The sequence below is a fragment of the Streptomyces sp. NPDC085932 genome (genome assembly GCF_044540525.1).
Classification (GTDB): Bacteria; Actinomycetota; Actinomycetes; order Streptomycetales; family Streptomycetaceae; genus Streptomyces; species Streptomyces levis.
Genome location: NZ_JBITSJ010000002.1, coordinates 226,763 through 340,082, shown reverse-complemented (window position 1 = coordinate 340,082; position 113,320 = coordinate 226,763). Strand labels below are relative to the sequence as shown.

The window sequence follows — 113,320 nt, the reverse complement described above, 5'->3', positions numbered from 1 at the left end:
AGCGGGCCCGCGCCCGGGTGGAGCGGGACCTGGCGCTGGCCGCCTGCCTGGTCCTTGCGGGCGGTGCGGTGGTCGTGGCCTGCGCTCCTCAATTGGTCGAACTGCTCTTCCAGCGGGGCGCGTTCACCGCCGAGGACACGACCGCGACGGTCCGGGTGATGCGCGTGTACGCCCTCGGACTGCTCGCGCAGACCCTGGTCGGCGCCCTGATCCGCTCGTACTTCTCGGCCGGCCGGGTCACCTGGTACCCGCTCGGTGCGATGGCCGCGGGCCTGGTCGTCACCGCCGGTGCCGGCGCCTGGGCGGTGGACCCCTGGGGCGTCATCGGCATCGCCGCGGCGAACGCCGCCGGCATCACCGTGACGGCCGCGCTGCTGCTCGCCGGCATGGGCCCCCGCTCCGTCCCGGTCCGCACCCGCCGCGTCCTGGCGGGGCTGGGCCGCCCGCTGGCCGCGGCGGCCGCCGCCACCGCCGCGGGCGCCTGGGTGACGAGCCGCCTCGGCTCCCCCGCCTCCTCCGGCCCCACCGACCTCGCGGGCTCCACCGGCTCGCCCCTGTTCGCACTCGCCGCCGGCGCCCTCACCGTCGCCGTCGTCTTCCTCACGCTCGGCCGGGCCCTGGGCGACCAGGGCTGCCGCACCGCGCTGACATCCCTCCGTTCCGTCTCACGAAGGCTCCCTCATGGCCGCTCCCGTTGACTCCCCGGACACCGGCACCCGCACCAGACCCGGCCCGGTCCTGTTCGTGGCGATGTACCACTCCGTCGGCGACCCCACCGACGACCCGTACCGCATCACGGTCACACCCGAGCGGCTGGACCAGCAGCTCGGGCGGCTGCGGCGGCGCGGGCTGCGCGGGGTGTCCATGGCCGACCTGCTCGCCGCCCGGGCCCGGGGCGAGGGCCGGGGCCTGTACGGGCTCACCTTCGACGACGGCTACGCCGACTTCGTCACCGAGGCCCTGCCCGTGCTGCGCCGCCACGGCTGCGGCGCCACCCTGTTCGTGCTCCCGGGCCGGCTCGGTGGGGAGAACGCCTGGGATCCGCTGGGCCCGCGCAAACCGCTGCTGACCGCCGACGGGGTCCGGCAGGCGGCGGCCGAGGGCGTCGAGATCGGCTCGCACGGCCTCACCCACGTCGACCTGACCCGGGCGGACGACGTCACCCTCAGGTCGGAGACCGAGGGCAGCAGGACCGTGCTCGCGGAACTCACCGGAGCGCCGCCGGCCGGCTTCTGCTACCCCTACGGCACGGTCGACGCGCGGGCCGTCGACGCCGTACGGGACGCGGGCTACACCTACGCCTGCGCGATCGACCCGGGCCCGCTCGGCGGCCCGCACGCGCTGCCCCGGGTGCACATCGGGCAGAACGACACGCCCCTGCGGCTGTTCCTGAAGCACCGGCTGCACCGGTTGCGCCGCCGACCCGTCGAGGAGCCGCGGTGAGGGCCCTGCACATCATCACCGGCCTCGGCGTGGGCGGTGCCGAGCAGCAACTGCGGCTGCTGCTGCGGCACCTGCCCGTCGACTGCGACGTGGTGACGCTGACCAACCCGGGCGCGGTGGCGGCCGGCCTGCGCGCCGACGGGGTGCGCGTCCACCACCTCGGCATGGCCGGCAACCGTGACCTGGGCGCACTGCCCCGTCTGGTCCGGCTGATCCGCGCGGGCGGCTACCAACTGGTGCACACCCACCTCTACCGCGCCTGCCTGTACGGCCGGATCGCCGCGCGGCTGGCCGGGGTGCGGGCGGTGGTCGCCACCGAGCACTCCCTCGGCGACTCGCAGATGGAGGGCCGTCCGCTCAACGCGGGGGTCCGCGCGCTGTACCTGGCGGGCGAGCGCCTGGGCCGCACCACGGTCGCCGTCTCCCCCACGGTCGCCACGCGGCTGGAGCGCTGGGGCGTGCCCGGGCCGCGCATCGAGGTGGTGCCCAACGGCATCGACCTGGCCCGCTTCCGCTTCGACGCGGCCCGCCGCGAGGAGACCCGCCGCCTGCTCGGCCTGCCGGACGACGCGTTCGTCATCGGCGCCGTCGGCCGGCTCGCTCCCGGCAAGCGCTTCGGCGTCCTGATCCGAGCCCTGGCCCAGCTCCCGGACGACCACCGGCTGCTGCTGGTCGGGGGCGGCCCGGAGGAGGACGTGCTGCGCCGCACGGCCCGGGCCGCGGGGGTCGCCGACCGTGTGCTGTTCACCGGGGAACGCTCCTGTGTCCCCGACGGCTCACCCGGTCCCGACCTGCCGTCGCTGGCCTCGGCGATGGACGTCCTCGCCTCGCCGTCCCCGGAGGAGGCCTTCGGCCTGGCGATCGTGGAGGCGCTCGCCTCCGGCCTGCCGGTCCTGTACGCCTCCTGCCCCGCGCTCCAGGACCTGCCCCCGTCGGCGGCGCCCACCGCGCGGCGCGTGACCGGTGGCCCCGAGGCGTTCGCCCGCGCCCTGACGGACGTACGGCGGCAGGGCCCCGGGCAGCGCACGGTGCCCGAGGCCGCCCGCCACTACTGCATCACCCGCAGCGCCGCCCGGCTGTTGGACGTGTACGCCGCCGCGGTCGCCCGTCCCCTGTCCCCCTCCCTCCAGGAAGCCCGCACCTCATGACCGACACCCCCGCACGGCAGCACCGCCCGGTCACCGCCCTCACCCGGTCCCTGCCCCCCTGGTCGCTGCTCGCGGCCGGGGCCGTGGCAGGCGGACTGCTCGGCGGCACGTACGGCCTGGTCAGGACCCCGCAGTACACGGCGACCAGTTACGTCGTCGCCGTACCGACCCAGAAGTCCGACACCGCCACCGCCCTCGGCTTCGCCCAGGCCTACGGCCGGGTCGCCCCGCAGCTCGCGGTGCTCGGGGACGCGCAGGTGTGGGCGGGGGTGCCCGTGTCGACGCTGCGCGAGAGCGTGCGCACCGCGACCTCGCCGGACGCGCCGATGGTGTCGGTCACGGCGACGTCCTCGCGCCCGGACCTCGCCGCCGACATGGCCGACGCGGTGGCGCGGGCGCTGACCCGGCACGCCGCCGACACCGAGAAGTCCACCCGCGTCGAGCTCCAGCAGTTCGCCCGCGCGGTGGAGCCGTCCGAGCCGTCCTCGGCCTCCGCCGGGGTGACGGGGCTGGTCGGCGCGAGCGCGGGCGGGCTGCTGGGCGGGCTGGCGGTGCTGGTCCGGCCGCGGCGGGCCGCCGAACCCGTCGGGCGGCAGGCCGCCGTGCCCGGTCCGGCCGTCGCCGCCGACGCGCACGGGCAGCTGTGACGTACACGGCGGAACTGGTCACCGAGGAGCGGGACTTCGCCGCCCTGGCCGCCGACTGGGACCGGCTGCACCGGCGGTACGCCCACGCCACCCCGTTCCAGAGCCACGCCTGGCTGCACTCGTGGTGGCGCTCGTACGGCGGGCGCGGCCGGCTGCGGCTGGTGCTGGTGCGCGACGGCCGCACCGGTGACCTCGTGGGAGCGGCCCCGCTCATGCTCGTACGGCGTCCCCTTCCGGCGCTGGTGCCGCTCGGCGGGGCGATCTCCGACTACGGGGACGTGCTGCTGGACGACGAGCACGGCGAGGAGGCGCTGGCCGCCCTCACCGGCGCCCTGTCGGCGGCCGCCCGCACCGCGCTGATCGACCTGCGCGAGGTCCGGCCGGGCGGAGCGGCCGAACGGGTCTACGAGCGCTGGCCCGGTCCGCGCGGCCGGGTGGACGACTCGGTCTGCCTGGAACTGCCGGCCGTCCCCATGGGCGAGCTGATCGCCCGGCTGCCGTCCAAGACCCAGCAGCGGCTGCGCGCCAAGCTGCGCCGGCTGGACGCGCTCGGCATCCAGCGGCGGGTCGTCACCCCGGGCGAGGTGGAGACGGCGCTGCTGCGGCTGCTGGAGCTGCACCGGCTGCAGTGGCAGGGGCGGAAGGTGACCTCGGAGCATCTGCGGCCGCGGTTCCGTGAGCACCTGGTGCGCTCGGTCGGGCCGATGGTGCGCGGCGGGGACGCGGTGGTCACCGAGTTCCGGCTGGAAGAGGAGGTGGTGGCCGTGGACCTGACGCTGCTCTCGCCGCGCCTCGCGGGCGGTTATCTGTACGGCGCCCACCCGAGGTTGCGCGAGCACAAGGCGGACGTGGCGGCGATGCTCCTGGACTCCACCGCCACCCACACCAAGGACGCCGCCCTCGGCACGCTGAGTCTGCTGCGCGGCAACGAGCCCTACAAGCATCACTGGCGCCCGCTGACGGTGGTGAACCAGCGGCTGCTGCTGGCCCGGCGGCGCACGGCACCGCTGCTGGCGGCGGCGCTGTGCGACGCGGCGGCACGCCGCCGGGGCAAGGACCTGGTGCACCGCGTGCGGGAGCGCGACCGTGGCGGCCGGCCCTGACCGGGCCCGCCGCCGGCCGCGCTCCCGGCGCCGGGCTAGCGCGTACGCGACCACCAGTCCAGGCGCAGGCAGAGCTTGCCGCCCATCCAGTACTCGACCCAGTCGCCGAGGTTCAGCGGCGAGCAGTTCGCCGGACGCTCCGGCTCGGGCGCGCTCGGCCGCGGGGTGGGGGTGGGTGCCGATGGGCTGGCCGGGGCGGTCGGGGCCGGGGTGGTCGGGGCGGGGGTGCTGTCCTCGTCGCGGCCGAAGAGGAAGGACCGGTAGACCTCGGAGGCCCGTGGGTTGTCGTCGCACTGCCACACGCCGTGCGGGCAGTAGTCCGTCAGGGTCTGGTACAGCGGCTTGTGCTCGTCCATCCAGGCGAGCATGCGCTTCATGTAGTCGGCGTTGTCGCCGTTGCGGAAGAGCCCCCATTCGGGAAAGGAAATGGCCTTGCCGTGGGCTTTCGCGAATTCCACGTGCTGCTGGAGCCCGTAGGGTTCCTTCACCTGTTCGTCGAACGACATGCCGCGCGGCTGGTCGTAGGCGTCCATGCCGATGATGTCGACGGTGTCGTCGCCCGGGTAGCACTGCGTCCAGGGCACGGCGTCCCGGCCGCGGCTCGGGGTGAAGTCGAACCGGAACTTCTGGCCCGGCACCGCGCGCATGGTGGTGACGATCCGGTTCCAGTACTGCTTCCACGCCTCCGGGTCCGGTCCGCAGCGGTGGGTGTAGGTGATGCCGTTCATCTCCCAGCCGAGCACCAGGACGGTGTCCGGCACGCCCAGTTCGACCAGTCGCTCGGCGAGCCTGCGGAAGTGGTGGTCGTAGCGCCCCGCGGCACCCTCGTGGAGCAGCCGCCTGACCTCGTGGTCGGGCACGCCCTCCTCGTTGCGCTCCAGCATGGGCACGTTGAGCACGAGGAGCCGGTCGGCCTGTTCGCGGCGCCAGTTCGCCCACACGTCGAGGAAGCCGGGGCGGCCCTCGATGTTGCTCCAGCGGTCGCCGGGCAGGTAGGTGTGCCCGACGCGCAGCTTCGCCCCGCCGAGCCAGGCACTGAGCTGCGCCATGCGGGCCACGCCACGCGGGCCGTAGTCGAGGTAGGCGCCGAAGGCGGGGGCGGGCCGGGCGGGTGCGGTGGGTGTGGCGCCGGGTGTGGTGTTCGGCGCCCTGCCGGGTTCCGTGGCGCCCGGCGTGGGCGACCCGGCCGGGACGGCGGGAGCCGCCGGTGCCGCGGGCGTGGCCGCCGGGGTGGCCGCGGGTGCCGGTGGTTCGGCGGGGTGTGCCGCCCCCGTCCCCGCGACGACCGTGTGGCCGGACGCCAGTGCCGCCGTCGCTGCGACCGCCGCCGCGACGAATGCCAGCCTCCGGGACCGTGCGCGTCGCTGCCGTGTGGCCATGGCCGCCCCTTTCGTTCATCTCCGCTTACTGACACTCAGTCATATGAAACGGATTCACGCCACGCCGCTGAGGCTTTCGAGTGGCCCCCTCGCCCGCACCGGTGACCCAGTTCGAAGGAAATGCCCGTGTCGCTGCTCGACATTCGCGTCCCCGCGGTTCTGCTGCGGATGGACCGGAACCCCTTTCACCACGGAACGCTGGGCGCCGTGCGCTCACTCGGCCGGGCGGGCGTGGACGTGCACGTGGTCGCCGACTGCGCGGGAAGTCCCGTACGCCGTTCCTGTTTCGTGCGCGGGCTGCACGCGCCGCCACCGCCCGGCGCGTCCCCGGCCGAGATCGCGAGCGTGCTGCGCCGCGTCGCCGCGCGCGTCGCGCGTCCCGCGGTGCTGATCGCGATGGACGACGCGGGCGCCGTCGCGGTGGGCCGCATGCGTGAGGAGCTGGCGCCGGCGTATCTGCTGCCCGAGATGCCCGGGGCGCTCCCCGAACGCGTCGCGGACAAGGTGGAGCTGGCCGAGGTGTGCGCCGCGCTGGACATCGCGCACCCCCAAACGCTCGTGCCGGACAGTGCGGACCGGGCGGCCTCGGCCGTGGCGCGGCTGGGACTGCCGGTGGTGGCGAAGTGGAGCAGGCCCTGGCTGGTGCCGGCGGGCAGCGGGCTGCGCAGCACCGTGCTGGTGCGCTCCGCCCGGCAGGCGCGGGAACTGTTCGCCCGTGCCTCGGAGGCGGGCAGCCGGCTGCTGCTCCAGGCGTTCCTGCCACCGGGCCCGGACCGCGACTGGTTCTTCCACGGCTACGCCGGCCGCTCCGGGCTGGTGCGGGCGGGCGGTACGGGTCGCAAGCAGCGCGCGCGGCCGCGCGGGGCGGGGCTGACGTCGGTCGGCCGCTGGACGGCCAACCCGGAGGTGGGGGTGCTCGCCGAGCGGATCACCGCGGAGCTGGGCTACCGCGGCATCCTCGACCTGGACTTCCGCCGCTGCGGGACGACGGGCCGCTACCACCTGCTCGACTTCAACCCGCGTCCCGGAGCGCAGTTCCGCCTCTTCACCGACACGGCGGGGGTGGACGTGGTGCGGGCGCTGCACCTGGACCTGACGCACCGGCCGCTGCCCGAGGGCGAACCGCGGCCGGGGCGGGCGTTCGTGGTGGAGAACTACGCGCCGCTGAGCGCGCTGCGGCCCGCGCCGGCCGGGCGGGAGCTGGCCTGGCACGCCCCGGACGACCGGGCGCCCGGCCGGGCGATGTGGCACCTGTGGGGCCGGCACGCGGCCGGCCGGGTGCTGGACCGCCTGCGTCCGGAGCCAACAGGGTGGTTCACCCGCATGGCGCGATAGAAGTGCGTGCTTTTCATACGGGAATGCCTAATTTGTTCCTATGACTCACATGAAGCGCACCGCCACGGTGCTTTCCAGCCTCGCTCTGAGTGTCGCGCTCCTCGGCGGCACCGCGACGGCCTCGGAGGCGGACATCCTCCCCGAGGTCACCCACTCGAACTCGAAGGACCGGGAGGAGTGCAAGGAGCACGACAGCCTGGGCCTGTTCCTGCTGGGCATCCCGCTGCTCGGGTTCTTCTACCCGGGCGACTGCTGACCGCACCGCCTTCACGGGTGCCGGGCGCTTGCGTCCGGCACCCGTTGCGTCAGCGGTGGGACGCGGCCCGGCCCCGCCGGTAGAGCACGACGCCGCCGGTGATCAGCGCGGCGCTGCCGGCCGCGGCACCGAGCAGGGCCTCGGCACCGGTCTCGGGGAGACTGGGCGGCTGCTCCTGACCACCGGGGGGTGTGTGGTGGCCTCCGGGGGGTGTGCCGGGAGGCGTCTGCGGCGGTGTCGACCGGTGGCCGCCCGGCGGGGGTGTGTGCGGGGGCTGGGTCGGTGGGGTGTGCGGGGGTTTCGTCGGGGGCGTGTGCGGGGGCTCGGTGGGCGGGGTGTCGCCGTATCCGTAACCGCCGTCGTCGTCACGCCCGTACCCGTCGTCGTCACGCCCGTGACCGCCGCCGTCGTCGTGTCCGTACCCGCCGTCGCCGCGGGGCGTGTCGCCGCCGCCGTGCGACCGGTCCTCGCCGTCGCCGGGGGGCAGGTCGCCCTCGTCGCCGGGCCAGTCCTCGGCGTCGTCGCCGTCGTCGCCGGGCCAGTCGTCGCCGTCGTCGAACGCCGAGCCGCCCGAGGAGTGATGGCGGCCGCCGTCACCGTGACCGCCGTGGCCGTCCGAGTCGTTCGCGCAGGAGTTGCCGAACGCCGGGTTGAGCGCGGCGACCACGTCGACGGTGTTGCCGCAGGCGTTGACCGGCACGTCGACCGGGGCCTGGATGTTGTTGCCCGACGCGGCGCCCGGCGAGCCCTTGGCGGCTCCCTCGGCGGTCGAGTCGGCGAGGGCGGCGCCGCCGCACAGGGACAGGATGCCCGTCGCGGCCGCGGCCGCGACCATTCCCCTGCTCAGGGTCTGTCGCAATCTCGTTGCCTCCTGCTCGTGGAGTGCTCGTAGAAGTGGGAAAAGCCGGCCCCGGAACGAACGTGTTCTCCCGGGGCCGGCCAGGTCGCAGCCGGTGCTGCTGGTGCGTTACCGCGTCAGTCGTTCTCGCACTCGTTGCCGAACGCCGGGTTCAGCGCGGCGATGATGTCCACGGTGTTGCCGCACACGTTGATCGGGATGTGCACGGGAATCTGGAGGACGTTGCCCGACAGCACACCGGGGGAACCGACCGCGGCACCCTGGGCGCCGGCGTCCGCGACGGCCGGGGTGGCCATCCCCAGGGCCATGATCGCGCCCGCGACGACAGCAGCGCTCTTCTTCATGAACTTTCCCTTCTCTGCAGTCATGCCCCTTTGTCGGCCGAAGCCGAGCGAGCACAGCCGGAACGGCTCGCACCATGACCTGCAGCCTGCAAACGAGGAATTGACATCCGAAGAAACTAAGGGACGTACGGCACAGGGGAATTCACTCGAATGCCCCTGCTGAAAACCCGGGTACGGCCGGGCGGCCCGCCGTGGATCCGGCGGGCCGCCCGGGCTGCGTACGGAACGGGTCAGTCGCCGTTCGCCGAGAGGACCGACAGGTCCTCCAGGATGTGGTTGAGCGCGCCGTCGCGCTTGCTGTTCGTGGAGTTGTCGGCGCACTGCTGCTGGACGTGGTCCGACAGGATCGGGATGTCCTGAACCACCACGCCGATGAGAAGTGCGACGCCGACGTCGAGGTCCTGAACGGCGACACAGGGCTTGTTGAGCGTACCGTCGACCAGCGAGAGCTGGGGGCTCATGTCGCCCTTGGTCGCCGAGTTGCCGAACGACGACGAGGCGCCGTTGCCGTTCGCGACAGACGGTCCGGAGTCGTCCCCGACGGCAAGAGCCTGGGGAGCTGCCGCCACCGACATACCGATGACAGAGGCGGCGGCCGCCGCGGCGACCATTGCCTTCTTGAGCACTTCGCGTTCCTTTCCTCGTAGCGACGCATGTCCTACGGCCTCATCAACCCGGCTCCGGATGATTGGTTGCGGGTGTTCACCCGGTTGGCCCGCAGTGCTCCAAATCCCTGATAATCACCGGGGAAGAAGAACACACAAACTGTCCTCGCATGGGCTGACAGAGTGATGAGGAGAAACCATGCTCCGCCCGTGCAGTTGACCAGAACGCTCCGGAGGACGGGGTTTCCTCAGAAAGGACTGGTCAGTGATCAAGAAGGTTATTGCCACCGCGGCGATCGCCGCTTCCGTCATGGGAGCCTCCGCTGCCGCGGCCCCGCAGGCGCTCGCCGTCGGCGACGACAGCGGACCGTCCGCCGTGAACGGCAACGGGGCGATGCAGAGCTTCGGCAACTCGTCCACGTACGGCAACATGAGCCCGCAGATGGCCCTGATCCAGGGCTCGTTCAACAAGCCGTGCATCGCCGTGAACGACCTGCCGATCGGTGTCGGCGCGCTCATCGGTATCCCGATCCAGGACATCCCGATCCTGTCGGACCACCAGCAGCAGCAGTGTGCGGAGAACTCCACCAACGCCAAGCGCGACGGTGCGCTGGCGCACCTGCTGGAGGACGTGTCGATCCTGTCGGCGAACGGCGACTGACGCGACGCGCACCGCGGGGGCGGGCCGCCGGGCGACTGCTCGGCGGCCCGCCCCCTTTGCCGTGCCGGTGATGTCAGGCCCGGCCCGCGTACAGGGCCTCGATCTGCTCCGCGTACGCGGCTGTCGCCGCCTGCCGCTTGACCTTCAGGGACGGGGTGAGCAGTCCGTTCTCCTCGGTGAAGTCGCCTTCGACCAGGGCGAAGGCGCGGATCGACTCGGCGCGTGAGACGGCCTCGTTGGCGTGGTCGACGGCCTTCTGGACGTCGGCGCGCAGGTGTTCGTCGTGGACGAGCTCGGACAGCGGGGTGTCGGCGGGCCGTTTGCGGACCGCGAGCCAGTGGGCGAGGGCGTCGGGGTCGAGGGTGATCAGGGCGGCGACGTAGGGGCGGTTGTCGCCGACGACGAGGCACTGCCCGACGGGCGGGCGGCTGCGCAGGCGGTCCTCCAGGACGGCCGGGGAGACGTTCTTGCCGCCGGTGGTGACGAGGATGTCCTTCTTGCGGCCGGTGATGGTGAGGTAGCCGTCCTCGTCGAGGGAGCCGAGGTCGCCGGTGGCGAACCAGCCGTCGTCCAGGGCCTCGCCGGTCGCGGCCGGGTTGTTCCAGTAGGCGGTGAAGACGATGCCACCCTTGATGAGGACCTCGCCGTCGTCGGCGATGCGCACGGCGGTGCCGGGGACCGGCAGGCCGACCGTGCCGGGGCGAGGGGCCAGGGGCGGGACGATGGTGGCGGCTGCGGTCGTCTCGGTGAGGCCGTAGCCCTCGTAGATCAGGATGCCGGCCGCGTAGAAGAAGAGGTTGAGTTCGCGGTCCAGGGGGCTGCCGCCGCTGATGGCGTAGCGCAGACGGCCGCCGAGTTCCTTGCGGATGCGGCGGTAGACCAGCAGGTCGTACAGGGCGTGGGCGGCGCGCAGGCCCGGGCCGGGGCCCTTGCCGCGGCCCAGGAACTTGTTCATGTGGGCCTGGCCGAAGCGGACGGCGATGCGGTGGGCGCGGTCGAAGGAGGAGCCGCGGCCGAGCTTCTCGGCGGTGGCGCGGCCGGTGTCGTGGATCTTCTCGAAGAGGTACGGGACGCCGACCAGGAAGGTGGGGCGGAACGCCCGCAGGGCCGGGCGGAGTTCGTCCGGCTTGATGCTCGGGCAGTGGCCCACCTCGATGCGGCCCATCAGGCAGGCGATCTGCAGGGTGCGGCCCAGGATGTGCGCGAGCGGCAGGAAGAGGAGCGTCGAGGCGGTCTCGCCGGTGACCTCCTTGAACATGGGGTGCAGCAGTTCGACGGTGTTGGCGGCCTCGGCGTGCAGGTTGGCGTGGGTCAGGACGCAGCCCTTGGGGCGGCCGGTGGTGCCGGAGGTGTAGCAGAGGGTCGCGGTCGTGCCGGGGGTCAGCGCGGTGCGGCGCTTGGTGACCTCCTCGTCGGCCACGTCCCGGCCGAGGGCGGTGAGTTCGTCGAGCGCGCCGCCGTCGAGGTGCCGGACGCGCGGGGGGTGCGGGTGGCCTGCCGTGCCGGCCAGGACCGTGTCGGCGTTCCCGGCCGTCTCCGTGATGACCTGGCGGGCGCCCGAGTCGCGGACGATCCACTCCACCTGGTCGGCCGAGGAGGTGGCGTAGATCGGGACGGTCTGGCCGCCGGCGGACCAGATCGCGAAGTCCAGGACCGTCCACTCGTAGCGGGTGCGGGACATCACCGCGACGCGGCCGCCCGGTTCGAGGCCGGCCGCGATCAGGCCCTTGGCCACGGCCGTGACCTCGTCGGCGAAGGCCGCCGCCGTGACGGGCTGCCAGCTGCCCTGTCGTTCGCGGCGCAGGACCACGGCCTCGGGGGCCTCGGCCGCGTTGGTGTACGGGATGTCGGCGATGCTGCCGGCCGCCGGGCGCTGCGCGAGGGGCGCCACCCGGGCCTCGCGGACGACACCCCGTTCGTCCTTGACGGTCTCGGCCCGTGTGCGGCGCGCCAGGTCGGTGCGCTGCTTCGCCCGTTTCAGATCCTTGCGTACGCCCATGACGGCTCCCGGTCGCGGATGAGGCTGACGTGCTGCCGTACTTACTTACTCAGGAGTCAACTTACTCGTGCGTAAGGATAGGTCAACGGCCGGGGGTCAGGTCAGGCGGCGTGCGGTGTCGATCGCCTCGGCGAGCCGGCGGAGGTCCTCGTCCTGCGTGCGGTCCGCCAGGTCGTCGGCGTGCCCGGCGAGTTCGCCGAGGTGCGGGGCGCCCGGTACGGGGGGCCCGTGGTGGCTCAGGGCGTCGGCGAAGTAGGCGGCCGTGGCGGTCGTCCGCAGGCCCCGGCCCGCGCTCCAGACGGAGTCGTCGAGGGCGTCGGCCTCCAGGTCGCCGGTCTCCTCGTGCGGGGCCCGGGTGGCGGGATCGAGCCAGCGGACGGTGGCGGTGGCGAGGTGGCCCTCGGCGCCGGGCGCGGTGCGTACGGCGTACAGGGCCGTGACGGTGTGGCCGGGGCCGACCTCGCCGCCGTCGACGCGGTCGTCGCGGAAGTCCTCGTCGGCGACCCGGCGGTTGTCGTAGCCGATGAGCCGGAAGTCCTGGACCGTCTCCGGGTCGAAGGCGACCTGGGCCCTGGCGTCGCGCGCGGTGAGGTCGACGTGGCGCGGGAGTTGCTCGCAGAAGACCTCGCGGGCCTCGTCCTCGTCGGACACGTAGACGGTGTGGCCGTCGCCCCGGTCGGCGAGGCGTTCCATGAGGGCGTCGCCGTAGTCGCTGCCGACGCCGACGCCGAAGAGGGTGATGCCGTGCTCGCGGCGTTCGCCGGCGATCTTCTCCAGGATCGTGCCGGCGTCGGTGTCGCCGGTGTTGGCGAGGGCGTCGGAGACCAGCACGACCCGGTTGGTGGCGCCCTCGCGCAGGCCCTCGACGGCCGTCTCGTAGCCGGTCTCGACACCGGCGCCGAGGTTGGTGGAGTCCTGGACCTCCAGGTCGTCGATGGTGTCCTGGATCTCGTCGCGGTCGCCGTCCAGACGCGTCATGGGCAGCACGGTCTCGGCCTCGTCGCTGAAGGTGACCAGCGCGACCGAGTCGTCGTCGCGCAGCCGGTCCGTCATCACCGACAGGGACTCCTTCGCGAGGTCCAGGCGGCCCGGCTCGGCCATGGAGCCGGAGACGTCGAGGACGAAGGTGAGGGCGGCGGGCGGGCGTTCGCCGGATCCCCCGGTGGTGCGGGTGGCGAGTCCGACGCGGACCAGGGACCAGTCCTCGTCGTCCGTGCGGGCGCCGTCGACGGTGACCGTGAAACCGTCGCCGTCGGGGCGTGGGTAGTCCTGGCGGAAGCTGTTGACGAACTCCTCGGGGCGGACCGTCGACGGGTCGGGCAGCCGGCCCTCGGCGAGGGTGCGGCGGGCGTAGTCGTAGGAGGCGGTGTCGACGTCGAGGGCGAACGTGGAGAGGTGGTCGGGGTCTTCGCGGGCGTCGTCCCGCTCGCTCGTGCCGTCCTCGTCGCCGTGGGCGGGTGCCGGTTCGCCCGCGCCGTACGCGGGGCGGTCGGCCGCCTTGCCGGCGTCGCCGGTGTCTTCGCCCGCGGTGCACGCGGTGAGCAGCAGCCCGCTCGCCGCCGTGAGGGCGAGCAGCAGTCGTCGTGTCCGGAAACGGTTCATCGTCCGTACCCCCTGCGTCCGTTGACGTCGGCTTCTTGCGACTGTGACGGGGCAGGGGGCCCGAACGTGCGGCACGGGGCGTTGCGGAAGCGTCTCGAAGCGGCCACGGAGGTGGCCCGCCGAGACCGGTGGGTGATCCTCCGGTGACCTAGGAGACGACGTCCTTGCGCGCGAAACCCCGGAAGGCCAGGGCGAACAGCACCAGCGCGTACGTTACGGAGACGGACGCGCCCTGGATCATGTCCGACCACTCCGGCTGCGGCCGGACGGCGTCGAGCCAGGCGTACTGCCAGTGCGCGGGAAGGAAGTCGCGCCAGTCGCCGAGGGCCGTCACCTCGTCCAGGACGCTGCCGATGATGGTGAGGAACACCGCGCCGCCGACCGCGCCGAGCGGGGCGTCCGTACGGGTCGACAGCCAGAACGCGAGGGCCGCGGTGACCAGTTGGGACACCATGATGTACGCGACGACGATCAGGATGCGCTGGGCCGCCGTGCCGGTGGACAGGCTGCCGCCGGTGGGCAGTTCCAGCGGGCCCCAGCCGTAGGCGGCCGTGCCGACGGCGAGGGCGACGACCGGGAGCAGGACCATCGCCGCGAAGCTCAGGGTGAGTCCGACGGCGAGCTTGGACCACAGCAGCCGGGCCCGGGGCACGGGGGCCGCGAGCAGGTAGCGCAGGGACGACCAGCTGGCCTCCGAGGCCACCGTGTCACCGCAGAACAGGGCGACGGGGATGACGAGCAGGAAGCCGGCGGCGGAGAAGAGGTTGACCGCGGCGAAGTTCGCCCCGGACGCGGTCGCCGTGTCCATGAGGTTGACGCGGTTGTTGTTGCCGCCCGGGTCGCCGCCGACCTGGAAGGCGATGAGCAGGATGACCGGCAGGGCGAACAGCACGCCGCCCATGACCATCGTGCGGCGGCGCTTCAGCTGGCGGACCAGCTCGACGCGGAAGGGCAGGGTGCGGCCCGCGCGGTAGCCGTCGGCGACCTCGGCGGGCGGCTCGGCGAGCGTGCTCATGCTTCGGCTCCGATCAGGGTGAGGAAGGCGTCCTCCAGGCGGCGGTGCGGGCCGGCCGACGTGACGGGCACGTCCAGCCGTACCAGGTCGGCGACCAGGCGCTGCGGGGTGCCGTCGGCGTCGAGCCGGATCAGCAGGCCCTCGTCGGCGCGCACGGCCGAGGCGACGCCGGGCAGGGCGGCGACCTTCTCCAGGACGGGCTCGTCCACGGGCGTGGCCGTGCCCACCAGGAGCGTGTCGCCCGAGCCGACGATCTCCGCGACGGGGCCCGCCTGGACGAGCTGCCCGTGGTCCATGACGACCAGGTGGGTGCAGGTCTGCTCCACCTCGGCGAGGAGGTGGCTGGAGACGATGACCGTGCGGCCGGCGGCGGCGTAGCGGATCATCACCTCGCGCATCTCGCGGATCTGGGGCGGGTCCAGGCCGTTGGTGGGTTCGTCGAGGATGAGCAGGTCCGGCAGGCCGAGCATGGCCTGGGCGATGGCCAGACGCTGGCGCATGCCCTGGGAGTAGGTGCGCACGGCGCGGGCGAGGGCGTCGCCCAGGCCCGCGATCTCCAGGGCCTCCTCCAGGTGCGCGTCCTCGGCGGGGCGGCCGGTGGCGCGCCAGTACAGCTCCAGGTTCTCCCGGCCGGACAGGTGCGGCAGGAAGCCCGCGCCCTCGACGAAGGCCCCGACCCGGGAGAGCACGGGGGCGCCCGGCGCGATGGCGTGGCCGAAGACGCGGATCTCGCCGCCGTCGGGCTTGATGAGGCCCATCAGCATGCGCAGGGTGGTGGTCTTGCCGGCGCCGTTCGGCCCGAGCAGGCCGAGCACCTGGCCCTTCTCCACGCGGAAGGAGAGGTCCTTGACCGCGTACCGGTCCGACGCCTTGGCGTAGCGCTTGGTGAGGTCGGTGATCTGGAGGGGGACCTCGGCGAGGGCCGGGTCCGGCGGGGCGGGGGCGGCGGTGCGGCGGCGGCCGGTGACGATCAGGGCCAGGGCGATCGCGGCGCCGGTCAGGGGCAGCCACCACACCCACGCGGGGAGTGCACCCTGGCTGTCGCGCTGCCCGAGGGCGGAGGGCACCTTCAGATCGCCCTTGAGGGAGACGGTGTAGGTCGCCGGGGCGGTCGGGGAGGCGTACCCGAGGTCGGTGGAGGCGAGGACCAGGCGCAGGCGGTGGCCGTCGTCGATCTCGTGGTCGATCGCCGGGAGGGTGATGCGCACGTCCTTGCCCGCCTTGGCGCCCTCGACGCGGACGGGGGTGACGAGCTGGGAGGGCAGCACCTGCTGGGCGCCGCCGCCGGGTCCGACGTCGTAGAGCTTGGCGAAGAGCACGGCGTCGTCGCTGGTGGACTTCACGTGGACGGTCGCGGTGGGCGAGCCGGTGATCTGGAGGTCCTCGCGCTGCGGGGCCGACTCGAACGCGGCGAACTGGCCGGGGAAGTCCAGCGAGACGCCGATGCCGAGGCCGGACAGCTGGCTCAGGCCGCCCGCGCCGCCGAGGCCGGGCAGGGCGGAGACACCGGGCGGGCTGGCACCGGGCGGGTTGGCGAAGCTCTGCTCGCGGCCGGTCAGGGCCAGGGAGGTCCGCTTGCTCTCCAGGCCCGGGTAGCGGTCGGAGGTGACGCCGGCCAGGCGGGGTTCGCCGTCGCCGGAGCCGGTGCCGAGGGTGCGGGTGACGCGGAAGGCGGGGCCGGTGTCGACGCCCTTGTCGTCCTTCAGGTAGCGGTCGAACCAGGTCTGCACGCGGTCCTGGACGCGGCCGGTCTCCAGGTCGCCGCCGTCGTGGCCGCCGGCGATCCAGTCGACGTCGACGGGGGCGCCGTTGGCGCGAATGGTCTTCGCCGCCTGGTCGGCCTGGCCGAGCGGGAAGAGCGAGTCGGACTGGCCCTGCAGCAGCAGCGTCGGCACCTCGATGTTCCTGCCGACCGCGGACGGGGAGCGCTGCTCCAGCAGGTCGCGGGCCTCGGCGTCGGGTGTGCCCGACTCGGCGACGCGCTCGTACATCCGGCACAGCGCGGGCTCGAACTTCTCGCAGCCGCCGCCGGAGTTGACGAAGATGCCCGCCCACAGCTTCTTGAACACGCCGTTCGGGAAGAGGGCGTCGGCGAGGTTCCAGTACGTGATCGCGGGGGCGATGGCGTCGACGCGCCGGTCGTGGCCGGCCGTGAGCAGGGCGATGGCGCCGCCGTAGGAGCCTCCGGCCATGCCGACGCGGGGGTCGCCCTTCTTGTCGAGCTCGACCCGGGGCTGCGTGGCGAGCCAGTCGATCAGCTTCGAGACGTCGGCGACCTCGCCCTCGGGGTCGTTCAGGCCTATCTTCCCGGTCGACCTGCCGAAGCCGCGCGCGGACCAGGTCAGGACCGCGTAGCCGTCCCGGGCCAGGTCCTCGGCCTGCTGCCGGACGTCCTTCTTGCTGCCGCCGAAGCCGTGCCCGAGCAGGACGGCGGGGCGGCGGCCCTCTCCACCGGAGGTGAAGAAGGAGGTGTCGATGCGGACGCCGTCCCGGGTGTCCAGGAGCCGGTCCGTGCGGTGCACCGGGGGCGCCTCGTCGCCGGCGACGGCCGTCCATGTCCCCGCGCCCGCGAGCACGACGACGGCGGCCCCGGCGGCGAGGAGCCTCCGGGGCCTCCGAAGCAGCCCGTTGAGTCCGGGCAGTCGAAGATCCATGCGTCAACGGTACGGGGTGAACCTGTCGATGAGTTGTCGACCGGAGACCGAAGTGCGGGGCCTTCCAGGGGTGTACACGGGGTTTCCGGCGTACTGCGGGTGGTGTACGGCTTCGAGGCTCGGCGGGGGGCTGTGCGTTGCCGGGCGCGGGTGCTCGGTGGCTGTTCGCGCAGTTCCCCGCGCCCCTAAGAGGCCTGTTCGTCCTCCGGTACCGAGACCAGCCACCGCGTCTGCTTGCGCGGGCGCAGGTACAGCGCCCAGTACAAGGTCGCCGCCGCGGTGATGCCGCCCGTCCAGAGCAGGTACGTCGTCTCCTGCTGGGTCAGGATGTAGACCAGCACCACCATCAGCAGGAGCGGGGCTGCCGGCCACAGGGGCATGCGCCAGGCCGGGGTGTGCTGGTGGCTGCCGCGGCGGGAGAGCAGGGCCGCGGCCGCCACCAGCAGGTACATGCCGGTCACCGAGACGCCCGTGACGCCGTACAGGGTGTCCAGGTTCACGAAGCACAGGGCCGCGCCGGGGACGCCGACGGCGAGGGTGGAGACCCAGGGGGAGCCGAAGCGGCCGAGGCGGGAGAAGAGGGAGTTGACCGGGGCGGGCCAGGCCTTGTCGCGGGCCGAGGCGAACAGCACGCGGGAGTTCTGGATGACCATGACGATCCCGGCGTTGATGATCGCCAGGGCCACGCAGAGGCTGACGAACGTGCCCACGGCCGAGTTGGACCAGGCGGTGACCATGGTGGAGATGTCCCCGCCGGTGAGGGCGGCCAGGTCGGGGGCGCCCAGGGTGATGGCCGCGACCGGGACCAGGAGGATCACGGCGGAGATGGCGAGGGTGGCCAGGACGGTGCGGGCCACCGAGCGCCGGGGGTTCTCCAGTTCCTCGGAGAGGTAGACCGCCGTGGAGAAGCCCTGTGTGACGAAGAGGGCGATCGCGAGGCCGGAGACCACCAGCAGGGCCGTCACCGTGTCGGGGCCGCCGTCCGGGCCCGCCACCTGCATCGAGACCAGGCTGCCGGCGCCGCGCTCGGCGTGCGTGAAGCCCAGGACCGCCACGACCGCCGCGGCGATGACCTCCAGGACCAGGAAGACGCCGGTGATCCAGGCGTTGGCCCGCAGGTCCAGCAGACCGGCGAGCGTGGCGAGGAGCATCACCGAGGCGCCCGTCCAGGACGGGTCGAGGTGGACCAGCGGGGCGAGGTAGTCGGCCGTGCCCATCGCGATGACCGGCGGGACGATCATCACGACCAGCAGGGAGAGTACGAAGACCAGCCAGCCGGCGAGGCGTCCGGCGAGCGTCGAGACCATGGCGTACTCGCCACCGGCGCTGGGGACGAGGGTGCCCAGCTCCGAGTAGCAGAACGCCACGGCGACACAGAGCAGGGAGCCGATGGCGATCGTCAGGGCGGTGGCGGTGCCGAGCGATCCGAACAGGTCCGGGACGACCACGAACAGCGTGGAGGCCGGGGTCACGCAGGAGAGGGTCAGGAGGGTGCCGCCGACGACTCCGATGGAGCGCTTCAGCTTCTTGGGGCCGCCCGACGCCTGCGCGACGGCGGCCTCGACAGGGGTGAGGGTGTCGGTCACGTGAGGGATGCAACATCGACGGAAACCATCACGTCAATGGCTGTTCACCTACGAAATCCGCAGCGCATGGGCGCACATTCGCGCGTTAACGTTGCATCAAGGCTTCTGCGCCACGGGCCTGGCGGGTGCGGGAACCGCAGGGCGGCCGCGCAAAAAAATGGGGCCGTCCGCGATGCGGACGGCCCCGGGAGCCGGGTGTCAGTGATTGCGCGGGAAGCCCAGGTCCACGCCCGCCGGGGCGTCGGCCGGGTCCGGCCAGCGGGTGGTGACGACCTTGCCGCGGGTGTAGAAGTGCGTGCCGTCGTTGCCGTAGATGTGGTGGTCGCCGAAGAGCGAGTCCTTCCAGCCGCCGAAGGAGTGGTAGCCCACGGGGACCGGGATCGGCACGTTCACGCCGACCATGCCGGCCTCCACCTCCAGCTGGAAGCGGCGGGCCGCGCCGCCGTCCCGCGTGAAGATCGCGGTGCCGTTGCCGAACGGCGAGGCGTTGATCAGGTCCAGGGCCTCCTCGTACGTCTCCGCGCGCAGCACGCACAGGACCGGGCCGAAGATCTCGTCCTGGTAGGCCTTCGCGGACGTGGGCACCTTGTCCAGCAGCGAGATGCCGATCCAGTGGCCGTCCTCGAAGCCGTCGACGGTGTAGCCGGTGCCGTCCAGGACGACCTCGCAGCCCTCGGCGGCCGCGCCCTCGACGTAGGACGCCACCTTGTCGCGGTGGACCTTGGTGATCAGCGGGCCCATCTCCGACGCCGGGTCGTCGCCCGGGCCGATCTTGATCTTCTCGGCGCGCTCGCGGATCTTCTCCACGAGTTCGTCGCCGACGGCGCCGACCGCGACGACCGCGGAGATGGCCATGCAGCGCTCGCCGGCGGAGCCGTAGGCGGCCGAGACGGCGGCGTCGGCGGCGGCGTCCAGGTCGGCGTCCGGCAGGACCAGCATGTGGTTCTTGGCGCCGCCGAGCGCCTGGACGCGCTTGCCGTTGGCGGAGGCGGTGGTGTGGATGTAGCGGGCGATCGGGGTCGAGCCGACGAAGGAGACGGCCTTGACGTCCGGGTGCTCCAGGAGGCGGTCGACGGCCACCTTGTCACCGTGGACGACGTTGAAGACACCCTCCGGGAGACCTGCTTCCGCGAGCAGTTCGGCGAGGCGGATCGAGGCCGACGGGTCCTTCTCCGACGGCTTCAGCACGAACGTGTTGCCGCAGGCGATGGCGAGGGGGAACATCCACATCGGCACCATCGCCGGGAAGTTGAACGGCGTGATGCCGGCGACCACGCCGAGCGGCTGGCGGATCGAGGAGACGTCGACGCGGCTCGCCACCTGCGTGGACAGCTCGCCCTTCAGCTGCACGCTGATGCCGCAGGCCAGGTCGACGATCTCCAGGCCGCGGGCGACCTCGCCGAGGGCGTCGGAGTGGACCTTGCCGTGCTCGGCGGTGATCAGCTCCGCGATCTCGTCGCGGTGGGCGTCCAGCAGCGCCCGGAACCTGAAGAGGATGGAGGTCCGCTGCGCCAGGGAGGACTGGCCCCAGGTGGCGAAGGCCTCCTTGGCGGCCGCGACCGCCGCGTCCACCTCGTCGACCGAGGCGAACGCGACCTTCGTGGTGACCTCGCCGGTCGCCGGGTTGGTGACCGGCCCGTGCGTGCCCGAGGCGCCTTCGACGGTCTTGCCGCCGATCCAGTGGTTGACGATCTTCGTCATGGCCGGGAACTCCTTCACAGATGGCGGCGTCGGGTGGAGACGTGCCGTTCGTACAGCTCACGTGCCTTGACCGCGGACGGCCGTGTCGCGGTCTCGGCCACGGGTACATCCCACCAGGCCTGCGCGGGAGGCGCGCCCGACACTGTGTCTGCCGTTTGGGTCTCCACGTAGACACATGTGGGAGTGTCGGCGGCCCGGGCCTCGGCGAGGGCCTCGCGCAGGTCCCGCACGGTCTTCGCGCGCAGCACCCGCATGCCGAGGCTGGCGGCGTTGGCGGCGAGGTCCACGGGCAGCGGAGGGCCGGTGTAGGAGCCGTCCTGCGAGGGGTAGCGGTACGCCGTGCCGAAACGCTCGCCGCCGACCGACTCGGACAGGCCGCCGATGGAGGCGTAGCCGTGGTTCTGGATGATCAGGACCTTGATCGCGACGCCCTCCTGCACGGCCGTGACGATCTCCGTGGGCATCATCAGGTACGTGCCGTCGCCGACCAGCGCCCACACGGGCCGGTCCGGGGCGGCCAGCTTCACGCCGATCGCGGCCGGGATCTCGTAGCCCATGCAGGAGTAGCCGTACTCCAGGTGGTACTGGTCGCGGGACCGGGTCCGCCAGAGCTTGTGCAGGTCGCCGGGGAGGGAGCCGGCCGCGTTGATCAGGATGTCCGACGCGTCGACGAGGGCGTCCAGGGCGCCGAGGACCTGCGGCTGGGTGGGGCGGGTGTCCGGCTCGTCCACCTCGTAGCAGGCGTCGACGCGCTGCTCCCAGCGTTCCTTGTCCTCGGTGTACTCGGTGGCGTAGGTGCCGGCGACCCGGTACGCGTGCAGGCGCAGGGCCTCGGTGAGCTCCTGCAGGCCGCTGCGGGCGTCCGCGACCAGGGGCTGCCCGGCGAGCTTGTGGCCGTCGAAGGGGGCGATGTTGAGGTTCAGGAACCGTACGTCCGGGTGGGCGAAGAGGGTGCCGGAGGCGGTGGTGAAGTCGGTGTAGCGGGTGCCGACGCCGATCACCAGGTCGGCGGTGCGGGCCAGTTCGTCCGCCGTGGCCGTGCCGGTGTGGCCGATGCCGCCCACGTCCTGCGGGTGGTCGTGGCGCAGGGAGCCCTTGCCGGCCTGGGTGGAGGCGACCGGGATGCCCGTGGCCTCGGCGAACTCGGCGAGCGCCTCCTCGGCGCGGCTGTGGTGGACGCCGCCGCCCGCGACGACCAGCGGCCGCTTCGCCGCGCGGATCGTGTGCACCGCGTCCATCAGCTCCGTCGGGTCGGCGCCGGGCCGCCGGACGGTCCAGGTGCGCTCGGCGAAGAACTCCTCGGGCCAGTCGTACGCCTCGGCCTGCACGTCCTGCGGCAGGGCGAGGGTGACGGCGCCGGTCTCGACGGGGTCGGTGAGCACCCGCATGGCGTTCAGCGCCGAGGGGATCAGCGCCTCGGGGCGGGTGATCCGGTCGAAGTACCTCGACACCGGGCGCAGGCAGTCGTTGACCGACACGTCACCGGCGTACGGCACTTCGAGCTGCTGCAGGACCGGGTCGGCGGGGCGGGCGGCGAAGACGTCGCCGGGCAGGAGGAGCACCGGCAGGTGGTTGATGGTCGCGAGGGCGGCGCCGGTGACCAGGTTGGTGGCGCCCGGGCCGATGGACGTCGTGACGGCGTGCGTGGACAGGCGGTCGGACTGGCGGGCGTAGCCGACCGCCGCGTGCACCATGGCCTGTTCGTTGCGGCCCTGGTGGAACGGCATCCGCTCGGCGTGCTCCAGCAGCGCCTGGCCGAGACCGGCGACGTTGCCGTGGCCGAAGATGCCCCAGGTGGCGCCGATGAGCCGCTGCCGGACGCCGTCGCGCTCGGTGTACTGGGCGGCCAGGAAACGGACCAGCGCTTGTGCGACGGTCAGCCGGGTGGTCATCGGTACCCCTCCGTGTGGTCCGGGTGGAAGCAGATCCGCCACTCCCGTGTCCGCCCCGGGCCGGCCATCACGTTCAGGTAGTACATGTCGTGGCCGGGCTGGGCGATCGACGGGCCGTGCCAGCCGTCGGGGACGAGGACGGCGTCGCCGGAGCGGACCTCGGTGAGGACGTCGGATCCGCCCTCACGCGAGGGGAATACGCGCTGATACCCGAACCCGTTCGGGCCGTCGATCTCGAAGTAGTAGATCTCCTCCAGCTCCGACTCCTCGCCGGGCCGGTGCTCGTCGTGCTTGTGCGGCGGGTAGGAGGACCAGTTGCCGCCGGGCGTGATCACCTCGACCGCGATGAGCCTGTCGCAGTCGAAGGCGTCCGCGGAGGCGAAGTTGCGGACGCGGCGCGTGCAGGTGCCGCTGCCGCGTTCCTCGACGGGGACCTCCGGCGCGGGGCCGTAGCGGGCGGGGAGTTGTCGCTCGCACTTCGCTCCTGCCAAAGCAAAGCGGCCTCCCGCGCCGGAGGCGATCTGGACCCGGGCGTCCCGGGGCGCGTACGCGAAGTCGGTGACCGACGCGAACACGTCCCGGCGGCCCGAGAGGTGGAACTCTTCGTCCTCCACGCGCACCGTGCAACCGCCCTGCAGAGGCAGGACGATCCACTCGCTGTCGCCGGTGGTGAAGGTGTGCGTGCCGCCCGGACCGAGCTCCACGATCCGCAGGCTGCTGTGCGTCCAGCCGGCCCGCTTGGGGTCGATGTCCAGGACGTAGTTCACGCCGGTGGTGGTGCCCTTGGGGACGTACAGCTCACTGGTCATGAAGAGGCCCTCACAGCAGTCCTACGGCGGTGTCCACGGCGGCGGCCACGTCGCCGTCCGCCGGATACAGCAGCGAGCGGCCCACCACCAGCCCGCACACGGTGGGCAGTTGCAGCGCGCCGCGCCACTTCTCGTACGCCCCAGCCTGCTCCTCGGCGGAGCCCCCGACCTCGCCGCCGAGCAGCACGGCGGGCAGTGTGGAGGTCGCCATGACCTCGGCCATGTCGTCGGGGTTGTCGGTGACCGGCACCTTCAGCCAGGTGTAGGCGGAGCTGCCGCCCAGGCCCGAGGCGATGGCGATCGACCGGGTGACGGCCTCGGCGGACAGGTCGTTGCGCAGCCGGCCCGTGCCGTCGCGGCGGCTGATGAACGGCTCGACGAAGACGGGCAGCCGGCGGGCCGCCATGGCGTCCACGGCCCGGGCGGTGGACTCCAGGGTGGTCAGCGAGCCCGGGTCGTCGTAGTCGATGCGCAGCAGCAGCTTGCCCGCGTCGAAGCCGAGGCGCTCGATGTCCTCGGGGCGGTGGCCGGTGAAGCGGTCGTCGAGTTCGAAGCGGGCGCCCTGGAGACCGCCGCGGTTCATGGAGCCCATGACGACCTTGCCGTCGAGGGCGCCGAGCAGCAGCAGGTCGTCGAGGATGTCGGCGGTGGCGAGGACGCCGTCCACGCCGGGGCGGGACAGCGCCAGGCAGAGGCGTTCGAGGAGGTCGGCGCGGTTGGCCATGGCGAGGCTGCGGCCGCCGGCGCCGAGGGCGCCGCGGGCCGGGTGGTCGGCGGCGACGATCATCAGCCGGCCGGTGTCGTTCAGCAGCGGCCGGCGGGTGCGGCGGGCGGCGGCCTCGGCGACCGCCTCCGGGTGGCGGCTGCGCAGGCGGACGAGTTCGGAGACGTCGACGCTCACCGCACGGCCCCCGCGCCGACGGCCGCCTCGATCTCGTCCGGGGTGGGCATCGCGGAGGAGCACTCCAGGCGGGAGGCGACGATGGCGCCCGCGGCGTTGGCGTGCCGCATGGTCTTCTCCAGGTCCCAGCCGGCCAGCAGGCCGTGGACGAGGGAACCGCCGAAGGCGTCGCCGGCGCCGAGGCCGTTGAGCACGTTCACCGGCAGGGGCGGGACCTCGGCGCTCTCCCCGGCGCTGTTCACCGCCAGGACGCCCTTGGGTCCCTGCTTGACCACGGCCAGCTCGACACCGGCGTCCAGCAGGGCGCGGGCGGCGGCGTGCGGTTCGCGCACGCCGGTGGCGACCTCCACCTCGTCGAGGTTGCCGACCGCGACGGTGGTGTGGCGCAGGGCCTCCTCGTAGAAGGGGCGGGCCTGTGCCGGGTCCGTCCAGAACATCGGGCGCCAGTCGAGGTCGAAGACCGTCGTGCCGGACCCGGCGCGGTGGGCGAGGGCCGCGAGGGTCGCCGTGCGGCTGGGTTCCTCGCTCAGGCCGGTGCCGGTGATCCAGAAGACGCGGGCCTCGCGGATGGCGTCGAGGTCCAGCTCGTGGGCGTCGATCTCCAGGTCGGGTGCCTTGGGCTGCCGGTAGAAGTACAGCGGGAAGTCGTCCGGCGGGAAGATCTCGCAGAAGGTGACCGGGGTGGGCAGGCCGGGCACGGGGGTGACCCAGCGGTCGTCCACGCCGAAGCCCTTCAGGGCCTCGTGCAGGTAGGCGCCGAAGGGGTCGTCGCCGGTCCGGGTGATCACCGCGGTCCGCCGTCCCAGGCGGGCCGCGGCGACCGCGACATTGCTCGCCGAACCGCCGAGGAACTTGCCGAAGGAGGTGACCTGCGGCAGCGGGACGCCCGTCTGCAGCGGATACAGATCCACTCCGATCCGCCCCATGGTGATCAGGTCGTACGCCATCGGTGTCCCCTCGGTGTTCGGCTCTCCCCGGCTTTGTAGCCCCCTTCCCGAAGCCCTGTCAATGTTTTGTCCGGACATTCGGACCAGATCATGACAGCGCTTTCGGCGTCACCTGGTCCTTCTCCTGTGCAGTCTTCGGCCCTAGGCCTCGGTCCGCCTCTCCAGGCGGCTGCCGCGCGGCAGGGTGACGGACATGATGTCGCTGGGCGCGTCCAGCGCGATGCGGTGCCAGCGGCCGCGCGGCACGACGACGGCGGCCCCCGGCGCCAGACCGGTCTCCTGCTCCTTCTCGCCCGGCCGCTCGGGGCGCAGGCACAGGCGGATGCCGCCGGTGAGGCAGGCGACGACCTCGTCGGCCTCGGTGTGGATCTCCCAGTGGTCGCCGTGGACGTCCTCGTCGGTCTCCACGTGGAACGTCATCACCTGCCAGGAGTCCTGCTCGGGGTCGAACGCGGGTTCCTCGACGCGCACCTCGCCGTCGTCGCCGAGGCGGACGAACGAGGTGAAGAGGCCGAACGGGGCGAGGGTCATGGTCGTGACGTCCTTTCCGGCTGTCCGGGGTGCGGGGTGAGGAGTGCGGGGTGCCTGCCGGTTCATCCGGCCAGGGCGCGGCGCAGGGCCGCGGCGAGCTCGGCCGTCTGCCGCTGCGAAACGTCGGCGGAGAGGATCGCCTGGGAGCCGTGGAAGGTGCCGGGCCACTGGTGCAGCTCGACCGGCACGCCGGACCGGAGCAGGCGCAGGGCGTAGGCGATGTCCTCGTCGCGGTTCGGGCACAGTTCCGCCGTGGCCACGTAGGCGGGCGGCAGGCCGGTCAGCTCGGCGGCCCGGGCCGGGGCCGCGTAGGGAGTGGCGGGGGCTCCCCCCAGGTAGTGCCGCCACGACGCGGCGACCTTGTCGCGGTTCATCCAGGGCGTGTGGGTGAAGTTCCGCTGCGACCACGTCTCCTGCCGGTCGTCGAGTCCGGGCTGGTTGAGCAGTTGGAAGCGGATCTGCGGCCCCTGCCGGTCGCGCGCCCGCAGCGCCAGGGCCGCCGCCAGGCCGCCCCCGGCGCTGTGCCCGCCGACGGCGATGCGCTCCGGGTCGGTGCCGAGATCGGCCGCGTGCTCGGCGGCCCAGGTCAGCGCGGTGTACGCGTCGTCGAGCGCGGCCGGGAACGGGTGCTCGGGGGCCAGGCGGTAGCCCACCGAGATCACCACCGCGCCGGAGGCGGCGGCGAGCCGGGCGGCCCAGGGGTGTTCGGTGTCCAGGTCGCCCATGACGAATCCGCCGCCGTGCAGCCAGACGACGGCGCCGCGCGCCCGGTGCGGGCGGTAGACGCGGACCGGCACGTCGGGGTCACCGGCGACGGTGTGGTCCTCGACCTCCATCCCGGAGGTGTCCGGGGCCGGCACCGCGGCGGCCAGTTCGGCGAAGTTCTTGCGCTCGGTGACCGGGTCGGTCAGATCGGCGCGGGGGAACAGCGGGACGAATGCCTCGAGTTCAGGGTCCATGCGGTCATCCTCACCGCCCGCCGATCCCGGAGCATCCGCCAACCGTCGGGCATACGCGCCCCGTTGGGCACCGAACGGCGCATATCCTCACGCCATGGAGGCACTGGCCGTACGACTGTCGCAGCTGGACGCGCAGGTCGAGGGCGCGATCCGCGTCGTGATGTTCTACGACACCCTGATGCGCCGCCGGGTCGACCTCCCGGCCCTGGCCCGGGCGTCGGCGGGCCTGGCCGAGTGCGTGGCCGGGATCCGGCTGCACGGCACGGGGCGGTCGATCCGCTTCTCCCCCGGCGGCGGGCAGGCCCCCGCCCCGTCCGCGCCCGCGTCCAGCACGGTCGCGATCACCCTCGACGACGAGGAGATCGGGACGGTCTGGCTGGAACGGCCCGGCCCGCCCCTCCCGCTCGACGAGGTGCTGCTGGACCGGCTCGCCATCGCCGCCGCCGCGGTCGTCGAACGGTACGGCCCGGCCCGCACCACCATGGCCGACCCCGCCCTCGTCGAACTCGTCGTCAGCCGCGGCACCGAGGAGGCGGCCCGCGCCCGTGCGCTGCGGCTGCTGGGCTTCGCCCCCGAGCTGCCGATCCGCGTCGTCGCCGTGCGGTCGCAGGTGCCGCTCGACCGGGTCGGGGGCCTGCTCTGCCCGGCCCGGCCGGTGAAGGCGGCACCGCTCGGCGGCGTGGGTGTCGTCCTGGCCGCTTCGGTGGACCGGGCCGCGCTTCCGGACGGCGTGCGCGCGGGCATCGGCACCGCCGAGAGCCCCGAGGTGTCCTGGCGGCAGGCCCGCACCGCGTTGCGCTTCACCACCGCGCGCCGGCCGGTGATCTCCCACGCCGACCTGGGGGCGCTGGCGCTGCTCGCCGACATCCCCCCGGACACCGTGCGCGCCAACGCCGACGTGAGCGCGCTCGCCCGGCTCGCCGACGCCCCCGAGGACCTGCGCACGCTGGAGGCCTACTGCGCCACCGGCTCCCTGCGGCGGGCCGCCGACCAGCTCCATCTGCACCACAGCAGCGTGGCGCGGCGGCTGGAGCTGATCGGCAGGGAGCTGGGCTTCGAGCTCACCGAGCCCGCCGGTCTGCTGCGCGCCGGACTCGCCCTGACGGCCTGGCGGCTGCTGGAGAGCTGAACACCGGGCCGGGTCCGGGCCTCACGTCAAGGTGCCCCGCCGCCGCGCCGGCGTACGCCTTTGCCCCGGCTGTGTCACAAACACCCTCTTCCTGTCACACATGTCGCGCGTACGCGGGTCTTCCGTCACACCCGCGCACAGCCCCTGCCCTGTGTCAGGGAGGTGTCGTTGACCGGACACAGGCTTGTTGATCACCAGCGCAGCGCCCGGCTCCCCCGGACGGCCGTTCCGGCCGCCGCCGTGGTGCGCGCGGGGAGGTACACGTCATGACCGACCGAAGGCTCTGGTCCTACAAGGAGATCGCGGCACACATCCGGGTGCAGCCCGACACCGTGCGGTCCTACCGCAAACACGGTCTGCTGCCCCCGCCCGACCACGTCGAGAGCGGCAAACCGTACTGGTACGCCGACACCGTCCGGGCCTGGGTCGCCTCCCGCCCCGGCAACCGCAACCGAAGAGCGGACTGAGCCACCCCGCCCCTGATTTCGTGCCCCACCGCCGCGTGGGGCACGGCCGTCTCACCGCCAGGGCTCGACGACCGTCACCCCCGCACCGGCCGCCGTCCCCATGGCCGCCAGGGCGGCGGGGGCCTCGTCGAGCCGGATCGTCGACGTCACCAGCAGGTCCGGGCGCAGGACGCCGCCGCGGACCAGTTCCAGCATCGGCGGGTAACCGTGCGCGGGCATGCCGTGGCTGCCGAGCAGTTCGAGCTCCAGGGCGATCGCCCGGGCCATCGGCACCGGTGTCGTGCCGTCCGGCGAGGGCAGCAGTCCCACCTGGACGTGGCGGCCGCGGCGGCGCAGGCCGTTCACCGAGGCGGCGCAGGTGGCCGGTGCGCCGAGGGCGTCGAGCGAGAGGTGCGCGCCACCACCGGTGAGGTCGCGGACCGCCGCGGCGCTGTCCGGCACGGCGGCCGCATCGACGCAGTGCGCCGCACCGAACTTCCGCGCCAGTTCCAGGGCCCGGGCGGAGACGTCCACCGCCACGACCCGGGCGCCCGCAGCGGCCGCGATCATCACCGCCGACAGCCCCACCCCGCCGCAGCCGTGCACCGCGACCCACTCCCCCGCGGCGACCCTGCCCTGCCGCACCACCGCCCGGTACGCCGTGGCGAACCGGCAGCCGAGCGAGGCCGCCGTGGCGAAGGACATCTCCTCGGGCAGCGCCACGAGGTTCACGTCGGCGTGGTCCAGCGCCACGTACTGGGCGAAGGAGCCCCAGTGCGTGAAGCCGGGCTGGGTCTGGCGCTCGCACACCTGGTGATCGCCCGCCGCGCAGGACGGGCAGCTGCCACAGGCGCAGACGAACGGCACGGTGACCCGGTCGCCGGGCCGCCACCGGCCCACCCGGGCGCCCACGGCCTCGACGACACCGGCCAGTTCGTGCCCGGGCACATGCGGGAGGGTGATGTCCGGGTCGTGGCCCTGCCAGCCGTGCCAGTCGCTGCGGCACAGCCCGGTGGCCTCGACCCGGACGACCACCCCGTGCTCCGCGGGCTCCGGGTCGGCGACCTCCCGGACCTCGGCCTCCTCCCCGTACCGCTCGAACACCACGGCCCGCATGTCCCACCCGCCTTCCGTTCGTGTCGTGTCCCGGGGACGGGGCGTCCGCCTCCTCCCGGGAGTCCGACGCTAACCGGCCCGGACGATCCGGCCCACGGCCCGGTCCTCGGATGAGCGCGGGATCCTCGACACCGGCCTGGAGCCGAACCGATACCCCCTAGGGGTACAGTGGGACGAGGTGGGGAGCCCCCAGGGCCCCCACGGCCCCACACGCCTCGACGAGGAGTAACGACATGACCGCCCAGACCGACACCACGGGCCCCGTCACCACCGTCTACAAGGTGAGCGGCATGAGCTGCGGACACTGCGAGGGCGCCGTCTCCGGCGAGCTCTCCCAGCTGTCCGGCGTCAGTTCGGTGACGGCCGTCGCCTCCACCGGCGAGGTCACCGTCGTCTCCGCGGCCCCGCTCGACGAGGAGGCCGTCCGCGCCGCCGTCGACGAGGCCGGTTTCGAACTGGCCGGCCGGGCCTGACGGAAGGCACCCCGGCCTGACCGCAGGGGCCGGGCGGACCCGGTTCCGCCCGGTCACCACGGGCCGGTGACGGATCAGGTCTGAGACGTGCCGATCCCGGCACTCGTACCCGTACGGGCCGTACGGCCGCCGCCCCGGCCCGTGCGGCCCGTTCCGTTCACCGGGCGACCCGCACATCTCCTGGAGTGAGGACATGACCAGCACCACCGCCAAGGCGCCGGCCGGCCGCGAGTCCGCGGTCGCCGAGGTCGAGCTGCTCATCGGCGGGATGACCTGCGCGTCCTGCGCGGCCCGCGTCGAGAAGAAGCTCAACCGCATGGACGGCGTCAGCGCCACGGTGAACTACGCGACGGAGAAGGCCCGGGTCACCTACCCCGAGGGCGTCGAGGTCGCCGACCTGATCGCCACCGTGGTGAAGACCGGGTACACCGCCGAGGAGCCCGCGCCCCCGGCCGAGGAGGAGCCCGCACCCGGCGCGGCGGAGCAGGACCCCGAGCTGTCGGCGCTGCGCCGGCGGCTGCTCGTCTCCGCCGCCCTGGCCGTCCCGGTCGTCCTCCTGGCCATGGTCCCGGCCCTGCAGTTCGACTCCTGGCAGTGGCTCTCGCTCACCCTCGCCGCACCGGTCGTCGTCTGGGGCGGGGCGCCGTTCCACCGCGCGGCCTGGACGAACGCCCGGCACGGCGCCGCGACCATGGACACGCTGGTCTCCCTGGGCACCCTGGCCGCGTTCGGCTGGTCCCTGTGGGCGCTGTTCCTCGGCGACGCGGGCATGCCCGGCATGCGGCACCCCTTCGAGCTCACGGTCTCGCGCGGCGACGGCGCCTCCTCGATCTACCTGGAGGTGGCCTCCGGCGTCACGGCGTTCCTCCTGCTGGGCCGTTATCTGGAGGCCCGCTCCAAGCGGCGCGCCGGAGCGGCCCTGCGCGCCCTGATGGAGCTGGGCGCCAGGGACGTCGCCGTCCTGCGGGACGGGCGCGAGGTGCGGATCCCGGCGCAGCGGCTGGCCGTCGGCGACCGGTTCGTCGTACGGCCCGGCGAGAAGATCGCCACCGACGGCACGGTCGTCGAGGGCGCCTCAGCCGTGGACGCCTCGATGCTGACCGGCGAGTCCGTGCCGGTGGACGTGAGGGCCGGGGACACGGTCACCGGCGCGACGGTCAACGCCGGTGGCCGGCTCGTCGTGGAGGCCACCCGGGTCGGCGCCGACACGCAGCTGGCGCGGATGGCCAAGCTGGTCGAGGACGCGCAGAACGGCAAGGCCGAGGTGCAGCGGCTCGCCGACCGGATCTCCGGGATCTTCGTGCCGGTCGTGCTGCTGATCGCCGCCGCCACGGCCGGGACGTGGCTGGGGCTCACCGGTGACGGCGTCGCCGCGTTCACGGCGGCCGTCGCGGTGCTGATCATCGCCTGCCCGTGCGCCCTGGGCCTGGCCACGCCCACCGCGCTCATGGTCGGCACGGGCCGGGGCGCCCAGCTCGGCATCCTGATCAAGGGCCCGGAGGTGCTGGAGTCCACCCGCCGGATCGACACCGTCGTCCTGGACAAGACGGGCACGGTCACCACCGGCCGGATGACGCTCCAGGAGGTCCACCTCGCCGAGGGGGCCGACGAGAAGGAGGTGCTGCGGCTCGCCGGAGCCGTCGAGCACGCCTCCGAGCACCCCGTGGCCCGGGCGATCGCCCTGGGCGCCGAGGAGAGGGCCGGACGGCTCCCGGACGTCGGGGACTTCGAGAACGTCCCGGGACGGGGCGTACGCGGGCGCGTGGAGGGCCGTGCGGTCGCCGTGGGGCGGCTCTTCGACGACGTGCCGCCGGAGCTGGCCCGCGCGCGGGAGGAGGCCGAGCGGTCCGGGCACACGGCCGTACTGGCCGGCTGGGACGGCACGGCACGGGCCGTGTTGGCCGTGGCGGACGCGGTCAAGGAGACCAGCGCCGAGGCCGTGCGGGAGCTGCGCGCCCTCGGGCTCACGCCGGTGCTGCTGACCGGGGACAACCGGACGGTGGCCGAGGCCGTCGCCGAGCGCGTGGGGATCGACCGGGTGGTCGCGGAGGTCCTGCCCGAGGACAAGGTCGCGGCCGTGCGGCGGCTGCAGGCCGAGGGGCGGGTCGTGGCCATGGTCGGCGACGGCGTCAACGACGCGGCGGCGCTGGCCACCGCCGATCTGGGTCTGGCCCTGGGCACCGGCACGGACGCGGCGATCGAGGCGGGTGACCTGACGCTGGTCCGCGGCGATCTGCGGGTGGCCGCGGACGCGATCCGGCTGTCCCGGCGGACGCTGGCCACGATCAAGGGCAATCTCGTCTGGGCCTTCGGCTACAACGTGGCCGCGCTGCCGCTGGCCGCCGCCGGGCTGCTGAACCCCATGATCGCGGGGGCCGCGATGGCCTTCTCGTCCGTCTTCGTGGTGACGAACAGCCTCCGACTGCGGACATTCCGGTGAAGTCGCCGCAATTCCCCCTAAGTTCGCGGCGAACGCGATATGAGCCCCTCTGGAGTCCCGGGCCCGGCTCACATAAGCTCTTCACAAGGCTCGCGCATCATCCTTACGCTTGAGCCCCGAACGGCTTAACCGGGCTCTTGCGCATCTAACGGACATACGCAAGAGACGCAGATCACAGTGATGTGAACGTAACCATCGAAGGGGTTCGAAGGTCTAAGTTGACGATGTCAGGGAGCGTCTTGGGGGGCGCGATCTGACATCTGGAGATGTCTTGGGGGACTTCTCCGGAGATGCGTTGCCGGGGCACGTACACCGGGAAGCTTTGAGCGGCCCTCCCGGGCGTGCGCTGTCCCGGCAGATCGCACTCACCAGCAGTACGGCGAGTTCTGCTCGTTTCGCTCAACAGCGGTTCAGGCGCTGTCCTCACAGACGCCCGGCCGGATCCCGTGGGGGGAATCCGAACCGGGACTGGGAAGGCGCCCTGGTCGTCGGCCCGTGGGGGGACCGGCGCTCCGGGGCGCCTTCTTTTTTTCGGCCCTGAGCACAGGGCACGCGAGAGCCCCCGCACCCGGCAGACGGATACGGGGGCCCGAAGCAATGCGGCGTGGGGCGCCTCAGCGCTCCTCGACGGGGACGAAGTCGCGCTCGACGACGCCCGTGTAGATCTGGCGCGGGCGGCCGATGCGGGAGCCCGGCTCCTTGATCATCTCGTGCCACTGGGCGATCCAGCCCGGCAGCCGGCCGAGGGCGAACAGGACCGTGAACATCTCGGTCGGGAAGCCCATGGCCCGGTAGATCAGGCCGGTGTAGAAGTCGACGTTCGGGTAGAGGCTGCGTGAGACGAAGTAGTCGTCGGAGAGCGCGTGCTCCTCCAGCTTCAGCGCGATGTCCAGCAGCTCGTCGGACTTGCCGAGGGCGGACAGCACATCGTGCGCGGCGGCCTTGATGATCTTGGCGCGCGGGTCGAAGTTCTTGTAGACCCGGTGGCCGAAGCCCATCAGGCGGACGCCGTCCTCCTTGTTCTTCACCTTGCGGATGAAGGAGTCGACGTCGCCGCCGGAGTCGCGGATGCCCTCCAGCATCTCCAGCACGGACTGGTTGGCGCCGCCGTGCAGCGGGCCCCACAGCGCGTTGATGCCGGCGGAGATCGAGGCGAACATGTTCGCCTGCGAGGAGCCGACCAGGCGGACCGTGGAGGTCGAGCAGTTCTGCTCGTGGTCCGCGTGCAGGATCAGCAGCTTGTCGAGCGCGGAGACCACGGTCGGGTCGAGCTCGTACTCCTGCGCGGGGACCGAGAAGGTCATGCGGAGGAAGTTCTCGACGTAGCCGAGGTCGTTGCGCGGGTAGACGAACGGGTGACCGATCGACTTCTTGTACGCGTACGCCGCGATCGTCGGGAGCTTGGCGAGCAGGCGGATCGTCGAGAGGTTGCGCTGGCGCTCGTCGAACGGGTTGTGGCTGTCCTGGTAGAACGTGGACAGCGCCGAGACGACCGAGGACAGCATGGCCATCGGGTGGGCGTCGCGCGGGAAGCCCTTGTAGAAGTTCTTGACGTCCTCGTGCAGCAGGGTGTGCTGCGTGATGTCGTTCTTGAACGCCGAGAGCTGGTCGACCGTCGGCAGCTCGCCGTTGATCAGCAGGTAGGCGACCTCCAGGAAGGTGGAGCGCTCGGCCAGCTGCTCGATCGGGTAGCCGCGATACCGCAGGATGCCCGCTTCGCCGTCCAGGTAGGTGATGGCGGATTTGTACGCGGCGGTGTTGCCGTAACCGCTGTCCAGCGTCACCAGCCCGGTCTGGGCGCGGAGCTTTCCGATGTCGAAGCCCTTGTCACCGACGGTGCTGTCGATCACCGGGTAGGTGTACTCGCCGTCGCCGTACCGCAGTACTACAGAGTTGTCGCTCACGTCTTCCCTCACCGACGTTGTGCCTCATCTTCGAGGTGCCCTGACTGTCTCTACCATCCCCCACTTGGCTCAGGAGAGTGCACTCGGGGTCGACCATCGGGCCTACTGACGGCACTGAGTGCCGCCAACTTGCCCATCCTGCCCCCTGTGATCCCCTTCCGGAAGTGGCTTGTGACCTTCACGACTCATTTGATCGATCATTTTTTGCGGAACCGAGCCGGAAGTCGAGTGCCGTGCACCTCCGACCCGCCGAGACCGTGCGCACCGCCTGGCCGATCGCCTTGCGCGAACCGACGAGGACGACCAGCCGCTTGGCCCGTGTGACGGCCGTGTAGAGCAGGTTGCGCTGGAGCATCATCCAGGCACCCGTGGTGACCGGGATGACGACCGCCGGGTACTCGCTGCCCTGGGAGCGGTGGATCGTCACGGCGTAGGCGTGCGCCAGCTCGTCGAGCTCGTCGAAGTCGTACGGAACCTCCTCGTCCTCGTCCGTCAGCACCGTCAGGCGCTGGTCGACCGGGTCGAGCGAGGTCACCACGCCCACGGTGCCGTTGAAGACACCGTTCTTGCCCTTCTCGTAATTGTTGCGAATCTGGGTGACCTTGTCGCCGACCCGGAAGACCCGGCCGCCGAATCTCTTCTCGGGCAGGTCCGGGCGGCCCGGGGTGACCGCCTGCTGGAGCAGGCCGTTCAGCGTGCCCGCGCCGGCCGGGCCGCGGTGCATGGGCGCGAGCACCTGGACGTCGCGGCGCGGGTCGAGCCCGAACTTGGCCGGAATGCGCCGGGCGGCCACGTCCACCGTGAGCCGTCCGGCGGCCTCCGTGTCGTCCTCGACGAAGAGGAAGAAGTCCTTCATGCCGTCCGTGACGGGGTGCTGCCCGGCGTTGATGCGGTGGGCGTTGGTCACCACGCCGGACTGCTGCGCCTGGCGGAAGACCCGGGTGAGGCGCACGGCCGGGATCGGGCCGCCGTCGGCCAGGAGGTCGCGCAGGACCTCTCCCGCGCCGACGCTGGGCAGCTGGTCCACGTCCCCGACGAACAGCAGGTGCGCCCCCGGCGGGACGGCCTTCACCAGCTTGTTGGCGAGGAGCAGGTCGAGCATGGACGCCTCGTCGACCACCACCAGGTCGGCGTCCAGGGGGCGGTCCCGGTCGTAGGCCGCGTCGCCGCCGGGTTTGAGCTCCAGCAGGCGGTGGACCGTGGAGGCCTCGGCGCCGGTGAGCTCGGACAGGCGCTTGGCGGCCCGGCCGGTCGGGGCGGCGAGCACGACCTTGGCCTTCTTGGCGCGGGCCAGCTCGACGATCGAGCGGACGGTGAAGGACTTGCCGCAGCCGGGGCCGCCGGTGAGGACGGCGACCTTCTCGCTCAGCGCCAGCTTGACGGCGGCCTCCTGCTCGGGGGCGAGCTCGGTGCCCGTACGGCCCTTCAGCCAGTGCAGCGCCTTGTCCCAGGCGACGGTCCGGAAGCCCGGCATCCGGTCCTCGCCGGTGCGCAGCAGGCGCAGCAGCTGCGCGGCGAGGGAGAGTTCGGCGCGGTGGAAGGGGACGAGGTAGACGGCGGTGACCGGCTCCGGGCCGCCGTCGGGGCCGGGGACCTGCTCGCGGACGAGCCCGGGGTCGCCGCCGTCCTCGGGGACCTCGGCCAGCTCCGCGAGGCACTCGATGACGAGGCCGGTGTCGACCTGGAGCAGCTTCACCGCGTCGGCGATGAGCCGCTCCTCGGGCAGGTAGCAGTTGCCCTGGTCGGTGGCCTGCGAGAGGGCGTACTGCAGGCCCGCCTTGACGCGCTCGGGGCTGTCGTGCGGGATGCCGACGCTTTGGGCGATCTTGTCGGCGGTGAGGAAGCCGATGCCCCAGACGTCGGCGGCGAGCCGGTAGGGCTGGTTCTTCACGACGGAGATGGAGGCGTCGCCGTACTTCTTGTAGATGCGCACGGCGATGGACGTGGAGACCTCGACCGTCTGGAGGAAGAGCATGACCTCCTTGATGGCCTTCTGCTCCTCCCAGGCGTCGGCGATCTTCTTCGTGCGCTTGGGTCCCAGCCCCGGGACCTCGACGAGCCGCTTGGGCTCCTCCTCGATGATCTTCAGGGTGTCCATGCCGAAGTGCTGGGTGATGCGGTCGGCGAAGACCGGGCCGATGCCTTTGACCAGGCCCGAGCCGAGGTAGCGGCGGATGCCCTGGACCGTGGCCGGCAGGACCGTCGTGTAGTTCTCCACGTGGAACTGCTTGCCGTACTGCGGGTGGGAGCCCCAGCGGCCCTCCATGCGCAGGGACTCGCCGACCTGGGCGCCGAGCAGCGCGCCGACGACCGTGAGCAGATCGCCGCCGCCGCGGCCGGTGTCGACCCGGGCGACCGTGTAGCCGTTCTCCTCGTTGGCGTACGTGATGCGCTCCAGCACGCCTTCCAGCGTGGCCGGTCGCCGCTCGCCCGCCTGGGCGGCCCCCGCCTGATCGGTCATGATCCGACGGTACCGCCCGGGTACGACAGCGCGGGGCCGCTGCCTCGCTCGGCGGACCGGCAGCCGGACGCCGGGCTCCGGCCCCGGGGTCTCGTCCCGCGCGGGGTCAGCCCCCGCCGCTCCGGCGCGCGTACGCACGGGCCGCTCTCGCGCGGTCGCCGCAGCGGGTGGAGCACCACTGGCGGCGGCCGTGCCGCAGCAGGAAGCGGTTGCAGGGCGGGGAGCCGCAGGCGGTGAGGCGCTCGGCGTCGGGAGAGGTGAGCAGGTCCGCCGCGTCCGCGGCGAGCGTGGCCAGGGCCAGGTCGACGATCGCGGTCGTGGGGTGCGGGGCCGTGCGGTAGGGGCCGGTCTTCTCGTCCCACCGCAGCAGCGGGGCCGTCGGCACCCGGGTCATCGCGTCGTTGACTGCGGCCACCGCCGCGGGGAGCGCGGGCACGCCGTCGGCACGGGCGGCGAACAGCGACCGGATCTGTTCGCGCAGGGAGCGGAGCTGAGCCGCGCACATCTCCCGCACACCGGCGTCCACCGGGGCGAGGCCCCGCCGGGTCAGCCACTGATTCGTCTGCGCGGGGCTGCCCAGGAGGTCGATCGTGTGCCCGCCGGGCAGGGCCATCGCGCTGTTGGCCAGCGCCAGCGAGGGGTGTTCCTCCTCGCCCTGCACGGGCGGCGGGACGGTCTGGTCGATGACGTGCTCCTCCATGGTTCTCATGGTACGGGTTGCCTTCATCCGTGAGAAGCGGCTACGTTCTTCTCACGGTTCAATCGCATCCATCCGTGAGGTGCTCCATGTCGTCCATCCTGCCCGCGACCACCGACCCCGTCCCCGTGCGCGTCTTCGGCGGCCCCACCGCCCTGTTCGAGTACGGCGGCCTGCGCTTCCTGACCGATCCGACCTTCGACGCCCCCGGCGACTACCCCCGCGGGGACGGCAGGTTCCTGACCAAGACGGCGCCCTCCGCCGTCACACCGGCCGAACTCGGCCGCGTCGACGCGGTCCTGCTCTCGCACGACGAGCACGCCGACAACCTCGACACCTCCGGCCGGGCCCTGCTTCCCGGCGTCCCCCTCACCCTGACCACGCCGGGGGGTGGCAAGCGTCTGCGCGAGAGCCTCGGGGACCGGGTCAAGGGGCTGGCCGACTGGGAGTCCGTCGCACTGGACCGGCCGGGCGGCGGCACGGTCACCGTCACCGGCGTGCCCGCGCTGCACGGCCCCGGCCCCCGCGAGGAGGTCGAGCCCTTCACCGGCCAGGTCGTCGGCTTCGTGCTGACCGGCGAGGGCCTGCCCACCGTGTACGTGAGCGGCGACAACGCCTCGCTCGACGCGGTCCGCGAGATCGCCGCCCGCTTCGGCCCCGTCGACACGGCCGTGCTGTTCGCCGGCGCTCCCCGCTTCACCGTGCTCTTCGACAACCGGGTCATCGTCCTGGACAGCGCCATGGCCGCCGAGGCCGCGCGCATCCTCGGCGCCCGCCGGGTCGTCCCCGTCCACTACGACGGCTGGGCCCACTTCACCGAGGGCCGTGAGGAACTCCGGGCCGCCTTCGACGCCGCCGGACTCGCCGACCGGCTGGACTGGGGCAAGGGCGTCTGACCTGCCGTCACTTCCTCCAGAACAGGTGGTGCACCACGCCGCCGCTGGGGCTCGGCACCACGTCGCAGTGGAAGCGGTCGAACAGCTCCTCGGGGGACTCCCACAGCCGTGAGCCGGACCCGATGACCACGGCGGGCGAGACCGCCACGTGCAGCGTGTCGACCAGGTCGGCGTCGAGGAACTGCCGGATGGTGGCCGCTCCGCCGCCGAGCCGGACGTCCTTGCCGCCGGCCGCCTCACGCGCCTGCTCCAGGACCTCGGCCGGGTCGCCGCCGACGAAGTGGAACGTGGTGTCGGAGAGCGTGAACGAGGGGCGCTCGTGATGGGTCATGACGAACACCGGTGTGTGGAACGGCGGCTCCTCGCCCCACCAGCCCTGCCACGCGTGGTCCTGCCACGGCCCGCGATGAGGGCTGAACTTGTTGCGGCCCATGATCTCGGCGCCGATGTTGTTGTGGAAGTCGCGCGTCAGGTAGTCGTCGATGCCGCGGCTGCCACCGGGTTCGGTCCGGTTGGGCCAGCTCGCCGTGGCACCGGCCCAGGCGAACATCTCCCCGGGGTCGGCGTGACCGAAGGGCCGCTCCAGGCTCTGGCCCTCACCGGCGCCGTAGCCGTCACTCGAGACGTTGAAGTTCTGCACGCGCAGCAGCTGGGACACAGCGTTCCTCCTGTGGTCGACGAGAGGAGGACCGCCCGGGCCGCCGGAACTCATCGGTGCGTGCGAGGTGGTTTCCGCGCGGACCCGCGGTCACCCGGCCCGGCCGGTCCACGTCGCCCGGCCCGGCGGGGCCACAGTCGGCCGGCTCGGTCCGGCTCGGTCCGGCTCGGTCCGGCTCGGTCCGGCTCGGTCCGGCTCGGTCCGGCTCGGTCCGGCTCGGTCCGGCCCGCGGCTTCCCGGCTCAGCCGGTCTGCGCCACCACGTGGTCGATCACCCGCTGGAAATCCTCACTCGGCGAGAACTCCACCAGCTCGCTGTCCTCCAGCGCCACCGGGACGTGCCCGGGCGGCCAGTAGTACGCCTGCCCCGCCTCGTACTCCTCCTCGCCCGCCGCCGTGCGCATCCGGATCCGGCCCTTGAGCAGATAGCCCCAGTGCGGGCACGGGCAGGCGTCGTCCGGCATGCCCTTCAGGGCCGGGCCCATGTCGGTGCCCCGGGGCAGGGTGATGTAGCCGACCGACAGGCCGCCGCCGATCGGCTCGATCCGCAGTTCCACTCCGTCGCCTTCGAGTGCGACGGGTACGTCGTTCCTGGTCGCCGCCGTCATGACTCCTCCGCTCCGGCCCCGCGGGCCCGGGAAGACGACCTTCCCCTCCCTCCAGCCTGGACCTCCGGCGGGACGCCCGCGACATCACGATCCGGTCAAGAGGTGCCGCCGGGGTCTTGATTTACCGGCGTGTAATCGATTCCATCCACCCGTCGATGTAATCGATTCCACGAACCCGTGTCGGGTTCCGTTTCCACAAGGAGGTGGAGCGGCGATGGCGAGCATCAAGGACGTCGCTGCCGAGGCGGGCGTCTCCGTCGCCACGGTCTCGCGCGTCCTGAACGACCACCCGTCGGTCAGCGCCGAGGCACGCACCCGCGTGCTGGCCGCCGTCGAGACCCTGGGCTACCGCCCGAACGCCGTCGCCCGCTCCCTGCGCACCGACCAGACCCACACCCTCGGCCTGGTCATCAGCGACGTCCTCAACCCGTACTTCACCGAACTGGCCCGCTCCGTCGAGGAGGAGGCCCGCGCGCTCGGCTACAGCGTGATCATCGGCAACGCCGACGAGCGGCCCGACCTCCAGGACCACCACGTGCGTACCCTGCTGGACCGCCGGATCGACGGTCTGCTGGTCTCCCCCACCGACGGCGGCTCGCCGCTGATGCTGGACGCCGCCCGGTCCGGGACGCCCATGGTCTTCGTCGACCGGTGGATCCCGGGCGTGGACGTGCCGGTCGTCCGGTCCGACGGGCGGGCGGCAGTCCGGGACCTGGTGGCGCATCTGCACCGGCTCGGGCACCGGCGGCTCGCGATCATCGCGGGTCCGGCGGCGACCACGACCGGCCGGGAGCGCGTGGAGGCCTTCCGGGAGGCGCTCGCCGCGTACGGGCTCCCCCTGCCCGACGCCTACACGGGGCAGGGCGACTTCCAGGCGGAGAGCGGGCGCCGGGTCACCGAGGGCTTCCTGGACCTGGCCGAGCCGCCCGAGGTCGTGTTCGCGGCCGACAACCTGATGGCGCTCGGCGCGCTGGACGCCGTCCGCGCGCGGGGGCTGCGCGTGCCGGACGACCTCGCGCTGGCCGCGTTCGACGACATCCGGTGGTTCGTGCACACCGACCCGCCGGTCACCGCGATCGCCCAGCCCACGGGCGAGCTGGGCCGGGCCGCCGTACGGGCCCTGGTCGACCGCATCGAGGGACGGCCGGGCGAGTCCGTGACCCTCCCCGCCCGCCTCGTCGTACGCCGCTCCTGCGGCGAGAACCCCGTAACGAACAGGAGCCAGTCGTGAGCAACGCGGACGAGTTGCTGCGCATCGAGGGCCTGCGGAAGACCTTCCCGGGCGTGGTCGCGCTGGACGGCGTCGACTTCGACCTGCGCCGGGGCGAGGTGCACGTGCTGCTCGGTGAGAACGGCGCGGGCAAGAGCACGCTGATCAAGATGCTCTCCGGCGCCTACACACCCGACGCCGGCCGGATCCTGGTCGGCGGCGCGGAGACCCGCATCCGGAGCGCGCAGGATTCCGAACGGCTCGGGATCGCCACCATCTACCAGGAGTTCAACCTCGTCCCCGACCTCACGGTCGCCGAGAACATCTTCCTCGGGCGGCAGCCCCGGCGCTTCGGGATGATCGACCGCAAGCGGATGGAGGCCGACGCCGAGGTCCTGCTGAAGCGGGTCGGCGTGAGTGTCTCGCCGCGGGCGCGGGTGCGCGAACTGGGCATCGCCCGGCTGCAGATGGTGGAGATCGCCAAGGCGCTGAGCCTGGACGCCCGGGTGCTGATCATGGACGAGCCGACGGCCGTGCTCACCTCGGAGGAGGTCGACAAGCTCTTCGCGATCGTGCGCACGCTGCGCGAGGACGGCGTCGGGATCGTCTTCATCACCCACCACCTGGAGGAGATCGCCACGCTCGGCGACCGGGTGACGGTGATCCGGGACGGGAAGAGCGTCGGGCAGGTGCCCGCCTCCACGCCCGAGGACGAGCTGGTCCGGCTCATGGTCGGGCGCTCGATCGAGCAGCAGTACCCACGCCAACGGCCCGAACGCGGAGCCCCGTTGCTCACCGTCGAGGGGCTCACCCGGGACGGCGTCTTCCACGACGTCGGCTTCGAGGTGCACGCCGGTGAGGTCGTCGGCATCGCGGGGCTCGTCGGGGCCGGGCGGACCGAGGTCGTCCGGGCGGTCTTCGGGGCCGACCCGTACGACCGGGGCAGCGTGAAGGTCTCGGGCAGCCCGATCGCCAAGTACGACGTCAACGCGGCCCTGAGCGCGGGCATCGGGCTCATCCCCGAGGACCGCAAGGGCCAGGGCCTGGTGCTGGACGCGTCGGTGGAGGAGAACCTCGGGCTGGTGACCCTGCGGTCGGCCACGCGCGCGGGTCTCGTCGACCTCAAGGCGCAGCGCGCGGCGGCCGCGCGGATCGCCGGGCAGCTGGGGGTGCGCATGGCGGGCCTCGGGCAGCACGTGCGCACGCTCTCCGGCGGCAACCAGCAGAAGGTCGTCATCGGCAAGTGGCTGCTCGCCGACACCAAGGTGCTGATCCTCGACGAGCCGACGCGCGGCATCGACGTCGGCGCCAAGGTCGAGATCTACCAGCTCGTCAACGAACTCACCGCCGCCGGCGCGGCCGTCCTGATGATCTCCAGCGACCTGCCCGAGGTGCTCGGCATGAGCGACCGGGTGCTGGTGATGGCGCAGGGGCGGATCGCCGGTGAACTCTCCGCCGACGAGGCGACCCAGGACGCCGTGATGGCACTCGCCGTCAGCAACCCCACCAGCACGACCGGAACGGAGGCCTCCCGTGGCCACTGACACGCTCAAGAGCACGACGGGCGCGCAGGGCGCCTCCGGGGGCCTGCGCCGCCTCCTGCTCGACAACGGCGCGCTCACCGCGCTCATCGTCCTCGTCGTCGCCATGTCGGCGCTGTCCGGCGACTTCCTGACGGCGGACAACCTCCTCAACGTCGGCGTGCAGGCGGCCGTGACCGCCATCCTCGCCTTCGGTGTGACGTTCGTGATCGTCTCGGCGGGCATCGACCTGTCGGTCGGCTCGGTCGCCGCGCTGTCGGCCACGGTGCTCGCCTGGAGCGCCACCTCGGCGGGCGTCCCGGTCTTCCTCGCCGTCCTGCTGGCCATGGCGACGGGCATCGTCTGCGGCCTGGTCAACGGCGTCCTGATCTCCTACGGCAAACTGCCGCCGTTCATCGCCACGCTGGCCATGCTGTCCGTGGCCCGCGGCCTGTCCCTGGTCGTCTCCGAGGGCTCCCCGATCGCCTTCCCCGACTCGGTCTCCCACCTCGGCGACACCCTCGGCGGCTGGCTGCCGGTGCCGGTGCTGGTCATGGTCGTGATGGGTCTGATCGCCGCGTTCGTGCTCGGCCGGACGTACATCGGCCGCTCCATGTACGCGATCGGCGGCAACGAGGAGGCCGCGCGCCTTTCCGGGCTGCGCGTGAAGAAGCAGAAGCTCGCCATCTACGCCTTCTCCGGTGTGTTCGCCGCCGTGGCGGGTGTCGTCCTGGCCGCCCGGCTGTCCTCCGCGCAGCCGCAGGCCGCCGACGGGTACGAGCTGGACGCCATCGCCGCGGTCGTCATCGGCGGCGCCTCCCTCGCGGGCGGCACCGGCAAGGCGTCCGGCACGCTGATCGGCGCGCTCATCCTGGCGGTGCTGCGCAACGGGCTGAACCTGCTGAACGTCTCCGCGTTCTGGCAGCAGGTCGTCATCGGCGTCGTCATCGCGCTGGCGGTGCTGCTGGACACGGCCCGCCGCAAGGCCGGGGTCGTCCCGGTCGCCGGCGGCGCGGGCGGCGGCAAGGGCAAGCAGGCGACGACCTACGCGCTGGCGGCCGTGGTCACCGTCGCGATCGTCGGCGCCACCTCGTTCCTGCACAACGGCTCCTCCTCCACGGCCGCCCCGAAGATGGGCCTGTCGCTGTCCACCCTCAACAACCCCTTCTTCGTGCAGATCCGGGCGGGCGCCGAGGCCGAGGCGAAGAAGCTCGGCGTGGACCTGACCGTCACGGACGCCCAGAACGACGCCTCCCAGCAGGCCAACCAGCTGCAGAACTTCACCAGTTCGAACCTGGGCGCGATCATCGTCAACCCGGTGGACTCGGACGCGGCGAGCAACTCCGTGAAGGCCGCTGACAAGGCGGACATCCCGGTCATCGCAGTGGACCGCACGGTGAACGACGCCAGGACCGACACCCTGGTCGCCTCCGACAACGTCGCCGGCGGTGAACTCGCCGCGAAGACCATCGCCGGCAAGCTGGGCGGCAAGGGCAAGATCGTGATCCTCCAGGGCCAGGCGGGCACGTCCGCGGCCCGGGAGCGCGCCGCGGGCTTCGCCCAGGGCCTGAAGGCCTACCCGGGCATCGAGGTCGTCGCCCAGCAGCCCGCCGACTTCGACCGCACCAAGGGCCTCGACGTGATGTCGAACCTGCTCCAGGCCCACCCGGACGTGCAGGGCGTCATCGCCGCGAACGACGAGATGGCCCTCGGCGCGATCAAGGCGCTGGGCTCCAAGGCCGGAAAGTCGGTCTCCGTGGTCGGCTTCGACGGCACGCCTGACGGACTGAAGGCGGTCGAGGGCGGCACGCTGTACGCGTCGGTGGCACAGCAGCCGTCCCAGCTCGGGCGGATCGCCGTGGACAACGCCCTGAAGGCGCTGAAGGGCGAGAAGGTCGAGCAGACGGTGAAGGTGCCGGTGAAGGTGGTCACGAAGGAGAACGTGGCCGGCTTCAGCGGCTGACAGCGGGGAACGGCGGGCGGTCGCACGGCGCGTGGGGCCGCCCGCCCATGTCACTCACGTGGGGAGACGACTCATGTACGACTACGACCTCCTGGTCGTGGGGTCGGCCAACGCCGACCTGGTGATCGGAGTGGAGCGCCGGCCCGGTGCCGGCGAGACCGTGCTCGGCTCCGACCTGGCCGTCCACCCGGGCGGCAAGGGCGCGAACCAGGCGGTCGCCGCCGCCCGGCTCGGTGCCCGTACGGCGCTGCTGGCCCGGGTCGGCGACGACGACCACGGCCGGCTGCTGCTGGACTCGCAGCGGGAGGCCGGTGTCGACACGGTGGGGGTCCTGGTGGGCGGCGCGCCGACCGGGGTCGCGCTGATCACGGTCGACCCGTCCGGGGACAACAGCATCGTGGTCTCGCCGGGCGCCAACGGCCGGCTGACCCCGCAGGACGTGAGCGCCGCCGCGTGCCTCTTCCAGGGCTCCCGGGTGGTGTCGGCGCAGCTGGAGATCCCGCTGGAGACGGTGGTCGAGGTCGTGCGGAACCTGGCGCCGGGCAGCCGTTTCGTGCTGAACCCCTCGCCGCCGCGGCCGTTGCCGTCCGAGGTGCTCGCGGCCTGCGACCCGCTGATCGTCAACGAGCACGAGGCGAAGGTGATCCTGGGCGGCTCGGCGGTCGGGGACGCTCCCGAGGACTGGGCGCGGATCCTGCTCGCGAAGGGGCCGCGGTCGGTGGTGGTGACGCTGGGCGCCGAGGGCGCTCTGGTGGCGTCGGCGCAGGGGGTCGAGCGGGTCCCGTCCGTGAAGGTGGCGGCCGTGGACACGACCGGCGCCGGGGACGCCTTCACGGCCGCGCTGGCCTGGCGGCTGGGGGCGGGCGAGTCCCTGGCCGAGGCGGCGGCGTACGCGGCGCGGGTGGGGGCGGTGACGGTGACGAAGGAGGGCGCGCAGGCGTCCTTCCCGACGGCGGCGGAGGTCGCTGAGCTGTGAAGAAGGCCGGAATACTCAACCGCCATCTGGCCGGTGCGCTGGCCGGGCTCGGCCACGGGGACGGGGTGCTGGTGTGCGACGCGGGCATGCCGATCCCCGACGGACCGCGGGTGGTGGACCTGGCGTTCCGTGCCGGGGTGCCGGCGTTCGCCGAGGTGGTGGACGGGCTGCTGGACGAGCTGGTGATCGAGGGGGCGACGGCGGCGGAAGAGGTCCGGCGGGCCAACCCGGAGGCGGCGCAGCTGCTGGCGGGCCGCTTCCCCGCGCTGGAACTCGTGCCGCACGAGCGGCTCAAGGAGCTGTCGGCGGGGGCCCGGCTGATCGTCCGCACGGGCGAGGCCCGGCCGTACGCGAACGTCCTGCTGCGCTGCGGCGTCTTCTTCTGACACCCGGCTCGGCTTCTGCCGACGCGTGGCTCGGCTTCTGCCGCCCGGCTCCGGTTCTCCTGAGGCCCGGCCCGGTGCCCGGGGTGTCCCGGAAAGGTTTCGAGGGGCCCGGTCCGTCGACCGGGCCCCTCGGCTTTTCCCCTCCCGTCAGGCCCCCGCGATCCCCCCGGATCCCCCTCCAGAAGTCCTGACACCAAGTACGACCGGCGAGGGGCGGGAAGGGTTGCACGGCGAGGTGAGAATTTCTTACGGGTTTTTCGGAGAGTGCCCGGACGGTGCCGTCAGGGCCTCGTCACGCCGACTCGTTCAGCAGTCTGCTCACGTGCTCGCGGCCGGGGCCGAGCAGGTCCGGCAGGGGGGTCGCCTTCTCGTACCAGCGCTTTTCGTACTCCCAGCACAGCCAGCCGTCCCAGCCGTTGCGGGAGAGGATCTCGACGCATTCGGCCAGCGGGAGGACGCCCTCGCCCAGGGGCAGGGGTGTGGTGTCGTCGGCCGAGGCGATGTCCTTGACCTGGACGTAGCCGAGGTGCGGGGAGAGAGCCGCGTAGGACTCGGAGGGCTGTTCGCCGCCGAGCCAGGTGTGCATGACGTCCCAGAGCGCGCCGACCTGGCGGTGGCCGACGAGGCCGAGGACGCGCATGGCGTCGGCCGCGGTGCGGTGGGAGTCGTGGGTTTCCAGGAGGATGCGGACGCCGAGGTCGTTCGCGTACTCGGCGGCCGTGCCCAGGCGACGGGCGGCCGTCGCGTCGGCCTCGTCTGGGGTCTGGGCGTCGGGATCGCCGCCGGGGAAGACGCGGACGTACGGGGCGCCCAGGTCGCGGGCCAGGTCGAGGAGGGCGCGGAGCTCGGCCAGGACGGGCTCGTCGTCGCCGGGCGCGGCGACCCGTGTGTAGCCCGCCAGGCCGAGGAGCTCTACGCCCGAGCCCTTGAACTCGGCCGCCACCTCGGCCCGCCGGGCCGCGTCGAGGCCGGGGTGGACCGGTTCCTCGGGGTGGGTGCGCAGCTCGACACCGTGGTAGCCGTGGGTGGTCGCGAGCCGCAGCACGTCGGACAGGGGCAGGCCGGGGACACCGAGGGTGGAGAACGCCAGCTTCATGTGGAGGGACCCTACCCGGCACCCCCGCCGGCGACTCCCCTCCGCCCTCCGGGTGTTGCGTGAAGATCCAGTCGCCAGTCCTGGCCGGTCAGGTCCTGTCCGAAGGAGCGGTGCGGTTTCTCGGCGACCAGGACGAAGCCGTACCGCTGGTAGATGCGGCGGGCCGCGCCGAGGACGTCGTTGGTCCACAGCACCACCTCGCGGTAGCCGGCCTCGCGGGCGAAGTCGACGACGGCGCCCACCAGGCGGTCGCCGATGCGCAGGCCGCGCGCGTCCGGCTCGACGAGCAGCAGGCGCAGCCGGGCCGCGCCGGGCGTGCCGTCCGCCACGCACATCACGCAGCCGACCGGCCGGCCGTCCAGCTCGGCGATCCAGACCCGCTCCCGTCGCGGGTCGTGGTCCGCGGCGTGGTCGGCGACGATCCGGGCGACCAGGGCCTCGTAGTCGGCGTTCCAGCCGTACTCGGCGGCGTACAGCGCGGCGTTGCGCTGCACGATCCAGCCGAGGTCGCCGGGGGCGGGCTCGCGCAGGACGACGTCCTCGGGGCGCGGGGCCGGGCCGTCGCCGAGGATCCTCCGGACGGTCCGCATCGCCTCGGCCAGGCGCGGCCGGTCCTCCGCCCGCACGGTGTCCAGCAGCGCCCCGACCGACTCCCGGGCCCGTGCGTCGAGCAGCGCGGCGGCCTCCCGGCCGCGTCCGGTGAGGCTGACGCGGCGGCGGCGGCCGTCCGTGTCGGACGGGCCCCGCTCGATGAGCCCGTTCTCCTCGAAGCCGTTGAGGATGCGGGTCAGATACCCCGCGTCCAGGTGCAGCCGGGCCCGCAGATCGGCGGCGTCCGCGGGCGCGTGGGCGAGCTCGTAGAGGACGCGGGACTCGGTGAGGGTGTAGGGGGCGTAGAGGTGGCGGCCGTAGTCGAGGGCGCCGATGACGTTCGTGTAGAAGCGGTTGAAGGAGCGGACGTCCTGGACGGTCATGGCCGCGACCCCCGATCTTTGACCGAGTCAGAGATTCCGTCGGACCGAGCCTAGCCCGCCCGGGACCCCCGGACCAGCCCCGGGGCGAGCACGCGCCCAGGCGCGCATCACGTACCACTGCCTGGGTGAGGAGCCGCGCAGGAAGAGGTGGCGGCCTCGTCCCACGGGCCGTGCGTATCCCTTGAGCGGTGCGCCGTTGGGGAGGGTCAGACAGGCTTCCTCGACCAACAGGGCCTCGCTGTCCGTCAGGCGGCAGATGTGCAGTCGGTCCGGTTGCCGGTCGCCGCCCAGCATCGTGACGTGGTCACCGTGCACGGCCATGCCCCGGGGGGCGACCACGGGCGTGCTGCGCAGTCGGACGGCGCCGTCGGTGCGGACCTCGATCAGCGGGAAGGTGGGGTAGTAGTTCGCCCACGCGACGCCGTCGTCGACGTTGAGGGCGTAGACCGTGTCGATGTACTCGACGCCCTGCTCGGGCGTGTACCCCCACAGGCGGTTGCCGCCGCTGTCCCAGCGCACCAGGCCGGGGGCGCTGATCGGATCCACGTAGACGCCTTCGTCGAAGTAGGCGCTCCACACGTGGTGCCGCCGGTCCGCCATCAGGAACTCGACCGCGCGCCCCATCGCGAAGGCGCCGCGGCGGCGCCCGTCCATCCCGTAGACCCGGGCGTTCCGGTCGTCACCACCGCCGTAACCCTCCACGACGAGCCGGCCGTTGGGCAGCGCATCGAGGTGGGTCACCCGCAGGTCCAGGCCTCGCAGGGTCCGTTCGCGGATCGTGCCGCCGTCGTCGGTGACGAGGAGCGCGTCGTACGGAAGGGTGCGGGGGCGGGGGTCGGGGCTGCCGTACGAACGGGGACGGAGTTCGGCGTCAGGGCAGATCAGCCACAGGGCCCGGCCCCAGGCGTCCACGGTCGTCGCGAGAACCCTCCGGTGGTCGTACCGACGAGGCAACAGTGCGTGGGGACGCAGTGCCACCTTCCTCAAGACATCACCTCACGGGCGAAGGAACACGGCGCCCCATGATCGCATCCGCCGACGCACCGATGATCTGCAGTCACCCCGCTCTTCCAGGGAGGACCTGCCGGAGAAGCTCGGCGCGGAGGGCACCGCCCTCGTGGTCGGCGATCCCGACGCGGAGGTCGAGGTGCACCTGCACGAGGATCCGCGCCGGCAAGTTCGTCGAGTACCACGAGGTGCTGTTCCTCAACCAGCCCGAGGAGAGCGTCGACGGCTACACCGACGCCTATCTGCTGAAGCTGGCCGGCCAGGTGGAGGGCCTGCGCAGCACGGCCTTCGACGCGGCCGTGAAGTCCATGAAGTACCGCGCCTTCGTGGCCGACGCGCAGGCGGCCTACGAGCGGGCCGGAGGAACGGCGGAGCCCGAAGGGCCCGGTACCCCCACCGCGGTGATCAACGACAAGCGGATCCCTCTGGAGTCCAACGGCATCCTCCTGGACGGGACCGCCTTCGCCGGGCTCCTGGACCAGATCCACGCCCGTCCGTGGGAGTGGGAGGCCACCGTGCTGTGACCCCCCGTCCGCCGGGTCGCCCGTCTGCTACGCGTTCCTCAGGGCGAACAACTGCGCCGCGTTGTCGTGGCACACCGCGCGCAGCCACTCCTCGCCCAGGCCCAGCCGCTCCAGGGCCCGGAGCTGGTGCAGGTAGGGGTAGGGGATGTTGGGGAAGTCCGAGCCGAGCAGGATGCGGTCGCCGAGTGCGGCGCAGCGGGGCAGGGCGTGGCGCGGGAACGGCATGAACCCCTCGGTGAAGTCGGTGAACGCCATGGTCGTGTCCAGCCGCACCTGGTCGTACCGCTCGGCGAGGTCCAGGAACTCCTCGTACTCGGGCATGCCCAGGTGCGCGACGACCAGCCGGAGCCGGGGGTGGCGCGCCAGGACCCGGGCGACGGGCTCCGGGCCGGTGTGCTTGCCGGGGGCCGGTCCCGAGCCGCAGTGGATCACCACCGGGATGCCGGCCTCGGCCAGCAAGCCCCAGGCCGGCTGGAGGAGTTCGTCGGCGGGGTCGTAGTCCCCGACCTGTACATGCGCCTTGAACACCCGCGCGCCCGCTTCGACGGCCTCGCGAACGTACGTCTCGACGCCCGGCTCGGGGAAGAGGGTGGCGGTGTGCAGGCAGTCGGGGGTGCGCCGGGCGAAGTCGGCCGCCCAGCCGTTCAGCCATGCCGCCATGCCGGTTTTGTGCGGGTAGAGCATCGAGGTGAAGGCCCGCACGCCGAACTCCCGCAGCAGGGCCGCCCGTTCGGACTCGGCCTTCCGGTACGTGATCGGCCACTCCAGGCCGCCGATCAGCGGCCCGTTGGTGTCGAAGTACTCCCAGACCTTGCGCAGCACCCGCTCGGGCATGAAGTGCGTGTGCACGTCGACGAGCCCGGGGATCCCGAGCCGCTCCCAGAAGTGCCGGACGCCGGCCGCTTCGCCGGAGCCGCCGGTTTCCGTACGGCGTCCGTCCTGCCCGCCGTCCGCTGTCCCGTCCATGTCGTATCCCCCCACGCACACGAGCCGCAGTACCTCAGGAAGGACGCGGCACCCCGGAGGAGCCGCGGACCATCAACTCCCCGCGCACCGAGGCGATCCCCCCGGGCGGCGCCTCCTCGCGCCCCATCGCGATCCGGCCGGCCCGCGCCCCGGCCTCCGCCAGCGGCAACCGCACCGTCGTCAGCGAGGGCACGGCGTCGATGCTGAACGGCAGGTCGTCGAAGCCCGCCACCGACACGTCCTCCGGGATCCGCAGGCCCGAGTCGCGCAGCGCCGCGCACGCTCCGAGGGCGACGGAGTCGTTCGCCGCGACGACCGCGGTCAGCGACGGGTCCCGGCGCAGCAGCTCCAGCGTCGCCTCGTAGCCGGAGCGGCGGTCGTAGCGGCCGTGCACCGTCCAGCGGGGGTCCTCGTCGATGCCGTGCGCGGCCAGCGCGGCCCGGTGCCCCTCCAGCCGGTGCCGGGTGGTGGTCCGCTCCTCGGGGCCCGCGATGTACCCGAGCCGCCGGTGCCCGAGTCCGATGAGGTGCTCGGTGAGCTCCTGCCCGCCGCCGCGGTTGTCGAAGGTCAGCGCGATCGCCCCGGTGTCCGGGGCCGGCGGGCGTCCGCACAGCACGACCCGGGTCCCGGCCTCCGTCAGCTTCCGCACCTTCGCGTCCATGGCCGCCTGGTGCGCCGCGTCCTCGATGGCCCCGCCGGTCAGCACCACGGCCGCGGCCCGCTGCCGCTGCAGCAGCGTGAGGTAGGTCAGCTCCCGCTCCGGGGAGCCGCCCGTGTTGCAGACCACCGCGAGCCGCTCTCCGCCCGCGCGCCCGCCCGGCCCGCCGATCTCGGCCTGGATCGCGCTCGCCATGATCCCGAAGAAGGGGTCGGCGATGTCGTTCACCAGGATCCCGACCAGGTCGGAGGTGGCGGCGGCCAGGGCGCTCGCGGGTCCGTTGAGCACGTAGTCCAGCTCGTCGACGGCCTTCAGCACCCGCTCGCGGGTGGAGGCCGCCACGGGGTAGTTCCCGTTCAGCACGCGCGACACCGTCGCGGGCGAGACCTGCGCGCGGGCCGCCACGTCCGCCAGGGTCACCGTCATCTCGTCGTCCTCCGGTCGCGCATCTCGTCGTCCGCCCTCGTACACAGCCAGACCTGTGGCCATGGTTCCGAGCAGACCTTAAGCCCCCGACCCCCGGTTGTTCGCCCCCTCGAACAACTCGTCCTGGTCACGGTCTTGTCCGGACCGCCGTCAGAGGCTAGCTTCTTCCTGTATAGAAAGCGCTTGCTGTCACGTTCACCAGTCCACGGGCGGTTACCGGCTCTCCAGTGACAGGTGGGGCGTACGCGGCGCGACGACCGCGTACGAAGGGAACGACGTGACACGCAAGACGGTGCGTATCGCCATGAACGGCGTGACCGGGCGCATGGGCTACCGCCAGCACCTGGTCCGCTCCATTCTCGCCCTCCGTGAGCAGGGCGGACTCGACCTCGGCGACGGCACCGTGCTGTGGCCCGAGCCCATCCTGGTCGGCCGCCGGGAGCACGCGCTGCGGGCCCTGGCCGAGCGGCACGGTCTTGAGCACGTCTCCACCGACCTGGACGCGGTCCTCGCCGACGACACGGTGGACCTCTACTTCGACGCCCAGGTCACCTCGGCCCGCGAGGAGGCCATCAAGAAGGCCGTGGCGGCAGGCAAGCACATCTACACCGAGAAGCCCACGGCCACCGGACTGCAGGGCGCCCTCGACCTGGCCCGGCTGGCGAACGAGGCCGGCGTCAAGCACGGCGTCGTCCAGGACAAGCTCTTCCTGCCCGGCCTGCTCAAGCTGAAGCGCCTGATCGACGGCGGGTTCTTCGGCCGGATCCTCTCCGTGCGCGGCGAGTTCGGCTACTGGGTCTTCGAGGGCGACTGGCAGACCGCGCAGCGCCCGTCCTGGAACTACCGCGCGGAGGACGGCGGCGGCATCGTCGTCGACATGTTCCCGCACTGGGAGTACGTGCTGCACGAGCTGTTCGGCCGGGTGAAGTCGGTCCAGGCGATCGCCACCACCCACATCCCACAGCGCTGGGACGAGAACGGCAAGCCGTACGACGCCACGGCCGACGACGCCGCCTACGGCATCTTCGAGCTGGAGGGCGGCGCGATCGCCCAGATCAACTCCTCCTGGGCCGTGCGCGTCAACCGCGACGAGCTGGTGGAGTTCCAGGTCGACGGCACCGAGGGCTCGGCGGTGGCCGGGCTCAGGAACTGCCGGGTCCAGCACCGCTCGGCCACGCCCAAGCCGGTGTGGAACCCCGACATCCCCGCCACCGAGGTCTTCCGGGACCAGTGGCAGGAGGTGCCGGACAACGCCGAGTTCGACAACGGCTTCAAGGCCCAGTGGGAGCTGTTCCTCAAGCACGTCTACGCCGACGCCCCCTACCACTGGGACCTGCTGGCCGGTGCCCGCGGTGTGCAGCTGGCCGAGCTGGGTCTGAGGTCCTCGGCCGAGGGCCGCCGCCTCGACGTCCCGGAGATCTCGCTGTGACCATCCGACTCCCGGGCCCGGGCGGGGCGCCGCGCACGTACGAGCCGCGCACCGAGCCCCTGGCCGTGACCGCCGGCACGCCCTTCACCTCGCGTACGGTCTTCTCGGCGGCGCACGTGGTGGCCGATCCGTACGCGGACGTCTCGCCCGACTCCCCCGCCGCCGTCGACTGGGACGCCACCCTCGCCTTCCGCCGCCACCTGTGGTCGCACGGGCTGGGCGTCGCCGAGGCCATGGACACCGCCCAGCGCGGCATGGGCCTGGACTGGGCGGGCGCGGCGGAGCTGATCCGCCGCTCGGCGGCCGAGGCGAAGTCGGTCGGCGGCCTGATCGCCTGCGGTGTGGGCACCGACCAGCTGCCGGTCACCGAGTTCGGCCACCCGTACGGCCTGGCGGAGATCCGGGCCGCCTACGAGGAACAGCTGGCCCTCGTGGAGGAGTCGGGCGCGCGGGCGATCCTGATGGCCTCGCGGGCGCTCGCCGCGGTCGCCAAGGGGCCGGAGGACTACCTGGAGGTCTACGGGCACCTGCTGCGCCAGGCGTCGGAGCCGGTGATCCTGCACTGGCTCGGCCCGATGTTCGACCCGGCGCTGGAGGGCTACTGGGGTGCCACGGACCTGGACGCCGCCACCTCCACCTTCCTGGACGTCGTCGCCGCCCACCCCGACAAGGTCGACGGCATCAAGGTCTCCCTGCTCGACGCGGAGCGGGAGATCGACATCCGCCGCCGCCTCCCGAAGGGAGTGCGCTGCTACACCGGTGACGACTTCAACTACCCGGAACTGATCGCGGGCGACGACCGGGGCTACAGCCACGCCCTGCTCGGCATCTTCGACCCGCTGGGCCCGCTCGCCGCCGAGGCGGTCCGGGTCCTGGACACGGGTGACGTGCGGGGCTTCCGGGCGCTGCTCGACCCCACGGTCGGGCTCTCCCGCCACCTCTTCCAGGCCCCGACCCGCTTCTACAAGACGGGCGTGGTGTTCCTCGCCTGGCTGGCCGGGCACCAGACGCACTTCACCATGGTCGGCGGCCTGCAGTCGGCCCGCTCGCTGCCGCACCTCGCCACGGCGTACGAACTGGCCGACGGGCTGGGGCTGTTCCCGGACCCGAAGTCGGCCGAGGAGCGGATGAAGAGGTTGCTGAGCGTGTACGGGGTGGACCAGTGAGCACATCCGGGCTGGACCGTTTCTCCATCAACCAGATGACGGTGAAGCAGCTGTCACTGCCGGAACTGGTGACGGCGTGCGGCGACTTGGGCGTCCGCAACGTCGGCCTGTGGCGGGAGCCGGTGCAGGCGCACGGGCCAAAGGCCACGGCGAAGCTGGTCCGGGACGCGGGTCTGACGGTGACGACGTTGTGCCGGGGCGGCTTCCTCACCGCGATCGACCCGCGGGAGCGGGCCGAGGCCCTGGCCGACAACCGCCGCGCGGTCGACGAGGCGGCGACACTCGGCACGGACACGCTGGTCCTGGTCTCGGGCGGTCTCCCGGCGGGCTCGAAGGACCTGCACGGGGCGCGCGAGCGCATCGCGGACGCCCTCGGTGAACTGGGCCCGTACGCGGAGCGGCACGGTGTCCGCCTGGCGATCGAGCCGCTGCACCCGATGTTCGCCTCCGACCGCTGCGTGGTGTCCACGCTGGCCCAGGCCCTGGACCTCGCGGAGCGCTTCCCCGCGCACCAGGTGGGCGTCACGGTCGACACGTACCACGTCTGGTGGGACGACACGGCTCCCGCGCAGATCGCCCGCGCGGGCCGGGGCGGCCGCATCCACACCTTCCAGCTCGCCGACTGGACGACCCCCCTTCCGGAGGGCGTCCTCACCGGCCGCGGCCAGATCGGCGACGGCGTGATCGACATGCGCGCGTGGCAGGGGTACGTGGAGGACGCGGGCTACTCCGGGCCGATCGAAGTCGAGCTGTTCAACGACGGGTTGTGGTCCCGGGACGGGCGGGAGGTCCTGGCCGAGACGGCGGCGAGGTTCACCGAGCACACCCGCTGACCCGGCGGCGCACGAGGTCCGCCGCCCCGCCCCGCGCGGGCGAGGCGGCGGCCGTCGCTCCGGATGCAGGGGCCCCCGGGGCGTGACACGCTGTTGTCAAGGACTCGGCCGGCCGTACCGCTCTCTCTTCCCCTCACTTCCCGATCCGGAGAGCAGCCATGGCCGATTTCCTCGTGAACACCACGAAAGCCGGCGACCAGCTCCAGCCCGCCGTGGACGGGCTGTTCGGCACGCAGTTCCTGGAACTGTGGTCGGACGAGAGCGACTTCGTCATCAAGGGCCAGTTCCTGGACACCGACGGGGACAAGCTCGGGGACGAGATCGCCGTCACCACGCAACCGGCCCAGGGCCCGGGTGTGCGCCCACTGTGGCCGTCGGTGCTGTCCGCCGGGATCAGCGGTCAGTTCGCCGTCTGGCTGGAGACGCCCTTCGGCACGCCTCCGCCCACCCCGTCCGTGAAGCTCCAGCGGTTCGCGGAGGGCCGGATGGCCGGTCCGCAGACGCTGGTCACCGCGGACGCGGATCCGCAGGTCCGGCCGTCCCTGACGTTCATGATCGACGGTGGGGTGCTGGTCACCTGGGCGAGCCGGCGGGCCGACCAGCGCGTGCGGGCCCGGCGGTACCGCCCGGACGGCAGTCCGGCGACCCCGGAGTTCACGGTCAGCACCACCGAGGGCTTCCACGAGAATCCCGCCGCCTCGGTCCTGGCGGGCGGCAACGTGGTCGTCGCCTGGTCGACGGATCCCTCGTCGATCGGCGGCGGCCGGCTCACCCTGCGGTTCTTCGACTTCGAGGGCAATGCGCTGACGGGGGAGATCCGGCCCGATGTCGGCGGGTTCACCGGCGTCAACGCACTCACACTGCTCGACACCGATCGTTTCGTCGCCGCGCACATCGAACGCGTGCAGGACAGTGACCTGGGCCGGCCGCAGACCACGGTCGCGGTGAGCGTCTTCGAGGCCGACGGCACCGAGCTGTTCGACGTCACGGCCGGCACCCCGGTGGGCTTCACCCGGACGTCACCGGCCGTCTCCCGCCTGCCCGGCGGGCGCTTCCTGATGACGTGGATCGAGCAGAGCGCCGACACGTTCGACACGGTGCCCACGGTGATGGCCAAGGTCTGCTCGGACTCGCAGGGTTCGCTCGGCGACAAGGTGCAGGTCAGCACGGCGGCCGCCGGACGGCGGTTCCACACCTGCGCGGCCACGGCCTTCGGTGACGGCCAGGAGAGCGCGCTGGTCACGTGGGCCGACGACAGCGGCCTCGACGGCGACACGGGCCTCGGCGTACGGGCGCGCACCTACCACGTCAGCTCGCCCGGCCTGCTGGTCGACGCGTCCTGACGGCCGCTGCCGGGCCGGGTGCCGCCGCGGCCGGCGGGGCGGGCGGGGCCGGCGCGCCGGACGCGGTCGGCCCGGCGGGGCCGGCGCGGCGCGCGGGCCGGCGCGGTGTGAGGGACGTGAGCGCCACGCCGCCTACCAGCAGGGCCGCCGCGCACCAGCGCAGGGGGCTCACCGGCTCGTCCAGGAACAGTGCCGCCGACGACATGCCGAAGACCGGGACGAGGAGGGAGAAGGGCGCCACCGTGGAGGCGGGGTGGTGGCGCAGCAGGAAGCCCCAGGCACCGAAGCCGAACACGGTCGTGATCCAGGCGACGTAGACGACCGTGCCCGCGCCCTGCCAGTCCAGGGCGCGCAGGGCCGCCAGGTCGCGGGAGGGACCCTCGACGAGGAGGGAGAGGGCCAGCAGGGGCAGGACCGGGACGGTGCTGACCCAGACCATGAAGTTCAGGGAGTCGGTGGGGGCCGCCGTGCGGGTGAGGACGTTCGACGCGCCCCAGCAGGCGGCGGCCGCAACGACCAGCGCGAAGGCGCCGAGCGGGCCCGAGGCGCCCTCGTCGACCGCCGCCACCGCGATGCCGGCCAGGGCGACCAGCATGCCCAGCAGGCGCACGCGGGTGGGGCGTTCGCCGAGGACCAGGGCGGCGATGACCGCCGTGAAGACCGCCTGGATCTGCAGGACCAGGGAGGACAGGCCCGCCGGCATCCCGGCGTCCATGCCGACGAACAGCAGGCCGAACTTCGCCACCCCCAGGACGAGTCCCACGGCCACGATCCACTTCCAGGCCACCTTCGGACGGCCCACGAGGAACACGGCCGGGAGCGCCGCGGCGAGGAAGCGCAGCGCGGAGAAGAGCAGCGGCGGGAAGTGGTCCAGGCCGATCTCGATGACCGTGAAGTTGACGCCCCAGACGGCGGCGACCAGGACGGCGAGAGTGAGGTGTGAGGGGCGCATGCCGTGAGCATCGCCGCCCGGACCGTGAAGCACCAGCGATGATTCCTGCATGGTTGGATGAAGCATTGCTAATCGAAGGAGGACCCATGCTCGATCTCCAGCGGCTGCGCGCCCTGCACGCCGTCTCCGTGCACGGCACGGTCGGCGCCGCCGCCGTCGCGCTCGGGTACACGCCCTCCGCCGTGTCCCAGCAGATCGCCAAGCTGGAACGGGAGACCCGGACCGTCCTGCTGGAGCGCGAGGGCAGGGGCGTCCGGCTCACCGACGAGGCGCGGCAACTGGCCGCCACGGCGCAGGAGTTGCTGGCGATCGTGGAGCGGGCGGAGACCGCGCTGGAGGAGCGGCGGGGGCTGCCGGCCGGGCGGCTGACCGTCGCCGCGTTCGCGTCGGCGGCGCGGGGGCTGATGCCGGCCGTCCTCGCCGAGCTGGGCCGCAGGCACCCCGCCCTGGACGCACGGCTGACCGAGCTCGACCCGCACCTGTCCGTCGACCTGGTGGCCAAGGGTGCCGTCGACCTCGCCGTCGCGCACGACTGGGACATCGCGCCGCTGCCCGCCCCGCCCGGGGTGGAGCAGGCGGTCATCGGGGACGACCTGTGCGATCTGCTCGTGCCCGAGGGGCACCCCTTCGCCGGGCGGGACGCCGTGCGGCGGGAGGAGCTGGGCGGCGAGCGGTGGATCTGCCAACCGCCGGGCCGGGTCTGCCACGACTGGCTGCTGCGCACGCTGCGCGCGGCCGGGCACGAGCCGGACCTCGTGCACCAGGCCGACGAGAACCCCACCCTCGTCGCCCTCGTCGCGGCCGGGCTCGGAGTCGCCCTCATCCCCCGGCTGGGGCGCGGACCGCTGCCCGCCGGGGTGGTGGAGGTGGCCCTCGACCCGATGCCGGTACGGCGCCTGTACGCCTTGTGGCGAACGGGAGCGGCCCGCCGTCCGGCCATCGCCGAAACCGTACGCACCATCGCCGCCCACTGGCCGAAAGCCTCGTCACCGGCACCCTCCTGACGCTCCGTCGACCGGCACGGGCCGTCCGGACCGGCCCACCGACGCCCAGGGCGACGGCCCCCGACCGCCCGGGGCGCTCCCCGTCGAGCCGTGCCGGGCCGGGGTCGGCGGCCGGGCGGTGGGCTCGGCCCCGGGTCTTCCACCGGACCGCGCCCGGCCGGGGTCGACAGCCAGGGTGGCAGGGCCGGGTGGGCGCGCGGGAGCGCGTGACCGTGCCCTCGCCCGGGACAGCGCGCCCGGTCCGGGTCATGGGCCCGGGGCGGCCGGGTCTCCGTTCGGTCCGGCACAGGCGGCGGCCGGGTCGCAGGAGCGCTCGTTCTCGTCCGCGCGCCGTTCGATCCAGCCCGCGCGCCCCGTCCGGGCGGGGCTCTCGTGTCCCGGGAGTCCCTCGGTTCTCCCCCGTCCCGACTTGGGGGAATCGGGGCCGGGGCGGGAACCCGGGGTGGATGCGGGTCGTCCAATCGCAGGCTGCCGGAGAGTCACCACGGTGCGGTGTCGGCCCTCGCTGCTGGTGCGATCGCTGACCACCCTCTCCGCCGTACCGGGGCCGGCGGCACCGCCGCCATCGGCGCGCCCCCCTCCAACCGCGCCGGTGGCGGCCCCTCGTTGGTTACTGTGCATTCCCTTGACTGGCAGAAACTTCCCGGTTATTGGTGATCTCCTGGAAGTTTCCTTCAGCGGATCCCAGCGGATCACCTCCGGAAGGAGCGCACGTGCACGACACCGGCACGGGAAGCACGGGAAGCACCGCACAACCCTCCAGACGCACCCTCCTCGCCGCCGGCGCCGGCGTCACCGCCGCCCTCGCGGCCGCCGCACCCGCGTCCGCGGCCGGCGCCCCGGACGACGGCGGGCTCCGCGCCCTCGTCTCCCGCATGACGCTGGAGGAGAAGGTCGGACAGCTCTTCGTGATGCGGGTCTACGGCCACTCCGCCACCGCCCCCGACCAGGCCGACATCGACGCCAACCTCAAGGAGATCGGCGTCCGCACCGCCGCCGAACTCGTCGAGAGGTACCGGGTCGGCGGCATCATCTACTTCGCCTGGGCCCACAACACCCGTGAGCCGCACCAGATCGCCGACCTGTCCAACGGCATCCAGCAGGCCTCCCTCGGCCTGCCGCGCGGCCTGCCCGTGCTCATCTCCACCGACCAGGAGCACGGCATCGTGGCCCGCGTGGGCAAGCCCGCCACCCTCTTCCCGGGCGCCATGGCCCTGGGCGCGGGCGGCTCCCGCCCGGACGCCCGGACGGTGGGCCGGCTCGCCGGTGCCGAGCTGCGGGCCCTGGGCATCCGGCAGAACTACTCCCCCGTCGCCGACGTGAACGTCAACCCGGCCAACCCGGTCATCGGCGTACGGTCCTTCGGCGCCGACCCGCGGGCCGTGTCCGCGCTGGTGGCGGCCGAGGTGGCCGGGTACCAGCGCGCCGGGGTCGCCGCCACCGCCAAGCACTTTCCCGGGCACGGGGACACCAACGTCGACAGCCACACCGGCTTCCCCACCATCACGCACAGCCGGGAGCTGTGGGAGAAGCTGGACGCCCCGCCGTTCCGGGCGGCCATCGCCGCCGGCATCGACTCGATCATGACCGCGCACCTGATGGTCCCGGCCCTGGACGACTCCGGCGACCCGGCCACCCTCTCCCGGCCGATCCTCACCGGCATCCTGCGGGAACACCTCGGCTACGACGGTGTCGTGGTCACCGACTCCCTCGGCATGGAGGGCGTGCGCACCAAGTACGGCGACGACCGCGTGCCGGTGCTCGCGCTCAAGGCGGGCGTGGACCAACTGCTCAACCCGCCGGACCTGGACCTCGCCTGGAACGCCGTGCTGACCGCCGTACGCGAGGGTGAACTCACCGAGGCGCGCCTCGACGAATCGGTTCTGCGCATCCTGCGGCTGAAGGCGAGGCTGGGGCTGTTCCGCGCGCCGTACGTCGGTCACGCCGGTGTGGAGCGGACCGTCGGGACGCGGGGGCATCTGGCGGCGGCCGACCGGATCGCCGAGCGGACCACCACGCTGCTCGTCAACGAGGGGCGGCTGCTGCCGCTGTCCCGGCGCCGGCACCCCAGGGTGCTGGTCGTGGGCGCCGATCCGGCCTCGCCGTCGGGGACGACCGGCCCGCCCACGGGCGTGCTCGCCGGCGCGCTGTCGGAGCTGGGCTTCACCGCCACCGCCCTGCCGACCGGCACCGCGCCCTCCGCCACGACGATCGCGCGGGCGGTGGCGGCGGCGCGGGACGTCGACGCGGTGGTGGCCGCCACGTACAACGTCACCGCGGGCAGCGGCCAGAGGACGCTGGTCGAGCAGCTCGTGGCGACGGGCAGGCCGGTCGTGGCGGTCGCGATCCGCAACCCCTACGACGTGGCCCTGTTGCCGTCCGTGCCGGCCCTCCTGGCCGCCTACTCCTGGACCGACGTCGAACTGCGGGCCGCCGCCCGGGTGATCGCGGGACGCGTGAAGCCCCGGGGGCGGCTGCCGGTCCCGGTGCAGCGGGCGGATGATCCGGAGCAGGTGCTGTACCCGGTCGGGTACGGGCTGACGTACTAGACGTACGTCATGGAACGGGCGCACCACCCCCAAGGTGCGCAAACCACCCCGTATGCCTGGCGTGCGCCCGCCCGTGCGGGTCACGCTGGGCGAGGGCACTCGGGGGGTCGGCGATGCGCAGGAGAAGTGCGGCGGGGGTGGTGTGGGGGCTGCTGGTGCTGCTCGGGGCGCTGCTGACCGGGTGCCAGAGCCCGTCGGGGGGCGGGACGGAGGACGGCCGGCTGGGTGAGCCGGCCTCCGGGACCGGCCGGACCTCCACGGTCTCGCCGGCGCCGACGCGGCCGTCCGGGTACGGGGCGGTGTTCCTCGCGGTCGGCGAGTGCAGCTCGTTCGGGACGACCAGCTTCTCCGAGGTGCCGTGCACGGGGGAACGGGCGGCGGCCCGGGTCGTGACACGGCACGACGGGACGGTGCGGGACGGACCGCGCTGCCCGGCGACCACGGACTTCGTGCTGCACATCAGCGAGCAGCGGCCCTCCTCCGACGAGGACGGTGACGGGGCGGTGCCGCAGGGCTACGCCTGCATGCGCAACCTCCAGCCGCCGCACCCGGGCGATCCGGGCGGCGGGGGCGGGCCGCGCACCATCGTCGGCGACTGCGTCTACAGCTCCGGTGACGGGCAGGTCCGCGAGACGGCCTGCGACGGCGAGGGCGAGCGGGAACCGGAGTACAAGGTGACGCGGGCGGTGCCGAAGCGATCCGGCTGCCCCGACTCGACCGCCCTGTACGTCCGCCTCGGCGGAGACCGGCCCGTGGGGTGCGCCCGGCCGCTGTGAGCGGCCTTCCGCCCTCGCCCGTCTCAGCGCATCAGCCCTCTGCGGGACGGTCTCCGCCGGGCCTCGGCCATCCGGTCACGGACGTGCTCGGGGGGCAGGTCCGCCGCCAGCCGGGCCAGTTCCTCGAAGGTCGACAGATAGGTGCCGCTGCCGCCCTCGCCCCGCAGCTCCCTCTCCCGCTCCACGAACGGCCGGACGGCCTGCCAGACCGAGACGATCCGGGTGCGCAGGACCGTGACCAGCAGGGTCTGGTCGAGCAGACCGAAGACGGCGAGGTTGGCGAACGACTGGTAGTAGTAGACGACGCTGCAGAAGGACGCCTTGGCCTCGGCCGGCAGCCCGCGCACTCCGTGCACCGGGTCGTGCTCGGCCGCCAGGCGGGTGCACACGTAGTCGTGCTGCTCGTGGAACTCCGCGGACCGGAACTCCCTGAGCAGGTCGATCAGCACCGATATGTGGTTGGCGTGCTGAGCGGTGCGGGCCTGCCGTGTGCCGAACACGATGGAGGTCACCACTGCGACGACGGCGATGGCCGTGGTCACCACGTTGAAGACGACAGAACTGTCCATCCCGTCACCGTACGGAGCATTCACCGCGGGCGTGGGGACAAGCGAACCGCCCCTCGGCCCGGAGGCCGAGGGGCGGTCGAGCGCGGGAGTCGTCCGGTCACGGACGCAGCGTCATCTCCCGCTGCACGTCCCGCTTGTCGAGCTTGGCGTCGAACTTCGCCAGCGGCTTCGCCGCCCGCGGGTCGGCCTGCACCGCGCTCGGGGCGACACCCGCCCAGTCGAGGATGCGGGCGGTGGCGAGCGCCTTCTGCTCGGGCACGAGGCCCGCGACGTTGGCGCCGTGGTTCATGCCCGGGGCGGTCATGACGTAGGAGTCCTTCGCGCCCTTGCCGAGGCGGAACGGCTCCGCGCTCCACGGGTCGTTCTGGCCGTTGACGAACAGCATGTGGCGGGCGTTGTGCCGGACCCAGCTGTCGACGTCCCGCATCGCCTGCGGCTGGAACCGCATGGGGATGTCACGCGGGACGAAGTTGCGCGGCGGCTGGTAGCCGTAGCGGATGTACTGCTTCTCGATGTGCGGGAAGCGGATCGTCGGCGCGCCGAGCTGCGTGCCGGCCTGGTAGTAGTACGGCGTGTAGGTCGACAGGCCCTGGTCGGCGTAGGCGGAGAAGCCGGAGATGGTGTCGACGGAGGTCCAGATCTCGTCGTCGGTGGCGTTCTTCGCGTCGGCCGGGATCTGGTCGCAGTCGGACAGCCCGCTGTACTGCCAGAAGCCCCACACGTAGTCCAGGACGGTCGCCTCGTAGGCCTTGTCCAGGTTGCCGATGGTGGTGAAGGTGAGGCCGTTCTCCTCGGCGTACGCCGCGTACTTGCGCTCCAGCGGCTCGCGGCGCACCAGCGCCTCGCGCTGCACGGCGTTCAGCCGGTCGCGGCACTCCTTGGTGCCGACGGTGGCGAAGAAGCGGTCGTAGGCCGAGTCCTCCTTGTTCACGACGTCGTTGGGGGCGACGTAGGCGACGACGCCGTCCATGTCGCGCGGGTAGAAGCGCTCGTAGTAGGTGGCGGTCATGCCGCCCTTCGAGCCGCCCGTGGAGAGCCACTTCTTGCCGTAGATGCCCTTCAGGGCCGTGAAGACGCGGTGCTGGTCGCTGGCGGCCTGCCAGATGTCCAGCTTCGACCAGTCGGCCGGCTGGGGCCGGGACGGGGTGAAGAAGCGGTACTCCAGGGAGACCTGGTTGCCGTCCACGATCTGCGTGGGCTCGCTGCGGCGGGGCGTCGTGGAGACGTTGTAGCCGCTGGTGAAGAACACCGTCGGGCGGGCGACGTCCTTGTGCAGCACGGTGATGCGCTGCTGGAAGGTGCCCTTGGACGGCCTGCGGTGGTCGATCGGCTGCGTGTAGTTCAGGACGAAGAAGCGGTAACCCGCGTACGGCTTCTCCTCGACCAGGCTCATGCCCGGTACGGAGAGCAGTCTCTCCTTGATGTCAGTGGTGCCGGCCTCCGGCCCGGCGGCGGTGGCCGCCCCGGCCGTGCTCAACGTGCCTATGAGCACCGTGAGCGCCAGCAGCCATCTGAGCGCCTTGCGCATGCGCACTCCCCTGTGAGACAGATGTGCGCCGGAAGCTAGCGGACCAACTCACCCGAGCACCAGGGGACATAGGGAAAACCCTGTGTCAGCACAGGATCCAGCCGGAGCTGTAACGCCCTGCTCCGACCCGGCCCTTGAGCCAGACGCAGCGGCGCCCGGCGTGCACGGTCACCGGTCCCGCGCGGTAGGCGTACCTGCCCTCGTCGACGACCGGGCGGTTGCCGCGCGCCTGCACGCTCACCTTCATCGTGCGCTTCACGCCGGGCCGCTTGGCGAGGGTCACGGCGCAGACGTAGCCGCCGCGCTTGTAGACGAGCACGGTGCCGGTGGAGAACGGCAGCGTGCGGACCTTGCGGCCGGGGCAGTGCGCGGAGGCGGCCTGGGCCTCGCCCGGGGCCACGACCGCGAGCAGGCCGGAGGCGGTCAGCACGGCCAGGCCGAGCGCGAGCCGCCGGCGTATCGCTCCACTGTCCACTGTCGTCCTCCCGTACCGCGTCGTCCGCGACCATCGGCGTACGGCTGTACGGACGCATGACGTATGTCGGATGGTTGCACGGCCGTTACGGAAACGCGGTCGGGGACCTCGGTCAGGGACCTCAGCGGGACGCGGCGACCGGCTCCTCCGGCTCGGCGCCGATGAACGTCCGCCACAACTCGGCGTACCGGCCGCCGCGCGCGAGCAGCTCCTCGTGCGTGCCGTCCTCGGCGACCCGGCCGTGGTCCATGACGACGACCCGGTCGGCGCGGGCGGCGGTGGTCAGGCGGTGGGCGACGACCAGGGTGGTGCGGCGGCCCGCGATCCGGTCGGTGGCCTGGTTGACCTGGGCCTCGGTGGCCAGGTCCAGGGCGGCGGTGGCCTCGTCGAGCAGCAGCACGTCCGGGTCGACCAGCTCGGCCCGGGCGAGGGCGATCAGCTGGCGCTGCCCGGCGGAGAGGTTGCGGCCGCGCTCGGCGACCTCGTGGAGGTAGCCGCCCTCCAGGGTGGCGATCATGTCGTGGGCGCCGACCGCGCGGGCCGCCGCCTCCACCTCGGCGTCGGTGGCGTCGGGGCGGCCGTAGGCGATGGCGTCGCGGACGGTGCCCTGGAACAGGTACGCCTCCTGCGGGACGACCCCCAGACGGTGCCGGTAGGAGGTGAGGTCCAGGGTCCGCAGGTCGGCGCCGTCGACGGTGACCCGGCCGCCGGTCGGGTCGTAGAAGCGGGCCACGAGCTTGACGAGGGTGGACTTGCCCGCGCCGGTCTCGCCGACGAACGCGACGGTCTGCCCGGCCGGGATGCGCAGGTCGACCCCGACCAGCGCCTCCTCGTCGTCCCCGTACGCGAAGTGCACGTCCTCGAACGCGATCTCACCGCGCAGGGAGAGGACTTCGCGGGGTTCGTCGGCGGACTTCGTCGACGTGGGCTCCCGCAGCAGCTCCTGGATGCGGCCCAGCGAGACGGACGCCTGCTGGTAGCCGTCGAAGACCTGGGAGAGCTGCTGCACGGGCGCGAAGAACAGGTCGATGTAGAGCAGGTACGCCACCAGGGAGCCGATCGCCAGCGTGCCGTCGTCGACCCGGGCCCCGCCCACGATCAGCACGGCCGCGGCCGCCACGGACGACAGGAACTGCACGAACGGGAAGTACACGGAGATCAGCCACTGGCCCCGGATGCGGGCCCGGCGGTAGCTGTCGCTGCGCTCGGCGAACCGCCGCCCGCCGTCGCGCTCGCGCCGGAAGGCCTGCACGATCCGCAGTCCCGAGACCGACTCCTGGAGGTCGGCGTTGACCGCCGACACGCGCTCACGAGCCAGCTCGTAGGCCTTCACACTGGCCCGGCGGAAGAAGAACGTGGCGATGATCAGCGGCGGCAGCGTCGCGAAGACGACCAGGGCCAGCTGCACGTCGATGACCAGCAGGGCGACCATGATGCCGAAGAACGTGACGACCGAGACGAACGCCGTGACCAGGCCCGTCTGCAGGAACGTCGACAGCGCGTCGACGTCGGTCGTCATCCGGGTCATGATCCGGCCGGTCAGCTCGCGCTCGTAGTAGTCGAGACCGAGGCGCTGGAGCTGGGCGAAGATCTTCAGGCGGAGGGAGTACAGCACCCGCTCGCCGGTGCGTCCGGTCATGCGGGTCTCGCCGACCTGGGCCGCCCACTGCACGAGCACGGTCAGCAGCGCGAGCAGGGACGCCGCCCACACGGCGCCGAGGGCGGCCTGGGTGACGCCCGAGTCGATGCCGTGCCGGATCAGCACCGGCAGCAGCAGGCCCATGCCCGCGTCGGTGGCGACCAGGGCGAGGCTGACCAGCAGGGGCAACCCGAAGCCGCGCAGCAGCCGGCGCAGGCCGTAGGACTCCTCCGGCCGGACGGCCCGTGCCTCGTCGACGTCCGGCACGTCGGTGGCCGGCGGCAGCGCCTCGACCTGGGCGAGGAGTTCGGGGGTGGCGGGGCTCTCGGCGAGGGCCGGGTCCTTGCGCTCGCGGTCACCGCTCCACAGCCGCGGCGTGACCCCGCGCTCGGCGTCGAACTCGGCGTCCAGCTCGTCCCGGACGGAGGTGTCCTCCTCGGGACAGGCGGGCGGGGTGTGGCCCGGGGAGACCGCGCCCAGTTCGTCGGGGTCGGTGAGCAGGCGCCGGTAGAGCGCCGAGCGCTCCTGGAGTTCCTCGTGGGTGCCGATGTCGGCGAGCCGGCCGCCGTCCAGGACGGCGATGCGGTCGGCGAGGTTCAGGGTGGAGCGGCGGTGGGCGATCAGCAGGGTCGTCCGGCCGCGCATGACGCCCTTGAGCGCCTCGTGGATCTCGTGCTCGACGCGGGCGTCCACGGCGGAGGTGGCGTCGTCCAGGACCAGCAGACGCGGGTCGCTGAGAATGGCGCGGGCGAGGGCCACGCGCTGGCGCTGACCGCCGGAGAGGGTGAGGCCGTGTTCGCCGACGGTGGTGTCGTAGCCGTCGGGCAGCTCGGCGATGAACCGGTCCGCCTGGGCGGCGCGGGCGGCCTTCTCGATCTGCTCCCGGGTGGCGTCCGGACGCCCGTAGGCGATGTTGTTGCGGACGGTGTCGGAGAAGAGGAACGAGTCCTCGGGGACCAGGCCGATCGCGGACCGCAGCGACTCCAGGGACAGCTCGCGCACGTCGTGGCCGCCGACCAGGACGGCACCGCGGGTGACGTCGTAGAAGCGCGGCAGGAGCAGGGAGACGGTGGACTTGCCGGAGCCGGAGGAGCCGACGACGGCGAGGGTCTCGCCGGGGCGGATCTCGAAGGAGAGCCCGTCGAGGACCGGGCGGCCGTCCTCGTAGCCGAAGGAGACGTCGTCGAACTCGACGGTCGCCGGGGCGTCGGCGGGCAGTTCCTTGGTGCCGTCGGTCAGGGACGGCTCGGTGTCGATCAGCTCCAGGACCCGCTCGGTGCCGGCGCGGGCCTGCTGGCCGACCGTGAGCACCACGGCGAGCATGCGGACCGGGCCGACCAGCTGGGCGAGGTAGGTGGAGAAGGCGACGAACGTGCCGAGCGTGATGTGCCCGCGCACCGCCAGCCAGCCGCCGAGGGCCAGCATGGCGACCTGGCCGAGGGCGGGCACGGACTGCAGGGCCGGGGTGTAGACGGAGTTCAGGCGGATGGTGCGCAGCCGGCCCGCGAAGAGCCTGCGGCTGACGTCCCGGAGCTTGCCGGTCTCCTGCTCCTCCTGCCCGAAGCCCTTGACCACGCGCACGCCGCTGACGGCGCCGTCGACCACGCCCGCGACGGCGGCGGCCTGGGCCTGGGCGTACCAGGTGGAGGGGTGCAGCCGGGTGCGGCTGCGCTTGGCGATCCACCACAGGGCGGGCGCCACGGCCAGGGCGACCAGGGTGAGCGGCACGGACAGCCAGGCCATGATCACCAGGGAGATCAGGAACAGCATGAAGTTCCCGATGGTCATCGGGAGCATGAAGAGCAGGCCCTGGATCAGCTGCAGGTCGCTGGTGGCGCGGCCGACGACCTGGCCGGTGGACAGTTCGTCCTGGCGGCGGCCGTCGAGCCGGGTGATCGTGCCGAACATGTCCGTGCGCAGGTCGTGCTGCACGTCGAGGGCGAGGCGGCCGCCGTAGTAGCGGCGGACGTAGGTGAGGACGTACACGACCAGGGCGGCGGCGACGAGCAGGCCCGCCCAGGTGGTCATGTCCCTGGTGTGGTCGGTGATGACGTCGTCGATGATCACCTTGGTGATCAGCGGGACGAGGGCCATCACGGCCATGCCGGCGAGGGAGGAGCCGAGAGCGAGGACGACGTCCTTCGGGTGACGCCACGCGTACGCCCACAGTCGCCGTGCCCATCCCCGTTTCGGTGTCACACCGGTGCCTTCCACTCGTCCTGCTCTGCCGGAAGGCACCAACGTCGTGGGCAGCGGTTTTCATCCCGCGCCGCCGTGTCCCCGACCGACGGACGAGGAATGTCGTCCCCCGGACCTAGGTCGTCTGATCATGCGTGCCGCGCGCCAGGTGTCCGGGAGATGTGGTCAGAGGCGGATCCGCAGGGCGTAGAAGCGGGTCGTCTGGGCCGGGTTCTCGTTGTCGTCGCTGGCCAGGACGACCTTCAGGCGGCCCCGGTCGCGGCCGGTGACCGTCATGGCCTCGATGTTGTCCAGGAGCGGGTTGGGCTGGGGCTGCTTGGCCGTGGCTCCCAGGGACGGGCAGGTCACGAGGTCGGTGAGCAGTCTCTTGCGCAGGCCGTGGCGGAGGTCGGCCAGGTAGAGGCGGACCGTGTTGCCGACCCCGGCCGTGAAGCCGCGCTCCAGGACCAGGAGGCGGCCGTCGGGGGTCGCCCGGATCTCGGGGACGCCGAGGCCGGGGTCCGTGCGGTAGGTGTACTGGGCGCCCGGCCGGAAGTGGGAGCCGTGGCGCTGCCAGGTCTGGAAGCGGACGGTGTCGGCCGGGTCGCCGGCCAGGGGGTACTCCATGGACGCGACCAGGGTGCGGCCGCCGGGCAGCAGGGTCAGGCCCTCGAAGGTGCCGTTGGCCCGGCCCCGGCCGGCGGGAGCCACGCGCAGCTCGTCCGGGACGGGGAGCCGGTCGAGGATCTCGCCGGTGCGGGAGTGGCGGCGTACGGACGGCTCGGTCTCGGAGGAGACGAGGTACGTGCCGTCCCGGTCGGCGACCAGTCCCTCGGAGTCGAGCGCGGTCCCGTTCTCGTCGGAGAGCGGGAGCACGGACCGGGGCCGCAGCGTCCGCGGGTCCAGGCGGAACAGGGCCGAGCGGTCGGAGAGCGCGGCCAGGGAGCCGTCCCGGTCGACGGCCAGGGCGGAGAGGTTGCCGACGACGGTGTTCTGGTACGTCGTCTTGTCGAGCGCGTCCGAGTAGCGGTCGAGGGAGACGGACGGCGAGCAGGCGTGGGGCGTCGACGCCTGGGCGGGGCCGGCGGCGGTCAGGCACGTGGCCGCCGCCAGACCCGCCGTGAGCAGGGCGAGGTGGGTTCTCAAGGGCATGGGCGTCACCGTAGGGCGGGCCGGTGACGCCCGGTGGGCGGCGCGGTGAAGCGTCGGCTCAGCTCGCGGCCAGGTCCCGGTGGATGACCTTGGCCACCGCCTGGATGGTGGCGATGCCGTAGTTCATCGTGCTGTTGCCGTGCGTGAGCACGCTCATCGTGTAGTCGTGGCCGCCGCCCTTGAAGGCGCCGATGCTGTGCACCCGCCAGCCGTTCGTGGAGCGCTGCAGCCAGCCGTTCTTGACGGCGACGGTGACGCCCGCGGGCACGCCGTACGGAGTGCCCCAGCGCTGGGACGAGACGACCTGGCTCATCAGCTTGAGGATGTAGGCGCGGGAGTTGTCGCTCAGCACCGTGTTCTTGCCGGTGATGAGCTTCAGCAGCTTCTGCTCGTCGGTGACGGTGATCTGGGTCAGGCCCCAGTAGCCGTTCGCGCCGGGCTTGGTCTGGGTCATGCCGGCCGCGGCGAGGAAGCCCTTGATCTTCGTCATGCCGAGCTGCTTCCACAGGGTGGAGGTCGCGGCGTTGTCCGACTTGGTGATCATGGCCTTCGCGAGGGTGTTCTCGCGGTCGGTCAGGTACCGGTTGGTCTTCTTCGCGTCCCACAGCAGCGTGGCGAGGACGGTGACCTTGACGACACTGGCCGAGTCGTAGGCCGAACTCGCGCGCAGCGTGCAGGTGGTGTTGGTGCTGCGGTCGTGGAAACCGAGGGCGACCGTGCCCTTGCGGGTGGCGAGCGCGGCGGTGATGTCCTTCTTCAGCTTGGTGGCCAGAGCGGCCTTGGCCGAGGTGCAGGTCACGGCCGGCGTGGCAGCGGCGGCGGGCGTGGCGGCGGCGACGAGCGGCACGAGCACACCCGTGCCCACGGCCGCCGCCAGCACTCTCGCGCGGCGGGATATCCCAGGAGTCATGCACGTCTTGACTCACGGACCCGCGGCAAAGGTTGTAGGCGTTGCCCAAGGCTTGTGCGATTCGTTACCGGACGCGGCGCGCTCACGGGTGGGTGCGGGAGCACGGCTCGGCGGTCGAGGAGCGTGACTACAGCAACGGCACGAACTCCGGTCCGAGTTCCGGGCCGGGCACGGACACCCCGTCGCGGCCGAACCGGTCGACGGCCCACCGCCCGGACCCGGCCGACGTCGGCTGACGCCCCGTCACCCGGCCCGCCGGAACCCGTGACCGGCCCCGGCCCCTCGGTCCGGGGCCGGCCCGGCGTCCCCGATCATGGACACCGGTGTCCGGCGACCGGTGAAGGGAAGCACAGGGTGGGCTACTGCCTCGAGATGAGCACCGGCGACATGAGAACGGTGGTGCGGCTGCTCACCGCGGTGGAGCGCACCGAGCAGCAGGAGCGCACGCTGGCCCGGATCCGCACGGAGTGCGAGCGCACCGACGCCCGGTTCGAGGAGCAGGGCATCGCCCTCGACGTGTCCATCGGCCGGGCCCTGGACGAGCTGATCGAGGGCGCTCCGAGCACCGACCTGTGCCCCGCGTACAGCTACGCCTTCTACCAGGTGGTCGCGGCGCACTTCTCGGACCCGACCGACCTCGGTGCCTGGCGGCGCCCGGCGTGGTTCGGCACCCTGGACGACGAACTGGCCCGGCACGGCGTCCCGTCCGACCTGCTCCCCGGCACCTTCCTGTTCAGCGGCCCGCCGCTGCCCCTGCCCCATCCCGGTGACGCCGTGCCCGCCATCGGCACCCTGCCGGCCCGGCGGGCCGCCGCGCTCGCCGGGACCTACACGTCCGTGCTGGACCGGCTCGACCCCGAATTCCGTGACGCGGCCCGCCGGTTCGCCGACGTCATGCGGTTCGAGGCGCGGGAGTGGGAGAACGCACGCACGCGCGGCGGGAATCCGGACACGCTGCTGTTCTGGTTCCACTGACCCCATGTCTGGTGGTGCGGACGCCGGGTACCCGGTCCGGGCAGGCTGAGGACCGAGGGAGATGAGGTCGTGCGGTGGCGGTGAAGGCGATGGGTTGGGCTCACTCGTTCCCCATGTCCGAGGGGGTGCGCGCCGGGCGGGACTGGACACGCGAGCGCCTCGCGTCCCTGCCGTGGGCCGCCGCGGAGCCGGACACGGTGGACGCCGTCGTCCTGGCCGTGTCCGAACTGATCACCAACGCGCACGTCCACGCGCACAGCGACGCCCATCTGGTCCTCACCTGGGACGGCGACTGCCTCCATGTGAGCGTCCACGACGAGGACCCCACTCTGCCCCGCCCGCGCCGGTCGGAGCCGGGGGACGTCGGCGGCCGTGGCGTGGCCATCGTGCAGCAGCTCGCCGACGAGTGGGGGATGCGCTGCCAGCGGCACGGCAAGTCGGTGACCGCGTGCTTCCGCCCCGCCGACGCGGCCGCAGAGTGACGCCCCACCGCAGAGTGACACCCCCGGGGAGGGCTCCCTCCCCGGGGGTGTGATCGCAGGCGATGGCGCCGGGGTCAGGCGGTCTCCGGGTGACGGCCGGGCCCCTCGGCGCCGGAGGACAGCGGGGTGGGTGACAGGGTCGTGTCCTCCTCACCGGGCTCCAGGAGGGTGTCGGCGGCGCCGACGATGAGCGGGTCGGGCGTGCCGACCGCCTCGTGGTCCTTGCTGGCGTAGTCGATGCGCGACAGCAGACTGCGCATGGTCTCCAGCCGGGCGCGCCGCTTGTCGTTGCTCTTGACCACGGTCCAGGGGGCGTGCGCGGTGTCCGTGGCGCGGAACATGTCGACCTTCGCCTCGGTGTAGTCGTCCCACAGGTCCAGCGAGGCCAGGTCGGTCGGGGAGAGCTTCCACTGGCGCACCGGGTCGACCTGCCGTATCGCGAAACGGGTGCGCTGCTCCGCGCGGGAGACGGAGAACCAGAACTTCACCAGCAGGACGCCGTCGTCGACCAGCATCCGCTCGAAGGCCGGGCACTGGTCGAGGAACAGCTCGTACTCGTCCTTGGAACAGAAGCCCATGACCCGCTCCACGCCGGCCCGGTTGTACCAGGACCGGTCGAAGAAGACGATCTCCCCGGCGGTGGGCAGGTGCGCGATGTACCGCTGGAAGTACCACTGGCCCGTCTCGCGCTCGGTGGGCTTGTCCAGGGCGACCACGCGGGCGCCGCGCGGGTTGAGCCGCTCGATGAACCGCTGGATCGTGCCGCCCTTGCCCGCCGCGTCACGCCCCTCGCACACGACGACCACGCGGGCGCCGGTGTCCTTGACCCACCGCTGGAGCTTGAGCAGCTCGATCTGCAGGATGCGTTTGGTGCGCTCGTACTCCTTGCGCCCCACCTTGCGGTCGTACGGGTAGTTCTCCCGCCAGGTGCGGATGGGGCGCCCGTCGGCGTCCAGGACGATCGGCTGCTCGCGTCTGCTGTCGTCGACGGTGAGCCCGTCGAGCAGCTTGTCGGCGTCGCCGTTCCCGGCGTTCTCGGCGTTCATGTCCGTGCTCCCCGCTCGGCCCGCGCGCCGGTCAGAAGGGCAGGCGGCCGCGGGTGCGGCGGCCCGCCGAACCGCTGCGGCTCACCGCGCGCGAGCTGGTGTGGAAGGGCTTGCTGAACAGCCGGCCCAGCGGGCCGGGCGCCTTGCCGCCGGCCCGGGCGCCGGCGCCGAGCGTGCGCTGCGTGCCGCGTTCGGGATGGCGGGACAGGCGGGGTACGAGGAAGGCCAGGACGGCCAGGACGACGCAGACGGCTATGACGGCGGCGATTGCCATGATGTGTTCCCCTTCGCTGGTCGGCGGATACACAGGTGCCCCGTCCTGGCCCTCCCATGTGAGGAGCGGGGAACTCCGGCCGGCCGGTCCGGCCGCCGCTCAGTCCAGGTGCGTCGGCGCGAACATCCGCAGCACGGCGGGGAGCAGGACCACCGAGGGCCCGGGCGTGCGCAGCGCCTTCGCGAGGTCCTGCTCCAGGTGCTCCGGGGTGGTGCGGATCCCGGGGACGCCGAAGGACTCGGCCAGGGCCACGTAGTCGGGCCGGGTGAGTTCGGTCGCGGTGGCCTCGCCGAACGCGTCGGTCATGTACTCGCGCAGGATGCCGTAGCCGCCGTCGTCGACGATCAGCCAGGTGACGTCCAGGTCGTACTGGCGGGCCGTCGCCAGCTCGGCGATCGAGTACAGGGCACCGCCGTCGCCGGAGACGGCGAGGACCGGCCGGGTCGGGTCGGCCGCGGCGGCGCCGAGCGCGGCCGGGAAGGCGTACCCGAGACCGCCGGCGCCCTGGGCGGAGTGCAGGTGGTTGGGGCCTTTGGCGTCGAAGGCCGACCAGGCCCAGTACGCCAGGATGGTCATGTCCCAGAAGGACGGGGAGTCGGCCGGCAGCGCCTTGCGCACCGAGGCCAGCACGTCCTGCTCCAGGGTGAGGTCCTGGGCGGCGATGCGGTCGGTGACCTTGGCGAGCACGGCCCGGACGCGGTCCGCCGCCGTCGCGTCCTCGCGGGGCGACACCGTCTCCAGCAGGGCCTGGAGGGCCAGCCGGGCGTCGGCGTGGATGCCGAGGGCGGGGTGGTTGGACTCCAGCTTGCCGAGGTCGGCCTCGATCTGGATCATCCGGCCGCGCGGCTGGAACGTGTGGTAGTTCGAGGAGAGTTCGCCGAGCCCCGAGCCGACGACCAGCAGGACGTCGGCGTCCTCCAGGAAGTCGGTGGTGTGCCGGTCCTCGATCCAGGACTGGAGCGAGAGCGGGTGGTTCCAGGGAAAGGCGCCCTTGCCGCCGGGGGTCGTGACGACCGGCGCCCGCAGCGTCTCCGCCAGCTGCTTCAGCTTGCCGGAGGCGTCGGCGCGGACCACTCCCCCGCCCGCGATGATCGCCGGCCGGGACGCGTGCGACAGCAGGTGCGCGGCGACGGCGGTGAGCTCGGGGCGGGGCGGCAGCTCCTCGGGGAAGGCGTCGCCGCCGGTCACCACCGGGATCGCCGTCTGCGCGAGCAGCACGTCCTGCGGGATCTCCACCCACACCGGCCCGTGCGGGGCGGTCAGCGCCGACTTCCAGGCCGCCTCGATCGCGGAGGGGATCTGCGACGGGGTGCGGACGGTGTGGACGGACTTCACCACGCCCCGGAACGAGGCCGCCTGGTCGGGCAGTTCGTGCAGGTAGCCGTGGCGCCCGCCGCCGAGGCCCGCGGTCGGCACCTGGCTGCTGATCGCCAGCACGGGCGCGGAGGCGGCCGCCGCCTCCTGGAGCGCGGCGAGGGACGTCAGCGCGCCCGGCCCGGTCGACAGCAGCAGCGGCGCGGCCTCACCGGTGATCCGGCCGTAGGCGTCGGCGGCGAACCCGGCGTTGTTCTCCACGCGCAGGCCGATGTACCTGAGGTCGGAGCGGCGCAGCGCGTCGAACATGCCGAGCGCGTGCTGGCCGGGCAGACCGAAGACGGTCGTCGCGCCCAGGGCGGCCAGGGTCTCCACGACCAGGTCCCCGCCGTTGCGGCCGTCCGGAGGGTTGAGGGCGGCCTCCGTCTGGGCGGGCGTCGGGCGGAGCACCAGGTCGTGGTCGTGGGTCACTTGGCTTCCGAGTCCTTCCGGGCCGCGGCGATCTGGCGGGACATGATCGTGGTCAGTTCGTACGCCGTGTGGGAGGCGGCCACCGACGTGATCTCCGCGTGATCGTACGCGGGGGCCACCTCGACGACGTCCGCCGAGACCAGGTTGCAGGAGGCCAGGCCGCGCAGGATCTCCAGCAGTTCGCGCGAGGTCATGCCGCCGGCCTCGGGCGTGCCGGTGCCGGGGGCGTGGGCCGGGTCGAGGCAGTCGATGTCGATGGAGATGTACAGCGGCCGGTCGCCGATGCGCTGGCGGAGCTGGTCGGCGACCTCGTCGGCGCCGCGGCGGTAGACGTCGGCCGAGGTGACGATGCCGAAGCCCATCTTCTCGTCGTCGGTGAGGTCCTGCTTGCCGTACAGCGGGCCGCGGGTGCCGACGTGGGAGAGGGCCTCGGTGTCGAGGATGCCCTCCTCGACCGCGCGGCGGAACGGGGTGCCGTGCGTGTACTCGGCGCCGAAGTAGGTGTCCCAGGTGTCCAGGTGGGCGTCGAAGTGCAGCAGGGCCACGGGGCCGTGCTTCTTCGCGACCGAGCGCAGCAGGGGCAGCGCGATGGTGTGGTCGCCGCCGAGGGTCATCAGCCGGGCGCCCGTGCCGAGCAGGTCGTCGGCGGCGGCCTCGACGGTCTCCACGGCCTCGTTGATGTTGAACGGGTTCACGGCGATGTCGCCGCCGTCCGCGACCTGCGCCAGGGCGAACGGGGAGGCGTCCTGCGCCGGGTTGTAGGGGCGCAGCAGCCGGGACGCCTCGCGGATCGCGTTGCCGCCGAAGCGGGCGCCCGGCCGGTACGAGACACCCGAGTCGAACGGCACGCCCACGACGGCGACGTCGGCCCGGCCGACCTCGTCCAGCCGGGGCAGCCGGGCGAAGGTGGCGGGGCCGGCGTACCGCGGGACGCGGGAGGAGTCGACGGGCCCGCGGGGAGTCTCGTTGCTGCTCATGGAGAAATGCCTTCTTTCCTACGCTTCATCGCGTATGTACTGCTTGCCCTATGACTCTACTGGGAAGCCGGGACCGGTTCGGACGCGAGTTCGGGGGACCGGCCCGCGAGCCGCTCCCGCCAGGCGGCCAGCACGGCGGCGTCGGTGGCCGGGGTGGCCGGCGAGACGATCACGTACGCGGCGAGCGAGGCGAGCAGGCCGTAGTAGACGGGCTCGTTGGCGAGGATCCCGTGGGTCGCCATCAGCACGACGACCGCGACTCCGCCGACCACCACGGAGGCCAGGGCGCCGTAGACCGTGCCGCGCTTCCACACCAGGCCGCCGAGGATCGGCACGAGCAGTCCGCCGACCAGGAGGTTGTACGCGACGGTCAGCGCCTCCACGACGTTGTCGATCGCGATGGCCGTGCCGATCACCGCCAGGCCCATGAGCAGGATGAAGGCCCGGTTGCCCTTCACCTCGTCGTGGTCGCCGGCCGGTGCGTCCGCGCCGGTCCCGCGCAGCCGGGACCAGATGTCGTTGTTGGCGACGGTGGCGCAGGCGATCAGCGCGCCGGAGGAGGTCGACATCACGGCGGCCAGCGCGGCGGCGAGCACCAGCCCGCGCACGCCCATGGGCAGTTCGTCCTTCACGATGGTCGCGAAGGCGTCGTCCGGGCTGCCCAGCTTCGGGTACAGCACCTTGGCGGCCGTGCCGATGACCGCGCCGGCGAGGGCGTAGGCGAGGCAGTAGGTGCCGGCGATGGTGCCGCCCCACTTCGCGGTGCGGTCGCTGCGGGCGGTGAAGACGCGCTGCCAGATGTCCTGCCCGATGAGCATGCCGAACGTGTAGATCAGCACGTACGTGAAGATCGTCTCGCCGCCGATGCCGAGCGGGTCGAAGTACTCGGTGGGCAGCTGCGCCTTCATCTCGGCGAACCCGCCGGCCTTGACGACGGCGATGGGCAGCAGGAGCAGCAGCACGCCGATGGTCTTGACGACGAACTGCACCATGTCGGTCAGCGTGATCGACCACATGCCGCCGAGGGTCGAGTAGGCGACGACGATCGAGCCGCCGAGGACGATCGCCAGCGTGCGGTTGAGGTCGAACAGGACGTCGAAGATCGTGGCGTAGGCGATGGTCGAGGTCACCGCCAGCATCAGCGTGTACGCCCACATGACGAGCCCGGAGATGATCCCGGCCCGGCCGCCGCCGTAGCGCAGGTCGAGCATCTCCGAGACGGTGTACACCTTCAGCCGGGCGATGCGGGCGGAGAAGAAGACGGACAGGGCGAGCAGGCCCAGGCCGATGGTGAAGACCATCCAGGCACCGGACAGGCCGTACTGGTAGCCGAGTCCGACACCGCCGATGGTGGAGGCGCCGCCGAGGACGATCGCCGCCATGGTGCCGGAGTACATGGCCGGGCCGAGGCGGCGGCCGGCCACCAGGAACTCGCTCTTGGAGCGGGCGCGGCGCATGCCCCACCAGCCCATGGCCAGCATTCCGGCCAGGTAGACGACGATCACGAGGTAGTCGACGGCCATGGGGCCTCCTTCGCACGCGCTCGCTCGTTGGGGGACGAGCACTGACCTTAGGTGGCCGGAAAGCGACTGCGAAGTGTACGTTTCATCCATTCGAGGCGGCCCTGGATGGAGGGAACGCACACCATGCCCGAGCCCGCCGTCCCACCCACCCCGCCGGTCGCGCTGGACGCCCTGCTGGCCCGCGAGGACCTCGCGCTGACGCAGATCGCCGGACCGCCCGCCGCCGGCACCGCCGTCCACTGGGTGCACACCTCGGAGATGGCCGACCCGTACCCGTACCTGCTGGGCGGGGAACTGCTGCTCACGGCGGGGGTGCACATCCCGGAGGCGGCCGGGACGGGGACCTACTTCGACGACTACGTGTCCCGGATCGTCGCGGCGGGCGGCGCGGCCCTCGGCTTCGGGGTGGCCCCGGTGCACGACACGGTGCCGAGGGCGCTGGTCGAGGCGTGCGAGGCGCACGGCCTGCCGCTGCTGGAGGTGCCGCCGCAGACCACCTTCTCGGGCGTGGCCCGCGCGGTGTGGCAGCTGATGTCCCGGGCCCGCCTGTCCGAACTGCGCCGGGTGACCGAGGCCCAGCAGAGCCTCGCCTCGGCCGCCTCCCGCCCCGACCCGGTCCCGTCCGTGCTGCGGCAGCTCGCCCGGCGGCTGGGCGGCTGGGCGGTGCTCCACGGCCCGGAGGGTGCGGTGGTCGCGGAGGGCGGACGGGAGCCGGGCGACGAGGCGCGCGAGGCCCTCGCCCGCCTGGCGGAGGTGGTGCGGCCGTCCGGGGACGAGGCCGGACGCCCCGTGCCCGCCTCCGCGACGGACACCGTCGCCGGCACGCACCTGGCCTCCTACGCATTGGGCGCCGGTCCCGGCTTCGTGCTCGGGGTGGCCGCCCCGCGGCGGGCCGCCGGGGACCACACCGTCGCCTCCGTCGCCGCCGTGCTGCTCTCCCTGCTCACCGGCGAGCAGCAGAGCGGCACGGGCGCGGCCCGTTCGGCGGCGCTGGTACGGCTGCTGCTGGGCGCCGCTCCCGAGGACGTCGCCGGGCTGCTCGGCGGCGGGCGGTGGCTGGTCGTGCACGCCCGGCCGGAGCCGGAGGCCGCCGTCGACCCGGTCGCCGCCTCCGCGCTGGGGGCCGCGCTCGGCTCCGCCCTGGTCGACCCGGCGGGCGACGTCGTCCGCGTCCTGGTCCCGGCCGGCCGGGCACCCGCCCCGCTGCCCGGCTGGACCCTGGGCGTCAGCGCCGCCGTCGCACCGTCCGACTGGCCCCTCGCCGACGCCCAGGCCGCGCGTGCCCTGGCCCGGGCCCGCGCGACCCGGGCCCCGCTGGTCCGGCACGGCGCCCGTCCCACGCTGGCCGACCTGGTGCCGGGCGAGGAGGCCGCGGCCCACGCCCGGGCCCTGCTCGCCCCCGTCGCGGCGCAGCCCGCGCTCACCGAGACCCTGCGCACCTGGCTCTCCCTGCACGGCAGTTGGGACCGCACGGCCGTCGCCCTGTCCGTGCACCGCAACACCGTCCGCCAGCGCGTCGCCCGCTGCGCCCGGCTGCTGGAGACGGACCTCGACGACCCGGACGTCCGCATGGAACTGTGGTTCGCGCTGCGGCACGTCTGAGGACATGAGCCGAGTACGTCATCCGGGTACGTGATCCGAGTACGTGATCTGAGTACGTGAGCGGGGTCCCGCTGAGTACGTGACGCACGTCCCAGCGTGCGATACGCCAGGGACGCCCCCGGGACGGCTGCCTCACAATGGATGCCATGCCGATATCCGGGACACCCAGCCGCGCCGAACTCGTCGAGCACCTCGTCAGGACGCGCATCGCGGGCGACGTCGCCACCCCGCGCGAGAACAACCTCTCCCACTACCGCAAGCTGGCCAACGGCGACCGCCACTACTGGCTCGGCCTGGAACTCGGCGACCGCTGGACCGACGAGCAGGACGTCCTCGCGGTGATGGCGGAACGGGTGGGCGTGAACGACGACCCGGAGCACCGGTACGGCCAGGACACCATCGACCCGGAGCTGACCGTGGCCGGTCTGGAGCGGATGGCCGGGCGGCTGCGCAAGGCGGCGGACGGGCAGCAGCGGGTCCTCTTCGCCACCGGCCACCCCGGCGGCCTGCTCGACGTGCACCGCGCGACCGCGGCGGCCCTGCGCGCGGCCGGCTGCGAGATCGTCGTCATCCCGGACGGCCTGACGACGGAGGAGGGCTACGTCATGCAGTTCGCGGACGTGGCCGTCCTGGAGCACGGCGCCACCCTCTGGCACACCCACTCGGGCGAACCGATGAAGGCGATCCTGACGGCCCTGGAGCGCGCGGGCCGCCCCCTGCCCGACCTGGTCGTCGCCGACCACGGCTGGGCGGGCTACGCGGGACAGCACGGCGTGGACGCGGTGGGCTACGCCGACTGCAACGACCCGGCCCTGTTCCTCGCCGAGGCGGAGGGCACGGTCCAGGTCACGGTGCCCCTGGACGACCACGTGGTCAGCCCCCGCCACTACGACCCGATGACGGCATACCTGCTGGCGGAGGCGGGACTCGGCTAGGCCCGGGTCCGGTGCGTGCAAGGCCGGGGTCGCCCCCCGGGGCTGGCGAGTGCGAGGCCGGGGGCGGCGTGCCTGTCGGCGAAGGCACAGCTCGGCCAGGCCCGGCCCGGTGCGTGCGAAGGCCGGGGCGGCGGGGCCGCGCGGTCAGGCCCGGGTGCGCGGGACGCGGACCACGCCCTCCTGGATCACCGTGACGGCCAGCCGCCCGTCCTGCGTGTGGATGCGCGCCTGCCCCAGCCCCCGGCCGCCGTACGCGGACGGCGACTCCTGGTCGTACAGCAGCCACTCGTCGGCGCGGAACGGCCGGTGGAACCACATCGCGTGGTCGAGGGAGGCCCCGACGACGTCCCCGACGGCCCAGCCGCCGCGCCCGTGCGCGAGCAGCACGGAGTCGAGCAGCGTCATGTCGGAGACGTAGGTGGCGAGGACGACGTGCAGCAGCGGGTCGTCGACGAGTTTTCCGGCGGTGCGGAACCACACCTGGGAGTGCGGTTCGCGCGGCTCGCCGAACTTCCCGTACGGCGGCTCCTCCGCGTACCGCAGGTCGATCGCCTCGCGGGCTTCCAGGAACCGCTCGACGATCTCCGGGTCCAGGTGGTCGTAGCCGCTGAAGCGTTCGTGTGAGGTCGGCAGCGACTCCGGGTCGGGCGCGGGCGGCATGGCCGCCTGGTGGTCGAGGCCTTCCTCGTACGTCTGGAAGGACGCGGAGAGGGAGAAGATCGGCCGGCCGTGCTGGACCGCGACCACCCGGCGGGTGGTGAAGGAGCGGCCGTCACGGAGGCGCTCGACGTTGTAGACGATGGGCGCGCCCGGGTCGCCCATGCGCAGGAAGTACGCGTGCAGGGAATGGGCGGGCCGGTCGTCGGGGACCGTCCGCCCGGCGGCGACCAGGGCCTGGGCCGCGACCTGCCCGCCGAAGACGCGCGGGACGACCGCGGACCGGGACCGGCCGCGGAAGATGTTCTCCTCGATCTGCTCCAGGTCGAGCAGATCGAGGAGATCCTCTAGTGCCTGACTCACCCGTGTCCTTACAGGCCCATGTCCTTGGCGATGATCGTCTTCATGATCTCGCTGGTGCCGCCGTAGATGCGGTTGACGCGGTTGTCCGCGTACAGGCGGGCGATCGGGTACTCGTTCATGTAGCCGTAGCCGCCGTGCAGCTGCAGGCAGCGGTCGATGACGCGGTGGGCGACCTCGGTGCAGAACAGCTTCGCGGAGGCGGCCTCGGCGGGGGTGAGCTCGCCGGCGTCCAGGGCCTCGGTCGCGCGGTCCGCGACGGCCTCGGCGGCGTCCACCTCGGCCTGGCAGGCGGCCAGTTCGAACTTGGTGTTCTGGAAGTGCGCGACCGGCTTGCCGAAGACGGTGCGCTCCTGCACGTACTGCTTGGCGAACCGGACGGCGGCCTTGGCCTGCGCGTAGGCGCCGAAGGCGATGCCCCAGCGCTCGGAGGCGAGGTTGTGGCCGAGGTAGTAGAAGCCCTTGTTCTCCTCGCCGAGCAGGTCCTCGACGGGCACCTTGACGTCGACGAACGCGAGCTCGGCGGTGTCGGAGGTCTTCAGGCCGAGCTTGTCGAGCTTGCGGCCGACGGAGTAGCCCTCGGACTTGGTGTCGACGGCGAACAGGGAGATGCCGTGGCGGCGGTCCTCGGCCGTGGGCGCGGAGGTGCGGGCGCAGACGATCACGCGGTCGGCGTGCACGCCGCCGGTGATGAAGGTCTTGGCGCCGTTGAGGACGTAGTGGGTGCCGTCCTCGCTCAGCTTGGCGGTGGACTTCATGCCCGCGAGGTCGGAACCGGTGCCCGGCTCCGTCATCGCGATGGCCCACATCTCCTCGCCGGAGACGAACTTCGGCAGGTAGCGCTTCTTCTGCTCGTCCGTCGCCAGCATCTTGATGTAGGGCAGGGCGAGCAGCACGTGCACGCCGGAGCCGCCGAACTGGACACCGGCACGCGCGGTCTCCTCGTACAGCACGGCCTCGAACTTGTGCGTCTCCAGGCCGGCGCCGCCGAACTCCTCCGGCACGTTGATGCCGAAGATGCCCAGCTCACCGAGCTTGTAGTAGAAGTCGCGGGGCGCCTGGCCCGCCGCGAACCACTCGTCGTACACGGGTACGACCTCGGCCTCGATGAAGGCGCGGATGGTCTCCCGGAACGCCTCGTGATCCTCGTTGAACACCGTACGGCGCACGCCGCCACCTCCACGACATCATGTCTAAGCGCTTGCTCAGCCAAAGATACCGGCGAGTATCAACGACCGTCCAGGGTGGGGGTGGGGTAACGCTCGTCACGGTGCTCGCCGGGGGCGAAGCGCGCAGGCGCACGGAGAGCGAGTCCGTGGGGTGCCGGGGGCGAAGCCCCTGCGGGGACGCGCGTCCGTGGGGTACAGGGGGCGAAGCCCCTCCGGGGACCCGGGGCGGAGCCCCGAAGCGGCCGGGCCCTTTGAGCCAATCGTGTCGGGCGGGCGGGTGGGCGAAGGCCGCTCAGACCCCCGCCGCCGCAAACGCCCCCCGGGCCATCCGGTGCAGCAACTCCGCCGTCGCCGCCCGCCCGGGCAACGACCCACCCCTCCCCAGGTGCGGCGTCGAGTTCAGCAGCCCGAACACCGAGTGCACGGCGGACCGCGCCGCCGGCTCCCCCAACCCGGGGTACACCTCCCGCACGACCCCCACCCACAGCTCCACGTACTGCCGCTGCAGCTGCCGCACCATCTTCCGGTCACTGTCCCGGAGGCGATCCAGCTCCCGGTCGTGCAGGGTGATCAGAGGCCGGTCGTCCAGCGCGAAGTCGATGTGCCCCTCGATCAGCGAGTCCAGCAGCCCCTCCGCCCCGCCCCCGTCCGCCTCGGCCACCCTCCGCTTGGCCCCGGTCAGCAACTGCCCGCTGATCCCCACCAGCAGCTCCGCGAGCATCGCGTCCTTGCCCGCGAAGTGCCGGTACAACCCGGGCCCGCTGATCCCCACCGCGGCGCCTATCTCGTCGACCCCGACCCCGTGGAAGCCCCGCTCGGCGAACAGCCGCGCGGCCTCCTTGAGGATCTGCTCACGGCGGGTGGGGGCGTCGGTTCTGGTGGCCATGAAATCAATTCTAGACAGGGAGGTTAGCGCTCGTTAACCTGAAGGAAATGCGTTAACGCTCATTAACAAGTGAGGGGACCCGCAGGATGCACGAGGCACCGGAGCTCACGAGCGCGGCAGACCCCGCGTCGGAGGCCTTTCGGGCCAACGAGGAGGCGCACCGCACCCTCGTGGAGGAGCTGCGCACCAAGCTGGCCGCGGCCGCACAGGGCGGCGGCGAGAAGGCCCGCGCCCGCCACACGGCCCGCGGCAAGCTGCTCCCCCGCGACCGCGTCGACACCCTCCTCGACCCCGGCTCGCCGTTCCTGGAGCTCGCCCCGCTCGCGGCCGACGGGCTGTACGAGGGGCAGGCCCCGGCCGCGGGCGTCATCGCCGGCATCGGCCGGGTCAGCGGCCGCGAGACCGTGATCGTCGCCAACGACGCCACGGTCAAGGGCGGCACGTACTACCCGATGACGGTCAAGAAGCACCTCCGCGCCCAGGAGGTCGCCCTCGACAACCGCCTCCCCTGTGTCTACCTGGTGGACTCCGGCGGCGCGTTCCTGCCCATGCAGGACGAGGTCTTCCCCGACCGCGACCACTTCGGCCGGATCTTCTACAACCAGGCCCGCATGTCCGGCGCCGGCATCCCCCAGATCGCCGCCGTCCTCGGCTCGTGCACGGCCGGCGGGGCGTACGTCCCGGCGATGAGCGACGAGGCCGTGATCGTGCGCAACCAGGGCACGATCTTCCTCGGCGGCCCGCCCCTGGTGAAGGCGGCCACCGGCGAGGTCGTCACGGCGGAGGAGCTCGGCGGCGGCGAGGTGCACTCCCGCGTCTCGGGCGTCACGGACCACCTCGCGGAGAACGACGCGCACGCCCTGCGCATCGTCCGCACGATCGTCTCCACGCTCCCGGCCCGGGGTCCCCTCCCCTGGGAGGTCACCGAGCCCGTCGAGCCCAAGGTCGACCCGCACGGCCTGTACGGCGCGGTCCCGGTCGACTCCCGCACCCCGTACGACGTGCGCGAGATCATCGCCCGGGTGGTCGACGGCTCGCGGTTCGCCGAGTTCAAGTCCGAGTTCGGCCAGACCCTGGTCACCGGTTTCGCCCGGATCCACGGCCACCCGGTGGGCATCGTCGCCAACAACGGCATCCTGTTCGCCGAGTCGGCCCAGAAGGGCGCGCACTTCATCGAGCTGTGCGACCAGCGCGGCATCCCGCTGGTCTTCCTGCAGAACATCTCGGGCTTCATGGTCGGCAAGGACTACGAGGCGGGCGGCATCGCCAAGCACGGCGCCAAGATGGTCACGGCCGTGGCGTGCACGCGCGTACCGAAGCTCACGGTCGTGGTCGGCGGCTCCTACGGCGCGGGGAACTACTCGATGTGCGGCCGGGCGTACTCCCCCCGCTTCCTGTGGATGTGGCCGAACGCCAAGATCTCGGTCATGGGCGGCGAGCAGGCCGCCTCGGTCCTCGCCACGGTCAAGCGCGACCAGCTGGAAGCCCGCGGCGAGTCCTGGCCGGCGGAGGAGGAGGACGCCTTCAAGGCGCCGATCCGCGCCCAGTACGAGCGCCAGGGCAGCGCCTACTACGCGACGGCCCGCCTGTGGGACGACGGTGTCATCGACCCGCTGGACACCCGTCAGGTCCTGGGCCTGGCCCTGACCGCCTGCGCCAACGCGCCCCTGGGTGACCCCCAGTTCGGCGTCTTCCGGATGTGAGGGGACGGACGACGATGTTCGAGACAGTGCTGGTGGCCAACCGTGGCGAGATCGCCGTACGCGTCATCCGGACGCTGCGGTCGATGGGCGTGCGCTCGGTGGCCGTCTTCTCCGACGCGGACGCCGACGCCCGGCACGTCCGCGAGGCGGACACGGCGGTGCGGATCGGCCCGGCCCCGGCGTCCGAGAGCTACCTGTCGGTGGAGCGCCTGCTGGAGGCCGCGGCCCGCACGGGCGCGCAGGCCGTCCACCCGGGCTACGGCTTCCTCGCGGAGAACGCCGCCTTCGCGCGCGCCTGCGCCGAGGCCGGCCTGGTCTTCATCGGCCCCCCGGCGGACGCGATCGCGCTGATGGGCGACAAGATCCGCGCCAAGGAGACGGTCCGGGAGGCCGGGGTGCCGGTGGTGCCCGGCGGCCGGGACCCGGAGCTGGCCGAGGCGGCCCGCGAGCTGGGCGCTCCGGTGCTGCTCAAGCCCAGCGCGGGCGGCGGCGGCAAGGGCATGCGCCTGGTGCGGGACCTGACCCGACTGGAAGAGGAGATCGCCTCGGCCCGCCGCGAGGCCCGCGCCTCCTTCGGCGACGACACGCTCCTCGTGGAGCGCTGGATCGACCGGCCCCGCCACATCGAGATCCAGGTCCTGGCGGACGGCCACGGGAACGTGGTCCATCTGGGCGAGCGCGAGTGCTCCCTGCAGCGCCGCCACCAGAAGATCATCGAAGAGGCGCCCAGCGTGCTCCTCGACGAGGAGACGCGCGCCGCGATGGGCGAGGCGGCGGTCCAGGCGGCCCGCTCCTGCGGCTACCGGGGCGCGGGCACGGTGGAGTTCATCGTCCCGGGCACCGACCCGTCGTCGTACTACTTCATGGAGATGAACACCCGCCTCCAGGTGGAGCACCCGGTCACGGAACTGATCACGGGCCTGGACCTGGTCGAGTGGCAGCTGCGGGTCGCGGCCGGGGAGCCCCTCGGCTTCACGCAGCAGGACGTGCGGCTGACCGGCCACGCCGTGGAGGCCCGCATCTGCGCCGAGGACCCGGCCCGCGGCTTCCTCCCCTCCGGCGGCACGGTGCTCAGGCTGCGCGAGCCCCGGGGCGACGGCATCCGCACCGACTCGGGCCTCACCGAGGGCACGGAGGTCGGCAGCCTCTACGACCCGATGCTCTCCAAGGTCATCGCCTACGGTCCCGACCGCGCGACCGCCCTGCGCAAGCTGCGCGCGGCCCTGGCGGAGACGGTCACGCTCGGCGTGCAGACCAACGCCGGTTTCCTGCGCCGTCTGCTGGCCCACCCGGCGGTGGTCTCGGGCGACATGGACACCGGCCTGGTCGAGCGCGCGGTGGAGGACCTGATCCCCACGGACGTCCCCGAGGAGGTCTACGAGGCGGCGGCGGCCGTCCGTCTGGAGGCCCTGCGGCCCGAACCGGGCGGCTGGACGGACCCGTTCTCGGTGCCGAGCGGCTGGCGCCTGGGCGGCGCCCGCAAGCCACCGGCGTTCCACCTGAAGGTCCAGGAGCCACTGGAGTACACCCCGCGCGGCACGGCCACGGTCACCGGCGACCGGGTCTCCGTCACGCTGGACGGCGTCCGGCACACCTTCCACCGCGCCGCCGACTGGCTCGGCCGTGACGGCGACGCCTGGCACGTCCGCGACCACGACCCGGTCGCCGCGTCCCTCACCCGGGCGGCGCACGCGGGCGCCGACTCCCTCACCGCGCCCATGCCCGGCACGGTGACCGTCGTCAAGGTCGCCGTCGGCGACGAGGTGAGCGCCGGTCAGAGCCTGCTGGTGGTGGAGGCGATGAAGATGGAGCACGTCATCTCCGCGCCGCACGCGGGCAAGGTCACCGAGCTGGACGTGGCGCCCGGCACCACGGTCGCCATGGACCAGGTCCTGGCGGTCATCGCACCGAACGAGGAGGCGGCGGAATGACGGTCCCAGGGCTCCCGATGGCCGTCCCGGCCGGTGACCTCCCCCGCCGGGTCCGCATCCACGAGGTGGGCGCGCGCGACGGCCTGCAGAACGAGAAGGCGACGGTCCCCACGGAGGTCAAGGCGGAGTTCATCCGCCGGCTGGCCGACGCGGGCCTGACGACGATCGAGGCGACGAGCTTCGTCCATCCCAAGTGGGTCCCCCAACTGGCGGACGCGGAGCAGTTGTTCCCGCTCGTCAGCGACCTCCCGGCGGCCCTCCCGGTCCTCGTCCCGAACGAACGGGGCCTGGACCGCGCCCTGGCGCTGGGGGCCCGCCGGGTGGCGGTCTTCGCCAGCGCCACGGAGTCCTTCGCCAAGGCCAACCTCAACCGCACGGTGGACGAGGCCCTGGCGATGTTCGAGCCGGTGGTGGCCCGCGCGAAGGCGGACGGCGTCCACGTCCGCGGCTACCTCTCCATGTGCTTCGGCGACCCCTGGGAGGGCCCGGTCCCCGTCCCCCAGGTGGTGAAGGTCTGCCGGGCCCTGACGGACATGGGCTGCGACGAACTGAGCCTCGGCGACACCATCGGCGTCGCGACCCCCGGCCACGTGGTCGCGCTCCTCGCGGCCCTGGACGAGGCGGGCATCCCGCCCGCCGCCCTCGGCGTCCACTTCCACGACACCTACGGCCAGGCCCTGGCCAACACCTTGGCGGCACTCCAGCAGGGCGTCACGACGATCGACGCGTCCGCGGGCGGCCTCGGCGGCTGCCCGTACGCCAAGTCGGCGACCGGCAACCTCGCCACCGAAGACCTCGTGTGGATGCTGCGGGGCCTCGGCATCGACACCGGAATCGACCTCGGCCGCCTCGTCGCCACGAGCACGTGGATGGCCGCCCACCTGGGCCGACCCAGCCCGTCCCGCACCGTCCGAGCCCTGTCCCACGAGGACACCGAGGAGCAGTGACCACCATGGACTACCGCCTTCCCGCCGAGCTGGAGGAACTCCGCCGCACCGTCGAGGAGTTCGCACACGAGGTCGTGGCCCCCAAGATCGGCGACTTCTACGAGCGTCACGAGTTCCCGTACGAGATCGTCCGGGAGATGGGCCGCATGGGCCTGTTCGGCCTGCCGTTCCCGGAGGAGTACGGCGGCATGGGCGGCGACTACCTGGCCCTCGGCGTGGCCCTGGAGGAACTGGCCCGGGTCGACTCCTCGGTCGCCATCACCCTGGAAGCCGGCGTCTCCCTCGGCGCGATGCCGATCCATCTGTACGGCACGGAGTCCCAGAAGCGGGAGTGGCTCCCCCGCCTCTGCTCGGGCGAACTGCTGGGCGCGTTCGGCCTGACGGAACCGGACGGCGGCAGCGACGCGGGCGCGACCCGTACGACGGCCCGCCTGGACGAGTCGACGAACGAGTGGGTCATCAACGGCACGAAGTGCTTCATCACCAACTCGGGCACGGACATCACGGGCCTGGTCACGGTCACGGCGGTCACGGGCCGCAAGCCGGACGGCAAGCCGCTGATCTCCTCGATCATCGTGCCGTCGGGCACCCCCGGCTTCACGGTCGCGGCCCCCTACTCCAAGGTCGGCTGGAACGCCTCGGACACCCGCGAACTGTCCTTCTCGGACGTCCGCGTCCCGGCGGCGAACCTGCTGGGCGAGGAGGGCCGCGGCTACGCCCAGTTCCTGCGCATCCTCGACGAGGGCCGCATCGCGATCGCCGCCCTGGCGACGGGGCTGGCGCAGGGCTGCGTCGACGAGTCGGTCAAGTACGCCAAGGAACGCCACGCCTTCGGCAAGCCGATCGCCGCGAACCAGGCGATCCAGTTCAAGATCGCGGACATGGAGATGAAGGCCCACACGGCCCGCCTGGCCTGGCGCGACGCGGCGGCCCGCCTGGTCGCCGGCGACCCCTTCAAGAAGGAAGCGGCCCTCGCCAAGCTCCACTCCTCCACGGTCGCGGTGGACAACGCCCGCGAGGCGACCCAGATCCACGGCGGCTACGGCTTCATGAACGAGTACCCGGTCGCCCGCATGTGGCGCGACTCCAAGATCCTGGAAATCGGCGAGGGCACGAGCGAGGTCCAGCGCATGCTGATCGCGCGGGAGTTGGGGCTGGCGGGCTGACCTGCGGCGCCATCCGCCGGGGGCGGTCGCGCACGGGCGCGGTGATGTGGATCACTGCGCCCGTTCGCATGTCCGCCCCCGCCCTCGGGCACGGATACCAGGGCCCCCCTGGACAAGATCTGAGGTTAGGCTAACCTAAGCCTGATTCCAGCCAAGCGGCTCTCCGTCGCGCCCGCAGTGGCTCCGTACGTATGAAAGCAGACCCAGCCATGTCGAACGCCAGAACCGCCCGCTTCTCCCGCCGCGGCCTCCTCGCCGCCGGTGGTGCACTCGGACTCGGCGCCCTCGTGACCGCGTGCGGCAGCGAGGACTCCAAGGACGGCGGCTCGGAATCGACGGCCGGTGCCCAGTCCGGCCCGTGGTCCTTCAAGGACGACCGCGGCAAGACGGTCAAGCTCGACAAGGCCCCCGCGAACATCGTGGCGTTCACCGGTGTCGCCGCCGCCCTGTACGACTACGGCGTCTCGGTGAAGGGCGTCTTCGGCCCCACCAAGACCCAGGACGGCAAGGCCGACGTCCAGGCCGGCGACATGGACATCAGCAAGGTGACCATCCTCGGCAACACCTGGGACCAGTTCAACGTCGAGAAGTACGCGGCCCTCGCGCCCGACGTGCTGATCTCCACGATGTTCGACGACGCCGGCACCCTCTGGTACGTCCCCGAGGCCTCCAAGGACAAGATCGCCAAGCTCGCCCCGAGCGTCGGCATCTCCGTCTACGACCGGCAGATCACCGCCCCGCTGCAGCGCATGTGGGAGCTGGCCGAGTCCCTCGGCGGCGACATGAAGTCCGCGAAGGCCACCGACGCCAAGAAGCGCTTCGAGGAGGCCTCCGAGCGGCTGCGCAAGGCCGCCAAGGCGCACCCCGACATCAAGGTGATGGCCGGTTCCGCGAGCCAGGAGCTGTTCTACGTCTCCGGCACCAACCTCTCCATCGACCTGGAGTACTTCAAGGCCCTCGGCGTGAACTTCGTCGAGCCGCCGGAGAAGGCCAAGGCCCAGGGCGGCGGCTGGTTCGAGAGCCTGAGCTGGGAGAACGTCGACAAGTACCAGGCCGACATCATCATGATGGACGACCGCTCCTCCGCCATCCAGCCGGCGGACATCACCGAGGCGACCTGGAAGAAGCTGCCCGCGGTCAAGGCCGGTCAGGTCATCGCGCGTTCGGCCGAGCCGATCCTGTCCTACGACAAGTGCGTGCCGCTGGTGGAGAACCTCGCCAAGGCCATCGAGACCGCGAAGAAGGTCAGCTAGGCGCTCGGCGCCGGGGGGAACGCGCCGGGGCCCGCGAGGGCGGGCCCGACGTGGCTGCGCGCGCCGTTCCCCGTGCCCCGGACGGGGCGCACCCCCATCCCCTGACGACGACTCAGGAGCCCATCCATGACCACCGCCGTAGCCGCCCCGTTCCGCTTCTTCTCCCTCCAGGTCGCGCGGACGAGGCGGCTCGGGCCGTCTCTGGTCCGCGTCACCTTCACCGGGCCCGATCTGCACGCCTTCCATTCCGACGGCCGCGACCAGTCGCTGTCGCTGTTCCTGCCGCATCCGGGACAGCCCGAGCCGGTCGTGCCGCTGGAGCTCGGGGACGGCTGGTGGCAGGGCTGGCGCGAACTCCCGGACGACGTACGGGCCGTGATGCGGTCGTACACGCTGCGCGCGCTGCGCCGGGACCCGGACGAGATCGACGTCGACTTCGCCCTGCACGGCATCGAGCCGGGCGCCTCGGTCCAGGCCGGCCCCGCCTCCCGCTGGGCCGCCCGGGCCGGTACCGGGGACCGGGTGCTGCTGCTCGGCCCGGCCGTGGCCGACAACCGGGCGATCCGCTTCCGGCCGCCCGAGGACACCGACCTCGTGGTCGTCTGGGGCGACGAGACCGCCGTGCCGGCCGCCTCGGCCATCGTCGAGTCGCTGCCCGCCGGCACCCGGGCCCGAATCTGGCTGGAGGTCCCGCACGCCGGGGACATCCAGGACCTGGTGACCGAGGCCGACGCCGAGATCACCTGGCTCGTCCGGGAGCGGGAGGGCGCCGAGGGGTCCCCCATGGCCCTCGACGCCCTGCGCGCGGCCCGGCTCCCGCACGCGGAGCACCCCTACGTCTGGATCGCCGGCGAGTCCGGCTGCGTGAAGGAGCTGCGCCGCCACTTCGTGCGCGAGCGCGGGATCGACCGGCGGCGGATCACGTTCGTCGGCTACTGGCGGCGTGGCGTGACCGAGGAGCAGTTGCGCGCCGAGGGCTAGGCCGCGTCCGCGGCCGTCGCGCCCTGCCGGCCGGAGCGTCCCGAGTGACGTGAGTGACCACGGTCACGGCAGGGCCCGGTTTCGCGTGATCGAAGTTAGGTTAGGCTTACCTAAGTTGAATGCGGAGCAGCCCGCCCCTGTCCCGCACCGGACTGTCCCCACCGGAGGACCCCCACATGCGCTCGCACCTGCTCAACGACACCACCGCGGAGCAGTACCGCCGCTCCGTGACCGAAGGAGTCGAGCGGGTGGCCGCCAAACTCGCCGCCACCGACCGGCCGTTCACCGGCGTCACCGTCGACGCCCTCGCTCCCCGCATCGACGGGATCGACCTCGACCAGCCGCTGCACGACACCACCGCGGTGCTCGACGAACTGGAGGAGGTCTACCTCCGGGACGCGATCTACTTCCACCACCCGCGCTACCTGGCCCACCTCAACTGCCCGGTCGTCATCCCGGCCGTGCTGGGCGAGGCGGTCCTGTCCGCCGTGAACTCCTCACTGGACACCTGGGACCAGTCGGCCGGCGGCACGCTCATCGAGCGGAAACTGATCGACTGGACGACGGCCCGCATCGGCCTCGGCGAGAACGCCGACGGCGTGTTCACCTCCGGCGGCACCCAGTCCAACCTCCAGGCGCTGCTGCTCGCCCGCGAGGAGGCCAAGACCCAGGACCTGGCGAAGCTGCGCATCTTCGCCTCCGAGGTCAGCCACTTCAGCGTGAAGAAGTCCGCGAAACTGCTCGGCCTCGGCCAGGACGCCGTGGTGTCGATCCCCGTCGACCACGACAAGCGCATGCAGACCGTCGCCCTCGCCCGGGAGCTGGAGCGCTGCGCGCGGGACGGCCTCGTCCCCATGGCCGTCGTCGCCACCGCCGGCACCACCGACTTCGGCTCCATCGACCCGCTGCCCGAGATCGCCGAACTCGTCGCCCAGTACGGCACCTGGATGCACGTCGACGCCGCCTACGGCTGCGGTCTGCTCGCCTCGCTCAAGCACCGCGACCGCATCGCCGGCATCGAGCGCGCCGACTCGGTGACGGTCGACTACCACAAGTCCTTCTTCCAGCCGGTGAGTTCCTCGGCCGTGCTGGTCCGCGACGCCGCGACGCTGCGCCACGCCACCTACCACGCGGAGTACCTGAACCCGCGCCGCATGGTGCAGGAACGTATCCCCAACCAGGTGGACAAGTCCCTGCAGACCACCCGCCGCTTCGACGCGCTCAAGCTGTGGATGACGCTGCGCACCATGGGCGCCGACGGCATCGGGCAGCTCTTCGACGAGGTGTGCGCGCTGGCCCGGGAGGGCTGGAAGCTGCTCGCCGCCGACCCGCGCTTCGACGTGGTGGTCGAGCCGAGCCTGTCCACCCTGGTCTTCCGCTACATCCCGGCGAACGTCACCGACCCCGCCGAGATCGACCGCGCCAACCTCTACGCCCGCAAGGCCCTGTTCGCCTCCGGTGACGCCATCGTCGCGGGCACCAAGGTGGGCGGCCGCCACTACCTGAAGTTCACCCTGCTCAACCCCGAGACGCAGGCGTCCGACATCGCCGCCGTCCTCGACCTGATCGCCGGCCACGCCGAGCAGTACCTGGGAGAATCCCTTGACCGCGCGTCCTGACAACCCGACCGCCGTCCACGACTTCGTGGGCATCGGGCTCGGCCCGTTCAACCTCGGCCTGGCCTGCCTGACCGAGCCCATCGCCGAACTCGACGGCGTCTTCCTGGAGTCGAAGCCCGACTTCGAGTGGCACGCGGGGATGTTCCTCGACGGCGCCCACCTGCAGACGCCGTTCATGTCGGACCTGGTCACCCTCGCCGACCCGACGTCGCCGTACTCCTTCCTGAACTACCTGAAGGAGAAGGGCCGGCTGTACTCGTTCTACATCCGGGAGAACTTCTACCCCCTGCGCGTCGAGTACGACGACTACTGCCGCTGGGCCGCGAACAAGCTGAGCAGCATCCGCTTCAGCACGACGGTGGCGGAGGTGACCTTCGAGGACGACGTCTACGTCGTGAAGACCACGGCCGGCGACATCCACCGCGCCCGCCACCTGGTCCTCGGCACCGGCACCCCGCCGCACATCCCCGAGGCCTGCCGGGGCCTGGGCGGCGACTTCATCCACAACTCCCGCTACCTCCAGCACAAGGCGGAGCTGCAGAAGAAGGACTCCATCACGCTGGTCGGCTCCGGCCAGTCGGCCGCCGAGATCTACTACGACCTGCTCGGCGAGATCGACGTCCACGGCTATCGGCTGAACTGGGTGACCCGCTCCCCGCGCTTCTTCCCGCTGGAGTACACCAAGCTCACGCTGGAGATGACGTCCCCCGAGTACGTCGACTACTTCCGCGAGCTGCCCGAGGCGACCCGCTACCGCCTCACGGCCGAGCAGAAGGGCCTGTTCAAGGGCATCGACGGCGACCTCATCAACGAGATCTTCGACCTGCTCTACCAGAAGAACCTCGGCGGCCCGGTCCCGACGCGGCTGCTCACCAACTCCTCGCTGAACGCGGCGCGCTACGACAACGGCACGTACACGCTGTCCTTCCGCCAGGAGGAGCAGCAGAAGGACTTCGAGCTGACCTCCGAGGGCCTGATCCTGGCCACGGGCTACCGCTATGCCGAGCCGGAGTTCCTCAAGCCGGTCCGCGACCGCCTGCGCTACGACTCCCACGGCAACTTCGACGTGGCGCGCAACTACGCCATCGACGTCACCGGCCGGGGGATCTTCCTGCAGAACGCCGGTGTCCACACGCACAGCATCACCAGCCCCGACCTGGGCATGGGCCCCTACCGGAACGCGTACATCATCCGCGAGCTGCTCGGCACCGAGTACTACCCGGTGGAGAAGACGATCGCGTTCCAGGAGTTCTCGGTATGACCTTCACGTTCCGCCCCCTCGACCCGCTGCACGACGCCGAGCTCCTGCACGCCTGGGTCACCCACCCCAAGGCCGCGTTCTGGATGATGCAGGACGCACGACTGGAGGACGTCGAGCGCGCCTACATGGAGATCGCGGCCGACGAGCACCACCACGCCGAACTCGGCCTCCAGGACGGTGTCCCCGCCTTCCTGATGGAGAAGTACGACCCGGCCCACCGCGAGCTGGTGGGCCTGTACGAGCCGCTGCCGGGCGACATCGGCATGCACTTCCTCACCCCGCCGACCGACACGCCCGTGCGCGGCTTCACCCGGTCCGTCATCACCGCCGTGATGGAGCACCTCTTCGAGGACCCGGCGGTGGAGCGTGTCGTCGTGGAGCCCGACGTGGACAACAAGGCCGTCCACGCGCTGAACGAGGCCGTCGGGTTCGTACCCGAGCGTGAGATCCAGAAGCCGGAGAAGCGCGCGCTGCTGAGCTTCTGCACCCGCGCACAGTTCCTGGCCGCCCGAGGAGTAGCCGTATGACCCTGTCCGACGCCGTGGCGCATCTGTCCCCCCACCGCTGGGCGCGGGCCAACCGCCTCCTGATCCGCAAGGCGCTCGCCGAGTTCGCGCACGAGCGCCTGATCACGCCGGAGGCCACCGCCGACGGCACCTACGTCGTCCGCAGCGACGACGGCCTGACCCGGTACACCTTCGCCGCGACGGTCCGTGCCCTGGACCACTGGCAGGTCGACGCCGAGTCGATCACCCGCCACCGGGACGGCGCCGAACTCCCCCTCGCCGCGCTGGACTTCTTCATCGAGCTGCGGAAGTCCCTGGGCCTGAGCGACAGCATCCTGCCGGTGTACCTGGAGGAGATCTCCTCCACCCTGTCCGGCACCTGCTACAAGCTCACCAAGCCGCAGACCACGGCGGCCGAGCTGGCCCGCGCCGACTTCCAGACCGTCGAGACCTCGATGACCGAGGGCCACCCCTGCTTCGTGGCCAACAACGGGCGGCTCGGCTTCGGCATCCACGAGTACCTCGCGTACGCCCCCGAGACGGCGAGCCCGGTCCGGCTCGTCTGGCTGGCGGCCCACCGCTCCCGTGCCGCGTTCACGGCCGGCGTCGGCATCGAGTACGAGTCGTTCCTGCGCGAGGAGCTCGGCGCGGAGACCGTCGAGCGCTTCCACGCCGTCCTGCGCGAGCAGGACCTCGACCCGGCCGACTACCTGCTCATCCCGGTCCACCCCTGGCAGTGGTGGAACAAGCTCTCCGTCACCTTCGCCGCCGAGGTCGCCCGCCGGCACCTGGTGTGCCTGGGGGAGGGCGACGACGAGTACCTGGCCCAGCAGTCCATCCGGACGTTCTTCAACCGGACGAGCCCGGAGAAGCACTACGTGAAGACGGCCCTGTCCGTCATCAACATGGGCTTCATGCGCGGTCTCTCGGCCGCCTACATGGAGGCCACCCCGGCGATCAACGACTGGCTGGCCCAGCTCATCGAGGGCGACCCGGTGCTGAAGGCCACGGGCCTGTCGATCATCCGCGAGCGCGCGGCCGTCGGCTACCGGCACCTGGAGTACGAGCAGGCGACCGACCGGTACTCGCCGTACCGCAAGATGCTGGCCGCGCTGTGGCGGGAGAGCCCGGTGCCGTCCCTCCAGGAGGGCGAGCAGCTGGCCACCATGGCCTCGCTGGTCCACGTCGACCACGAGGGAGCCTCGGTCGCGGGCGCCCTGATTCAGCGGTCGGGCCTCGCCCCCACCGAGTGGCTGCGCCGCTACCTCCAGGCGTACTTCACCCCGCTGCTGCACAGCTTCTACGCCTACGACCTGGTCTTCATGCCGCACGGCGAGAACGTCATCCTCGTGCTGAAGGACGGGGTCGTGCAGCGGGCGATCTACAAGGACATCGCCGAGGAGATCGCGGTCATGGACCCGGACGCGGTGCTGCCGCCGACGGTGGAGCGGCTGCGGGTGGAGGTCCCGGAGGACAAGAAACTCCTGTCGATCTTCACGGACGTCTTCGACTGCTTCTTCCGCTTCCTCGCGGCGAACCTCGCCACCGAGGGGATCCTCCAGGAGGACGACTTCTGGCGCACGGTCGCGGAGGTCACCCGCGCCTACCAGGAGTCGACGCCCGAACTGGCCGACAGGTTCAAGCAGTACGACATGTTCGCCCCCGAGTTCGCCCTGTCCTGCCTGAACCGCCTGCAACTGCGCAACAACCAGCAGATGGTCGACCTGTCGGACCCGTCCGGCGCCCTCCAGCTGGTGGGCAGCCTGAAGAACCCGATCGCGGAGTTCTGACCCGGACGGACAGGCACCCCGGAGTACGGTCCTCCGGGGTGCCTGTCATCGCCCTTCTTTCAGGGGCGCGGGGAACTGCGCGACAAGCCCCCATTCACCCGCACCCGCATCACTGCCCGGCGGCCCCCCAGGGCACCTGCGGCGACCGATACCACTGAATCCCCAGGGCATCCCACCGCTCGGCCTGCGCAGCCAACCGCACCTTGTACCGCTCCCAGTCGTGCGTGGCGGCCGGCGACCACCCCAGCTCGGCCACCCCCGGCAGCCGCGGGAACGCCATGAACTCGATCTGCCCGGAGTTCTCCAGGGTCTCCGACCACATCGGCGCCTCCACGCCCCGCACGGCACCGGCCGGCACCCCGGGCAGATACGCCCCCGGGTCCCAGTCGTAGGACCGCTGCACCTCGACGTATCCCGCCCAGGACAGCCCGAGGGGTGTGTCCTTGGTGTACTTCATGTCGAGGTACACCCGGTCCGCCGGGGACAGGATCAGCCCGGTCCCGCTCTGCGCGGCCTTCACGACCTGCGCCTTCTCCTCGGGGCTCGTCCGGTCGAGGCCCCAGTACTGCGCGAGCGCCCCCTTCGCCGGAGTGGCCCCGGTGAGCTGATGCCAGCCGACGACCGTCTTGCCGTACTTGGCGACGACCGGCTGCACCCGGTCCATGAACTTCACGTAGTCCTCGTGACTGGTGGAGTGCGCCTCGTCGCCGCCGATGTGCAGGTACCGGCCCGGGGTGAGCGCGGCCAGCTCCCGGATCACGTCGTCGACGAAGTCGTACGTGATCTCCTTGCCGACGCACAGCGAGCTGAAGCCGACCTCGGTGCCGGTGTACAGGGGAGGCGCCACGCCGTCGCAGTTCAGCTCGGCGTAGGAGGCGAGGGCGGCGTTGGTGTGGCCGGGCATGTCGATCTCGGGGACGACCTCCAGGTGGCGGGTGGCGGCGTACCGCACGATCTCCTTGTACTGGGCCTTGGTGTAGTAGCCGCCGGGTCCGCCGCCGACCTCGGTGGAGCCGCCGTGGGTGGCCAGGCGCGGCCAGGAGTCGACGGCGATGCGCCAGCCCTGGTCGTCGCTGAGGTGCAGATGCAGTTTGTTGAACTTGTACAGGGCGAGCTGGTCGACGTAGCGCTTGACCTCGTCGACGGTGAAGAAGTGCCGGGAGACGTCGAGCATCGCACCGCGCCAGCCGTAGCGGGGGGTGTCCTCGATCGTGCCGCCGGCGACCAGCCAGGGCCCGGGCTGCACGGTGTCCTTCTCGACGGCCGCGGGCAGCAGCTGGCGCAGGGTCTGCACGCCGTGGAAGAGGCCCGCGGAGGTCTTCGCACTGATCGTGAGGGAGCGGGCGTCGCTGTTCAGGCGGTAGCCCTCGGGGCCGAAGTCGCCGTGCGCGAGCCGGAGCTGGATGCCGCCGCGCCCGTGCGTGGTGACCGGCAGGCGGTAGCCGGTCGAGGGCCGCAGGAGGTCCGCGAGGTACTCGGCGACGCCCCGCGCCTCCCGCGAGCCGTCGACGCGGATGTGCGTCCCGCGGGTGATCCGGTACGGGGCGCCGCCGGGCTCGGCCGAGGCCGGTGCGGGCACCACCCGGTCGAGCGGGGTGGGGTCCGCCGCCCGGGCCGGGGCGGCCTGGGTGACGCCGACGCCCACCGCGACGAGCAGCAGCGAGCCGAGAAGGCGAAGTGTTCTGTGGCGCTGTCTGACAAGACCGTCTCTCACAAAACCGTCCCTTCCGTGAGCCGTTGAGCTCCAAGAGGTCTGGACCACTATCCCGGGACTTGGGTGAAACAATCCACCCCATGGCGGAAATCATCCAGAAGGACGGCTCGTGGATCTTCGACGGCGACGCCCTGCGGCTGACCCCGGGGCGCGACAAGAACGTCAGTCTGCTGCGCAGGGAACTGGGTGAACTCATCGTCCCGCTGGGGGCGTTGGCGGGTATCTCGCTGGAGCAGGGCAAGAAGAGCGGCCGGCTGCGGCTGCGCCTGCGCGACGGCGCCGACCCGCTGCTGCACGCGACCGGCGGGCGGCTCACCGAGCCCCACGACCCGTACCAGCTGATCGTCGAGTCCGACCGCTACGGGGTCGCCGAGTACTTCACGGACGAGGTCCGCAACGCGCTGCTGCTGGACCAGGTGCCGTCCGGCCCGGTCACCGAGTACCTGCTGCCGGGCCCGGCCGTGCCGCTGTCGGTCTCCGCCGGGGACGGCACCGCGAGCTTCGACGGCGAGCGCATACGCCTGGAGTGGAACTGGAAGACGGAGGACGCCAAGGCCGCCGCCGGCGCCCGCACGCTCGCCCTCACCGACGTCACGGGCGTGGAGTGGCATCCGGCGGTCGGCCTGGAGAACGGCTACCTCCGCTTCGCCGTGCGGAACGCGCCGACCAGCACACCACCCAAGTACGACCCCAACGCCGTGGAGCTGTGGGGCTTCAAGAAGGACCCGCTGATGGCACTGGTCGCGGCGGCGGTCCAGGCCAGGCTTGTGCACCCGGCCCGGACCGCCGACGGCGTGGCGGACGCGCGACCGGAGCTGCCCTCTCCCCCGGTCGTCTCCGCCGAGGACGACCACGACGCCCTGCTGCGCCGGCTGCGCGAGCTCGGTGAGCTGCACCGCACGGGCGTGCTCACGGACGACGAGTTCGCGCTGGCCAAGCAGGCGGTCCTCAAGCGGATGTGACTCCCGCCGCGGCGCTACGACGTCACTTCGCCCGGCGGGCCACGGTGAAGTGGTCCACCCGCTCCCCGGTCTCGGCGATGCCGCGCACCGTCAGGGTGGCGAGGCGTCCCTGCGGCGCGGGGGTGACGTCCACGCGCAGGAAGGAGTAGTCGAGGTAGCGCACCCGGGACCAGGCGACGGTCTCGTCGCGCTTGCCGCCCTCGACGTTGACGAACGAGGCCACGGAGTCCACCTCGTGCTCGTTGCCCTCGTAGGACTGCGGGGCGCTGAACGCGTAGAGGCTGCGGCCGGCCGCACCGGCCGTCACGTAGACCACGCCGTCGGTCTCCGGATAGGCGGTGCCGCCGATCGGGAGCTTCCTGACGACCTTGCCGCCCTTGATCACGTCGGTGCGCTCGTACTGGTGGTTGTGGCCGTTGATGACCAGGTCGACCGTGTACTTCTCGAACAGCGGCACCCACTCCTCGCGCACCCCGCCCTCGGAGGCGTGTGCGGTGGAGGTGCAGTAGGCGCAGTGGTGGAAGAACACCACGACGAAGTCGATGTCGTGCGCGGCCCGGTACTTCCTGAGCTGCGCCTCCAGCCACCTGGTCTGGGTGCCGCCCGACAGGCCCAGGTTGGCCGGGATCTCGAAGGAGACGTCGTTGGCGTCGAGCGCGATGACCGCCGTGTTGCCGTAGGTGAAGGAGTAGACGCCCGGGAGGTTCTTCCGGTCGGGTCCGTTGTCCGGGAGGGTCCAGCGGGCCTGTTCGCCGCCGTAGCCGTGGGGCGCGTACCAGGCCTCCATGTCGTGGTTGCCGTAGGCGGGCATCCACGGCACGGACTTGGCGACGGACTCGGTCTGGGCGAGGAACTGGTCCCACACGCGCGCGTCGAAGCCGGTGTCGTCGGCCCGGCCCTGCCCGGCCGGGTCGCCGTAGGCGATGTCGCCGGCGTGCAGGTGGAAGGCCGGGTTCTGGCCGAGCAGCAGGCTGTTGTTGGCGAGGGCGTGGTAGCTGACGCCCTCGTCGCCGAAGGCCGTGAAGGTGAACGGCTTCTTGTGGGCGGGGGCCGTGGTGAAGGTGCCGAGGGTGCCCAGCAGGTGCGGCTCGGCCGGGTCGAAGCCCTGGTGGCCGACGCCGTAGTAGTACGTCCGGCCCGGGCGCAGGTGGGTGAGCCGGGCGTGGACGTAGTACTGGGTGTGGTTCCCGCTCGCGCCGACACCGGCGGGGGTGAAGAGGGTGCGGACCTCCGCGTCGATTCTGCGGGAGAGGTCCGTGGGGTGGGCGCCGATGCGGATGAAGGGCTTCCGGACGGCGACCGGGACCTGCCAGGAGACGGTCATCTCCGTGCGCGGGTCGGCGCCGTAGGCGAGGTGGCGGCCGAAGGGGGCGACGAGCGCGCCGTCGACGGCCTCGGTGGCGGGTGCGGTGCGGGCGGTGGGCACGGCGGCCCGGGCGGTGGCGCCGGGCACGAACGCGCCACCCGTGACGGCGCCGAGCGTCACGGCGCCGCCTCTGATCATCGTGCGCCGGGAGAACCGGGCGCGCAGGTACTCGTGCTGCTCGGCCATGCTCATGCGCTCGGCGAGCCGCTCGGGTACGCCCATACGAGGAGTGTCCATGGCGACCAAAAATCGACGCCTCGGGCAACGGGATGCGGGCTGCCCGATGGACGCCTCACGAACAAGCCCTCATGAGCCGTTCAACGTTCCCCCAAGGAATCCCTGCAGGGGCTTGCCCGAAAGCGGGCAGAATTCTTGCGAAAGAGCCGCCGGTGCCTCAGGATCTAGCGAGTGCACGACGAACTCGTTGATCATCTGACGCGGTCCACCGCCCTCAGCCGGGGCGAGGCGCTGCGTGTGATCCAGGACGTGCTCGCCTACTTCGACGAGACGACCGAGGAGTACGTCCGTCGCCGCCACCGCGAGCTCCAGGCCCAGGGCCTGGTGAACGCGGCGATCTTCGAGCGGATCGAGGCGGACCTCAAATACCGCGCGGTGGCCCCGCCGGAGCTCTCGCTCCGGCAGCTGCGGCGCATCGTCTACGGCTAGGAATACGTATACATGTGCGGAATCGTCGGTTACATCGGGAAGCGTGACGTCGCGCCCCTGCTCCTGGAGGGCCTGCAGCGCCTGGAGTACCGCGGCTACGACTCCGCGGGCATCGTCGTCACGTCCCCGAAGACCTCCGGCCTGAAGATGGTCAAGGCCAAGGGCCGCGTGCGCGACCTGGAGGCCAAGGTCCCGGCCCGCTTCAAGGGCACGACCGGCATCGCCCACACCCGCTGGGCCACCCACGGCGCCCCCTCCGACGTGAACGCCCACCCGCACCTGGACGCCGAGGGCAAGGTCGCCGTCGTCCACAACGGCATCATCGACAACGCCTCCGACCTGCGCCGCAAGCTGGAGGCCGACGGCGTCGAGTTCCTCTCCGAGACCGACACCGAGGTCCTGGTCCACCTCATCGCCCGCTCGCAGGCGACCAAGCTGGAGGACAAGGTCCGCGAGACCCTCCGGCTGATCGAGGGCACCTACGGCATCGCCGTGATGCACGCCGACTTCCCCGACCGCATCGTCGTCGCCCGCAACGGCTCCCCGGTCGTCCTCGGCATCGGCGAGAAGGAGATGTTCGTCGCCTCGGACATCGCCGCCCTGGTCGCCCACACCCGCCAGATCGTCACCCTCGACGACGGCGAGATGGCCACCCTCAAGGCCGACGACTTCCGCACGTACACCACCGAGGGCACCCGCACCACCGCCGAGCCCACCACCGTCGAGTGGGAGGCCGCCTCCTACGACATGGGCGGCCACGACACCTACATGCACAAGGAGATCCACGAGCAGGCCGACGCCGTGGACCGCGTGCTGCGCGGCCGCATCGACGACCGCTTCTCCACCGTGCACCTCGGCGGTCTGAACCTGGACGCCCGCGAGGCCCGGCGGATCCGCCGCGTGAAGATCCTCGGCTGCGGCACCTCGTACCACGCGGGCATGATCGGCGCCCAGATGATCGAGGAGCTGGCCCGCATCCCCGCCGACGCGGAGCCCGCCTCGGAGTTCCGCTACCGCAACGCGGTCGTCGACCCCGACACCCTCTACGTCGCCGTCTCCCAGTCCGGCGAGACCTACGACGTCCTGGCCGCCGTGCAGGAGCTGAAGCGCAAGGGCGCCCGCGTCCTGGGCGTGGTGAACGTGGTCGGCTCGGCGATCGCCCGCGAGGCCGACGGCGGCATCTACGTGCACGCCGGCCCCGAGGTCTGCGTCGTCTCCACCAAGTGCTTCACCAACACCACGGTCGCCTTCGCCCTGCTCGCCCTGCACCTCGGCCGCACCCGTGACCTGTCGGTCCGCGACGGCAAGCGCATCATCGAGGGCCTGCGCAAGCTGCCCGCGCAGATCGCCGAGATCATGGAGCAGGAGGAGGACGTCAAGAAGCTGGCCCAGCAGTTCGCCGAGGCCCGCTCGATGCTCTTCATCGGCCGTGTCCGGGGCTACCCGGTGGCCCGCGAGGCCTCCCTGAAGCTCAAGGAGGTCTCCTACATCCACGCCGAGGCCTACCCCGCCTCCGAGCTCAAGCACGGCCCGCTCGCCCTGATCGAGCCGGCCCTCCCCACGGTCGCGATCGTCCCCGACGACGACCTGCTGGAGAAGAACCGCGCCGCCATGGAGGAGATCAAGGCCCGCAGCGGCAGGATCCTCGCGGTGGCCCACCAGCACCAGGAGAAGGCCGACGAGACGATCGTCGTCCCGAAGAACGAGGACGAGCTCGACCCCATCCTGATGGGCATCCCGCTCCAGCTCCTCGCCTACCACACCGCGCTGGCCCTCGGCCGCGACATCGACAAGCCCCGCAACCTGGCCAAGTCCGTGACGGTGGAGTAGAGGCCTTCTTGTCAGGGGCGCGGGGAACTGCGCGAACAACCCCCACGCACCTGCACAGGCCGAACAACGAGGACGGACCCCCACGTGCTGCCACCACGCACGGGGGGTCCGTTTCATCGCCGGGAAGCCGCCCAACTCCCCGGCCGGCGCAGCTAACCGGTGGCCGTCACACCCCGGCCCGCAGCGCGCCGTGGAAGCGCCGTCGGCCAGTGCGCCAACGCCGCCGTCGCGGCGTACCAGGCCACCGCACCCGCGGCGACCGCGAACCAGCCCGAGACCTTCGCGAGCCCGTCGTTCTCCGCGAACGCGGCGACCGCGAGCAGCAGCAGCGACACGAAGAACAGCCCGTACACGCCCCGCCCGAGCTGATCCCCGCCCGCCAGCGTCAGGGACAGCGCCACCAGGGCGAACAACAGCAGGAACAGCCCTGCCTCGTTGCCGGAGGCGACCTCGGTCACGGCCCAGGTGAACCACAGCGCCCCGAGCACCGAGAACGCCGTCCCACCGGCGGCGTCACCCTCGCGCAGGGCCACCAGCCCGGCGACGAAGAGGGCGACTCCGCCCACGTACTGGGCGATTGACGCGGCGTCAGCCGCCGACACGCCGTCGATCACGGCGGTGTGCGCGAGTCCGAAGGCCAACAGGGTGATGGCGAGGGCGAGTCGACCGGCCACGGTGGTGATTCCGCTTCCCGCGGAGACGTCTTTGTCCACGGCGGGCTCCCTTCGTGCAGGTGCAGTGGTGCGGTGTCCCGTATATGCCCTTCACAAGAGCACAAACACCTCTACGCGTGAGTAGATTCACGCGTGCACGAAGGAAGTTGACTGCCCCTCAGGGGCTGCCGTCAGGGGATGACGACGACGGGCCGCTGCGCCCGCTTGGCGAGCCGCCCGGCGACGGACCCGAAGATCCGCCCGACGATGCCGTGGGTCGACCCGACGACGATCGCGTCGGCCTCGTACTCCCGGCCGACCTCTTCGAGTTCGTGGCAGATGTCGCCGCCGCGCTCGACCAGGATCCAGGGCACCTCGGCGAGGTAGTCCGCACAGGCCAGCTCCAGACCGAGCACCTCCGTGCGGTGGTCCGGCACGTCCACGAACACCGGCGGCTCACAGCCGGCCCACACGGTGGTCGGCAGCCGGTTGGCGACATGGACGATGATCAGGCCCGAACCGGAGCGATGGGCCATGCCGATCGCGTACGCCAGGGCGCGCTCACTGGACGTGGAGCCGTCGAAGCCGACCACGACCCCGTGCTTGAAGGCGGGATCGCAGGAGTGGCGTGGCTCTTCCGCCGCCAGGGGCTCGGCCGCCGTGGGATCGGCGACGGGCCGCTTGCGGTCCGCGGGTTCGAAGAATTCGTGACCGGCCATGGCTGTCTCGGCGTTGTGATCCTTTAATGGGTGGGACAACACTGTGCGGCGGAGCTGTGTCCGGGAATGGTCTTCCCAACCCCATACCCCCAAGGGTACGGCGGCACGCCTCCTTAGCCCAGATCCCGCCCGCCGTGCGTGCGGGTTCCAGGGAGCATGCACGAGGCGACGCCCGTAACGCAATGGTTGCTGCGCTGTACAGGCGGTTTGCACAGGATTCACTTACCCGTGGGGGTGATCCGGCCGCACAGTGACCGACGTCCCGGCCGCGCGTTGAACCCCGTGAGCCACGCCACAGGGAGCACGCCATGTCCGGACCCCGCCCCGCCTCCGAGGCGGGCCGCGCGACCCCGCCGCCGCGGGACGGCGTGACGGAGGTGGTCCGCTGGGCGGCCTTCAGCTGCCTGCTCGTCCCGGTCGTGCTCCTCGCCTTCGGCACCTCGCTCGCCGGAGCCGCCGGCACCGCCCTCGGGCTCGCCGCCGTCACGGGCGCGTGCCGGGTCCTGCTGCGCCAGTCGGAGCGCGGCGCCGCCCGGCTGGCCGCCGAGGACCGGGCGCCGCACCGGGGCCGGCACCAGCGCACCGGAACGGGGTCGCACCGGGGCGGACGGCACACTGGAGGGGATACACCGGTCGGTTGACCGGTTTCCGTGCACGTGCACGTCGGTTTTCAGCCAACTTCCGGCACCCCCGCATCCCCCTGCCGAAACACCCCCCAACCCCCGTTCGACCTGCACGGAAAGGGCCTCAGGGGCACTGCGCACCCTACGTGGATTGGCCACCGCGACAAGGCGCACTTCCCTGCACGCCCCACGAGTGCAACGCTTCGTGATCGAATGCTTCACGCCAAGTTGCCAAGTCGACAATGTGCCGCGTGCCGAACCGGCCACTGCGGCACTACGGGACACAGTAGATTCGATCTTGACTGTCTACGGCGGGGGACTCGTGCAGGACCGAGGGGAAACGTGCAGGAGCGACACAACCGAGGAGCCGCGACCACCGAGGGGGGCTTAGCAGTATGAGCCACGACTCCACTGCCGCGCCGGAAGCCGCGGCCCGGAAGCTTTCCGGGCGACGCCGCAAGGAGATCGTCGCGGTGCTGCTGTTCAGCGGCGGCCCCATCTTCGAGAGTTCCATACCGCTGTCGGTGTTCGGGATCGACCGCCAGGACGCCGGCGTGCCGCGCTACCGCCTGCTGGTGTGCGGCGGCGAGGACGGCCCACTGCGGACCACAGGGGGCCTGGAACTCACCGCACCGCATGGCCTGGAAGCGATCTCGCGCGCGGGCACGGTCGTCGTGCCGGCCTGGCGCTCGATCACTTCTCCGCCACCGGACGAGGCGCTCGACGCGCTGCGCCGCGCCCACGAGGAGGGCGCCCGCATCGTCGGGCTGTGCACCGGTGCCTTCGTCCTCGCAGCGGCGGGCCTGCTGGACGGCCGCCCCGCGACGACACACTGGATGTACGCGCCGACGCTGGCCAAGCGCTATCCGTCCGTGCACGTCGATCCACGGGAACTCTTCGTGGACGACGGCGACGTGCTCACGTCGGCGGGCACGGCGGCCGGAATCGATCTCTGTCTCCACATCGTGCGGACGGACCACGGCAACGAGGCGGCCGGAGCCCTGGCCCGCCGCCTGGTGGTCCCGCCGCGCCGCGCCGGCGGACAGGAGCGCTACCTCGACAGGTCTTTACCCGAGGAGATCGGCGCCGACCCGCTCGCCGAGGTCGTCGCCTGGGCGCTGGAGCACCTCCACGAACAGTTCGACGTGGAGACGCTGGCGGCACGCGCGTACATGAGCCGGCGTACGTTCGACCGCCGCTTCCGCTCGCTGACCGGGAGCGCGCCGCTGCAGTGGCTGATCACGCAGCGGGTCCTCCAGGCGCAGCGCCTGCTGGAGACGTCGGACTACTCGGTGGACGAGGTGGCGGGCCGCTGCGGCTTCCGCTCCCCGGTGGCCCTGCGCGGCCACTTCCGCCGGCAGCTGGGCTCGTCCCCGGCGGCGTACCGGGCGGCGTACCGCGCCCGGCGCCCGCAGGGCGAGCGGCCGCAGGACACCGAGGCCGCGCCCGGCGGCCCCGTGTCCGGGATGCAGGGCCACCCCGGACACGGCGGACACGGCGGACATTCCGGCCCGTCCGGTCAGCCACCGGCCCCGCTGCACCCGGAGCACCCCGTCCCGCTCCAGTCCCGCCGCACGGCGGCCGCGAGCGCGGTGGGAGCGTCCCCGGCGCTGTCGGCCAGCCTCCCGGGGCAGCGCAGCGCGACGTGAACGGCCGACGGGGCCCGCGAAGAGCATCTCTCTTCGCGGGCCCCGCGGCTTTTTCCCGGCAGGCCTCGGCCCGGGATCGCCGCTCGGGCCCCACTGTCCCCGTCGCCCCCACCCGGCATTCCCCGCACGGTCGGTCCGGCCCGGGCCGGGGCGCCGTAAGGTTAGACACATGAACGATCGCATGGTGTGGATCGACTGCGAGATGACCGGCCTCTCGCTGTCGGACGACGCGCTCATCGAGGTGGCCGCCCTCGTCACCGACTCCGAGCTGAACGTGCTCGGCGACGGCGTGGACATCGTCATCCGGCCGCCGGAGCGGGCGCTGGAGACGATGCCGGAGGTGGTGCGTCAGATGCACACCGCGTCCGGACTGCTCGCCGAGCTGCCGGACGGCACGACGCTCCAGGACGCCGAGGAGCAGGTCCTGGCGTATGTGAGGGAGCACGTCAAGGAGCCGGGCAAGGCCCCGCTGTGCGGCAACTCCGTCGGCACCGACCGCGGCTTCCTGCTGCGCGACATGCCCACGCTGGAGGACTACCTCCACTACCGGATCGTCGACGTGTCGTCGATCAAGGAGCTGGCCCGGCGCTGGTACCCGCGGGCGTATTTCAACAGTCCGCAGAAGAACGGCAACCACCGCGCACTCGCCGACATCCGCGAGTCCATCGCCGAGCTGCGCTACTACCGCGAGGCCGTCTTCGTCCCGCAGCCCGGGCCCGACTCCGACACCGCGAAGACGATCGCGGCGAAGCACGTCCTGCCTGCTCAGTAGGTACGCCAGGGGCCCGTCGGGGGCCGCCCGGAAAGCCGGGCGCGAGCACCCCTTCGGACCCTGTACACTTTTTCTCGGCCGGTCGGGGAACACACTGATCTCCAAGCCGGTCATGGTGGGTGTAGCTCAGCTGGTAGAGCACCTGGTTGTGGTCCAGGATGCCGCGGGTTCGAGTCCCGTCACTCACCCTCGCTGACGAAGGGGCCGCCCCGGGAAACCGGGCCGGCCCCTTCGTCGTGTCCGCTCGCCCTCAACGGCGCCCGGCGCAACCGGCGTTGACCCGCTCACCGGCGACACCCCACGTCACGAGGACGACCGCGGCACCAGCTCCGTGGCCAGCACCAGCTGCCGGCGCTCCAGCCCCCGGGAGGCGAGCGGGCGGCGGTCGGCGATCTCCGTGAGGAGCAGGTCGATCATCCGGCGGCCCATCTCCTCGATGGGCTGGCGGACGCTGGTGAGCGGCGGATCCAGATGGCGCGCTATGGCCGAGTCGTCGTAGCCGACGAGCGCCACGTCGTCCGGGATGCGGCGCCCCGCCTCGCGCAGCGCCTGCCGCGCACCGGCCGCCGTCACGTCGGAGGCGGCGAACACCGCGTCCACGTCCGGCCGGCGCTCCAGCAGCGCCACCATCGCGCGGCGGCCGCCCTCCTCCGTGAAGTCGCCCGCCTCGATCAGCGTCTCGTCCACCTGGTGTCCCGCGCCGCTCAGCGCCGCGCGGTAGCCGTCGATACGGCGCTGGGCACCGTAGACGTCCCGGCGGCCGGTGATGTGGGCTATCCGGCTCCGGCCGCGGGAGAGCAGGTGCTCGACGGCCTGGCGGGCGCCCCCGTAGTTGTCCGAGTCGACCGACGGCAGGGTCTCCGCCGCCGAGCGCGGGCCGCTGATCACCGCGGGGATCTCCAGCTGCGCCAGCAGGTCGGGCAGCGGGTCGTCCGCGTGCACCGAGACCAGCAGCACGCCGTCCACCCGGTGGGCCGCCAAATACTGCGCGAGCCGCTGCCGCTCCCGGGCGCTGCCCGCGAAGATCAGCAGCAGCTGCATCTCCGTCTCGGACAGCTCCGCGCCGACGCCCTTGAGCATGTCGGAGAAGTACGGCTCGGCGAAGAACCGGGTCTCCGGCTCGGGCACGACGAGGGCGATCGCGTCCGTGCGGTTGGCGGCGAGGGCGCGCGCGGCGGTGTTCGGCACGTAGCCGAGCTCCGCGACCGCCGCCTCGACGGCCGCGCGGGTGGCGTCACTGACCCGGGGCGAGCCGTTGATCACCCGGGAGACCGTGCCGCGGCCGACACCGGCGCGCGCCGCCACCTCTTCGAGGGTGGGACGGCCACCGCTTCGGCCCCGCGCTCCGTGGCTTGCCATGGGCTCCGCCTTCCCGTACAGACCCGCACTCTGCGGCTGGCCTGGAATTTAACAGGCCCGTCCGCTCCGGTGACCGGTACCGACGGCTTGCCGCCCCCGGCCTTCCGCTTCGGCCCCGGCGCACCGGTACCGCCGGGGCCCGACTGGCTTGATACTGCCGACCGGGCACCCAAGGAGCGCCGGTCCCGGTCCAGTTAACGTCCCGATAACTGAACGCATCTCTCCCTGTCCGGTCCCTTGACACCCCCGCTCCGACCCGCGAACCTTCAACACATCACTGGTGGGAGCGCTCCCACAGTACCTGACACATACACAACCCGCACGTTCCCCGCCCGAGCCGCAGCGAGTAAAAACGGGTCCAACAATGCAGTTGGCCGGGGGGTCGGCACGTCAGGGCAACAGGAGGACGACATGCGAGCACGCATCCGAACCGCCCGCAAGGCGCTGGCCCTCGCGGCCGTCGCGTCGTTGGGCACCGGGCTGCTGGCCGGCTGTGCCGACGACGGCGGAGACGACAGCTCCGGCTCGTCGTCCGGCGGCAAGGGCAAGACCACGATCACGCTCGGGCTCTTCGGCACCATGGGCTTCAAGGAAGCGGGCCTGTACGCCGAGTACGAGAAGCTGAACCCGAAGATCAAGATCGCTGAGAACGTCGTCGAACGGAACGAGAACTACTACCCGGCGCTGCTGAACCACCTGACCACCAACAGCGGCCTGCAGGACGTCCAGGCCGTCGAGGTCGGCAACATCGCCGAGATCGTCAACACCCAGTCCGCCAAGCTGGAGGACCTCTCCAAGGTCTCGGGCGTGAACAAGGCCGACTGGCTGGACTGGAAGTGGCAGCAGGCCACCACCAAGGACGGTCAGACGATCGGCCTCGGCACCGACATCGGCCCGATGGCCATCTGCTACCGCAAGGACCTGTTCGAGAAGGCCGGTCTGCCCAGCGACCGCGCGGAGGTCGGCAAGCTGTGGGCCGGCGACTGGAACAAGTTCGTCGACGTCGGTGAGCGGTACAAGAAGAACGGCCCCGAGGGCACGACCTTCATGGACTCCCCCGGCGGTCTGATCAACGCGATCCTCAGCAGTGAGAAGGAGAAGTTCTACGACGCCTCCGGCAAGGTCATCTACAAGACCAACCCGGCCGTCAAGAACGCCTTCGACCTGACCGCCGAGGCGGCCGAGAAGGGCCTGGTCGGCGCGCAGACCCAGTTCCAGCCGGCCTGGGACCAGACGATCGCCAACAACAAGTTCGCCGCGATGGCCTGCCCGCCGTGGATGCTCGGCTACATCAAGGGCAAGTCGCAGCCCGACGCCAAGGGCAAGTGGGACGTGGCCGTGGCGCCCAAGTCCGGCAACTGGGGCGGCTCCTTCCTGTCCGTGCCGAAGAGCGGCAAGAACGTCGAAGAGGCCAAGAAGCTGGTCGCCTGGCTGACCGCGCCGGAGCAGCAGGCCAAGCTCTTCAAGGTGCAGGGCAGCTTCCCGAGCGCGCAGGCCGCCTTCGACAGCCCCGAGGTCACCGGCGCCAAGAACGACATGACCGGCGACGCCCCGATCGGTGAGATCTTCGCCGAGGCCGCGAAGCAGATCCCGGTCCAGGTGATCGGCCCGAAGGACCAGATCATCCAGCAGGGTCTGACGGACAACGGCGTCATCCTCGTCACGAAGGGCAAGTCCGCGAAGGAGGCCTGGGAGACGGCGACGAAGACCATCGACAACAACCTGGACCAGTGACCCGTATGGCCACCCGTCACGACACCGCCGCGCCCCCCGCCAAGGAGGGGGGCGCGGCCCCGGGCCGCCCGCCCGCCGACGCCGTCTCCGAGCAGGAGGTGAAGCGCCGGGCCAAGCTGTCGCGCCGCTGGCAGCGGGACGTGCGCTGGAGCCCGTACGCCTTCGTCTCGCCGTTCTTCCTGCTGTTCGTGGCCTTCGGCCTGTTCCCGCTGATCTACACGGGATGGGCCTCGCTGCACCAGGTCGAGCTGACCGCGCCCACCGACATGAACTGGGTGGGACTGCGCAACTACACGCGCATCTTCGACGACGAGTTCTTCTGGAACGCGGCGAAGAACACGCTGACCATCGGCATCATCTCCACCGTCCCGCAGCTGCTGATGGCGATGGGCATCGCCCACATCCTCAACTACAAGCTGCGCGCCTCGACCTTCTACCGGGTCGCGATGCTCGCCCCGTACGCCACCTCGATCGCCGCCGCGTCCCTGGTGTTCGTGCTGCTCTTCGGGCGTGACTACGGGATGATCAACTGGGCGCTGGACTTCGCCGGGATCGACCCGGTCGACTGGCAGGGCGACAAGTGGCCCTCGCAGATCGCCGTGTCGACGATCATCATCTGGCGGTGGACCGGCTACAACGCGCTGATCTACCTGGCCGCGATGCAGGCGATCCCGCAGGACCTGTACGAGTCGGCCGCGCTGGACGGGGCGAGCCGCTGGCAGCAGTTCCTGCACGTCACGCTGCCGTCGCTGCGTCCGACGATCCTGTTCACGGCCGTGGTGTCGACCATCGGTGCCAGCCAGGTCTTCGGTGAGCCGCTGCTGTTCGACGCCAACAAGGGCGCCTCCGGCGGTGCGGAGCACCAGTTCCAGACGCTCGGCCTGTACCTGTACGAGCAGGGCTGGGTGAACCAGCACCTGGGCCGTGCCTCGGCGATCGCCTGGACGATGTTCCTGATCCTGATCGTCATCGGCATCGTCAACTACGTCATCTCGCGCCGGCTGCGCGCCAGTAGTTAGGAGGTGTGGCCGTGACGACGACTGTGACGCCCCCCGAGACCACGCCCGCCCGGCAGACCAAGCGTTCGCGCCTGCCGAAGTCGGCGCGGGCCGGCGGGACCCTGCACGGCGGTCCGATCGCGTACGCGATCCTGATCCTGTTCACGATCGTGTCGCTGTTCCCGCTGGTGTGGACCGCGATCGCCGCCTCCCGTGACAACCAGCGCCTGGCGCAGACGCCGCCGCCGTTCTGGTTCGGCTCCAACCTGTTCAAGAACCTGGAGATCGCCTGGACGGACGCCAACCTGGGCGAGGCGTTCCTCAACACCACGATCGTGGCGGGCATTTCGGCCCTCACCATCGTCGTGCTGTCGACGATCGCCGGGTTCGCCTTCGCCAAGCTGCGCTTCAAGGGCCGCAACGCGCTGATGCTGATCGTGATCGGCACGATGATGGTGCCGCCGCAGCTGAGCGTGATCCCGCTGTACATGATGGTCGCCAAGCTCGACTGGACCGACCAGCTCCAGGCGGTGATCTTCCCGTCGCTGGTGAGCGCGTTCGGTGTGTTCTTCATGCGGCAGTACCTGCTCCAGGCGCTGCCGGACGAGATCATCGAAGCCGCCCGGGTGGACGGCGCGAGCAGCTGGCGGGTGGTGTGGCACGTGGTCTTCCCCGCCGCACGGCCCGCGATGGCGGTGCTCGGCATGCTGATGTTCGTGCAGACCTGGAACGACTTCCTGTGGCCCTTCCTGGTGCTCACCCAGACCGGCAACCCGACCGTCCAGGTCGCCGTGGCGGGCCTCGGCCGCGGCTACACGCCCGACCAGTCCCTGATCATGGCGGGCGCGCTGCTGGGCACGCTGCCGCTGCTGCTGGTCTTCGCGATCTTCGGCAAGCAGATCGTGGGCGGCATCATGCAGGGCGCCGTCAAGGGCTGACGCCCTGTCCCCAGGGGCCGGGCCGGCACCGCTCCGGCCCCTCCCCTTCCTCCCCTTCCTTCCTCCTCTTCCTCTCCTTTCCTCCCCCTCAGCCAACGGTCTCCACGACCTCATTGGGAGCGCTTCCATGCCTGACTCCGAGAACCCGGCCACCCCGGTGACCTTCCCTCCCGCCTTCCTCTGGGGCGCGGCGACCTCCGCGTACCAGATCGAGGGCGCGGTGCGGGAGGACGGGCGTACGCCGTCGATCTGGGACACCTTCAGCCATACGCCGGGCAAGACGGCCGGCGGCGACCACGGTGACATCGCTGTCGACCACTACCACCGCTACCGCGAGGACGTGGCGCTGATGGCGGAGCTGGGCCTGGGCGCCTACCGCTTCTCCGTCTCCTGGTCGCGCGTGCAGCCCACGGGCCGGGGCCCGGCCGTGCAGAAGGGCCTGGACTTCTACCGCCGCCTGGTGGACGAGCTGCTGTCCAAGGGCATCCAGCCGGCCGTCACCCTCTACCACTGGGACCTGCCGCAGGAGCTGGAGGACGCCGGCGGCTGGCCGGAGCGCGACACGGCGTACCGGTTCGCCGAGTACGCGCAGATCGTCGGCGAGGCGCTGGGCGACCGGGTGGAGCAGTGGATCACGCTCAACGAGCCGTGGTGCAGCGCGTTCCTGGGCTACGCGTCCGGGGTGCACGCGCCGGGCCGGACGGACCCGGCGGCCTCGCTGCGTGCCGCCCACCACCTGAACCTGGCGCACGGGCTGGGCGCGACCGCGCTGCGGTCGGCGATGCCGGCCCGCAACTCGGTGGCGATCAGCCTCAACTCCTCGGTGGTGCGGCCGCTTTCCCAGGACCCGGCGGACCTGGCGGCGGCCCGGCGCATCGACGACCTGGCCAACGGCGTCTTCCACGGGCCGCTCCTGCACGGCGCCTACCCGGAGACGCTGTACGCGGCGACCGCGAGTCTCACGGACTGGGACTACGTCCTGGACGGCGACCTGGCGCTGATCCACCAGCCGCTGGACGCGCTGGGCCTCAACTACTACACGCCCTCCCTGGTCTCGGCGGCGGACGCGTCGGCGAAGGCGCCGCGGGCCGACGGGCACGGGTCGAGCGAGCACTCGCCGTGGCCGGCCGCGGACGACGTCGCCTTCCACCAGACGCCCGGCGACCGCACCGAGATGGGCTGGACGATCGACCCGACCGGCCTGCACGAGCTGATCATGCGCTACACCCGGGAGGCGCCGGGCCTGCCGCTGTACATCACGGAGAACGGCGCGGCCTACGACGACAAGATCGACTCGGACGGCCGGGTGCACGACCCGGAGCGGGTCGCCTATCTCCACGGCCACCTGTCGGCGGTCCGCCGGGCGATCTCCGACGGCGCGGACGTGCGGGGCTACTTCCTGTGGTCGCTGATGGACAACTTCGAGTGGGCGTACGGCTACGGCAAGCGCTTCGGCGCGGTGTACGTGGACTACGCGACGCTGGAGCGCACTCCGAAGACGAGCGCCCACTGGTACGCGCGGGCGGCGCGGACGGGGACGCTGCCGGACGTCGACGCGGTCTGACGGCGGGACCGGAGGACGGGGCGCGGCACGCTCAGGGCGGTGCCGCGCCCCGCCACGCGGGGGGGACCGGCCCGCCGGCGCGGGGGTCAGCCCTTGCCGGCTCGGGGTCAGCCCTTGCTGGCGCCGAGGGTCAGGCCGCTGACGAACTGGCGCTGCAGCGCGAAGTACACGATCAGGGTCGGGATCGCGGTGAGCAGGGCGCCGGCGGCGACCAGGTTGGGGTCGGTGAAGTACTGCCCCGAGAGGTTGTTCAGCGCCGAGGTGATCGGCATGTTCTCGCCGGTGGAGATGAGCACGATGGCCCAGAAGAAGTCGTTGTAGATCCAGATGGACAGCAGGGTGGCCAGGGCGGCCATGGCCGGCTTGCACAGGGGCAGCACGATCTGCGCGTACATGCGCCACACGGAGGCGCCGTCGACCAGGGCGGCCTCGGTCAGCTCGTGCGGCAGCGAGCGCATGTAGTTGCTGAGCACGAATGCGCAGAAGCCGGACTGGAACGCCACGTGGATGAGGACCAGGCCGAGCGCGGAGT

General features: G+C 72.2%; 98 protein-coding genes and 1 tRNA gene (2 of these 99 cut by a window edge). 51 read left to right on the top strand and 48 right to left on the bottom strand.

Features of this window, described 5'->3' with window-relative positions:
• The 5 genes in view from murJ to ACIGAQ_RS10750 are tightly spaced (each overlapping or abutting the next) and all read left to right on the top strand, a layout consistent with a single transcriptional unit that may run on beyond the window.
• Window positions 1-698 carry the end of a murein biosynthesis integral membrane protein MurJ gene (murJ, locus tag ACIGAQ_RS10770; protein WP_399781294.1) on the top strand. Its footprint begins 1,279 nt before the window's first position, so only the last 698 of its 1,977 coding nucleotides appear in the window; its start codon lies off the left edge, out of view; the stop codon is at window positions 696-698.
• Window positions 682-1,443, top strand: coding sequence for a polysaccharide deacetylase family protein (locus ACIGAQ_RS10765; RefSeq protein ID WP_362274936.1), 762 nt, complete (start codon window positions 682-684; stop codon window positions 1,441-1,443). Before murJ ends, ACIGAQ_RS10765 begins: the two co-directional genes overlap by 17 nt.
• Entirely contained in the window at window positions 1,440-2,591 is a 1,152-nt protein-coding gene (locus tag ACIGAQ_RS10760; RefSeq protein WP_362274938.1) for a glycosyltransferase, read from the top strand. The genes ACIGAQ_RS10765 and ACIGAQ_RS10760 overlap by 4 nt, the downstream gene beginning before the upstream one ends.
• A complete protein-coding gene (locus tag ACIGAQ_RS10755) occupies window positions 2,588-3,238 on the top strand; it encodes a lipopolysaccharide biosynthesis protein (protein ID WP_362274941.1) in 651 nt (216 codons plus the stop codon). The genes ACIGAQ_RS10760 and ACIGAQ_RS10755 overlap by 4 nt, the downstream gene beginning before the upstream one ends.
• A complete protein-coding gene (locus tag ACIGAQ_RS10750; protein ID WP_399781290.1) occupies window positions 3,235-4,341 on the top strand; it encodes a GNAT family N-acetyltransferase in 1,107 nt (368 codons plus the stop codon). Before ACIGAQ_RS10755 ends, ACIGAQ_RS10750 begins: the two co-directional genes overlap by 4 nt.
• Before the next feature lie 35 nt (window positions 4,342-4,376).
• Here the strand turns inward: ACIGAQ_RS10750 and ACIGAQ_RS10745 are convergent, their stop codons facing one another.
• Window positions 4,377-5,720, bottom strand: a complete 1,344-nt coding sequence (locus ACIGAQ_RS10745) for a glycoside hydrolase family 26 protein (protein WP_399781287.1) — start codon at window positions 5,718-5,720, stop codon at window positions 4,377-4,379.
• Window positions 5,721-5,840: 120 nt separating this feature from the next.
• Between ACIGAQ_RS10745 and ACIGAQ_RS10740 the strand changes: the two genes are divergently transcribed.
• Both ACIGAQ_RS10740 and ACIGAQ_RS10735 read left to right on the top strand, forming a co-directional pair.
• Complete coding sequence (locus ACIGAQ_RS10740; protein WP_399781284.1) at window positions 5,841-7,055, top strand: ATP-grasp domain-containing protein; 1,215 nt, start codon at window positions 5,841-5,843, stop codon at window positions 7,053-7,055.
• A gap of 40 nt (window positions 7,056-7,095) precedes the next feature.
• A complete protein-coding gene (locus ACIGAQ_RS10735; protein ID WP_311686515.1) occupies window positions 7,096-7,311 on the top strand; it encodes a hypothetical protein in 216 nt (71 codons plus the stop codon).
• A gap of 49 nt (window positions 7,312-7,360) precedes the next feature.
• Here the strand turns inward: ACIGAQ_RS10735 and ACIGAQ_RS10730 are convergent, their stop codons facing one another.
• From ACIGAQ_RS10730 to ACIGAQ_RS10720, 3 genes are all read right to left on the bottom strand, one after another.
• Window positions 7,361-8,170 (bottom strand): chaplin, encoded by an 810-nt coding sequence (locus ACIGAQ_RS10730; RefSeq protein WP_399781280.1) that lies wholly within the window; start codon window positions 8,168-8,170, stop codon window positions 7,361-7,363.
• 116 nt (window positions 8,171-8,286) lie between these two features.
• Window positions 8,287-8,514, bottom strand: coding sequence for a chaplin (locus ACIGAQ_RS10725; RefSeq protein WP_362274958.1), 228 nt, complete (start codon window positions 8,512-8,514; stop codon window positions 8,287-8,289).
• Between the two features lie 230 nt (window positions 8,515-8,744).
• Window positions 8,745-9,140 carry a rodlin gene (locus ACIGAQ_RS10720; RefSeq protein WP_344538212.1) on the bottom strand — a complete coding sequence of 132 codons (396 nt, stop codon included), beginning with the start codon at window positions 9,138-9,140 and terminating at the stop codon, window positions 8,745-8,747.
• Between the two features lie 244 nt (window positions 9,141-9,384).
• Between ACIGAQ_RS10720 and ACIGAQ_RS10715 the strand changes: the two genes are divergently transcribed.
• Window positions 9,385-9,780: a rodlin gene (locus ACIGAQ_RS10715; protein ID WP_094052406.1), complete on the top strand. Its 396-nt coding sequence runs from the start codon at window positions 9,385-9,387 to the stop codon at window positions 9,778-9,780.
• Between the two features lie 73 nt (window positions 9,781-9,853).
• On the opposite strand, the gene ACIGAQ_RS10710 is transcribed toward ACIGAQ_RS10715, so the two are convergent.
• From ACIGAQ_RS10710 to ACIGAQ_RS10655, 12 genes are all read right to left on the bottom strand, one after another.
• Window positions 9,854-11,779, bottom strand: a complete 1,926-nt coding sequence (locus ACIGAQ_RS10710) for an AMP-dependent synthetase/ligase (protein ID WP_399781274.1) — start codon at window positions 11,777-11,779, stop codon at window positions 9,854-9,856.
• Window positions 11,780-11,875: 96 nt separating this feature from the next.
• On the bottom strand, window positions 11,876-13,381 hold the full coding sequence (locus ACIGAQ_RS10705; protein WP_399781272.1) for a von Willebrand factor type A domain-containing protein: 1,506 nt from the start codon (window positions 13,379-13,381) through the stop codon (window positions 11,876-11,878).
• Window positions 13,382-13,529: 148 nt separating this feature from the next.
• Entirely contained in the window at window positions 13,530-14,396 is an 867-nt protein-coding gene (locus tag ACIGAQ_RS10700) for an ABC transporter permease (RefSeq protein WP_399781269.1), read from the bottom strand.
• Window positions 14,393-17,050, bottom strand: a complete 2,658-nt coding sequence (locus ACIGAQ_RS10695; protein WP_399781266.1) for a CocE/NonD family hydrolase — start codon at window positions 17,048-17,050, stop codon at window positions 14,393-14,395. Before ACIGAQ_RS10695 ends, ACIGAQ_RS10700 begins: the two co-directional genes overlap by 4 nt.
• 185 nt (window positions 17,051-17,235) lie before the next feature.
• Entirely contained in the window at window positions 17,236-18,636 is a 1,401-nt protein-coding gene (locus ACIGAQ_RS10690; RefSeq protein ID WP_399781263.1) for an APC family permease, read from the bottom strand.
• 198 nt (window positions 18,637-18,834) lie between these two features.
• The gene (gene mmsA, locus ACIGAQ_RS10685; RefSeq protein ID WP_399781260.1) at window positions 18,835-20,337 is read right to left on the bottom strand and encodes a CoA-acylating methylmalonate-semialdehyde dehydrogenase; all 1,503 of its coding nucleotides are present in this window, start codon (window positions 20,335-20,337) and stop codon (window positions 18,835-18,837) included.
• 14 nt (window positions 20,338-20,351) lie between these two features.
• Window positions 20,352-22,229, bottom strand: coding sequence for a 3D-(3,5/4)-trihydroxycyclohexane-1,2-dione acylhydrolase (decyclizing) (gene iolD / locus ACIGAQ_RS10680; protein ID WP_362274980.1), 1,878 nt, complete (start codon window positions 22,227-22,229; stop codon window positions 20,352-20,354).
• Window positions 22,226-23,038 (bottom strand): 5-deoxy-glucuronate isomerase, encoded by an 813-nt coding sequence (gene iolB / locus ACIGAQ_RS10675; RefSeq protein WP_311686495.1) that lies wholly within the window; start codon window positions 23,036-23,038, stop codon window positions 22,226-22,228. The genes iolD and iolB overlap by 4 nt, the downstream gene beginning before the upstream one ends.
• A 10-nt stretch (window positions 23,039-23,048) precedes the next feature.
• Window positions 23,049-23,939: a deoxyribose-phosphate aldolase gene (locus tag ACIGAQ_RS10670; protein WP_399781255.1), complete on the bottom strand. Its 891-nt coding sequence runs from the start codon at window positions 23,937-23,939 to the stop codon at window positions 23,049-23,051.
• Complete coding sequence (iolC, locus tag ACIGAQ_RS10665) at window positions 23,936-24,886, bottom strand: 5-dehydro-2-deoxygluconokinase (RefSeq protein ID WP_399781252.1); 951 nt, start codon at window positions 24,884-24,886, stop codon at window positions 23,936-23,938. Before iolC ends, ACIGAQ_RS10670 begins: the two co-directional genes overlap by 4 nt.
• A gap of 141 nt (window positions 24,887-25,027) precedes the next feature.
• Complete coding sequence (locus tag ACIGAQ_RS10660) at window positions 25,028-25,417, bottom strand: cupin (protein WP_311686492.1); 390 nt, start codon at window positions 25,415-25,417, stop codon at window positions 25,028-25,030.
• 62 nt (window positions 25,418-25,479) lie between these two features.
• Complete coding sequence (locus ACIGAQ_RS10655) at window positions 25,480-26,376, bottom strand: alpha/beta hydrolase (RefSeq protein WP_399781249.1); 897 nt, start codon at window positions 26,374-26,376, stop codon at window positions 25,480-25,482.
• Window positions 26,377-26,470: 94 nt separating this feature from the next.
• Between ACIGAQ_RS10655 and ACIGAQ_RS10650 the strand changes: the two genes are divergently transcribed.
• On the top strand, window positions 26,471-27,505 hold the full coding sequence (locus tag ACIGAQ_RS10650) for a helix-turn-helix domain-containing protein (RefSeq protein ID WP_399781246.1): 1,035 nt from the start codon (window positions 26,471-26,473) through the stop codon (window positions 27,503-27,505).
• Between the two features lie 266 nt (window positions 27,506-27,771).
• Window positions 27,772-27,972 (top strand): AlpA family transcriptional regulator, encoded by a 201-nt coding sequence (locus ACIGAQ_RS10645; protein WP_094052395.1) that lies wholly within the window; start codon window positions 27,772-27,774, stop codon window positions 27,970-27,972.
• A gap of 51 nt (window positions 27,973-28,023) precedes the next feature.
• Here ACIGAQ_RS10645 and ACIGAQ_RS10640 read toward each other — a convergent pair whose 3' ends face one another.
• A complete protein-coding gene (locus ACIGAQ_RS10640; protein WP_399781242.1) occupies window positions 28,024-29,067 on the bottom strand; it encodes a zinc-dependent alcohol dehydrogenase family protein in 1,044 nt (347 codons plus the stop codon).
• Window positions 29,068-29,300: 233 nt separating this feature from the next.
• Between ACIGAQ_RS10640 and ACIGAQ_RS10635 the strand changes: the two genes are divergently transcribed.
• Window positions 29,301-29,540, top strand: a complete 240-nt coding sequence (locus ACIGAQ_RS10635; protein ID WP_311686488.1) for a heavy-metal-associated domain-containing protein — start codon at window positions 29,301-29,303, stop codon at window positions 29,538-29,540.
• Window positions 29,541-29,733: 193 nt separating this feature from the next.
• Window positions 29,734-31,980 (top strand): heavy metal translocating P-type ATPase, encoded by a 2,247-nt coding sequence (locus tag ACIGAQ_RS10630; RefSeq protein WP_399781239.1) that lies wholly within the window; start codon window positions 29,734-29,736, stop codon window positions 31,978-31,980.
• A gap of 614 nt (window positions 31,981-32,594) precedes the next feature.
• Here ACIGAQ_RS10630 and ACIGAQ_RS10625 read toward each other — a convergent pair.
• The 3 genes from ACIGAQ_RS10625 to ACIGAQ_RS10615 all read right to left on the bottom strand — a co-directional run bounded on the left by ACIGAQ_RS10625 (window position 32,595) and on the right by ACIGAQ_RS10615 (window position 37,045).
• Window positions 32,595-33,884, bottom strand: coding sequence for a citrate synthase (locus ACIGAQ_RS10625; RefSeq protein WP_362274997.1), 1,290 nt, complete (start codon window positions 33,882-33,884; stop codon window positions 32,595-32,597).
• A 178-nt stretch (window positions 33,885-34,062) separates the two neighbouring features.
• On the bottom strand, window positions 34,063-36,345 hold the full coding sequence (locus ACIGAQ_RS10620; protein WP_399781236.1) for an ATP-dependent RecD-like DNA helicase: 2,283 nt from the start codon (window positions 36,343-36,345) through the stop codon (window positions 34,063-34,065).
• A 106-nt stretch (window positions 36,346-36,451) separates the two neighbouring features.
• Complete coding sequence (locus ACIGAQ_RS10615; protein WP_399781233.1) at window positions 36,452-37,045, bottom strand: CGNR zinc finger domain-containing protein; 594 nt, start codon at window positions 37,043-37,045, stop codon at window positions 36,452-36,454.
• An 86-nt stretch (window positions 37,046-37,131) separates the two neighbouring features.
• Between ACIGAQ_RS10615 and ACIGAQ_RS10610 the strand changes: the two genes are divergently transcribed.
• Window positions 37,132-37,938: an MBL fold metallo-hydrolase gene (locus ACIGAQ_RS10610; protein ID WP_399781230.1), complete on the top strand. Its 807-nt coding sequence runs from the start codon at window positions 37,132-37,134 to the stop codon at window positions 37,936-37,938.
• A 7-nt stretch (window positions 37,939-37,945) separates the two neighbouring features.
• On the opposite strand, the gene ACIGAQ_RS10605 is transcribed toward ACIGAQ_RS10610, so the two are convergent.
• Together ACIGAQ_RS10605 and ACIGAQ_RS10600 are read right to left on the bottom strand one after the other, a co-directional pair.
• On the bottom strand, window positions 37,946-38,596 hold the full coding sequence (locus tag ACIGAQ_RS10605) for a dihydrofolate reductase family protein (RefSeq protein ID WP_399781227.1): 651 nt from the start codon (window positions 38,594-38,596) through the stop codon (window positions 37,946-37,948).
• 241 nt (window positions 38,597-38,837) lie between these two features.
• Window positions 38,838-39,203, bottom strand: a complete 366-nt coding sequence (locus tag ACIGAQ_RS10600; RefSeq protein WP_399781224.1) for a hypothetical protein — start codon at window positions 39,201-39,203, stop codon at window positions 38,838-38,840.
• Window positions 39,204-39,417: 214 nt separating this feature from the next.
• Here ACIGAQ_RS10600 and ACIGAQ_RS10595 point away from each other — a divergent pair, with 214 nt between their 5' ends.
• From ACIGAQ_RS10595 to rbsD, 5 genes are all read left to right on the top strand, one after another.
• Window positions 39,418-40,434, top strand: a complete 1,017-nt coding sequence (locus ACIGAQ_RS10595; RefSeq protein WP_399781222.1) for a LacI family DNA-binding transcriptional regulator — start codon at window positions 39,418-39,420, stop codon at window positions 40,432-40,434.
• Window positions 40,431-41,957, top strand: coding sequence for a sugar ABC transporter ATP-binding protein (locus ACIGAQ_RS10590; RefSeq protein ID WP_399781220.1), 1,527 nt, complete (start codon window positions 40,431-40,433; stop codon window positions 41,955-41,957). The genes ACIGAQ_RS10595 and ACIGAQ_RS10590 overlap by 4 nt, the downstream gene beginning before the upstream one ends.
• Window positions 41,947-43,896, top strand: coding sequence for a substrate-binding domain-containing protein (locus tag ACIGAQ_RS10585; RefSeq protein ID WP_399781217.1), 1,950 nt, complete (start codon window positions 41,947-41,949; stop codon window positions 43,894-43,896). Before ACIGAQ_RS10590 ends, ACIGAQ_RS10585 begins: the two co-directional genes overlap by 11 nt.
• A 73-nt stretch (window positions 43,897-43,969) precedes the next feature.
• Entirely contained in the window at window positions 43,970-44,872 is a 903-nt protein-coding gene (locus ACIGAQ_RS10580) for a ribokinase (protein ID WP_362275021.1), read from the top strand.
• Complete coding sequence (rbsD, locus tag ACIGAQ_RS10575) at window positions 44,869-45,258, top strand: D-ribose pyranase (RefSeq protein WP_311686466.1); 390 nt, start codon at window positions 44,869-44,871, stop codon at window positions 45,256-45,258. Before ACIGAQ_RS10580 ends, rbsD begins: the two co-directional genes overlap by 4 nt.
• Before the next feature lie 292 nt (window positions 45,259-45,550).
• On the opposite strand, the gene ACIGAQ_RS10570 is transcribed toward rbsD, so the two are convergent.
• From ACIGAQ_RS10570 to ACIGAQ_RS10560, 3 genes are read right to left on the bottom strand one after another with little or no spacing between them, the layout of a single operon-like run.
• Complete coding sequence (locus ACIGAQ_RS10570) at window positions 45,551-46,354, bottom strand: sugar phosphate isomerase/epimerase family protein (RefSeq protein ID WP_362275024.1); 804 nt, start codon at window positions 46,352-46,354, stop codon at window positions 45,551-45,553.
• An 11-nt stretch (window positions 46,355-46,365) separates the two neighbouring features.
• On the bottom strand, window positions 46,366-47,328 hold the full coding sequence (locus ACIGAQ_RS10565) for a GNAT family N-acetyltransferase (protein ID WP_399781212.1): 963 nt from the start codon (window positions 47,326-47,328) through the stop codon (window positions 46,366-46,368).
• Between the two features lie 27 nt (window positions 47,329-47,355).
• The gene (locus ACIGAQ_RS10560; protein WP_399783106.1) at window positions 47,356-48,306 is read right to left on the bottom strand and encodes a hypothetical protein; all 951 of its coding nucleotides are present in this window, start codon (window positions 48,304-48,306) and stop codon (window positions 47,356-47,358) included.
• Between the two features lie 44 nt (window positions 48,307-48,350).
• Here ACIGAQ_RS10560 and ACIGAQ_RS10555 point away from each other — a divergent pair, with 44 nt between their 5' ends.
• Window positions 48,351-48,860 (top strand): DsbA family protein, encoded by a 510-nt coding sequence (locus ACIGAQ_RS10555; RefSeq protein ID WP_399781209.1) that lies wholly within the window; start codon window positions 48,351-48,353, stop codon window positions 48,858-48,860.
• 27 nt (window positions 48,861-48,887) lie between these two features.
• On the opposite strand, the gene ACIGAQ_RS10550 is transcribed toward ACIGAQ_RS10555, so the two are convergent.
• Complete coding sequence (locus ACIGAQ_RS10550) at window positions 48,888-49,826, bottom strand: amidohydrolase family protein (RefSeq protein ID WP_399781206.1); 939 nt, start codon at window positions 49,824-49,826, stop codon at window positions 48,888-48,890.
• Between the two features lie 34 nt (window positions 49,827-49,860).
• On the bottom strand, window positions 49,861-50,910 hold the full coding sequence (locus ACIGAQ_RS10545) for a LacI family DNA-binding transcriptional regulator (RefSeq protein WP_311686454.1): 1,050 nt from the start codon (window positions 50,908-50,910) through the stop codon (window positions 49,861-49,863).
• Between the two features lie 277 nt (window positions 50,911-51,187).
• Here ACIGAQ_RS10545 and ACIGAQ_RS10540 point away from each other — a divergent pair, with 277 nt between their 5' ends.
• From ACIGAQ_RS10540 to ACIGAQ_RS10525, 4 genes are all read left to right on the top strand, one after another.
• Window positions 51,188-52,339, top strand: coding sequence for a Gfo/Idh/MocA family oxidoreductase (locus tag ACIGAQ_RS10540; protein WP_311686452.1), 1,152 nt, complete (start codon window positions 51,188-51,190; stop codon window positions 52,337-52,339).
• Window positions 52,336-53,505, top strand: coding sequence for a dihydrodipicolinate synthase family protein (locus tag ACIGAQ_RS10535; protein ID WP_362275042.1), 1,170 nt, complete (start codon window positions 52,336-52,338; stop codon window positions 53,503-53,505). The genes ACIGAQ_RS10540 and ACIGAQ_RS10535 overlap by 4 nt, the downstream gene beginning before the upstream one ends.
• 35 nt (window positions 53,506-53,540) lie before the next feature.
• A complete protein-coding gene (locus ACIGAQ_RS10530) occupies window positions 53,541-54,338 on the top strand; it encodes a sugar phosphate isomerase/epimerase family protein (RefSeq protein WP_399783103.1) in 798 nt (265 codons plus the stop codon).
• 173 nt (window positions 54,339-54,511) lie between these two features.
• The gene (locus ACIGAQ_RS10525; protein ID WP_399781201.1) at window positions 54,512-55,681 is read left to right on the top strand and encodes a hypothetical protein; all 1,170 of its coding nucleotides are present in this window, start codon (window positions 54,512-54,514) and stop codon (window positions 55,679-55,681) included.
• Here ACIGAQ_RS10525 and ACIGAQ_RS10520 read toward each other — a convergent pair.
• Window positions 55,647-56,633 (bottom strand): EamA family transporter, encoded by a 987-nt coding sequence (locus ACIGAQ_RS10520; protein ID WP_399781198.1) that lies wholly within the window; start codon window positions 56,631-56,633, stop codon window positions 55,647-55,649. The two genes, ACIGAQ_RS10525 and ACIGAQ_RS10520, sit on opposite strands and share 35 nt — an antisense overlap.
• Before the next feature lie 86 nt (window positions 56,634-56,719).
• Here ACIGAQ_RS10520 and ACIGAQ_RS10515 point away from each other — a divergent pair, with 86 nt between their 5' ends.
• The 3 genes from ACIGAQ_RS10515 (at window position 56,720) to ACIGAQ_RS10505 (ending at window position 60,962) form a co-directional block, all read left to right on the top strand.
• On the top strand, window positions 56,720-57,637 hold the full coding sequence (locus tag ACIGAQ_RS10515) for a LysR family transcriptional regulator (protein WP_399781195.1): 918 nt from the start codon (window positions 56,720-56,722) through the stop codon (window positions 57,635-57,637).
• Between the two features lie 713 nt (window positions 57,638-58,350).
• Entirely contained in the window at window positions 58,351-60,186 is a 1,836-nt protein-coding gene (locus tag ACIGAQ_RS10510) for a glycoside hydrolase family 3 protein (RefSeq protein WP_399781192.1), read from the top strand.
• 113 nt (window positions 60,187-60,299) lie between these two features.
• Window positions 60,300-60,962 (top strand): hypothetical protein, encoded by a 663-nt coding sequence (locus tag ACIGAQ_RS10505; protein ID WP_311686440.1) that lies wholly within the window; start codon window positions 60,300-60,302, stop codon window positions 60,960-60,962.
• 23 nt (window positions 60,963-60,985) lie between these two features.
• Here the strand turns inward: ACIGAQ_RS10505 and ACIGAQ_RS10500 are convergent, their stop codons facing one another.
• The 6 genes from ACIGAQ_RS10500 to ACIGAQ_RS10475 form a co-directional block, all read right to left on the bottom strand.
• On the bottom strand, window positions 60,986-61,531 hold the full coding sequence (locus ACIGAQ_RS10500; protein ID WP_311686438.1) for a hypothetical protein: 546 nt from the start codon (window positions 61,529-61,531) through the stop codon (window positions 60,986-60,988).
• A 97-nt stretch (window positions 61,532-61,628) separates the two neighbouring features.
• Window positions 61,629-63,059 (bottom strand): S28 family serine protease, encoded by a 1,431-nt coding sequence (locus ACIGAQ_RS10495; RefSeq protein WP_399781188.1) that lies wholly within the window; start codon window positions 63,057-63,059, stop codon window positions 61,629-61,631.
• Window positions 63,060-63,144: 85 nt separating this feature from the next.
• Complete coding sequence (locus tag ACIGAQ_RS10490; RefSeq protein ID WP_311686434.1) at window positions 63,145-63,534, bottom strand: hypothetical protein; 390 nt, start codon at window positions 63,532-63,534, stop codon at window positions 63,145-63,147.
• Window positions 63,535-63,655: 121 nt separating this feature from the next.
• Entirely contained in the window at window positions 63,656-67,372 is a 3,717-nt protein-coding gene (locus ACIGAQ_RS10485) for an ABC transporter ATP-binding protein (RefSeq protein WP_399781184.1), read from the bottom strand.
• Between the two features lie 165 nt (window positions 67,373-67,537).
• Window positions 67,538-68,503, bottom strand: a complete 966-nt coding sequence (locus ACIGAQ_RS10480) for an esterase-like activity of phytase family protein (RefSeq protein WP_399781181.1) — start codon at window positions 68,501-68,503, stop codon at window positions 67,538-67,540.
• A gap of 58 nt (window positions 68,504-68,561) precedes the next feature.
• Complete coding sequence (locus ACIGAQ_RS10475; RefSeq protein ID WP_311686427.1) at window positions 68,562-69,413, bottom strand: serine hydrolase; 852 nt, start codon at window positions 69,411-69,413, stop codon at window positions 68,562-68,564.
• A 387-nt stretch (window positions 69,414-69,800) separates the two neighbouring features.
• Between ACIGAQ_RS10475 and ACIGAQ_RS10470 the strand changes: the two genes are divergently transcribed.
• Complete coding sequence (locus ACIGAQ_RS10470) at window positions 69,801-70,388, top strand: hypothetical protein (RefSeq protein WP_399781178.1); 588 nt, start codon at window positions 69,801-69,803, stop codon at window positions 70,386-70,388.
• 74 nt (window positions 70,389-70,462) lie between these two features.
• The gene (locus tag ACIGAQ_RS10465; RefSeq protein WP_362275080.1) at window positions 70,463-70,870 is read left to right on the top strand and encodes an ATP-binding protein; all 408 of its coding nucleotides are present in this window, start codon (window positions 70,463-70,465) and stop codon (window positions 70,868-70,870) included.
• Between the two features lie 74 nt (window positions 70,871-70,944).
• Here the strand turns inward: ACIGAQ_RS10465 and ppk2 are convergent, their stop codons facing one another.
• The 5 genes from ppk2 to ACIGAQ_RS10440 all read right to left on the bottom strand — a co-directional run bounded on the left by ppk2 (window position 70,945) and on the right by ACIGAQ_RS10440 (window position 76,475).
• The gene (gene ppk2, locus ACIGAQ_RS10460) at window positions 70,945-71,916 is read right to left on the bottom strand and encodes a polyphosphate kinase 2 (RefSeq protein ID WP_311686421.1); all 972 of its coding nucleotides are present in this window, start codon (window positions 71,914-71,916) and stop codon (window positions 70,945-70,947) included.
• Between the two features lie 31 nt (window positions 71,917-71,947).
• Entirely contained in the window at window positions 71,948-72,190 is a 243-nt protein-coding gene (locus tag ACIGAQ_RS10455) for a DUF6411 family protein (RefSeq protein WP_311686419.1), read from the bottom strand.
• Window positions 72,191-72,289: 99 nt separating this feature from the next.
• Window positions 72,290-73,975, bottom strand: coding sequence for a thiamine pyrophosphate-binding protein (locus ACIGAQ_RS10450; RefSeq protein WP_399781173.1), 1,686 nt, complete (start codon window positions 73,973-73,975; stop codon window positions 72,290-72,292).
• Entirely contained in the window at window positions 73,972-74,952 is a 981-nt protein-coding gene (gene speB, locus ACIGAQ_RS10445; protein ID WP_053674033.1) for an agmatinase, read from the bottom strand. Before speB ends, ACIGAQ_RS10450 begins: the two co-directional genes overlap by 4 nt.
• A 56-nt stretch (window positions 74,953-75,008) precedes the next feature.
• Window positions 75,009-76,475, bottom strand: coding sequence for a sodium:solute symporter (locus ACIGAQ_RS10440; protein ID WP_399781170.1), 1,467 nt, complete (start codon window positions 76,473-76,475; stop codon window positions 75,009-75,011).
• 123 nt (window positions 76,476-76,598) lie between these two features.
• On the opposite strand from ACIGAQ_RS10440, the gene ACIGAQ_RS10435 reads away from it, so the two are divergent.
• Window positions 76,599-78,077: a PucR family transcriptional regulator ligand-binding domain-containing protein gene (locus tag ACIGAQ_RS10435; RefSeq protein ID WP_399781167.1), complete on the top strand. Its 1,479-nt coding sequence runs from the start codon at window positions 76,599-76,601 to the stop codon at window positions 78,075-78,077.
• A gap of 146 nt (window positions 78,078-78,223) precedes the next feature.
• On the top strand, window positions 78,224-79,012 hold the full coding sequence (locus ACIGAQ_RS10430) for a phosphatase (RefSeq protein ID WP_311686409.1): 789 nt from the start codon (window positions 78,224-78,226) through the stop codon (window positions 79,010-79,012).
• A gap of 144 nt (window positions 79,013-79,156) precedes the next feature.
• Here the strand turns inward: ACIGAQ_RS10430 and ACIGAQ_RS10425 are convergent, their stop codons facing one another.
• The 3 genes from ACIGAQ_RS10425 to ACIGAQ_RS10415 all read right to left on the bottom strand — a co-directional run bounded on the left by ACIGAQ_RS10425 (window position 79,157) and on the right by ACIGAQ_RS10415 (window position 82,084).
• Window positions 79,157-80,032, bottom strand: coding sequence for an acyl-CoA thioesterase (locus ACIGAQ_RS10425; protein ID WP_399781163.1), 876 nt, complete (start codon window positions 80,030-80,032; stop codon window positions 79,157-79,159).
• 8 nt (window positions 80,033-80,040) lie between these two features.
• The gene (locus ACIGAQ_RS10420; protein WP_311689266.1) at window positions 80,041-81,198 is read right to left on the bottom strand and encodes an acyl-CoA dehydrogenase family protein; all 1,158 of its coding nucleotides are present in this window, start codon (window positions 81,196-81,198) and stop codon (window positions 80,041-80,043) included.
• A 292-nt stretch (window positions 81,199-81,490) separates the two neighbouring features.
• Window positions 81,491-82,084, bottom strand: a complete 594-nt coding sequence (locus ACIGAQ_RS10415) for a TetR/AcrR family transcriptional regulator (RefSeq protein ID WP_362275097.1) — start codon at window positions 82,082-82,084, stop codon at window positions 81,491-81,493.
• An 86-nt stretch (window positions 82,085-82,170) separates the two neighbouring features.
• On the opposite strand from ACIGAQ_RS10415, the gene ACIGAQ_RS10410 reads away from it, so the two are divergent.
• The 10 genes from ACIGAQ_RS10410 to ACIGAQ_RS10365 all read left to right on the top strand — a co-directional run bounded on the left by ACIGAQ_RS10410 (window position 82,171) and on the right by ACIGAQ_RS10365 (window position 95,241).
• Window positions 82,171-83,787 carry a carboxyl transferase domain-containing protein gene (locus ACIGAQ_RS10410; protein ID WP_399781159.1) on the top strand — a complete coding sequence of 539 codons (1,617 nt, stop codon included), beginning with the start codon at window positions 82,171-82,173 and terminating at the stop codon, window positions 83,785-83,787.
• Window positions 83,788-83,801: 14 nt separating this feature from the next.
• Window positions 83,802-85,718 (top strand): biotin carboxylase N-terminal domain-containing protein, encoded by a 1,917-nt coding sequence (locus ACIGAQ_RS10405; protein WP_399781156.1) that lies wholly within the window; start codon window positions 83,802-83,804, stop codon window positions 85,716-85,718.
• Window positions 85,715-86,665: a hydroxymethylglutaryl-CoA lyase gene (locus ACIGAQ_RS10400; protein WP_362275106.1), complete on the top strand. Its 951-nt coding sequence runs from the start codon at window positions 85,715-85,717 to the stop codon at window positions 86,663-86,665. Before ACIGAQ_RS10405 ends, ACIGAQ_RS10400 begins: the two co-directional genes overlap by 4 nt.
• A gap of 5 nt (window positions 86,666-86,670) precedes the next feature.
• On the top strand, window positions 86,671-87,831 hold the full coding sequence (locus tag ACIGAQ_RS10395) for an acyl-CoA dehydrogenase family protein (protein ID WP_399781153.1): 1,161 nt from the start codon (window positions 86,671-86,673) through the stop codon (window positions 87,829-87,831).
• A 209-nt stretch (window positions 87,832-88,040) separates the two neighbouring features.
• A complete protein-coding gene (locus ACIGAQ_RS10390; RefSeq protein WP_399781150.1) occupies window positions 88,041-89,084 on the top strand; it encodes an ABC transporter substrate-binding protein in 1,044 nt (347 codons plus the stop codon).
• A gap of 126 nt (window positions 89,085-89,210) precedes the next feature.
• Window positions 89,211-90,065, top strand: a complete 855-nt coding sequence (locus ACIGAQ_RS10385) for a siderophore-interacting protein (protein WP_399781147.1) — start codon at window positions 89,211-89,213, stop codon at window positions 90,063-90,065.
• A 176-nt stretch (window positions 90,066-90,241) separates the two neighbouring features.
• Complete coding sequence (gene desA / locus ACIGAQ_RS10380; protein WP_311688139.1) at window positions 90,242-91,684, top strand: lysine decarboxylase DesA; 1,443 nt, start codon at window positions 90,242-90,244, stop codon at window positions 91,682-91,684.
• The gene (locus ACIGAQ_RS10375) at window positions 91,668-92,945 is read left to right on the top strand and encodes a lysine N(6)-hydroxylase/L-ornithine N(5)-oxygenase family protein (RefSeq protein WP_399781144.1); all 1,278 of its coding nucleotides are present in this window, start codon (window positions 91,668-91,670) and stop codon (window positions 92,943-92,945) included. The genes desA and ACIGAQ_RS10375 overlap by 17 nt, the downstream gene beginning before the upstream one ends.
• Window positions 92,942-93,472: a GNAT family N-acetyltransferase gene (locus ACIGAQ_RS10370; protein WP_399781141.1), complete on the top strand. Its 531-nt coding sequence runs from the start codon at window positions 92,942-92,944 to the stop codon at window positions 93,470-93,472. Before ACIGAQ_RS10375 ends, ACIGAQ_RS10370 begins: the two co-directional genes overlap by 4 nt.
• A complete protein-coding gene (locus ACIGAQ_RS10365) occupies window positions 93,469-95,241 on the top strand; it encodes an IucA/IucC family protein (RefSeq protein ID WP_399781138.1) in 1,773 nt (590 codons plus the stop codon). The genes ACIGAQ_RS10370 and ACIGAQ_RS10365 overlap by 4 nt, the downstream gene beginning before the upstream one ends.
• Window positions 95,242-95,350: 109 nt before the next feature.
• Here the strand turns inward: ACIGAQ_RS10365 and ACIGAQ_RS10360 are convergent, their stop codons facing one another.
• Window positions 95,351-96,955 carry a beta-N-acetylhexosaminidase gene (locus ACIGAQ_RS10360; RefSeq protein ID WP_399781135.1) on the bottom strand — a complete coding sequence of 535 codons (1,605 nt, stop codon included), beginning with the start codon at window positions 96,953-96,955 and terminating at the stop codon, window positions 95,351-95,353.
• Between the two features lie 80 nt (window positions 96,956-97,035).
• Here ACIGAQ_RS10360 and ACIGAQ_RS10355 point away from each other — a divergent pair, with 80 nt between their 5' ends.
• On the top strand, window positions 97,036-97,917 hold the full coding sequence (locus ACIGAQ_RS10355) for a DUF4429 domain-containing protein (RefSeq protein ID WP_399781132.1): 882 nt from the start codon (window positions 97,036-97,038) through the stop codon (window positions 97,915-97,917).
• A 22-nt stretch (window positions 97,918-97,939) separates the two neighbouring features.
• Here the strand turns inward: ACIGAQ_RS10355 and ACIGAQ_RS10350 are convergent, their stop codons facing one another.
• On the bottom strand, window positions 97,940-99,505 hold the full coding sequence (locus tag ACIGAQ_RS10350; protein ID WP_399781129.1) for a fibronectin type III domain-containing protein: 1,566 nt from the start codon (window positions 99,503-99,505) through the stop codon (window positions 97,940-97,942).
• Between the two features lie 186 nt (window positions 99,506-99,691).
• Here ACIGAQ_RS10350 and ACIGAQ_RS10345 point away from each other — a divergent pair, with 186 nt between their 5' ends.
• Both ACIGAQ_RS10345 and glmS read left to right on the top strand, forming a co-directional pair.
• Window positions 99,692-99,949, top strand: coding sequence for a hypothetical protein (locus ACIGAQ_RS10345; RefSeq protein ID WP_031130491.1), 258 nt, complete (start codon window positions 99,692-99,694; stop codon window positions 99,947-99,949).
• Between the two features lie 12 nt (window positions 99,950-99,961).
• Window positions 99,962-101,779: a glutamine--fructose-6-phosphate transaminase (isomerizing) gene (glmS, locus tag ACIGAQ_RS10340; RefSeq protein WP_311688132.1), complete on the top strand. Its 1,818-nt coding sequence runs from the start codon at window positions 99,962-99,964 to the stop codon at window positions 101,777-101,779.
• A gap of 152 nt (window positions 101,780-101,931) precedes the next feature.
• Here the strand turns inward: glmS and ACIGAQ_RS10335 are convergent, their stop codons facing one another.
• The gene (locus ACIGAQ_RS10335; protein WP_362275129.1) at window positions 101,932-102,492 is read right to left on the bottom strand and encodes a GPR1/FUN34/YaaH family transporter; all 561 of its coding nucleotides are present in this window, start codon (window positions 102,490-102,492) and stop codon (window positions 101,932-101,934) included.
• A 131-nt stretch (window positions 102,493-102,623) separates the two neighbouring features.
• The gene (locus tag ACIGAQ_RS10330; RefSeq protein WP_031114250.1) at window positions 102,624-103,151 is read right to left on the bottom strand and encodes a universal stress protein; all 528 of its coding nucleotides are present in this window, start codon (window positions 103,149-103,151) and stop codon (window positions 102,624-102,626) included.
• A gap of 308 nt (window positions 103,152-103,459) precedes the next feature.
• On the opposite strand from ACIGAQ_RS10330, the gene ACIGAQ_RS10325 reads away from it, so the two are divergent.
• The 4 genes from ACIGAQ_RS10325 to ACIGAQ_RS10310 all read left to right on the top strand — a co-directional run bounded on the left by ACIGAQ_RS10325 (window position 103,460) and on the right by ACIGAQ_RS10310 (window position 106,383).
• Window positions 103,460-103,792, top strand: coding sequence for a hypothetical protein (locus tag ACIGAQ_RS10325; protein WP_311688130.1), 333 nt, complete (start codon window positions 103,460-103,462; stop codon window positions 103,790-103,792).
• 377 nt (window positions 103,793-104,169) lie between these two features.
• A complete protein-coding gene (locus ACIGAQ_RS10320; protein ID WP_399781124.1) occupies window positions 104,170-105,423 on the top strand; it encodes a helix-turn-helix domain-containing protein in 1,254 nt (417 codons plus the stop codon).
• 169 nt (window positions 105,424-105,592) lie between these two features.
• On the top strand, window positions 105,593-106,195 hold the full coding sequence (orn, locus tag ACIGAQ_RS10315) for an oligoribonuclease (RefSeq protein ID WP_311688128.1): 603 nt from the start codon (window positions 105,593-105,595) through the stop codon (window positions 106,193-106,195).
• Between the two features lie 115 nt (window positions 106,196-106,310).
• Window positions 106,311-106,383, top strand: a tRNA-His gene (locus ACIGAQ_RS10310).
• Between the two features lie 115 nt (window positions 106,384-106,498).
• On the opposite strand, the gene ACIGAQ_RS10305 is transcribed toward ACIGAQ_RS10310, so the two are convergent.
• Window positions 106,499-107,554, bottom strand: a complete 1,056-nt coding sequence (locus ACIGAQ_RS10305) for a LacI family DNA-binding transcriptional regulator (RefSeq protein ID WP_399781121.1) — start codon at window positions 107,552-107,554, stop codon at window positions 106,499-106,501.
• 411 nt (window positions 107,555-107,965) lie between these two features.
• On the opposite strand from ACIGAQ_RS10305, the gene ACIGAQ_RS10300 reads away from it, so the two are divergent.
• The 4 genes from ACIGAQ_RS10300 to ACIGAQ_RS10285 all read left to right on the top strand — a co-directional run bounded on the left by ACIGAQ_RS10300 (window position 107,966) and on the right by ACIGAQ_RS10285 (window position 112,788).
• Window positions 107,966-109,288, top strand: coding sequence for an extracellular solute-binding protein (locus ACIGAQ_RS10300; RefSeq protein WP_311688126.1), 1,323 nt, complete (start codon window positions 107,966-107,968; stop codon window positions 109,286-109,288).
• A gap of 5 nt (window positions 109,289-109,293) precedes the next feature.
• The gene (locus tag ACIGAQ_RS10295) at window positions 109,294-110,307 is read left to right on the top strand and encodes a carbohydrate ABC transporter permease (RefSeq protein WP_399781117.1); all 1,014 of its coding nucleotides are present in this window, start codon (window positions 109,294-109,296) and stop codon (window positions 110,305-110,307) included.
• A gap of 11 nt (window positions 110,308-110,318) precedes the next feature.
• Window positions 110,319-111,224: a carbohydrate ABC transporter permease gene (locus ACIGAQ_RS10290; RefSeq protein WP_311688124.1), complete on the top strand. Its 906-nt coding sequence runs from the start codon at window positions 110,319-110,321 to the stop codon at window positions 111,222-111,224.
• Between the two features lie 127 nt (window positions 111,225-111,351).
• Window positions 111,352-112,788 (top strand): GH1 family beta-glucosidase, encoded by a 1,437-nt coding sequence (locus tag ACIGAQ_RS10285; protein WP_311688123.1) that lies wholly within the window; start codon window positions 111,352-111,354, stop codon window positions 112,786-112,788.
• Window positions 112,789-112,895: 107 nt separating this feature from the next.
• Here ACIGAQ_RS10285 and ACIGAQ_RS10280 read toward each other — a convergent pair whose 3' ends face one another.
• Window positions 112,896-113,320: the 3' end of a carbohydrate ABC transporter permease gene (locus ACIGAQ_RS10280; protein WP_311688122.1), read on the bottom strand. Its footprint extends 463 nt past the window's final position; the window shows 425 of its 888 coding nt (coding positions 464-888); the start codon falls outside the window, past its right edge; its stop codon occupies window positions 112,896-112,898.

Excerpts from the sequence above, each read along its gene's own strand:
- ACIGAQ_RS10530 (WP_399783103.1), top strand. The coding sequence starts at position 53,541 with ATGACGGTGAAGCAGCTGTCACTGCCGGAACTGGTGACGGCGTGCGGC.
- ACIGAQ_RS10495 (WP_399781188.1), bottom strand. The coding sequence starts at position 63,059 with ATGCGCAAGGCGCTCAGATGGCTGCTGGCGCTCACGGTGCTCATAGGC.
- ACIGAQ_RS10735 (WP_311686515.1), top strand. The coding sequence starts at position 7,096 with ATGACTCACATGAAGCGCACCGCCACGGTGCTTTCCAGCCTCGCTCTG.
- ACIGAQ_RS10395 (WP_399781153.1), top strand. The coding sequence starts at position 86,671 with ATGGACTACCGCCTTCCCGCCGAGCTGGAGGAACTCCGCCGCACCGTC.
- ACIGAQ_RS10630 (WP_399781239.1), top strand. The coding sequence starts at position 29,734 with ATGACCAGCACCACCGCCAAGGCGCCGGCCGGCCGCGAGTCCGCGGTC.
- ACIGAQ_RS10640 (WP_399781242.1), bottom strand. The coding sequence starts at position 29,067 with ATGCGGGCCGTGGTGTTCGAGCGGTACGGGGAGGAGGCCGAGGTCCGG.
- ACIGAQ_RS10455 (WP_311686419.1), bottom strand. The coding sequence starts at position 72,190 with ATGGCAATCGCCGCCGTCATAGCCGTCTGCGTCGTCCTGGCCGTCCTG.
- ACIGAQ_RS10505 (WP_311686440.1), top strand. The coding sequence starts at position 60,300 with ATGCGCAGGAGAAGTGCGGCGGGGGTGGTGTGGGGGCTGCTGGTGCTG.
- ACIGAQ_RS10400 (WP_362275106.1), top strand. The coding sequence starts at position 85,715 with ATGACGGTCCCAGGGCTCCCGATGGCCGTCCCGGCCGGTGACCTCCCC.
- ACIGAQ_RS10580 (WP_362275021.1), top strand. The coding sequence starts at position 43,970 with ATGTACGACTACGACCTCCTGGTCGTGGGGTCGGCCAACGCCGACCTG.
- ACIGAQ_RS10615 (WP_399781233.1), bottom strand. The coding sequence starts at position 37,045 with ATGGAGGAGCACGTCATCGACCAGACCGTCCCGCCGCCCGTGCAGGGC.
- ACIGAQ_RS10545 (WP_311686454.1), bottom strand. The coding sequence starts at position 50,910 with ATGACGGTGACCCTGGCGGACGTGGCGGCCCGCGCGCAGGTCTCGCCC.
- ACIGAQ_RS10660 (WP_311686492.1), bottom strand. The coding sequence starts at position 25,417 with ATGACCCTCGCCCCGTTCGGCCTCTTCACCTCGTTCGTCCGCCTCGGC.
- ACIGAQ_RS10350 (WP_399781129.1), bottom strand. The coding sequence starts at position 99,505 with ATGGGCGTACCCGAGCGGCTCGCCGAGCGCATGAGCATGGCCGAGCAG.
- ACIGAQ_RS10285 (WP_311688123.1), top strand. The coding sequence starts at position 111,352 with ATGCCTGACTCCGAGAACCCGGCCACCCCGGTGACCTTCCCTCCCGCC.
- ACIGAQ_RS10765 (WP_362274936.1), top strand. The coding sequence starts at position 682 with ATGGCCGCTCCCGTTGACTCCCCGGACACCGGCACCCGCACCAGACCC.
- ACIGAQ_RS10370 (WP_399781141.1), top strand. The coding sequence starts at position 92,942 with ATGACCTTCACGTTCCGCCCCCTCGACCCGCTGCACGACGCCGAGCTC.
- ACIGAQ_RS10305 (WP_399781121.1), bottom strand. The coding sequence starts at position 107,554 with ATGGCAAGCCACGGAGCGCGGGGCCGAAGCGGTGGCCGTCCCACCCTC.
- ACIGAQ_RS10415 (WP_362275097.1), bottom strand. The coding sequence starts at position 82,084 with ATGGCCACCAGAACCGACGCCCCCACCCGCCGTGAGCAGATCCTCAAG.
- iolD (WP_362274980.1), bottom strand. The coding sequence starts at position 22,229 with ATGACCACCCGGCTGACCGTCGCACAAGCGCTGGTCCGTTTCCTGGCC.
- ACIGAQ_RS10620 (WP_399781236.1), bottom strand. The coding sequence starts at position 36,345 with ATGACCGATCAGGCGGGGGCCGCCCAGGCGGGCGAGCGGCGACCGGCC.
- ACIGAQ_RS10405 (WP_399781156.1), top strand. The coding sequence starts at position 83,802 with ATGTTCGAGACAGTGCTGGTGGCCAACCGTGGCGAGATCGCCGTACGC.
- ACIGAQ_RS10520 (WP_399781198.1), bottom strand. The coding sequence starts at position 56,633 with ATGCGCCCCTCACACCTCACTCTCGCCGTCCTGGTCGCCGCCGTCTGG.
- ppk2 (WP_311686421.1), bottom strand. The coding sequence starts at position 71,916 with ATGAACGCCGAGAACGCCGGGAACGGCGACGCCGACAAGCTGCTCGAC.
- ACIGAQ_RS10365 (WP_399781138.1), top strand. The coding sequence starts at position 93,469 with ATGACCCTGTCCGACGCCGTGGCGCATCTGTCCCCCCACCGCTGGGCG.
- ACIGAQ_RS10295 (WP_399781117.1), top strand. The coding sequence starts at position 109,294 with ATGGCCACCCGTCACGACACCGCCGCGCCCCCCGCCAAGGAGGGGGGC.
- ACIGAQ_RS10470 (WP_399781178.1), top strand. The coding sequence starts at position 69,801 with ATGAGAACGGTGGTGCGGCTGCTCACCGCGGTGGAGCGCACCGAGCAG.
- ACIGAQ_RS10565 (WP_399781212.1), bottom strand. The coding sequence starts at position 47,328 with ATGACCGTCCAGGACGTCCGCTCCTTCAACCGCTTCTACACGAACGTC.
- ACIGAQ_RS10515 (WP_399781195.1), top strand. The coding sequence starts at position 56,720 with ATGCTCGATCTCCAGCGGCTGCGCGCCCTGCACGCCGTCTCCGTGCAC.
- ACIGAQ_RS10355 (WP_399781132.1), top strand. The coding sequence starts at position 97,036 with ATGGCGGAAATCATCCAGAAGGACGGCTCGTGGATCTTCGACGGCGAC.
- ACIGAQ_RS10595 (WP_399781222.1), top strand. The coding sequence starts at position 39,418 with ATGGCGAGCATCAAGGACGTCGCTGCCGAGGCGGGCGTCTCCGTCGCC.
- ACIGAQ_RS10710 (WP_399781274.1), bottom strand. The coding sequence starts at position 11,779 with ATGGGCGTACGCAAGGATCTGAAACGGGCGAAGCAGCGCACCGACCTG.
- ACIGAQ_RS10650 (WP_399781246.1), top strand. The coding sequence starts at position 26,471 with ATGGAGGCACTGGCCGTACGACTGTCGCAGCTGGACGCGCAGGTCGAG.
- glmS (WP_311688132.1), top strand. The coding sequence starts at position 99,962 with ATGTGCGGAATCGTCGGTTACATCGGGAAGCGTGACGTCGCGCCCCTG.
- ACIGAQ_RS10320 (WP_399781124.1), top strand. The coding sequence starts at position 104,170 with ATGAGCCACGACTCCACTGCCGCGCCGGAAGCCGCGGCCCGGAAGCTT.
- ACIGAQ_RS10300 (WP_311688126.1), top strand. The coding sequence starts at position 107,966 with ATGCGAGCACGCATCCGAACCGCCCGCAAGGCGCTGGCCCTCGCGGCC.
- iolB (WP_311686495.1), bottom strand. The coding sequence starts at position 23,038 with ATGACCAGTGAGCTGTACGTCCCCAAGGGCACCACCACCGGCGTGAAC.
- ACIGAQ_RS10555 (WP_399781209.1), top strand. The coding sequence starts at position 48,351 with ATGATCGCATCCGCCGACGCACCGATGATCTGCAGTCACCCCGCTCTT.
- ACIGAQ_RS10645 (WP_094052395.1), top strand. The coding sequence starts at position 27,772 with ATGACCGACCGAAGGCTCTGGTCCTACAAGGAGATCGCGGCACACATC.
- iolC (WP_399781252.1), bottom strand. The coding sequence starts at position 24,886 with ATGGCGTACGACCTGATCACCATGGGGCGGATCGGAGTGGATCTGTAT.
- ACIGAQ_RS10550 (WP_399781206.1), bottom strand. The coding sequence starts at position 49,826 with ATGGACGGGACAGCGGACGGCGGGCAGGACGGACGCCGTACGGAAACC.
- speB (WP_053674033.1), bottom strand. The coding sequence starts at position 74,952 with ATGAGCAGCAACGAGACTCCCCGCGGGCCCGTCGACTCCTCCCGCGTC.
- ACIGAQ_RS10635 (WP_311686488.1), top strand. The coding sequence starts at position 29,301 with ATGACCGCCCAGACCGACACCACGGGCCCCGTCACCACCGTCTACAAG.
- ACIGAQ_RS10705 (WP_399781272.1), bottom strand. The coding sequence starts at position 13,381 with ATGAACCGTTTCCGGACACGACGACTGCTGCTCGCCCTCACGGCGGCG.
- mmsA (WP_399781260.1), bottom strand. The coding sequence starts at position 20,337 with ATGACGAAGATCGTCAACCACTGGATCGGCGGCAAGACCGTCGAAGGC.
- ACIGAQ_RS10700 (WP_399781269.1), bottom strand. The coding sequence starts at position 14,396 with ATGAGCACGCTCGCCGAGCCGCCCGCCGAGGTCGCCGACGGCTACCGC.
- ACIGAQ_RS10410 (WP_399781159.1), top strand. The coding sequence starts at position 82,171 with ATGCACGAGGCACCGGAGCTCACGAGCGCGGCAGACCCCGCGTCGGAG.
- ACIGAQ_RS10440 (WP_399781170.1), bottom strand. The coding sequence starts at position 76,475 with ATGGCCGTCGACTACCTCGTGATCGTCGTCTACCTGGCCGGAATGCTG.
- ACIGAQ_RS10480 (WP_399781181.1), bottom strand. The coding sequence starts at position 68,503 with ATGCCCTTGAGAACCCACCTCGCCCTGCTCACGGCGGGTCTGGCGGCG.
- ACIGAQ_RS10655 (WP_399781249.1), bottom strand. The coding sequence starts at position 26,376 with ATGGACCCTGAACTCGAGGCATTCGTCCCGCTGTTCCCCCGCGCCGAT.
- orn (WP_311688128.1), top strand. The coding sequence starts at position 105,593 with ATGAACGATCGCATGGTGTGGATCGACTGCGAGATGACCGGCCTCTCG.
- ACIGAQ_RS10695 (WP_399781266.1), bottom strand. The coding sequence starts at position 17,050 with ATGGATCTTCGACTGCCCGGACTCAACGGGCTGCTTCGGAGGCCCCGG.
- ACIGAQ_RS10745 (WP_399781287.1), bottom strand. The coding sequence starts at position 5,720 with ATGGCCACACGGCAGCGACGCGCACGGTCCCGGAGGCTGGCATTCGTC.
- ACIGAQ_RS10385 (WP_399781147.1), top strand. The coding sequence starts at position 89,211 with ATGACCACCGCCGTAGCCGCCCCGTTCCGCTTCTTCTCCCTCCAGGTC.
- ACIGAQ_RS10475 (WP_311686427.1), bottom strand. The coding sequence starts at position 69,413 with ATGACTCCTGGGATATCCCGCCGCGCGAGAGTGCTGGCGGCGGCCGTG.
- desA (WP_311688139.1), top strand. The coding sequence starts at position 90,242 with ATGCGCTCGCACCTGCTCAACGACACCACCGCGGAGCAGTACCGCCGC.
- ACIGAQ_RS10725 (WP_362274958.1), bottom strand. The coding sequence starts at position 8,514 with ATGAAGAAGAGCGCTGCTGTCGTCGCGGGCGCGATCATGGCCCTGGGG.
- ACIGAQ_RS10755 (WP_362274941.1), top strand. The coding sequence starts at position 2,588 with ATGACCGACACCCCCGCACGGCAGCACCGCCCGGTCACCGCCCTCACC.
- ACIGAQ_RS10740 (WP_399781284.1), top strand. The coding sequence starts at position 5,841 with ATGCCCGTGTCGCTGCTCGACATTCGCGTCCCCGCGGTTCTGCTGCGG.
- ACIGAQ_RS10600 (WP_399781224.1), bottom strand. The coding sequence starts at position 39,203 with ATGACGGCGGCGACCAGGAACGACGTACCCGTCGCACTCGAAGGCGAC.
- ACIGAQ_RS10330 (WP_031114250.1), bottom strand. The coding sequence starts at position 103,151 with ATGGCCGGTCACGAATTCTTCGAACCCGCGGACCGCAAGCGGCCCGTC.
- ACIGAQ_RS10390 (WP_399781150.1), top strand. The coding sequence starts at position 88,041 with ATGTCGAACGCCAGAACCGCCCGCTTCTCCCGCCGCGGCCTCCTCGCC.
- ACIGAQ_RS10435 (WP_399781167.1), top strand. The coding sequence starts at position 76,599 with ATGCCCGAGCCCGCCGTCCCACCCACCCCGCCGGTCGCGCTGGACGCC.
- ACIGAQ_RS10500 (WP_311686438.1), bottom strand. The coding sequence starts at position 61,531 with ATGGACAGTTCTGTCGTCTTCAACGTGGTGACCACGGCCATCGCCGTC.
- ACIGAQ_RS10325 (WP_311688130.1), top strand. The coding sequence starts at position 103,460 with ATGTCCGGACCCCGCCCCGCCTCCGAGGCGGGCCGCGCGACCCCGCCG.
- ACIGAQ_RS10570 (WP_362275024.1), bottom strand. The coding sequence starts at position 46,354 with ATGAAGCTGGCGTTCTCCACCCTCGGTGTCCCCGGCCTGCCCCTGTCC.
- ACIGAQ_RS10610 (WP_399781230.1), top strand. The coding sequence starts at position 37,132 with ATGTCGTCCATCCTGCCCGCGACCACCGACCCCGTCCCCGTGCGCGTC.
- ACIGAQ_RS10430 (WP_311686409.1), top strand. The coding sequence starts at position 78,224 with ATGCCGATATCCGGGACACCCAGCCGCGCCGAACTCGTCGAGCACCTC.